Annotated in this window: 110 protein-coding genes and 1 pseudogene (2 of these 111 only partly in view); 56 read left to right on the top strand and 55 right to left on the bottom strand. The window is 33.3% G+C overall.

Translation table 11 applies throughout. The features are described from left to right. The 6 genes from ACQY44_RS12880 to ACQY44_RS12855 all read left to right on the top strand — a co-directional run. Positions 1-209 carry the final stretch of a GH3 auxin-responsive promoter family protein gene (locus ACQY44_RS12880; RefSeq protein ID WP_428230742.1) on the top strand. The gene continues 1,276 nt to the left of window position 1, outside the view, so the window shows 209 of its 1,485 coding nt (coding positions 1,277-1,485); its start codon lies beyond the left edge, outside the window; the stop codon is at positions 207-209. Between the two features lie 15 nt (positions 210-224). Next, the gene (locus tag ACQY44_RS12875) at positions 225-563 is read left to right on the top strand and encodes a hypothetical protein (RefSeq protein WP_428230741.1); all 339 of its coding nucleotides are present in this window, start codon (positions 225-227) and stop codon (positions 561-563) included. A 128-nt stretch (positions 564-691) separates the two neighbouring features. Then, positions 692-2,371 (top strand): DUF6909 family protein, encoded by a 1,680-nt coding sequence (locus tag ACQY44_RS12870; RefSeq protein WP_428230740.1) that lies wholly within the window; start codon positions 692-694, stop codon positions 2,369-2,371. Between the two features lie 9 nt (positions 2,372-2,380). Next, positions 2,381-3,352 carry a hypothetical protein gene (locus tag ACQY44_RS12865; protein ID WP_428230739.1) on the top strand — a complete coding sequence of 324 codons (972 nt, stop codon included), beginning with the start codon at positions 2,381-2,383 and terminating at the stop codon, positions 3,350-3,352. 20 nt (positions 3,353-3,372) lie between these two features. Further along, complete coding sequence (locus ACQY44_RS12860) at positions 3,373-3,903, top strand: hypothetical protein (protein ID WP_428230738.1); 531 nt, start codon at positions 3,373-3,375, stop codon at positions 3,901-3,903. A gap of 40 nt (positions 3,904-3,943) precedes the next feature. Continuing rightward, positions 3,944-5,131, top strand: coding sequence for a hypothetical protein (locus ACQY44_RS12855; RefSeq protein ID WP_428230737.1), 1,188 nt, complete (start codon positions 3,944-3,946; stop codon positions 5,129-5,131). Here ACQY44_RS12855 and ACQY44_RS12850 read toward each other — a convergent pair. Then, a complete protein-coding gene (locus ACQY44_RS12850) occupies positions 5,075-6,292 on the bottom strand; it encodes an O-antigen ligase family protein (RefSeq protein ID WP_428230736.1) in 1,218 nt (405 codons plus the stop codon). The genes ACQY44_RS12855 and ACQY44_RS12850 overlap by 57 nt on opposite strands. A gap of 9 nt (positions 6,293-6,301) precedes the next feature. Continuing rightward, positions 6,302-7,534 (bottom strand): oligosaccharide flippase family protein, encoded by a 1,233-nt coding sequence (locus ACQY44_RS12845; protein ID WP_428230735.1) that lies wholly within the window; start codon positions 7,532-7,534, stop codon positions 6,302-6,304. 90 nt (positions 7,535-7,624) lie between these two features. Between ACQY44_RS12845 and ACQY44_RS12840 the strand changes: the two genes are divergently transcribed. From ACQY44_RS12840 to ACQY44_RS12810, 7 genes are all read left to right on the top strand, one after another. Further along, the gene (locus tag ACQY44_RS12840; RefSeq protein WP_428230734.1) at positions 7,625-8,674 is read left to right on the top strand and encodes a glycosyltransferase; all 1,050 of its coding nucleotides are present in this window, start codon (positions 7,625-7,627) and stop codon (positions 8,672-8,674) included. Positions 8,675-8,677: 3 nt separating this feature from the next. Beyond that, positions 8,678-9,784: a glycosyltransferase gene (locus ACQY44_RS12835; RefSeq protein ID WP_428230733.1), complete on the top strand. Its 1,107-nt coding sequence runs from the start codon at positions 8,678-8,680 to the stop codon at positions 9,782-9,784. Between the two features lie 97 nt (positions 9,785-9,881). Further along, positions 9,882-10,829, top strand: a complete 948-nt coding sequence (locus tag ACQY44_RS12830; RefSeq protein WP_428230732.1) for a hypothetical protein — start codon at positions 9,882-9,884, stop codon at positions 10,827-10,829. A 20-nt stretch (positions 10,830-10,849) separates the two neighbouring features. Then, positions 10,850-11,245 carry a hypothetical protein gene (locus tag ACQY44_RS12825; protein ID WP_428230731.1) on the top strand — a complete coding sequence of 132 codons (396 nt, stop codon included), beginning with the start codon at positions 10,850-10,852 and terminating at the stop codon, positions 11,243-11,245. Between the two features lie 166 nt (positions 11,246-11,411). Then, positions 11,412-11,684 carry a hypothetical protein gene (locus ACQY44_RS12820; RefSeq protein ID WP_428230730.1) on the top strand — a complete coding sequence of 91 codons (273 nt, stop codon included), beginning with the start codon at positions 11,412-11,414 and terminating at the stop codon, positions 11,682-11,684. A 113-nt stretch (positions 11,685-11,797) separates the two neighbouring features. Next, positions 11,798-12,094 (top strand): T9SS type A sorting domain-containing protein, encoded by a 297-nt coding sequence (locus ACQY44_RS12815; RefSeq protein ID WP_428230729.1) that lies wholly within the window; start codon positions 11,798-11,800, stop codon positions 12,092-12,094. A 105-nt stretch (positions 12,095-12,199) separates the two neighbouring features. After that, on the top strand, positions 12,200-13,183 hold the full coding sequence (locus tag ACQY44_RS12810; protein WP_029271371.1) for a UDP-glucuronic acid decarboxylase family protein: 984 nt from the start codon (positions 12,200-12,202) through the stop codon (positions 13,181-13,183). A gap of 57 nt (positions 13,184-13,240) precedes the next feature. On the opposite strand, the gene ACQY44_RS12805 is transcribed toward ACQY44_RS12810, so the two are convergent. The 4 genes from ACQY44_RS12805 to ACQY44_RS12790 all read right to left on the bottom strand — a co-directional run bounded on the left by ACQY44_RS12805 (position 13,241) and on the right by ACQY44_RS12790 (position 17,659). Next, a complete protein-coding gene (locus tag ACQY44_RS12805; RefSeq protein WP_428230728.1) occupies positions 13,241-14,428 on the bottom strand; it encodes a glycosyltransferase family 4 protein in 1,188 nt (395 codons plus the stop codon). Next, positions 14,428-15,516 carry a non-hydrolyzing UDP-N-acetylglucosamine 2-epimerase gene (gene wecB / locus ACQY44_RS12800; protein WP_428230727.1) on the bottom strand — a complete coding sequence of 363 codons (1,089 nt, stop codon included), beginning with the start codon at positions 15,514-15,516 and terminating at the stop codon, positions 14,428-14,430. The genes ACQY44_RS12805 and wecB overlap by 1 nt, the downstream gene beginning before the upstream one ends. A 257-nt stretch (positions 15,517-15,773) precedes the next feature. Continuing rightward, positions 15,774-16,304: an ORF6N domain-containing protein gene (locus tag ACQY44_RS12795; protein WP_428230726.1), complete on the bottom strand. Its 531-nt coding sequence runs from the start codon at positions 16,302-16,304 to the stop codon at positions 15,774-15,776. 44 nt (positions 16,305-16,348) lie between these two features. After that, the gene (locus tag ACQY44_RS12790) at positions 16,349-17,659 is read right to left on the bottom strand and encodes a phenylacetate--CoA ligase family protein (RefSeq protein ID WP_428230725.1); all 1,311 of its coding nucleotides are present in this window, start codon (positions 17,657-17,659) and stop codon (positions 16,349-16,351) included. 132 nt (positions 17,660-17,791) lie between these two features. Here ACQY44_RS12790 and purD point away from each other — a divergent pair, with 132 nt between their 5' ends. Next, positions 17,792-19,066, top strand: coding sequence for a phosphoribosylamine--glycine ligase (purD, locus tag ACQY44_RS12785; protein WP_428230724.1), 1,275 nt, complete (start codon positions 17,792-17,794; stop codon positions 19,064-19,066). Here purD and ACQY44_RS12780 read toward each other — a convergent pair. Continuing rightward, positions 19,058-19,288, bottom strand: a complete 231-nt coding sequence (locus tag ACQY44_RS12780; protein WP_428230723.1) for a DUF6341 family protein — start codon at positions 19,286-19,288, stop codon at positions 19,058-19,060. The two genes, purD and ACQY44_RS12780, sit on opposite strands and share 9 nt — an antisense overlap. A 139-nt stretch (positions 19,289-19,427) precedes the next feature. On the opposite strand from ACQY44_RS12780, the gene ACQY44_RS12775 reads away from it, so the two are divergent. Continuing rightward, positions 19,428-20,357, top strand: coding sequence for a DUF6427 family protein (locus ACQY44_RS12775; RefSeq protein WP_428230722.1), 930 nt, complete (start codon positions 19,428-19,430; stop codon positions 20,355-20,357). Here ACQY44_RS12775 and upp read toward each other — a convergent pair. Beyond that, positions 20,352-21,005, bottom strand: coding sequence for a uracil phosphoribosyltransferase (gene upp, locus ACQY44_RS12770; protein WP_428230721.1), 654 nt, complete (start codon positions 21,003-21,005; stop codon positions 20,352-20,354). The genes ACQY44_RS12775 and upp overlap by 6 nt on opposite strands. A gap of 111 nt (positions 21,006-21,116) precedes the next feature. Between upp and ACQY44_RS12765 the strand changes: the two genes are divergently transcribed. Both ACQY44_RS12765 and ACQY44_RS12760 read left to right on the top strand, forming a co-directional pair. Further along, the gene (locus ACQY44_RS12765; RefSeq protein ID WP_428230720.1) at positions 21,117-21,722 is read left to right on the top strand and encodes a DUF4254 domain-containing protein; all 606 of its coding nucleotides are present in this window, start codon (positions 21,117-21,119) and stop codon (positions 21,720-21,722) included. Positions 21,723-21,957: 235 nt separating this feature from the next. Continuing rightward, positions 21,958-22,965, top strand: coding sequence for a glycosyltransferase family 9 protein (locus tag ACQY44_RS12760; RefSeq protein WP_428230719.1), 1,008 nt, complete (start codon positions 21,958-21,960; stop codon positions 22,963-22,965). A gap of 89 nt (positions 22,966-23,054) precedes the next feature. On the opposite strand, the gene ACQY44_RS12755 is transcribed toward ACQY44_RS12760, so the two are convergent. After that, positions 23,055-23,450, bottom strand: a complete 396-nt coding sequence (locus tag ACQY44_RS12755; protein WP_428230718.1) for a hypothetical protein — start codon at positions 23,448-23,450, stop codon at positions 23,055-23,057. 356 nt (positions 23,451-23,806) lie between these two features. Further along, positions 23,807-24,859: a 2Fe-2S iron-sulfur cluster-binding protein gene (locus tag ACQY44_RS12750; protein ID WP_428230717.1), complete on the bottom strand. Its 1,053-nt coding sequence runs from the start codon at positions 24,857-24,859 to the stop codon at positions 23,807-23,809. A 128-nt stretch (positions 24,860-24,987) separates the two neighbouring features. Here ACQY44_RS12750 and ACQY44_RS12745 point away from each other — a divergent pair, with 128 nt between their 5' ends. From ACQY44_RS12745 to ACQY44_RS12625, 25 genes and pseudogenes are all read left to right on the top strand, one after another. Then, a complete protein-coding gene (locus tag ACQY44_RS12745) occupies positions 24,988-26,448 on the top strand; it encodes a DUF5687 family protein (protein WP_428230716.1) in 1,461 nt (486 codons plus the stop codon). A 101-nt stretch (positions 26,449-26,549) separates the two neighbouring features. Next, the gene (locus ACQY44_RS12740; protein ID WP_428230715.1) at positions 26,550-27,245 is read left to right on the top strand and encodes an ABC transporter ATP-binding protein; all 696 of its coding nucleotides are present in this window, start codon (positions 26,550-26,552) and stop codon (positions 27,243-27,245) included. A gap of 88 nt (positions 27,246-27,333) precedes the next feature. Next, entirely contained in the window at positions 27,334-29,949 is a 2,616-nt protein-coding gene (locus tag ACQY44_RS12735) for a tetratricopeptide repeat protein (RefSeq protein WP_428230714.1), read from the top strand. A 2-nt stretch (positions 29,950-29,951) separates the two neighbouring features. Then, a complete protein-coding gene (locus ACQY44_RS12730) occupies positions 29,952-30,347 on the top strand; it encodes a bactofilin family protein (RefSeq protein ID WP_428230713.1) in 396 nt (131 codons plus the stop codon). Continuing rightward, complete coding sequence (locus ACQY44_RS12725; RefSeq protein WP_428230712.1) at positions 30,328-30,555, top strand: AtpZ/AtpI family protein; 228 nt, start codon at positions 30,328-30,330, stop codon at positions 30,553-30,555. Before ACQY44_RS12730 ends, ACQY44_RS12725 begins: the two co-directional genes overlap by 20 nt. Before the next feature lie 57 nt (positions 30,556-30,612). Continuing rightward, complete coding sequence (locus ACQY44_RS12720) at positions 30,613-31,005, top strand: hypothetical protein (RefSeq protein ID WP_428230711.1); 393 nt, start codon at positions 30,613-30,615, stop codon at positions 31,003-31,005. A 119-nt stretch (positions 31,006-31,124) separates the two neighbouring features. Next, positions 31,125-32,294 carry a F0F1 ATP synthase subunit A gene (gene atpB, locus ACQY44_RS12715; RefSeq protein WP_428230710.1) on the top strand — a complete coding sequence of 390 codons (1,170 nt, stop codon included), beginning with the start codon at positions 31,125-31,127 and terminating at the stop codon, positions 32,292-32,294. A 33-nt stretch (positions 32,295-32,327) separates the two neighbouring features. After that, positions 32,328-32,525: an ATP synthase F0 subunit C gene (gene atpE / locus ACQY44_RS12710; protein ID WP_008465835.1), complete on the top strand. Its 198-nt coding sequence runs from the start codon at positions 32,328-32,330 to the stop codon at positions 32,523-32,525. An 88-nt stretch (positions 32,526-32,613) separates the two neighbouring features. Beyond that, positions 32,614-33,114: a F0F1 ATP synthase subunit B gene (locus ACQY44_RS12705; RefSeq protein WP_428230709.1), complete on the top strand. Its 501-nt coding sequence runs from the start codon at positions 32,614-32,616 to the stop codon at positions 33,112-33,114. A 4-nt stretch (positions 33,115-33,118) separates the two neighbouring features. After that, a complete protein-coding gene (gene atpH, locus ACQY44_RS12700; RefSeq protein ID WP_428230708.1) occupies positions 33,119-33,652 on the top strand; it encodes an ATP synthase F1 subunit delta in 534 nt (177 codons plus the stop codon). A 38-nt stretch (positions 33,653-33,690) separates the two neighbouring features. Further along, positions 33,691-35,268, top strand: coding sequence for a F0F1 ATP synthase subunit alpha (gene atpA, locus ACQY44_RS12695; RefSeq protein WP_428230707.1), 1,578 nt, complete (start codon positions 33,691-33,693; stop codon positions 35,266-35,268). Positions 35,269-35,358: 90 nt separating this feature from the next. Next, on the top strand, positions 35,359-36,219 hold the full coding sequence (gene atpG, locus ACQY44_RS12690) for an ATP synthase F1 subunit gamma (RefSeq protein WP_428230706.1): 861 nt from the start codon (positions 35,359-35,361) through the stop codon (positions 36,217-36,219). A gap of 114 nt (positions 36,220-36,333) precedes the next feature. Then, complete coding sequence (locus ACQY44_RS12685) at positions 36,334-37,503, top strand: LysM peptidoglycan-binding domain-containing protein (RefSeq protein ID WP_428230705.1); 1,170 nt, start codon at positions 36,334-36,336, stop codon at positions 37,501-37,503. Positions 37,504-37,515: 12 nt separating this feature from the next. Continuing rightward, a pseudogene (locus tag ACQY44_RS12680) lies at positions 37,516-38,011 on the top strand (DUF4280 domain-containing protein). Between the two features lie 26 nt (positions 38,012-38,037). Then, on the top strand, positions 38,038-40,650 hold the full coding sequence (locus ACQY44_RS12675) for an OmpA family protein (protein WP_428230704.1): 2,613 nt from the start codon (positions 38,038-38,040) through the stop codon (positions 40,648-40,650). A gap of 7 nt (positions 40,651-40,657) precedes the next feature. Continuing rightward, positions 40,658-41,500 (top strand): hypothetical protein, encoded by an 843-nt coding sequence (locus ACQY44_RS12670; protein WP_428230703.1) that lies wholly within the window; start codon positions 40,658-40,660, stop codon positions 41,498-41,500. A gap of 10 nt (positions 41,501-41,510) precedes the next feature. After that, complete coding sequence (locus ACQY44_RS12665; protein ID WP_428230702.1) at positions 41,511-42,002, top strand: hypothetical protein; 492 nt, start codon at positions 41,511-41,513, stop codon at positions 42,000-42,002. Positions 42,003-42,127: 125 nt separating this feature from the next. Then, positions 42,128-42,304 carry a hypothetical protein gene (locus ACQY44_RS12660; RefSeq protein WP_428230701.1) on the top strand — a complete coding sequence of 59 codons (177 nt, stop codon included), beginning with the start codon at positions 42,128-42,130 and terminating at the stop codon, positions 42,302-42,304. Positions 42,305-43,028: 724 nt separating this feature from the next. Beyond that, positions 43,029-43,475, top strand: coding sequence for a GNAT family N-acetyltransferase (locus ACQY44_RS12655; protein WP_428230700.1), 447 nt, complete (start codon positions 43,029-43,031; stop codon positions 43,473-43,475). A gap of 94 nt (positions 43,476-43,569) precedes the next feature. After that, positions 43,570-45,030 carry a lipopolysaccharide biosynthesis protein gene (locus ACQY44_RS12650; RefSeq protein WP_428230699.1) on the top strand — a complete coding sequence of 487 codons (1,461 nt, stop codon included), beginning with the start codon at positions 43,570-43,572 and terminating at the stop codon, positions 45,028-45,030. Between the two features lie 46 nt (positions 45,031-45,076). After that, positions 45,077-45,511: a dUTP diphosphatase gene (gene dut, locus ACQY44_RS12645; protein WP_428230698.1), complete on the top strand. Its 435-nt coding sequence runs from the start codon at positions 45,077-45,079 to the stop codon at positions 45,509-45,511. Positions 45,512-45,716: 205 nt separating this feature from the next. Continuing rightward, positions 45,717-46,733 carry a sugar phosphate nucleotidyltransferase gene (locus tag ACQY44_RS12640; RefSeq protein WP_428230697.1) on the top strand — a complete coding sequence of 339 codons (1,017 nt, stop codon included), beginning with the start codon at positions 45,717-45,719 and terminating at the stop codon, positions 46,731-46,733. A gap of 46 nt (positions 46,734-46,779) precedes the next feature. After that, on the top strand, positions 46,780-48,132 hold the full coding sequence (locus ACQY44_RS12635; protein WP_428230696.1) for a tetratricopeptide repeat protein: 1,353 nt from the start codon (positions 46,780-46,782) through the stop codon (positions 48,130-48,132). 14 nt (positions 48,133-48,146) lie between these two features. Then, the gene (locus ACQY44_RS12630; RefSeq protein WP_428230695.1) at positions 48,147-48,929 is read left to right on the top strand and encodes a DUF4292 domain-containing protein; all 783 of its coding nucleotides are present in this window, start codon (positions 48,147-48,149) and stop codon (positions 48,927-48,929) included. Between the two features lie 23 nt (positions 48,930-48,952). Continuing rightward, positions 48,953-50,233 carry a murein hydrolase activator EnvC family protein gene (locus ACQY44_RS12625; RefSeq protein ID WP_428230694.1) on the top strand — a complete coding sequence of 427 codons (1,281 nt, stop codon included), beginning with the start codon at positions 48,953-48,955 and terminating at the stop codon, positions 50,231-50,233. Positions 50,234-50,279: 46 nt separating this feature from the next. Here ACQY44_RS12625 and ACQY44_RS12620 read toward each other — a convergent pair whose 3' ends face one another. Further along, on the bottom strand, positions 50,280-50,699 hold the full coding sequence (locus ACQY44_RS12620; RefSeq protein ID WP_428230693.1) for a CBS domain-containing protein: 420 nt from the start codon (positions 50,697-50,699) through the stop codon (positions 50,280-50,282). Positions 50,700-50,939: 240 nt separating this feature from the next. On the opposite strand from ACQY44_RS12620, the gene rbfA reads away from it, so the two are divergent. The 3 genes from rbfA to ACQY44_RS12605 all read left to right on the top strand — a co-directional run bounded on the left by rbfA (position 50,940) and on the right by ACQY44_RS12605 (position 54,131). Next, on the top strand, positions 50,940-51,332 hold the full coding sequence (rbfA, locus tag ACQY44_RS12615; RefSeq protein WP_055097718.1) for a 30S ribosome-binding factor RbfA: 393 nt from the start codon (positions 50,940-50,942) through the stop codon (positions 51,330-51,332). A 1-nt stretch (position 51,333) separates the two neighbouring features. After that, on the top strand, positions 51,334-52,533 hold the full coding sequence (locus ACQY44_RS12610) for an ABC transporter permease (protein WP_428230692.1): 1,200 nt from the start codon (positions 51,334-51,336) through the stop codon (positions 52,531-52,533). 170 nt (positions 52,534-52,703) lie between these two features. Continuing rightward, the gene (locus tag ACQY44_RS12605; protein ID WP_428230691.1) at positions 52,704-54,131 is read left to right on the top strand and encodes an MATE family efflux transporter; all 1,428 of its coding nucleotides are present in this window, start codon (positions 52,704-52,706) and stop codon (positions 54,129-54,131) included. A gap of 93 nt (positions 54,132-54,224) precedes the next feature. Here the strand turns inward: ACQY44_RS12605 and dusB are convergent, their stop codons facing one another. The 37 genes from dusB to ACQY44_RS12420 all read right to left on the bottom strand — a co-directional run bounded on the left by dusB (position 54,225) and on the right by ACQY44_RS12420 (position 90,785). Then, complete coding sequence (gene dusB, locus ACQY44_RS12600) at positions 54,225-55,217, bottom strand: tRNA dihydrouridine synthase DusB (protein ID WP_194615050.1); 993 nt, start codon at positions 55,215-55,217, stop codon at positions 54,225-54,227. Positions 55,218-55,547: 330 nt separating this feature from the next. Then, positions 55,548-56,837, bottom strand: coding sequence for a phenylacetate--CoA ligase family protein (locus ACQY44_RS12595; RefSeq protein ID WP_428230690.1), 1,290 nt, complete (start codon positions 56,835-56,837; stop codon positions 55,548-55,550). Then, positions 56,834-58,501, bottom strand: a complete 1,668-nt coding sequence (locus ACQY44_RS12590; protein ID WP_428230689.1) for a C45 family autoproteolytic acyltransferase/hydolase — start codon at positions 58,499-58,501, stop codon at positions 56,834-56,836. Before ACQY44_RS12590 ends, ACQY44_RS12595 begins: the two co-directional genes overlap by 4 nt. An 11-nt stretch (positions 58,502-58,512) precedes the next feature. Further along, a complete protein-coding gene (locus ACQY44_RS12585) occupies positions 58,513-60,030 on the bottom strand; it encodes a phytoene desaturase family protein (RefSeq protein ID WP_428230688.1) in 1,518 nt (505 codons plus the stop codon). Next, complete coding sequence (locus ACQY44_RS12580; protein ID WP_428230687.1) at positions 60,027-63,713, bottom strand: 1-acyl-sn-glycerol-3-phosphate acyltransferase; 3,687 nt, start codon at positions 63,711-63,713, stop codon at positions 60,027-60,029. The genes ACQY44_RS12585 and ACQY44_RS12580 overlap by 4 nt, the downstream gene beginning before the upstream one ends. Before the next feature lie 181 nt (positions 63,714-63,894). Continuing rightward, positions 63,895-65,082, bottom strand: coding sequence for a DUF2062 domain-containing protein (locus tag ACQY44_RS12575; RefSeq protein WP_428230686.1), 1,188 nt, complete (start codon positions 65,080-65,082; stop codon positions 63,895-63,897). A gap of 19 nt (positions 65,083-65,101) precedes the next feature. Further along, the gene (locus ACQY44_RS12570) at positions 65,102-65,587 is read right to left on the bottom strand and encodes a hypothetical protein (RefSeq protein WP_428230685.1); all 486 of its coding nucleotides are present in this window, start codon (positions 65,585-65,587) and stop codon (positions 65,102-65,104) included. 2 nt (positions 65,588-65,589) lie between these two features. Further along, positions 65,590-65,961: a 3-hydroxyacyl-ACP dehydratase gene (locus ACQY44_RS12565; protein WP_428230684.1), complete on the bottom strand. Its 372-nt coding sequence runs from the start codon at positions 65,959-65,961 to the stop codon at positions 65,590-65,592. 12 nt (positions 65,962-65,973) lie between these two features. Continuing rightward, a complete protein-coding gene (locus tag ACQY44_RS12560) occupies positions 65,974-66,591 on the bottom strand; it encodes an outer membrane beta-barrel protein (protein WP_428230683.1) in 618 nt (205 codons plus the stop codon). Beyond that, on the bottom strand, positions 66,591-67,196 hold the full coding sequence (locus ACQY44_RS12555) for a porin family protein (protein ID WP_428230682.1): 606 nt from the start codon (positions 67,194-67,196) through the stop codon (positions 66,591-66,593). The genes ACQY44_RS12560 and ACQY44_RS12555 overlap by 1 nt, the downstream gene beginning before the upstream one ends. A gap of 37 nt (positions 67,197-67,233) precedes the next feature. Beyond that, positions 67,234-67,869: a hypothetical protein gene (locus tag ACQY44_RS12550; RefSeq protein WP_428230681.1), complete on the bottom strand. Its 636-nt coding sequence runs from the start codon at positions 67,867-67,869 to the stop codon at positions 67,234-67,236. Further along, a complete protein-coding gene (locus ACQY44_RS12545; RefSeq protein ID WP_428230680.1) occupies positions 67,835-68,461 on the bottom strand; it encodes an outer membrane lipoprotein carrier protein LolA in 627 nt (208 codons plus the stop codon). The genes ACQY44_RS12550 and ACQY44_RS12545 overlap by 35 nt, the downstream gene beginning before the upstream one ends. A gap of 98 nt (positions 68,462-68,559) precedes the next feature. Next, positions 68,560-69,345, bottom strand: coding sequence for a polysaccharide deacetylase family protein (locus ACQY44_RS12540; RefSeq protein WP_428230679.1), 786 nt, complete (start codon positions 69,343-69,345; stop codon positions 68,560-68,562). Beyond that, positions 69,342-70,403 (bottom strand): beta-ketoacyl synthase N-terminal-like domain-containing protein, encoded by a 1,062-nt coding sequence (locus ACQY44_RS12535; protein WP_428230678.1) that lies wholly within the window; start codon positions 70,401-70,403, stop codon positions 69,342-69,344. Before ACQY44_RS12535 ends, ACQY44_RS12540 begins: the two co-directional genes overlap by 4 nt. A 1-nt stretch (position 70,404) precedes the next feature. Next, positions 70,405-71,601 carry a beta-ketoacyl-[acyl-carrier-protein] synthase family protein gene (locus ACQY44_RS12530; RefSeq protein WP_428230677.1) on the bottom strand — a complete coding sequence of 399 codons (1,197 nt, stop codon included), beginning with the start codon at positions 71,599-71,601 and terminating at the stop codon, positions 70,405-70,407. A gap of 130 nt (positions 71,602-71,731) precedes the next feature. After that, positions 71,732-71,989 (bottom strand): phosphopantetheine-binding protein, encoded by a 258-nt coding sequence (locus ACQY44_RS12525; protein WP_017496902.1) that lies wholly within the window; start codon positions 71,987-71,989, stop codon positions 71,732-71,734. Between the two features lie 2 nt (positions 71,990-71,991). Beyond that, entirely contained in the window at positions 71,992-72,609 is a 618-nt protein-coding gene (locus tag ACQY44_RS12520; protein WP_428230676.1) for a 3-oxoacyl-ACP synthase, read from the bottom strand. 7 nt (positions 72,610-72,616) lie between these two features. Beyond that, positions 72,617-73,153 (bottom strand): hypothetical protein, encoded by a 537-nt coding sequence (locus ACQY44_RS12515; protein WP_428230675.1) that lies wholly within the window; start codon positions 73,151-73,153, stop codon positions 72,617-72,619. Beyond that, positions 73,150-74,154, bottom strand: coding sequence for a virulence RhuM family protein (locus ACQY44_RS12510; protein ID WP_428230674.1), 1,005 nt, complete (start codon positions 74,152-74,154; stop codon positions 73,150-73,152). Before ACQY44_RS12510 ends, ACQY44_RS12515 begins: the two co-directional genes overlap by 4 nt. A gap of 1 nt (position 74,155) precedes the next feature. Next, positions 74,156-75,295 (bottom strand): beta-ketoacyl synthase N-terminal-like domain-containing protein, encoded by a 1,140-nt coding sequence (locus tag ACQY44_RS12505; protein WP_428230673.1) that lies wholly within the window; start codon positions 75,293-75,295, stop codon positions 74,156-74,158. Positions 75,296-75,404: 109 nt separating this feature from the next. After that, complete coding sequence (locus ACQY44_RS12500) at positions 75,405-75,854, bottom strand: acyl-CoA thioesterase (RefSeq protein ID WP_065451727.1); 450 nt, start codon at positions 75,852-75,854, stop codon at positions 75,405-75,407. Further along, entirely contained in the window at positions 75,829-77,118 is a 1,290-nt protein-coding gene (locus ACQY44_RS12495; RefSeq protein ID WP_428230672.1) for an ABC transporter permease, read from the bottom strand. The genes ACQY44_RS12500 and ACQY44_RS12495 overlap by 26 nt, the downstream gene beginning before the upstream one ends. Next, positions 77,108-77,860: an ABC transporter ATP-binding protein gene (locus tag ACQY44_RS12490; protein ID WP_428230671.1), complete on the bottom strand. Its 753-nt coding sequence runs from the start codon at positions 77,858-77,860 to the stop codon at positions 77,108-77,110. Before ACQY44_RS12490 ends, ACQY44_RS12495 begins: the two co-directional genes overlap by 11 nt. A gap of 6 nt (positions 77,861-77,866) precedes the next feature. After that, complete coding sequence (locus ACQY44_RS12485; protein WP_428230670.1) at positions 77,867-78,865, bottom strand: BtrH N-terminal domain-containing protein; 999 nt, start codon at positions 78,863-78,865, stop codon at positions 77,867-77,869. Beyond that, the gene (locus ACQY44_RS12480; protein ID WP_428230669.1) at positions 78,865-79,269 is read right to left on the bottom strand and encodes a hypothetical protein; all 405 of its coding nucleotides are present in this window, start codon (positions 79,267-79,269) and stop codon (positions 78,865-78,867) included. The genes ACQY44_RS12485 and ACQY44_RS12480 overlap by 1 nt, the downstream gene beginning before the upstream one ends. 15 nt (positions 79,270-79,284) lie before the next feature. Continuing rightward, the gene (locus tag ACQY44_RS12475) at positions 79,285-79,572 is read right to left on the bottom strand and encodes a hypothetical protein (protein ID WP_428230668.1); all 288 of its coding nucleotides are present in this window, start codon (positions 79,570-79,572) and stop codon (positions 79,285-79,287) included. A 21-nt stretch (positions 79,573-79,593) separates the two neighbouring features. Next, positions 79,594-80,052 carry an ABC transporter permease gene (locus tag ACQY44_RS12470; RefSeq protein WP_428231194.1) on the bottom strand — a complete coding sequence of 153 codons (459 nt, stop codon included), beginning with the start codon at positions 80,050-80,052 and terminating at the stop codon, positions 79,594-79,596. An 8-nt stretch (positions 80,053-80,060) separates the two neighbouring features. Then, positions 80,061-80,492, bottom strand: a complete 432-nt coding sequence (locus ACQY44_RS12465; RefSeq protein WP_428230667.1) for a hypothetical protein — start codon at positions 80,490-80,492, stop codon at positions 80,061-80,063. Beyond that, on the bottom strand, positions 80,492-81,625 hold the full coding sequence (locus ACQY44_RS12460; RefSeq protein ID WP_428230666.1) for a beta-ketoacyl-ACP synthase III: 1,134 nt from the start codon (positions 81,623-81,625) through the stop codon (positions 80,492-80,494). Before ACQY44_RS12460 ends, ACQY44_RS12465 begins: the two co-directional genes overlap by 1 nt. A 15-nt stretch (positions 81,626-81,640) precedes the next feature. Further along, complete coding sequence (locus tag ACQY44_RS12455; RefSeq protein ID WP_428230665.1) at positions 81,641-82,543, bottom strand: dialkylrecorsinol condensing enzyme DarA; 903 nt, start codon at positions 82,541-82,543, stop codon at positions 81,641-81,643. A gap of 44 nt (positions 82,544-82,587) precedes the next feature. Further along, complete coding sequence (locus ACQY44_RS12450) at positions 82,588-84,228, bottom strand: phytoene desaturase family protein (RefSeq protein WP_428230664.1); 1,641 nt, start codon at positions 84,226-84,228, stop codon at positions 82,588-82,590. Positions 84,229-84,585: 357 nt separating this feature from the next. Beyond that, positions 84,586-85,464 carry a lipid A biosynthesis acyltransferase gene (locus ACQY44_RS12445; protein ID WP_428230663.1) on the bottom strand — a complete coding sequence of 293 codons (879 nt, stop codon included), beginning with the start codon at positions 85,462-85,464 and terminating at the stop codon, positions 84,586-84,588. Next, the gene (locus ACQY44_RS12440; RefSeq protein WP_271335108.1) at positions 85,464-85,718 is read right to left on the bottom strand and encodes an acyl carrier protein; all 255 of its coding nucleotides are present in this window, start codon (positions 85,716-85,718) and stop codon (positions 85,464-85,466) included. Before ACQY44_RS12440 ends, ACQY44_RS12445 begins: the two co-directional genes overlap by 1 nt. After that, complete coding sequence (locus ACQY44_RS12435) at positions 85,711-86,946, bottom strand: beta-ketoacyl-[acyl-carrier-protein] synthase family protein (RefSeq protein ID WP_428230662.1); 1,236 nt, start codon at positions 86,944-86,946, stop codon at positions 85,711-85,713. Before ACQY44_RS12435 ends, ACQY44_RS12440 begins: the two co-directional genes overlap by 8 nt. A 214-nt stretch (positions 86,947-87,160) precedes the next feature. After that, positions 87,161-87,892 (bottom strand): 3-oxoacyl-ACP reductase FabG, encoded by a 732-nt coding sequence (gene fabG, locus ACQY44_RS12430; RefSeq protein WP_428230661.1) that lies wholly within the window; start codon positions 87,890-87,892, stop codon positions 87,161-87,163. An 85-nt stretch (positions 87,893-87,977) separates the two neighbouring features. After that, the gene (locus ACQY44_RS12425; protein ID WP_428230660.1) at positions 87,978-89,225 is read right to left on the bottom strand and encodes a WG repeat-containing protein; all 1,248 of its coding nucleotides are present in this window, start codon (positions 89,223-89,225) and stop codon (positions 87,978-87,980) included. 39 nt (positions 89,226-89,264) lie between these two features. Then, positions 89,265-90,785, bottom strand: coding sequence for an HAL/PAL/TAL family ammonia-lyase (locus ACQY44_RS12420; RefSeq protein WP_428230659.1), 1,521 nt, complete (start codon positions 90,783-90,785; stop codon positions 89,265-89,267). 101 nt (positions 90,786-90,886) lie between these two features. Here ACQY44_RS12420 and ACQY44_RS12415 point away from each other — a divergent pair, with 101 nt between their 5' ends. Continuing rightward, complete coding sequence (locus ACQY44_RS12415) at positions 90,887-92,146, top strand: NAD(P)/FAD-dependent oxidoreductase (protein WP_428230658.1); 1,260 nt, start codon at positions 90,887-90,889, stop codon at positions 92,144-92,146. A gap of 148 nt (positions 92,147-92,294) precedes the next feature. Here the strand turns inward: ACQY44_RS12415 and ACQY44_RS12410 are convergent, their stop codons facing one another. From ACQY44_RS12410 to ACQY44_RS12385, 6 genes are all read right to left on the bottom strand, one after another. Then, the gene (locus ACQY44_RS12410; protein WP_428230657.1) at positions 92,295-92,693 is read right to left on the bottom strand and encodes a helix-turn-helix domain-containing protein; all 399 of its coding nucleotides are present in this window, start codon (positions 92,691-92,693) and stop codon (positions 92,295-92,297) included. A gap of 65 nt (positions 92,694-92,758) precedes the next feature. Next, positions 92,759-93,364 (bottom strand): hypothetical protein, encoded by a 606-nt coding sequence (locus ACQY44_RS12405; RefSeq protein ID WP_428230656.1) that lies wholly within the window; start codon positions 93,362-93,364, stop codon positions 92,759-92,761. Between the two features lie 130 nt (positions 93,365-93,494). Next, positions 93,495-95,180, bottom strand: coding sequence for a sodium/sugar symporter (locus ACQY44_RS12400; RefSeq protein ID WP_428230655.1), 1,686 nt, complete (start codon positions 95,178-95,180; stop codon positions 93,495-93,497). 280 nt (positions 95,181-95,460) lie between these two features. Further along, a complete protein-coding gene (locus ACQY44_RS12395) occupies positions 95,461-96,516 on the bottom strand; it encodes a UDP-glucose--hexose-1-phosphate uridylyltransferase (protein ID WP_428230654.1) in 1,056 nt (351 codons plus the stop codon). A 16-nt stretch (positions 96,517-96,532) separates the two neighbouring features. Then, entirely contained in the window at positions 96,533-97,693 is a 1,161-nt protein-coding gene (galK, locus tag ACQY44_RS12390) for a galactokinase (RefSeq protein ID WP_428230653.1), read from the bottom strand. 57 nt (positions 97,694-97,750) lie between these two features. Then, positions 97,751-98,806 (bottom strand): aldose epimerase family protein, encoded by a 1,056-nt coding sequence (locus ACQY44_RS12385; protein ID WP_428230652.1) that lies wholly within the window; start codon positions 98,804-98,806, stop codon positions 97,751-97,753. Positions 98,807-98,907: 101 nt separating this feature from the next. On the opposite strand from ACQY44_RS12385, the gene ACQY44_RS12380 reads away from it, so the two are divergent. The 3 genes from ACQY44_RS12380 to fsa all read left to right on the top strand — a co-directional run bounded on the left by ACQY44_RS12380 (position 98,908) and on the right by fsa (position 103,050). Then, entirely contained in the window at positions 98,908-99,906 is a 999-nt protein-coding gene (locus ACQY44_RS12380) for a GntR family transcriptional regulator (protein WP_428230651.1), read from the top strand. 424 nt (positions 99,907-100,330) lie between these two features. After that, positions 100,331-102,385, top strand: coding sequence for a transketolase family protein (locus ACQY44_RS12375; protein WP_428230650.1), 2,055 nt, complete (start codon positions 100,331-100,333; stop codon positions 102,383-102,385). An 8-nt stretch (positions 102,386-102,393) separates the two neighbouring features. Continuing rightward, a complete protein-coding gene (gene fsa / locus ACQY44_RS12370; protein ID WP_428230649.1) occupies positions 102,394-103,050 on the top strand; it encodes a fructose-6-phosphate aldolase in 657 nt (218 codons plus the stop codon). Between the two features lie 392 nt (positions 103,051-103,442). On the opposite strand, the gene ACQY44_RS12365 is transcribed toward fsa, so the two are convergent. After that, positions 103,443-104,132 carry an NUDIX hydrolase gene (locus tag ACQY44_RS12365; RefSeq protein WP_428230648.1) on the bottom strand — a complete coding sequence of 230 codons (690 nt, stop codon included), beginning with the start codon at positions 104,130-104,132 and terminating at the stop codon, positions 103,443-103,445. Between the two features lie 570 nt (positions 104,133-104,702). On the opposite strand from ACQY44_RS12365, the gene ACQY44_RS12360 reads away from it, so the two are divergent. From ACQY44_RS12360 to ACQY44_RS12330, 7 genes are all read left to right on the top strand, one after another. After that, positions 104,703-107,747: a SusC/RagA family TonB-linked outer membrane protein gene (locus ACQY44_RS12360; protein ID WP_428230647.1), complete on the top strand. Its 3,045-nt coding sequence runs from the start codon at positions 104,703-104,705 to the stop codon at positions 107,745-107,747. 29 nt (positions 107,748-107,776) lie between these two features. Further along, the gene (locus ACQY44_RS12355; RefSeq protein WP_428230646.1) at positions 107,777-109,339 is read left to right on the top strand and encodes a RagB/SusD family nutrient uptake outer membrane protein; all 1,563 of its coding nucleotides are present in this window, start codon (positions 107,777-107,779) and stop codon (positions 109,337-109,339) included. A 129-nt stretch (positions 109,340-109,468) separates the two neighbouring features. After that, the gene (locus tag ACQY44_RS12350) at positions 109,469-110,470 is read left to right on the top strand and encodes an arabinan endo-1,5-alpha-L-arabinosidase (RefSeq protein WP_428230645.1); all 1,002 of its coding nucleotides are present in this window, start codon (positions 109,469-109,471) and stop codon (positions 110,468-110,470) included. Positions 110,471-110,613: 143 nt separating this feature from the next. Next, complete coding sequence (locus tag ACQY44_RS12345; protein WP_428230644.1) at positions 110,614-112,161, top strand: alpha-N-arabinofuranosidase; 1,548 nt, start codon at positions 110,614-110,616, stop codon at positions 112,159-112,161. 11 nt (positions 112,162-112,172) lie between these two features. Further along, entirely contained in the window at positions 112,173-113,792 is a 1,620-nt protein-coding gene (locus tag ACQY44_RS12340; protein WP_428230643.1) for an arabinan endo-1,5-alpha-L-arabinosidase, read from the top strand. 314 nt (positions 113,793-114,106) lie between these two features. Continuing rightward, a complete protein-coding gene (locus ACQY44_RS12335; protein ID WP_428230642.1) occupies positions 114,107-115,081 on the top strand; it encodes a glycoside hydrolase family 43 protein in 975 nt (324 codons plus the stop codon). Positions 115,082-115,219: 138 nt separating this feature from the next. After that, on the top strand, positions 115,220-115,343 hold the 5' end (the start) of the coding sequence (locus ACQY44_RS12330; RefSeq protein WP_428230641.1) for an arabinan endo-1,5-alpha-L-arabinosidase. The gene runs 857 nt beyond the window's last position; 124 of the gene's 981 nt are visible here — the first part of the coding sequence; the start codon lies at positions 115,220-115,222; the stop codon falls past the right edge of the window.

Raw genomic sequence — 115,343 nt, 5'->3', positions numbered from 1 at the left:
CTTTTGCTGAAAAAATTGACGACGCAATGCGAAAACAGAACATTTATTATGACGATTTGATCACAGGAAATGTTTTAAGAAAAGTGGTGGTAACTAAAGTTTCTAAAAACGGATTTCAGGATTATATGAAATCTCAGGGAAAATTAGGAGGTCAGAATAAAATTCCGAGATTGTCCAATAATAGAGATATTGCAGATAATTTGAAGTAAGAAAAAGGTTTACTGATGAAGTATAAATATCATTTAAGGCCAGGATATAAATCTCAAAACTTATTAATTGAGATATTTAGCGGTGCTGAAAATGAAGATTTTTTCGCCAATTTTTTTGATTCAATAAAAGGAATAAATCCAAAAGTTGACAAAATTACTGACCTTTGGATGAATGATGAATATTTATTTGAAGTTACTTCAGACATTGGTTCTTTTTCCATTTCAAAAGATATCTGGGACTTTGCTTTTATAATGTCCGAAAACAATCAGGAAGGGCTGAATAAGATTAATTTGATTTTACTGGAAGATAAGAATTTTCAAAAAATAGAAGTTAATTTTGAGGATTATAAATAAAATGCAATGTGAAGTTAATTTTAAGAAGATAAAAGCTTTAATAGAGTTTTGATTTTTAATTCCTAATTTCGCTTATTAAAATAGATATTACATCTTCTCAAACAGAAGATTTTAAAATAAAAAACAGCATGAAAGAAACCAAACATATATCAAGATCGAGAGCACAGGAATCATCTGCAGCAATCGAAAAAATGTACATTACAATGCGTCACTTATTCAACCGCGGTTTTTATAAACCAATGGGAGTTTCAGGTGATAGTTTACGCGAATCATTACTGGCATTACGTCCCGAAATTTATGGAAACATAGGGGAAGAAAAAGTAGAACTTAACGGACTTTTGTACGTTATAGAACGTTTACCAATAGGCATTGAACAATGTAGATTCATTAATTTAACTTCGGATGAAGGCTATTCTAAATCTCATTTCCAACCAATTGTTCCTCCAAAAAGAAGACGTAATTGTTACCGAATCGATGAGGAACAAATGAATGTTGAAATTACTCGCGGGCGATCCGATATTTATGATATTTTGACACACCTTACTTTTATTTTCATCGAATCCCATAAAATTAAAAACAGAGTCTTATTAGACGATGGCGGAGAAGTTTCGCGCGACTGGATGAAATTAGAACAAGCAGTATTTCAGACAAAAAAGTTGCCGCAAATAGAAAAGGAAAAAGCAATATCGCATGTTGCCAATATTTTAGGACGAACTTTTGAGGAAGTTTTGGACATTTATGACGCTTTTGGTTCAGAAAATGCTCCGGATCGTTTCCTGCATGTGATCTATTGGTTAGGAAAATTAGCCATAGAAGAGGTTATTGGTAACAATAAACGTACGATAACTTTTAGTCCAGTTCTAAGAGAGCGTTTAGGACATCATATTCATGGTGAAATCTGGGCAACCAATATCAAGGAAGTGCTAAAGGCAAACAGTCTTTTAAAGCGTCCCATACATGTAATAAGCGCTAATATGCATAGTGTAATGAATTCTATTTTTGCAACACCGTTGTTGAAAACGAAATTCAAGGACAAGTCTGATTTTTATATTTATGAAGAATTAAGCAAATCCGGTGCAAAAGAAATTAGAGGACAGGTTGAAGAACTGGCTTTAAAACACGGTATGATTTCGCTGCCGGATAGTTCAGGAACGAATATCGACGTTCAGATTTTTGATACCGCAAAGATCGACTGGGCAAAAACTGCATTTCCGAAAGCAGTTCTTGACGAAGCAGCTCCAGTTATTATTGTAATGGATTACGCCTTTGGTGAACAAGCTTATGAGACAATTGACGAACTTTTGAAACCCTATAAAAAAGAAACTTTACTAAATGTAAAATCAGTTTCGATAATGGGTAAAGCAGGAATTCTGGAAGGAGGAAAAGGAGACATCATGATTCCTACAGCGCATATAAATGAAGGAACAGCCGATAATTATTTCTTTGAAAATGAATTAACAGGCGCTATGTTCGAAGGCAATGACATTGCAGTTTTCGAGGGCGCAATGGTAACCGTTTTAGGAACATCATTACAAAACAGGGATTTATTAAAATTCTTCCACGAATCAACCTGGGGTGTAATTGGTCTGGAGATGGAAGGATCTTATTACCAGAAAGCCATTCAATCAGCATCGAAAATCAGAAAAAGTGTACCGCACGATATCAAAGTTCGTTATGCTTATTATGCCTCGGATAATCCTCTTGAAACCGGAAGTACATTGGCATCAGGCGGACTAGGGACAACAGGTGTAAAACCAACTTATTTGATTACTATTAAAATTTTAGAACAAATTTTCAACGTAAAATAAAAACAATAAATGAGTACAAAAGTACCCCAAAACAATGAAGATCAAGAGATTGATTTAGTCCTGATTTCTAAAAAAATAAGTAAATTTTTCCAAAGAATTAATACTTCTATTTTTAGAGGAATTCAGTTTTTTATTCGAAACTGGATCATTGTTTTGATCTTGATTTTGGTAGGATTTGTTTTGGGAATGTTTTTAGATGCGACTCAAAAAAGTTATGACAATCAAATTATTGTTCAGCCTAATTTTGGAAGTGTAGATTATTTGTATTCGAAAGTAGATTTAATTCAATCTAAAATTAAAGAAAATGATACAGCTTTTTTTAAATCAATTGGTATTTCACAAAATCCAGTACTAAGCAAGATTTCGATTGAACCTATAGTAGATGTTTTTAAGTTTGTTAATAATAACGAGCAAAATCTGGAGGTATTAAAATTAATAACCAATAATGGGGATTTAAAATCTGTTATTAAAGAAACAACTACAAGTAAAAATTATCCTTTTTATATTATTAGTTTTTCAACAAAAGGCTTGTCAAAAGATGGAATTTTTGCAAATGCTTTATTGAATTATATCAATTCAAGTAAGTATTATGCAGATGTTCAAAAAGTTTCGGTATTAAACATCAAAGAAAAGATCAAAAAGAACGAAGAGATTATTTCACAAATAGATGCTATTTTAAACAAAATTTCAGTTTCAGGTAATTCAAGCCATGATAAATTGGTTTATTATAATGAAAACACACAATTAAATGATTTAGTGAAAACTAAAGAGGGCTTAATAAGAGAAAATGCAAATTATAAAATAGACCTTATAACTTCTGATAAAATTGTAAAAGAAAGTTCTGTTACCACAAATATGGAGAACACAGATACTGTTAAAGGAAAAATGAAAATTATCTTGCCGATATTGTTAGTTTTAATTTATCTTTTTTCTCTTTGCTTTATTAGTTTTTATAAAAAACAGTCAATACTCGCCAAATAAAAATACCAAATTATAAAAAGATGAATTCAAAATCAGTTTACATTTATTTAATCTTATTTTTTACTTTAATTTCCTGTAATCAGAAAAGTGCAAAAGATAGCATTTCAAAAGATAATTTCTCAATAATTGTTGAGGGAGTTTTTGCAAAAAATGACAATCTTCAGGTTTTTTATCTTACTAATGATAAAGATTGGAATGATGAAAACTCTATAGTTGTTCCGGTTTATGCTTCTTTGCAAATGCAGAAGTTAAAAATCGATTTACCTGAAAAAATTATCCCAAAAAATATTAGAGTTGACGTAGGTGAAAATGAATATCAATCAAATATCACATTAAAAAACATTTCAGTTTTATATAAAAATGATACTATAGACGGGGATAACGATAACTTTAAATTGCTTTTTTATCCCAATGAATTTATTTCCTGGGATCCCGTATATTTTGGTTATAAACTTAGTAAAATTAATAATTCTTACGACCCTTATTTTATGGGTAACGATTTATTAATTGATAAATTAGATATAATAAAAGATCATACTAAAGAGGAGTAGGATAATTTTAGAGCTTATTTAATAGCGCAAAACCTTAAAAATGCATTTTAATTTTAAAATTATTCTGAACAATGAAAAAATTAGAGAGTATCTTTTTTTTATAGGCATTATATTTTTAGTTTTTCTGCCAAAAGGAGGATTTAAGGTTGCCGGCATACCAATAACCTGGGGTTATTTGTATTTGGGAATTCTTTTTTTGCTTTCGGTATTGGTGATACTAAATAAGAGAAAATTTTTAGTTTCGCCAAAACACTTTTTATGTTACGTAGCTACTTTACCTTTTGTATTATATTTTACTATTAATTTATTATTAAGAGGTTATGACGGATCATTTGGAAATTTGGTTGCTTTTTATGTAAGTTTTGGATTTTTGCCTTTACTATTTTATATTTTTTTAAGCCCTTTTTTAAAGAAAATAGATTTACTATTTATAGAAACTTTGTTGAGTAATGCCGTTTTTTGGGTTTCACTCTACGGAATAATTTTATTTGTTTTTAAACAAGTAACAGGTCATTATATTGAAATCCCTTATCTAACGGTTAATGCAGCAGATTTAGGCACATTAGAGGGCAAATATAATATGAGGGGGGCATTATACAAGCTGATTTCAACTTATAATAACGGAAACATTTTTGGTGTTTGTATGTTGCTCTTATTCCCTGTATTTCATAAACGAAATTTATCTAAAATTAAATTAGGGATAGTAATTGTTGCTTTATTATTAACACTTTCACGAACAGTCTGGTTGGGTTTACTCTTTTATTTTATTCTTATTTATAAAGACAGAATTTTTAAGTTAGTAAAAATTTATGCTTTTTTTGGACTTATTTTATTTGTTCTTGCCACTTTTTTAATGAATAGATATTTTCAATATGGCTCACTATCAGGATTTATTTTAGATTCAAATTTAGGAGGAAGAATCAATCAAATAAGACAATTTACAGGATTAAGTTTTTTTGGAACTCAGACCTTTGATTTTATTGAAGAAATTGTTTATTTATCTATTTTTAAGCAACTGGGACTTGTAGGATTATTGTTGTTTTGTGTTTCATTTTTCTTCCAAATTTACATCGCTATAAACACAAAAAACAATAGTTATTACTATATTTTAGGAAGTATGACATATTTGTTTATTTGCTTAAGTGATGGTTGTATGCTTTATATACCCACTTTAGCTTTTTTCTATTTTGTAAATACTATGATCTTTATCCCTAAAAATGGCACCTAAAAGCAAAACATCACACATAAAATAAATATAAATTCCATATTGGCGAAATAAGATATTCTCTGTAATAAATGAAATAGTAAATAAAATGGTGATTGAAAAGTATAAATATTGTTTCTGTCTTAAGGTTTCTTTTATTTTTATAAATAAAGACCAGATAAAAGTAAAAAATAATAGTAAACCACCTTTTAGTAAAAGGTCTAAGTATTGATTATGAGAGTTTATTCTAAATTTCTTTAATTCAAAACTGTTAAAAGGCTGATAGCATTCATCTAATTTTTCCTGAATTAAATTATAATCCATTCCCAAAAAATGTGACTCCTTGATTAATTTTATACTACACGTCCAACTTGCGTAACGGGTAGAATTTGTAAAAGAGTCATAAATTAAAAAATGAATTGCATCCATGTATCTCTGAGATAAAATAACAACAAGTAAAATTATCAATATTACGACTAGTTTTACTTTAGCCTGAATTACTATTTTTTGTCTTTTTAAAATTGCAAAATGAATCAAAACCACAATAAAGAGACCTAAAATAATATTTCTGGAATTATAGATAATTAAACCTGAAAGCAGGCTTATAAACATTAAAGCAAAGCAAATTTTTAGTTTGTTAGAATGTTTTTTATAATCTGCTACGTAATCAACTAAGAATAAAATTGCAATTGCAATCCATAAACAAATATAAGTACCATGAATTTTGCAGTTAAACTCTAAATTGTAACGGGCTAAATACCAATCAAAATGGTGATGTGGAATATCATTGATATAAAAAATGATAAAATAGAAACATAATAAACTTATTGATATACAATAAGTTAGTTGAATTTTCTTTCTGTTCTTAATAAATAAATCTATCCGATAAAGATAAAGGCTAAATAAAGGTGCTAAAAAAAGCAAAAAACTTTCGCCGATAAGTTTGAAAGTCGAAGTACTAAAATAAAACAAATAGTAAAAAGTAAGAATTAAAAAAGAGGCAATAAAAGGTGTATTCTTTAGAGTAATTTTAAAATCAGAAAATTTGGCCAGACACAATAAAAGGATACCAGCTAAAATCATTAATAACGATTGAATCGCTTCTAAATAATAAATAAAAGGCGATATAACCAGCAAATATAATATTGGAATTAAAAGTGTTTCTATAGTAATTTTTATTTTCATTTATCCAATTTAAGCTTTAAAAAAGTTGAGTTTTTTTTCAGAAATTATTGCAAAATTAAGATATAATGTAATAAAAATTTCAGTTAATATGAGCGCTATTATAGTTCCATATACCTTCAAAAAATAGCAAAGTATAATACCTAAAAAGACATTAAGAAATAAGCCAAACAGATGTGCATAAAAATAAATGTTTTTTTTATGATGTAAAATCAATGACATATACGCTGATTGACTTAATGCAGAAATGAGTGGAATTGGAGCCAATAATATTAAATAATGACTAGATTCAATCGTTGCCTCATTACTTAAAATATGGATAATTAAATTTGGAAAAATAAATAAGATAGTCGTTCCTAAGCCATAAATTAGTAAATAATAAAAGAATGCAGATTTAAAAAAATTATTGAGTTGTACTGTTTTTGAAACACCTATTGAACATGCTTTGTAATAAACCCCTTGAAATAAAACACTAATAGATTGTTTGCAAAGCATAATTATTTTTTCGGCTACATTATATATTCCCGCTATTTTGGTGTCTAAAAACACACCTAAAATTATAGTATTTGAATTTAGTAATGCAGAAATTGTTAGGTTGGTTAAAAACAACTTAAATCCATTTTTAAGTTCTTCTGAAATTTCAGATTTAGAAGAAATAGTATATTTAAAATTACACTTTTTTATCAAAAAATAAGTAGAGAAGATAAATATTAGAATTTCGGATATTCCTAAATAATAGAAAAGATATTGAAAATCAGATTTTTGAGTTAATATTAATATAATCAATATAATGCAAGTTATCTTTACGATGGCATTAATAATAAAATATGGAGTTACATTGTTTAAGCCGATAAAAAAGCAGAGATTATTTTGAGATCTTGAAAATAGAAAAACTAATAAAGAAAAAGAAAATATTACTTCATTTTTAAGATTATCAAAATATAAAATATAAAATAATAAAAATAAAACAGAGGGTAGAAAGAGAACAATTTTTGTATTAATTACCTTAGAGATATATTGGTTAACCAGAGAAGAATCATTTTTTATCTTTTGAATTTCTATTGGCGCAAAAGCATACCAGGAATAATCATATATAACAGAAATTATATTTACGAGTGATAAGGAAATGGCAATTAATCCATAAGTATTAATTCCAAATGTTTTGATATAAAAAGGTATCAATAACAATGGGAACAATAAGTTGATAAAATTTATTCCAAAACTTAGAGAGATATTTTTAAGCACTATTTTATTAAATGAATTACGTTTATAAAACTTAATCTTAAAGCAAAGTTGATTTTTTATTTTGAGCTTTTACAAATTAAAATCATATTTTTGGAAAAATCAGAAAAGAGTAGCTTTTTAATGAATAAAATTAGTGAAGGATATAGTATTGCAATTCCTGCATATGGAAGACCAAATGAATATGATGAATTACTTGCATCTATTTTTGAGATGGATTTTCTACCAAACGAAATTATTATTTGTGAAGATTTTTCAAAACAAAGAAAAGGAATTAGTCAAGTTACAGAAAGTTATCGCATAAGTTTTGAAGAAAAACAAGTAAAAATAAGTTATATCGAAAATGAAACGAATTTAGGATATGATGCAAACATTAGAAAATTAATTGATCTTGCATCATATAAATGGGTTATTTTGATTGGGAATGATGATTTATTTTTAAAGAATGGATTAAAAGAAATTGATATTTTCTGTAAAAAAAATCCTGATATTGCAATGATCTCGCGCCCCTTTATTCGATTTGAAAAAGATATTCATCTACCAATTGGAATTTCAAGAATTTTACCAACTGAAAGGCTTATAAAAATAGGCGATTCTCCTAAATTAATTTTTAGAATGTGCGGTTTTGTAGGTGGACTTGTTATTAATAAAGAATGGGCAAAACCTCTGTCAACGGATAAATATGATGGTACATTATATTATCAGATTTATTTAGGAGTGAATGCTTTTTGTAATAATGCAATTGGATATTTAGAAAACCCTACAGTTGGCGGACGTACGGGTAATCCTCCATTGTTTGGAGATTCTGAGAAAGATAGTGATGTACATGTTTCAGGAGTTTACTCTGCCAAAGGAAGAGCAAAAATGTGGAAGGGAGTTTTAGATATCGCTAAAGATGCAGAAAGCTTTTATAACGTTAAAATTTTTGAAGAAGTGAGAAAAGAATTAATGATAAGGCAATCGTTTCATATTTTCGAAATGAATGTGGGTGCCTCTAAAAATACATTGAAAGAATTAAAAGGAGAATTACAGCAGCTTCATTTGTTTGATCATTGGATGCCAAAGTCTTTTTACTACTTGAATTTTATTTTTAGAAAAAAAGCTTATTACTTTTATTATCTTATCAGAAAATTTTCCCAATAAACAATGAAAAAAGCCCTAATAAGCGATTGGTATTATGTAAATGGTGGTGCTGAAAAAGTAATCCATTCCATAAATTCAATCTGGAATGACTTTGATCATTATGCTCTGATTGATTTTTTGAACGATGAAGATCGAGCTTATATTTTAAATGGGAAAAAAGCCAGAACCAGTTTTATTCAAAAACTACCAACTGCAAAACAAAACCATAGAAATTTTTTACAGCTATTTCCATTTGCAACTGAACAATTCGATTTAAGCGATTATGAACTAATCATTAGTTCTTCATCTGCAGTAGCAAAAGGTGTTAAAACCCGAAAAGATCAATTGCACATTTGTTATTGCCATTCGCCTATGCGATATGCCTGGGATCTGCAGGATCAATACCTCAATGATTCAGGTTTAGATTCAGGTTTACGGGGATTTTATGCAAAATATGTTTTGAATAAAATCAGGAAATGGGATGTTGCCAATTCAGACAATGTCGATTTTTTTATCGCTAACTCCAATCATATTGCACAGAGAATCAAGAAAATTTACAATCGCGAATCAACGGTAATCTATCCTCCGGTTGATGTTGATTTCTTTACTTTAGAAGAGCAAAAAGAAGATTTTTACTTTACAGCTTCGAGATTAGTTTCTTATAAGAAAACACAAGTAATTGTTGAAGCCTTTAATGAATTACCCCACTTAAAATTGATTATTGCAGGCGACGGACCTGAGTTTGAAAAACTTCAAAAAATAGCTAAAAGGAATATTGAATTTGTTGGTTTTATAGATGCTTCAAGATTAAAAAGCTACATGCAAAAAGCCAAAGCATTTGTCTTTGCTGCCGAGGAAGATTTCGGGATTATTCCTGTTGAAGCACAAGCCTGCGGAACACCGATCATTGCTTTTGGAAAAGGGGGAACATTAGAAACTGTTGTTGAAAACATTACAGGAGTTTTCTTTCGCGAACAATCAGCTCAAAAGATTAAAGATGCTGTGAATAGTTTCGAAAAGATAAAATTTGATTCAAAAATGATTAGGGAACATGCTATGAAGTTTTCTACGAAACGATTTGAAAATGAAATGAAAGTTTTTGTTGACAAGAAAATAATTAGACTGATTTAATAAATGCAAAATTTATATTTTTTGTAAAAAAAATACCTATAATTTATTTTTTATAATATTTTTTTTCTTATAATTGTGATTATTTAATTAGAAAATTATGAAAAAATTATTTATTACGCTAGCTTCTTTTGTGAGTACGCTATCTTATTGTCAAAATGTTTTTCAAGCTACAGGCAATGTAGGTATTGGAACTATTTCACCATCTGAAAAATTAGAGGTACTTGGAAATTTAAAAATAAATTCCAATAACAAACTATATTGGGATTGGGATGGATCATATATTTCTAGACAACAAGTAGGAACAGGACAAGTTTTAAAATTTGTAAATTCAAATAGTGTCGATACCTCTAATCCATTGGGAGGTTTTGATTTTGCAAATAATCAAGGGCTATCGGCGGTTAGAATGACTGATTTAAGAGTAGGAATAAATATGTCGAATGATATGACTAAACCATTATCAATATTGCATTTACGCTCTGGTAATGATAATAATGATAACGGTATATTATTGCACAATTCAGCACCTTGGGCAAATAGATTTAGTATTACTAATACATCTTATGAATCTTATCCAATTTTTAGTATTAATGATGTTACAACGACATCAGGCGATAATCTTAATATAAAACAAATTTCTTCAAAAAATGATGTTATGAAAGTAGCACGTTTTGCTATAATTGCTAATGGCAATGTAGGCATAGGCTCAATTAATCCAGATCAAAAACTTACAGTAAAAGGTAAAATTCATTCTGAAGAAGTTATAGTTGATTTGCAGGTACCAGCGGATTATGTTTTTGAAAAATATTATACGGGTAAATCTTCCTTAAAATCAGATTATGTTATGCCCTCTTTAGCTGAAATAGAAAAATTTACTAAAGAAAATAATCATTTACCAAGTGTTCCTTCTGCTCAGGAAATTAAAGACAAAGGATTGCAACTAGGAGAAATGAGTAATGCTATGTTACAAAAAATAGAAGAGTTAACACTATATATTATTGAGCAAAATAAAAGAATTGAAGCCTTAGAAGCCAAAGTGTATCAATAGTAATCGAAGATAAATTGATTATGAGAAATTTTACATTGATATTTCTATTTCTAATTTTAATTTGTTTTTATAGTTGCGCAGAATTTAAATATTCAGCACGAAGACAAAACCAAAAATATAGTATTCAAAACTGTAAAGAAATTTATGGAAAATGGGAAAGTCTTAGTGAAGATCTTGGTGTTAAAAATTGGCAAAAAGAGCATAAACTTACAATATGGATTTTTAATGGAGATGGGACACTTGTAGTAGACAATAAAATAATGGCTTTTAAAATAGAAGATGATTGTTCAAAATTAATTATTGGAACCGATTCTAATTTTTATGAGATAAAGCAGACTAAAGACACATTATATTTATTAAAAAGATCGAACTATAGTATAGGGTCATATAGTATTAGCCTAAAAAAAATAAATTGATTATGAAAAAGTATATAAGTATAGGCAAGATTGGTATTGGCTCAATTAATTCAGATCAAAAACTTACACTAAAAGGTAAAATTCATAGATTTATGTTAAAATCTACTTATTTGTTTTTTCTATTTATAGCTTTTAATGTTTCTGCACAATCAGAAAAAACAGATTTATGGAAACAAATTTATGGAAAATATATTATACCCAGCTCCCATATAGAATGACTCCAAAAAATAAGCGTAAAATATGGGTTTTTAGTGAAAAGGGAACTCTAACAGTAGATGATGAGCCAACTTTATATAAATTATCGGAAGATTGTTCCAAACTCATTATTGGTAATGATCTTGTTTTTTTCTCTATAGAAATATTGGATGATTGTTTATTCCTCAATAAAATAATTTCTACACATGAATCTCATATCATTCGGCTAAAAAAAATGAATTAAATGAAAAAAATATACAATTATTCTTTCCCTTTTTATGACCGTTTTTTGTTACTCACAAAAATGCTTATCAGATGAATATTTAACTAATAAGAAAATGAGTAATCCACTATTAGATGCCAAAATTAAATGATTACTTAAGCGAAAAAGAAGATGAAAATTTTGACAAAACTAAAGAGAAAGTAATACTTTATCCAAATCCTAATTCTGGTATTTTTATAGTGCATATGGGTAGAGAAAATAACAAACCAATCAGTTGCAACATTTATAATAGTACAGGACAGTTAATTTACCAAGCAATTACAGAAAAATCAACTATTGAAATCAATTTATCCAATTTAGCAGCAGATAATTATATAGTAAAGCTTAAAGGAGATAATTATAATGAAGCAATTAAATTTATAAAACAATAAAACTAAAATTTTTTCAAAACTGCCTAAAATATTTAGGCAGTTTTTTTTTAGAATAGTTTTTATAATTTTCAAATCAGTTACATTTGCGATGTATAAATAACTACTATGAAAAGAATACTTATTACCGGAGCAGCAGGATTTTTAGGATCGCATTTGTGCGACCGATTCATTAAAGAAGGCTATTATGTTATTGGAATGGATAATCTGATTACGGGAGATCTTAAAAATATAGAACATTTATTCAAGTTAGAACATTTTGAGTTTTACCACCATGACATTACCAAATTTGTACATGTTCCGGGTGATTTAGATTATATTTTACATTTTGCTTCGCCGGCAAGTCCCATAGATTATTTAAAAATTCCAATTCAGACCTTGAAAGTAGGATCTTTAGGAACACATAATTTGTTAGGATTAGCGCGAGTAAAAAAAGCCAGAATTCTGATCGCTTCAACTTCTGAAGTTTATGGTGATCCTTTGGTTCACCCTCAAACCGAAGAATATTACGGAAATGTAAACACAATTGGCCCACGTGGTGTTTACGACGAGGCAAAACGTTTTCAGGAATCCATTACAATGGCCTATCATACATTTCACGGAGTAGAAACCAGAATCGTGCGTATTTTTAATACTTACGGACCAAGAATGCGCTTAAACGACGGACGTGTAATTCCGGCTTTTATTGGTCAGGCATTACGCGGAGAAGATCTAACCATTTTTGGAGACGGAATGCAAACCCGTTCTTTCTGCTATGTAGATGATCAGGTCGAAGGTATTTTCAGATTATTACATTCAGATTACGTATATCCCGTAAATATTGGAAATCCGGACGAAATCACCATTAAAGATTTTGCAGAAGAGATCATTAAATTAACAGGAACTAATCAAAAGGTGGTCTATCATCCATTACCTATAAATGATCCATTACAGCGACAGCCAGATACTACAAAAGCAAAAGAGTTATTAGGTTGGGAAGCAAAAGTAAGTCGCTCTGAAGGAATGAAAATTACTTATGATTATTTCAGGTCACTTTCTAAAGAAGAATTATCAAAAGAAGAACACAAAGATTTTTCTAGTTATATAAAATAAAAAAACGGGCAAATATTTAAAATAGATATTTGCCCGTTTTTATTTTATTGAAGTTGCCTAAAAAGCATTAATTTCAATCAGTTCTTTCATTTGCTGATCCAGATTAAAATGACTTTTTGCATGAAGAAAAATATCTTTTTTCAGTTTTTGAATTTCACCTTTACCTGATTCAGAAATTTGTAGTAAAGTCGAATTTAATTGCTTAAAATCTTCAACAGGAACAACCCAGCCCAAATTATTTTCTTCCACAATATTTTCTCCTTCTCCTCCTCCAAAATAAAAAATAGGAAATCCTAAAGCACTATATTCGAATATTTTTGAAGGAACAGAACCGTAAATCCTTGTTTTAAGCGGAACAAGAGCAATGTCTAAATCTTTTAATTTTTCATGCAAAACATTGCGTTCTAACATGCCATGGAAAATTATTTTTTTAGTCGGATTTTGTTTGAGATAATTCACAATTTGAGTTTTCTCAGCGCCATCACCAAAAATATGTAATTCGATGTTTAGATTCTCTAAATTCAATTGCTGAATAAGTTCGAAAACTCCTTGTGCAACGCCAAGCAAACCAGCATAAAACAACTTAATTGGTTCGCGTGAATTGTCTTTTTCTCCGAGGAAATCTTCCACAAAATGATCCGGATAATTGCGGTATAAAAAGCATTTTTTCTCAGGAAAAATAGAATGTATGTGTTCAATTATTTCATTCGATTGTCCAAAAATATGCGTTGCTTTTTTATAAATAAAGCGTTCAATAAAAAGCAGGATTTTATGTGAAATACTGTTTTTCTTTAATACTTGAAGTTCAATAGCAGCAGTTGGCCAAAGATCAGAAACATTTAGGATTATTGTTTTTCGTTTGAGCCAAAGCACAAAAACAGAAACAAAAGAAAGCAACAATGGAGGTGATTGTACAATAACTTTTTTAGGCGTTTTGGTAAATAGCAAATAGAAAAATAAAGTCGTGGAGAATGATAATGTCGAAACAATTCGTTTAAAGATATTCGAGCTATTACTCGGATAAATCCAAAGACGTTTTAGCGTGATATTCTGAATTTTCTCCGTAACCGAAAACCGGCCTTTATATTCCGGGAACAATTCCCCTTTTGGATAATTAGGCAACGGAGAAATCACTGAAACTTCATACCCGTTTTCATTTAATTTTAAAGCCAGTTGTTCAATTCTATTGGCTGCAGCACCTTTTTCCGGTGGATAATAATTGGATATAATTAAAATGTCCTTCATTAATTTTTATTCAATAAAATTGAAATAATTCTTTCAGATGCCTTTCCGTCCCATAATTCCGGAATGCCACTTTTTTGGGGACCATTTTTCAAGAACAAACCAAAAACTTTTTGTAAGTTTTCTAACGATGTTCCCACGATAGTATTAGATCCTATGGTTTCTGTTTCAGGTCTTTCGGTATTATTTCGCATCGTAAAACACGGAATTCCCATAACGGTCGTTTCTTCCGAAATTCCTCCGCTATCTGTAATAACAGCAAAACTATTTTTGATTAAATACATGAAATTTAAATAACCTTGTGGTGCAACAAAAATGATGTTTTTGAATTTGATTTCGCTTTCGCTCAAAATGGCCTGCGTTCTTGGATGAATCGGGAACAGTATTTTTTTGTCAGTAACCAAATCATCAATTCCATGAAGAAGTTCAAGAAGCGATGAAACTTCATCAACATTTCCTGGGCGATGCAAAGTTAGAATGATATAATTTTTTTCGTTTAATCGATGTTCTTGCCAAAAATCCGGTGCAGCAATTCTATCGATATTTTGATATAAAGTATCGATCATCACATTGCCCACAAAATGTACATTTTCAGGATCTGAACCTAATTTTAGTAAATTGTCTGAGGCAGAAGTTGAGGTAGTAAAAAAGTAATCGGTAATACTATCTGTCAACATTCTGTTGATTTCTTCCGGCATTGTTAAATCTCCTGAACGTATTCCGGCTTCGACATGCGCTACTTTTGTGTTGCATTTTTTGGCCACAATCGAACACGCCATAGTTGAGTTGACATCGCCAACAACCAAAACCAAATCGCAAGGATTTTGAAGTAATTCCTTCTCAAAAGCAATCATAATTGCCGCAGTCTGTTCTGCCTGAGAACCACTTTTGACTTCAAGATTTACATTGGGTTTTGGAATATTTAATTCCTGAAAAAAAGTATCACTTAAGTTTTTATCATAATGTTGCCCAGTATGAACCAATCGAAATGAAACATTAAAACCTTCATTTTGCTTGCTTTTTATGGCATTTATAATAGGCGCTATTTTTATAAAATTAGGTCTTGCACCAGCGATTAGGGTTATTTTCATAATTTGGATTGGATTCTTTCTAAAAACTTTCTTTTGGCAAAAGTAAAGTTTAAATTGGAATCTGGATAAATTGAGATACTTTCTTGAATGTTTAAATGATTTTTGCGTATACCAAAACTTATCTTGTGAGAATTGGAGGTCGCAATTTGCGACCTTAAAGAATTGTGTTCATTTTCAATATGTTGAACGTAAACTTGATATCGCATTTTGTGACTTCAAGTTTCAAGGTCACAAATTGTGACCTTGAAAATCAAATATTATTTTTTATAGCCAATTTTCACTCTTTCATTTTCATCTTCTTTCTTTTCAGTCAATTCATCTAAATAAGAAAAAACCAACTCAATATTTTTATCATGATTCTCTAACTTCTTTTGAATCTGAAGAATATCGACCTTAATTTCTGTCGTATCCAAAAGCATTTGTCTCACTTTCGTGAAAATACGCATTATTTGAATATTAGTTTGAATAGCTTTATCACTTTTTAGAACGCTTGAAAGCATTAAGACACCGTGTTCTGTGAATGCAAAAGGTAGATATTTTTGATATTTACCTCTTCCTTTCTCTAAGGTCACAATTTGTGACCTTAGAGAATCGTATTCTGTTTTAGTAAGTTCAAACATAAAATCTTCTGGAAATCTTGAAATATTTCTTTTTACAGATTGTTTTAGAACTTTAGTTTCAATTCCATAAAGCAAAGCCAAATCACGATCAAGCATAACTTTTTGCCCTCGGATAAAATATATTTTATTAGAAATTGTTTCTTCAGAAAGTAAAGATTGATCCTCCATGAGTTTTAATTTAAAAAAAAACAAATGTAAGATTTTATTTATATTTATAAATACGATTTAAATTGTTTTAGTTTTCCGCTTTTGTTTCTTTTTAGAACTGTTTTTTTGATAAAAGTGAAGTTTAAGTTAGATTCTAAATACAAGGAGATTGCCTTTTCTATTTTTTGAATTTGAGTTTTATTCAATTCAAAATCACTAACATATTCAATTTCAAAAGATTCTAATTTGGTTTGTTTGATGATAAATTCTTTTACATTTCCATCATCTTCGATAATACTTTTGGTCACATAATAAAAGGTCAAACCTGGAGATTTTTTTCCGCTTGGGAGAATTGCAATATCATTTGTTCTGCCAATTAATTTTTTAAGAATTGGTTTTTGTGGTGTACTTTTTTCCTCAAGAATTCCAATATCGCCAATCTCATATCTTATAAACGGATGCGCTTTATTGAATAAAGAAGTAATCACGATTCGTCCTTCTTCCCCGTAAGGGAGCACTTTATTATTTTCATCTAAAATTTCAACAAAAAGGGTTTCTGCGTTAATTTGCCATTCTCCATTTGGATTTTCAAAAGCAATTAAATCAAGTTCTGAAGCACCATATTCATTGATAATCGGAATTCCGAATTGTTTTTCTAAAAGCACTTTATCCGATTCAAAAAGCATTTCCGAAGTAACGAAACACGCTTTTAAGGTGGGACAAATTTCATTTAAAATGATGTTTTTCTGTTCTAAATATTTGGCAAATAAAACGATAGAACTGGTATAACCATTGATATAATCGAATTTTTTGGTTTTGAATTTTTGTAAAAATTTCTCCAGAATTAGATCAGATAAATCGAAAACAGGGAATCGGAAACGATGCGTCAAAAAATCCTTAATTCTTTCTTTTTGATAACCAATAAAATCCATCGGAATACCATAAAAACGTGCCTGATACGAATGATTAAAATCGATTTTGTACCAACCAAAACGCATAAAAATGGAAGTCCATGTTAAGGCATGACAATATTTATCTTTAGCAAAAACAAAAGGAGTTCCGCTAGATCCGGATGTTTTATTAACGTAAACATCTTTTCTGGAGTATCCTTTTGAAAGCCGTTCTTCAAGAGGTTTTTGTAGATTTTGTTTGTTTAAAATGGGTAAATCTTCCCATTTTTCAACTGTTTTATTCCCAACTAAATTTTTGTAGAAAGCATTATTTTTTAAATGAAAACCGACAATTTCTTCTTTTTTATTTTGAAGAAAAAGAACATATTCTTCTTCGGATAAATTTACGATTTTATCCAATTCAGCCTTAGCTTTCTTTATAGGAAAACCATTTAATCGAAGTGAAATATCAAAAATAGAAATCATTTGGGGCTGAATTTTCACCAAAAATAATATTATCAAATTACTAACACAGATGAATCAACAACTTTTTAAGATTTAATTATTTTTTACGTACAAAAGCAATTATTTTTGCACCACAACTAAATACAACTACACATGACAATTTTACTATTGGGATCAGGCGGAAGAGAACATGCTTTTGCATGGAAAATGATTCAGAGTCCGCTTTGCGAAAAACTTTTTGTTGCACCAGGAAATGCGGGAACAGCTGCAATTGCTACAAACGTTGCAATGTCTCCAACAGATTTTGATGCCATAAAAGCATTTGTAATTCAGGAAAATGTAAAAATGGTGGTCGTAGGACCAGAAGATCCTTTGGTAAAAGGAATTTACGATTATTTTAAAAACGACGAAAGTTTACAGCATATTCCGGTTATCGGACCATCAAAATTAGGAGCTCAGCTTGAAGGAAGTAAAGAGTTTGCCAAAGAATTTCTGATGAAACATAATATCCCGACTGCTGCTTACGACAGTTTTACTGCCGAAACAGTCGAAAAAGGGTGTGATTTCTTAGAAACATTACAACCTCCGTACGTTTTAAAAGCAGATGGTTTAGCAGCTGGAAAAGGAGTTTTGATTATTCAGGATCTTGAAGAAGCTAAAACCGAATTAAGAAACATGCTGGTTCACGAAAAATTTGGAGCAGCAAGTTCAAAAGTAGTGATCGAAGAATTTCTGGACGGAATCGAATTAAGCTGTTTTGTTTTAACTGACGGAAAAAGCTATAAAATTCTTCCAACAGCAAAAGATTACAAAAGAATTGGTGAAGGAGATACAGGCTTAAATACAGGCGGAATGGGAGCAGTTTCTCCGGTTCCTTATGTTGATGCTGTTTTAATGGAAAAAATCGAAACTCGTATTGTAAAACCAACAATAGAAGGTTTCCAAAAAGATGGTATCGAATATAAAGGATTTGTGTTCATTGGTTTGATCAATGTAAAAAACGAACCAATTGTTATTGAATACAACGTGAGAATGGGTGATCCTGAAACGGAAGTTGTGGTACCGAGATTAAAATCTGACTTGGTAGAATTGTTCCTTTCAGTAGCAAATCAAAAATTAGACGAATTTACATTAGAAGTTGATCCAAGAAGTGCTACTACAATTATGGTGGTTTCTGGCGGATATCCTGAAGATTTTGAGAAAGGAAAAGTAATTACCGGATTAGAAAATATTACAGATTCTATAGTTTTTCACGCAGGAACAAAATTAGATGGTGATAATGTCGTTAGTAACGGAGGACGTGTATTGACTGTAACATCTTACGGAGATGATTTTCAACAAGCCATAAAAAAATCTTACCAAAATATAGATAAACTAAATTTTGATAAGATGTATTTTAGAAAAGATATTGGCTTCGACTTACTTTAAAAAAGAGTGAGCAGTAGTATCTTGGTTTTCTGTTCCGGCTGCATCAAAAATGCGTAATTGTTTAATCCAATAAACCATTGCGGATGCACAGATGATCATAAAAATCCAGTTAATAGTATTAGCACCAAACCAGGTAATAAGTTCTAGGTGACGTAAAAAGTCAAGTGGAGCAAATAAAATGTTAACGAATAAGTATTGTATTCCTTCGAAAAAAGCTGTCATAATTTATAAAATTATATGTTATTTATTGTTGTGTAACGCATTGAAAACAAATTCAGATTATAGAATCTTTTTTCAACTTGTTGGTTTTCCTTTTTAAACAAGTATTATATTTACAATCACAAAAGTATAAAATATCCTTATGATAACAAGTGTTTTTAAAAAATCTACGCCATTAAATTATTCATTGGTCGTAATTTTAATACTGGTTTTCTTTTTTATTTTTCAAATTAAAGATCCATCATGGGTGAGTTCTTATTTTTTGGCGTTTCAAAAAGTAAGTTTGCTCTGCTTTATTTTGGCCTCTTTTTTCCTGATTAATTTCATCGTAAAAAAGAATGGGCTCAGTAAAGACAACGGTTACACGATATTTTTTTATTTATTGTTCATATTGTTTTTCCCCACAATTTTTAATAATGCAAATGTCATATATGCCAACTTTTTTGTCTTGTTGGCCTTGCGAAGATTGATTTCGTTACAATCCTTAAAAGCATCAAAAGAAAAAATATTTGATGCTTCTTTTTGGATTTTAATAGCTTCTTTATTTCAATTTTGGTGCGTTCTGTTCTTAATATTGGTTTTCATATCGATTGTTTTCCATGTTTCGAGAGATTATAGAAACTGGATCTTACCTTTTATAGCACTTTTGGCAGTATCAATAATTTTCCTATTGATAGCACTAATCTTCCATATTGATATAATAGAATTTTTTCAAAAGCGTGCTGTAATCGATTTTGATATTACTTATTTTAAAAACAATTACGAAAATGGCGCACTTTCAATATACGTTGCAGTAGCCTTGTTTTTTGTAACATCAATGTTAACGACATTATCCAATAGGCCTCAAATCGTACATTCTTCATACAAAAAAATTGTAGCTTGTTTTTTCATTGCAGCTCTTGTTTACATTGTTTCGCCGGATAAAAGCAATGATTTATTATTGTTTAGCATCGCTCCTTTGACTATTATGGCTTCAGGTCACATAGAATATATGCAGCATAAACTCAATAACGAAATTGTATTTTATGTCTTGATTTTGTGTAGTTTATTTACGTTTTTCTCTCAACTATAATTTACTTCCATAAGCAAGATCACCCGCATCTCCAAGACCTGGAATGATGTAGTTTTTAGCATTTAGTTTTTCGTCTAAAGACGCCACCCATAAATGGCAGTTTTCAGGAAGGTTTTTTTCAAGAAAAGCAATTCCTTCAGGTGCTGCAATAACCACTACAATATGAATTTCTTTTGGAGTTGCATTTTGAATCAACTTTTCATGAACAGCCACAATAGACTGACCGGTAGCCAACATTGGATCAAGTAATAAAACAGTTTTATCGTTGATGTTTGAAACAGCTTGATATTCAACCCGAATTTCGAATTCATCATCATTATTAGGATGGTATCTGCAAGCCGAAACAAAGCTGTTTTCAGCATGGTCAAAATAATTCAGAAAACCATTGTGAAGTGGCAATCCGGCTCTTAAAATCGAACATAAAACCAAATCGCTTTCGATTTCGGTTGTTTTTTTAATGCCCAGCGGAGTCTGAATTTCAACCTCTTTATACGATAAATCCTTACTTAGTTCATACGCCATAATTTCGCCAATTCGCTCTATATTTCTTCGAAAACGCATACTGTCGTTCTGAACGTTTATGTTTCTGATTTGACCTAAAAAATGATTTAATACGCTATTATTTTCAGAAATATAATGGATTTTCATAATAAAAATTTAGAATTATCAATGGGTTACAGTACGATAACGAAAATTTCATCGTTTTATTCGCACGATAAAAGTATAAAAAGTATCTTTGTAACTCTAACAAATAAACACATGTTTTCAAAATTAGCATATTCTGTTTTCGAACAAAGCATCAAAGATTATCATCAGTTTGATAATGTAGATCAACCTATAAACAATCCTTATCCAAAAGATAAATTCGAACATTTATTATATCTAAAAAACTGGATTGACACTGTTCAATGGCATTTTGAAGATATTATCCGTGATCCGCAAATCGATCCTGTAGCAGCTCTTACATTAAAAAGAAGAATCGATGCCTCTAATCAGGAACGTACTGATATGGTAGAATATATCGATAGCTACTTTTTGCAAAAATACATCGATGTAAAAGTAAAAGACGGTGCAAAAATCAATTCTGAAAGTCCGGCTTGGGCTTTTGACAGATTGTCTATCCTGGCTCTAAAAATTTATCATATGAACGAAGAAGCTACTCGTGCAGAAGCTTCGCAAGAACACAGAGATAAATGTCAGGAAAAACTAAACATTCTTTTAGAGCAAAGAAGCGATTTATCAACAGCGATTGATGATTTATTGACTGATATCGAAAACGGAGATAAATTTATGAAAGTGTACAAACAAATGAAAATGTACAACGACGATGAATTAAATCCTGTTTTATACCAAAATAAGAAATAATTTCTGGAGCTATTTCCAGCTTTCCATTTCATCCCGATAGCTATCGGGACACAAAAAAATAGAGTTTCTATTGTTCAAAAAAGAGCTTCTGTTGGTCGCTTTATTTAAACAGGAAACTTTATTTTTTTGCTCCGGGATTTCCATTTCAATCTGGGCTAAAAAACAGACAAGAAAAGAGCAGAATTTAAATTTTAAAAGTCAAAAATTGTCCAATAAAATTAAACATATAGCCGTCATGAGACTTTCCGCAATGGGAGATGTCGCCATGACGGTTCCTGTTTTACGTGCTTTTGTAAAACAATATCCGGAGGTAAAAATCACCGTAATTTCACGTCCGTTTTTCAAGCCATTTTTTGACGGAATTCCTAATCTTAACTTTTTTGCTTTTGATGAAAAAGAACGTCACAAAGGTTTTACGGGACTTTTGAAATTATTTCAAGACGTGCAACAACTTAAAATTGATGCTTTTGCAGATCTTCATAATGTTCTGAGATCTAAAATTGTGAGTTTACTTTTCGCTTTAAGCGGAAAAAAAAGAGCCACAGTTGATAAAGGTCGTGAAGGTAAAAAAGAATTAACACGCGCCGAAAATAAAATTTTCAAACAATTGCCAACTATGTTCGAAAGGCACGCAAAAGTGTTCCAGGAACTTGGTTTTTCTTTAGATTTATCAAATCCCACTTTTCCTGAAAAGGCAACTTTAAGTTCAGAAATATTAGGAATTATCGGGGATAAAAACCAAAAACTGATCGGAATTGCACCTTTTGCACAATACGATTCTAAGGTTTATCCGCAGGATTTAATGCAGGAAGTGATTGCAAAATTAGCAGCTAATAAAGAGTATAAAATAGTACTCTTTGGAGGAGGAAAGAAAGAAATCGAAATTTTGGATTCACTTTCAGAACCATTTGAAAATGTAATAAACATGGCCGGAAAAATTAAATTCCAGCAAGAATTACAACTAATTAGTAATCTTGATGTTATGCTTTCTATGGATTCCGGAAATGCACATATTGCGGCAATGTTGGGCGTAAAAGTTGTGACTCTATGGGGCGCAACACATCCGTACGCAGGATTTTTGCCATTCAATCAAACGATGGAAAATGCTTTAACTTCAGATCTGAATCAATATCCACAATTGCCAACATCAGTTTATGGAAACAAAATTGTCGAAGGTTACCAAGATGTAATGAGAACCATACTTCCAGATGAAATTGTAAATAAAATTCAGAGTCTTTTGTAAATTTAAGAGGCTGAATTCTAATAAAAAAATTCCAAATTCCAATTGTCAAGTTGGAATTTGGAATTTTTTAATTGGAATTTTTCAGACTATTATAAATCAAGAAGAAGATATCCCATTGCTTTCTTTTTGTTTCTGTCAACTACAACCTTCACAAAATGATTTTCTTTTTCAGTAGCGAGTAAAATATGTTCAAAATCTTCGGTTGAATTTCTATACACTTTATGAACCAATTCCGATTCTTTAATTTTTTTCGATAAAATTTTAGCGGCTTTTAATTCACTTACATAAGGCCAAATATTAAAAAAACTATCACTAGATGATATTTCTTTCATTCCCTCACTCATTGATGAGCGATACTTTTCTTCTGAAAGTAATTTAGGGGCTTTTTTGTTTCTTCTTTTTTTAATTATAAAGTAAATACAAAACAAAGAGGTTATTACAAAAAGTACGATAAAAGATAGACGGAGGTAATGATGCATTGCCATGATATTTAAATTTTAGGTTGACAATCAGAAATAGCTTTACAAATCAATCTTATAGATAAAGAAGAATGAGTAGCTTTAATAAAGTACTAATATACTAAATTTTTGGCATATTTTTTAAAAAATACTTAAAAACAAGTGTGTTTTTTTATGTATTGTTTATTGGTGTTTTTAATAAGAACCGTACTTTTTAATATACAAAAAGTAATAATTTGCTAAACTTTGGGATTGAAATCTAATCTTTTATAACCAAATCTTCCCATCACGACATCTGCCATAAATGTAATCAGATAAAAAAAATTCCAAATCCCAATTTTAAGTTTGGAATTTGGAATTTGAATATTTTGGAATTTTAACTTCTAAACATCATCATAATCTACATAAATAGATTCAGATGTTGGATGTGCCTGACAGGTTAAAATCAAACCTGAAGCAATTTCTTTATCGGTCAAAATGGAGTTTTTAGTCATTTCGGCAGTTCCGGAAGTTACACGGGCAAGACAACTACTGCAAATTCCGCCCTGGCAAGAATAGGGAGCGTCGATTCCCTGTTTTAAAGCGGCATCTAATATGGTTTGTTTTTGAGACATTTCGAATGAAACTTCGTCATCATCTACTAAAACGGTGATTTTTGTGTGTCCTTCAAGTGATGTTTTTATTTCGTGTTCCTGAGAAGAAGAAGTAAAAAGCTCAAACTTAATCGCAGATTCTTTTACATTTTTCTCTTTTAAAACATTAGAAACAATATTGATCATTTCTTCAGGTCCGCACAAGAAAAACTTATCAAATTGCAATTCTTTATGTTTGTTGTTTAAAACAAAATTCACTGCTGATTTTTCGATTCTGCCAAATAAAGCATTTTCGGCTTTAGCCTGACTAAAAACATAATGCACGAAAAAACGACCTACATATTGCAATTGCAAATCGTGTAATTCCTGATAGAATATAGTCTCTTCAGGAGTTCTATTTCCATAAACCAATACAAATGAACTTTTCGGTTCACTTTTCATAACAGATTTTATGATAGAAAGAACCGGAGTAATTCCGCTTCCGGCAACAAAAGCTGCGTAGTTTTTTTGTCTTTCAGCGTCTGGTTCAAAAGTAAATTTTCCTTCCGGGTGACCTACTTCAAGAACATCACCGGCTTTAAGTCTGGTATTGGCAAATTGAGAAAACAAACCGTTTTTTACTGCTTTTACTGCAATTCTTAATTCACCGCTTTCGGGTGCAGAACAAATAGAGTAAGCACGACGAATCTCTTGATTATCAAGTGTTAATTTTAAATTTATGTATTGCCCTGCTATAAATTTATAGTCAGGTTTAAGTTCTTCGGGAACATTAAAAAGTACAGAAACGGCATCGGATGTTTCGCGTTTTACCTCTTTAATTATGAGTTTTAAGAATGAAGGCATGATTGTATATTTTATGCAAAAGTAGCAAACGGAGATTAAATGTGAGGTACTAAATTATTATTTTTAACTTTTTTTGTAACGTTTGCTTACATTTGATCTCTTACTACAAAACTGAAAACCAAATAGCCATGATTAAAAAGTTTATTTATCTCGAATGGAAAGCCTTTACCAGATCTGCATCCTTTGGTGCAAATGTGGCAATGAAAATTTTAATTGGTTTTTTGATGGTTTATTTTTCGGTACTCTTTATCGGAATGGGCGTCGGGGCATTTTATGTATTAAGAAAAATGAATTTGGAACCATTATCGACTATCAATCAATTTCTAATTTATTATTTTCTGTTTGACCTTGTAATTCGCTTGTTGATGCAGGCAATTCCTGTATTGAATATAAAACCTTTATTGGTTTTGCCTTTCAGAAAACCAACAATTGTTCATTTCTCGTTGGGCAAAACCGCTTTGTCTTTTTTTAATTGGGTTCACGCTCTTTTCTTTATCCCATTTTCTATTGTGCTAGTTCTGGAAGGTTACGATCTTTTTGGGATTATCTTTTGGCTTTTAGCAGCTTTTTCTTTAGTATATATCAACAATTTTCTGAATATTATTTTGAGCAATATTGATAAATTGTTTGTTGTTTTTATCGGATTAATTCTTGTTTTAGCTGCGGCGCAATTTTATAAGGTATTTGATATAACTACTTTTACAACGCCTGTTTTTCAGGGATTTTATGCCACAAAAGGATTGTTTGTAATTCCTGTTTTGGTATTAACGGGATTGTATTTATTTACCTTTAAGTACTTTAAAAACAATTTGTTTCTGGATGCCGGACTTTCTACAAAAGAAGATATTGCTACAACCGAAAATCTTTCCTGGCTCAATCAATTTGGAACTTTAGGAACCTTTCTAAAAAATGATATCAAACTGATTAAGAGAAACAAAAGATCGAAAACAACGATATTTATGAGTATCTTCTTTTTGTTCTACGGATTCATCTTTTTCGGAAACAAAAGTCAGCCAGAGGTCATGCATATTTTTGCCGGAATCTTTGTTTCGGGAGGATTTTTATTCGTCTTTGGTCAGTTTGTACCAAGCTGGGATAGTTCCTATTACCAGTTAATGATGACACAAAATATTCCATACCGCGGTTATATCACCTCAAAATGGTGGTTGATTGTTATTGGTACAATTATTTCAACCATAATTGCTTCGTTTTATCTTTTTTTTGGATGGGAAATTTATCTGACAATTATAGTAGGTGCGATTTATAATATCGGAGTAAACTCGCACTTAGTGCTTCTGGGCGGCGCATTTACAAAAACGCCAATTGATCTAAGTTCTGCCGGAGGAGCTTTTGGAGACAAAAAAGCTTTTAATGTGAGTGCTATGTTATTGACGTTGCCCAAAATATTATTGCCGTTAGGCCTTTACGCAATTGGTCTTTATTTAGGAAATAAAACCATAGGTTTATCATTAGTTGCAGGAGCAGGAGTCCTGGGGTTTATCTTAAAAGACAAGGTATTTTCATTAATCGAAAAAAGATATAAAGTCGAGAAATACAGTACGATAAGTGCTTACAAACAAAAGAACTAATTAGAAAATGTGTCAATTTGATGATAAGATAATTAATAAATTATAGGACTTAAAATCAATCAAATTAACGATTAAACAAATCAACAATTAAACCAGTAAAAATGATACAAGTAAATCAACTTTCAAAAAAATATAACGGAACAACAGTATTAAATATTAATAATCTTGAAATTCCAAAAGGGCAAAGCTTTGGATTAGTGGGCAATAACGGAGCGGGAAAAACGACTTTTTTCAGTTTGTTATTAGATTTGATTCAGCCTTCTACCGGAAGTATCAGAAATAATAATATTCAGGTAAACACAAGTGAAAACTGGAAATCTTTTACAGGATCTTTTCTGGATGAAAGTTTTTTGATTGGTTATTTAACTCCTGAGGAATATTTTTATTTTATCGGAGATTTGCGCCATCAGAACAAAGCTGATATTGATGGATTACTGGCGCAACATGAAGAATTTTTTAATGGAGAAATCCTGAACAATAAAAAATATCTGAGAGATTTATCTAAAGGAAATCAGAAGAAAGTGGGTATTATTGCCACATTGATCGGAAATCCTGAAGTCGTTATTCTTGATGAGCCTTTCGCAAATTTAGACCCAACAACCGTTAGCCGATTAAAAAAAATAATAAAAGATCTGGCTGATAATCCAAATGTTACCGTACTGGTTTCCAGTCATGATTTACAGCATACAGTAGAAGTATGTGATCGAATTGTAGCACTTAATAAGGGTGAAATTGTCAAAGATATTCAGACTTCAAAAGAAACCTTACAAGAACTGGAATCGTTTTTTGCGGTATAAGTTTCTATATTTCAAAAAGAAGCGTATTTTTACAAGTCAATATACTAAAAATCCTTTTTAGAAGTTAATTGATTTAAACTCTTTTCTATTGAAAAAGAATACTCTTAAATATAGTTTTTTTCTGGTCTTTTTATTTCTTTTGATAGCGTGTTCTACCAAAAAAAATACATTTTTAGCTAGAAACTCCCATGCCTTGAGTACAAAATATAATATTTTGTACAATGGAGGCATTGGCCTTGATAAAGGTTTGAAGTCTATTCAGGCCAACAATCAGGATAATTTTTGGAAGATGCTTCCAATTGAAAAAATGCAAATCGACGAAAATTTTTCTGAAGGAGAGAAAGCAAAAAATCCTGATTTTGAAAAGGCTGAAACCAAAGCCACAAAAGCCATTCAGAAACATTCTATGAATATTGGCGGAAGAGAGCGAAACTCACAAATTGATGAAGCGTATTTAATGCTCGGAAAAGCCAGATATTATGATCAGCGCTTTATTCCTGCTCTTGAAGCGTTCAATTATATTTTATACAAATACCCCAATAGCAGTAACATTTATACAGCAAAAATCTGGCGAGAAAAGACCAATATGCGCTTAGGAAATGATGCTATAGCTTTAAAAAACATCAAGCTATTATTAAAAAATACAGATTTAAATAAGCAAACTTTTTCGGATGCAAATGCCTTATTAGCAGAGACTTTTTTGAATTTAGAACAAAAAGACAGTGCTGTTGCCAAACTTAGAATTGCTGAAAAATTCACCAAAGTAAATGAAGACAGAGCAAGATACCGTTTTATTTTAGGACAGATCTATCAGGAAGCCGGAAAAAAAGACAGTGCCAATTATTTTTATGATGGCGTAATTGATATGAACCGAAAAGCAGATCGAAAATATATGATGCATGCTTATGCTAAAAAAGCACAGATGTTTGATTATGAACATGGCAATCAGGATTTGTTTGTTGAAACCTATAATAAGTTAGTCGCAGATCGTGAAAACAGACCCTATTATGACATATTGTTTTATGAAATGGGAGTCTTTTTCGACAAATACAAAGAACAGGAAGATGCTTTAATTTTCTATAATAAATCATTAGCCAGAAAATCTAAAGATCCTTATTTAGTCGCTTCGACTTATAGAAACATTGGAAACATGTATTTTAAAAATACTGATTATACAATGGCAGCTAAATATTATGACAGTACGTTAGTTAAATTAGATCCTAAGACAAGGGAATACGCCTTTATTCAAAAAAACAGAAAAAACCTAGATAACGTAATTAAATACGAAGGAATTGCAAAACGTAATGATAGTATAATTAAGGTATACGGTTTACCCGCTGTCGACCGAAAATTATATTTCGAAAATTATATTACAGAGCTTAAAAAGAAAGATGAAGCAAAACGTATTTTAGAGGAAAAAGAAAAAGAAAGATTAGCCAATATCGATCGTAATACCAATGCCAGTAATGCTCCAACAGCTGTAAATCCTAATTCAGTAGGAAAAAGTGATCCTGGCGTGGGAGCATTTAATCCTCCAACAGGAAATGAAACGGCAAGTTCCAGTACTTTTTATTTTTATAATCCAACTACAGTTGCTTACGGAAAATTGCAATTCAAGAAATTGTGGGGGAACAGAACTATGGGCGGAAATTGGAGATTGGCAGCTATAAAATCGGCTAATAATGCAGCAATGAATGATACAATAAATAACGGTCAGGGTGCAAATGCTATAAAAGACTCTGTTGTTGTCGAAAAATATACAACTGATTTTTACGAAAAACAACTTCCAAAAACACAGTCTGCTATAGATAGTATTGGCATAGAGCGTAATTTTGCATATTACCAATTAGGACTCATTTATAAAGAGAAATTTAAGGAGTATAATTTGGCCAGTGAAAAATTGGAACAATTATTACGAAACAATCCGGAGGAAAAATTGATTTTGCCGTCGATGTATAATTTGTATAAAATATACCAGATTACAAATCCGGCGAAAGCAGAGTCTGTCAAGTTCGATATTACAACAAAATATCCGGATTCACGATATGCTCAAATTTTAAACAACACAAATACAGATGATCTGGCATCTCCTGAGAAAGAATATCAAAAATGGTATAAATTATATCAGCAAGAACAATTTGATATTGTCCTGGATAACATTGATAATTTAATCAATCAATATTCAGGGGATGAAATTGTTTCTAAATATGAATTATTGAAAGCGAATACTTTAGGGAAAGTAAATGGTTTGGCAGCTTATAAAAAAGGCTTAGAATCAGTAGCAGATAATTATCCAAATAGTGATGAAGGTAAAAATGCGCGAGAAATTTTAGAGAAACAAATTCCAGCTTTAGAAAAACTTGATTTTACGGCAGTTGACAGCAAAAACTGGAAAATTATTTATAAAATTCCAAAAGAGGATACCAAAACAGCCAAACAGATTGAAGAAGCAATAAAGAAATTTTTAGATGTTGAGAATTTCGAAAGGCTGACAACTTCTTTAGACAAATACAATAAAACAGAAAGTTTTGTAGTTATTCATGGCTTAAAATCAGAAGCTTATGCCAAAGATGTTTCAGGAGTATTAAAAGAAGATAAGAAATATAAAATCTCTAATCCTGCCATTATCATATCAAGTGATAATTATAAAGTAATTCAAATTAAAAAAAATATTGAAGCTTATTTAGCTCCTAAAAACCCATAATAATGTTTGATAAAGTTAAAAAAAACGGTACAGAACTTTTAGGAAAAACAAATAGAATTGTAGAAGGAACCTCTATAATAGGCGATATAGTTTCTAAAGCTGATTTTAGATTAGATGGCGAATTAATAGGAAACTTTACTTCACAAGGAAAATTAGTTATAGGGGTATCAGGCGTTGTAAAAGGCGAAATTGTTTGCAATAATGCTGATATTGAAGGAGAATTTCAGGGAAAGATAAAAGTTCTGGAAATACTTAATATAAAATCATCTGCACGAATTCATGGAGAAGTTGCTGTTGGAAAGCTTTCTATAGAACCGGGAGCTGATTTTACCGCTACTTGTACCATGCTAACAAATAACAAAGAAGTAATCCTAAAAGATGGAAAAGGAGCCGAATAAAAACAGAAGAAATAAATGGTTGCCACTTATTAACATTCCTGTTCAAATGGGGATTATTATTTTTCTATTTTCCTATTTTGGTGCATGGTTAGATGAAAATCATCCTAGCCCAAAAGTGTATTACAATACTATTTTTGTAATGATAGGTGTCGGACTTGCTTTATATAATGTGATTCGTCAGGTGAATGAAATCAATAAAACAAAGTAATTTATCTTTTAAAGTAGCTTTAAATAAATGTTGCATCTTTGCAGAAAATTATTTCAAATGCTTTTAAAAAATTACAAACCTTTTCTACATTTATTTTTTTTTGCTTTAGCAGCCTGTGTTTTGCATAAAGCCGCTTATTTAGTTTTGGGGGTAAATACCCAAAACTTTTATTATGATATAGTATTTTTATATTTGATTTTTTTTGGATTATCCGCATTATTGTACCTTATATTATTAATAGTAAAAAAGAAGAACTTTGAGATAATCGGGATGGCTTTCTTGTTGGGAACTTTTACTCAAATGTTGATAGGATATTTAATTTTAAGACCAATTTTAGAAAACAGAACGGAAGAGGTGATGGTTGAAAAAATCAGTTTTTTTATAACATTTATTTTGTTTTTGTTATTTCAGACGCTTTTAACTGTCCGATTATTAAATGAAAAGCGTTAAAATAACGATTCTGTAAAACAAGGTTCAAAAATAATTTTTCATATCCTTTTGAATATTAATAAAAAATGTACCTTTGCACCAAATTTTAGAAACGTAAAAAAATAAGATTTTTAACAGATATGGTGATTTCAAACAAACCGCTCAAATTTATTCTTGCAGCTTTAGTAGCTTGTTCTCCAGTAATGAGTTTTGCAAATTCAGAGAATGACTCAACGCATGTACAGACTGAGGCCGCTCATGAAGAGAAAGTAATTTCACATAACGCTCCTGTAGAAGGTGAGCACGAAGCTCTTGATCCAAAAGCAAAAGTGGATGCTTTTATTGATCATCACTTACAAGATTCTCATGATTTTGTTTTCTTTTCAGACGAAAAGGAAAATAAACATTATGGTTTTCCATTACCTGTAATTCTTATTGACGGAGGATTGAAAATTTTCTCTTCTTCAAAATTTCACTATGGTGAAGAAGTTGCAGAGGTTGACGGAACTTTTTACAAATTAGTTCACGGTAAAATTTACAAAACAGATGCTACCGGAGCGATTAAGCTTAATGAGCACGGACATCCGGAAAACGAAAAGCCATTAGATTTTTCTATTACAAAAAATGTAGTGTCAATGCTTTTTGTTTCTGTTCTATTATTTATAATGTTTACCGGATTAGCAAAATCATATAAAAAAGGACCAATTCCAACTGGATTTGGAAGAGTGTTAGAACCGCTTATTATTTTCATTAGAGATGAAATCGCTGTTCCAAATATTGGTGAGAAAAAATACAGAAAATATATGGGTTACTTGTTAACGGTATTTTTCTTTGTGTGGTTGTTAAACTTATTAGGTATGACTCCACTGGGAATTAACGTTACAGGAAATATTGCCATTACAGTTTGTTTGGCTGCATTTACTTTCATTATTACACAATTTAGTGCAAACAAAGAGTATTGGGGACACATTTTCTGGATGCCGGGAGTTCCTGTTCCAATGAAAATTATTTTAGCTCCAATTGAAATCTTAGGAACATTAACAAAACCATTTGCATTATTAATTCGTTTGTATGCAAATATTACTGCAGGTCACGTAGTAATTATGAGTTTGATCGCAATGATCTTTGTAGGTAAAAATTTAGCTGCAGATTTGCCAATCTCTTTAGGATTAACATTATTTATTTCGGTTATCGAAGTTTTAGTTGCATTTTTACAGGCCTTCATTTTCACAATGTTATCATCATTGTTTATTGGTATGGCAGTTCAGGAACATGATCATCACCACGCTGATGAGAATGTAATTATCTAATTTAGAAGTTTAATTTTATATATATAAATAGTTATGGGAACAATTCCAACTTTAGTAGGTGCTGGATTAGTAGTAATCGGAGCAGGTTTAGGTTTAGGTAAAATCGGTGGATCTGCTATGGACGCTATTGCTCGTCAGCCAGAAGCTGCTGGTAAAATTCAAACTGCGATGATTATTATCGCGGCTTTATTAGAAGGTTTAGCATTTGCTGCTTTGATCTTAGGAAAATAATAAAGAAAGAAATAACAACATCTTTAACGGTTGGTTAAAGGTGTTGTTACTTTTAAAAAAGAAATTAAATATTTAATATAGTTATAAAATGGATAAGTTAATTAACGATTTTTCATTCGGTTTATTCTTTTGGCAAGCTTTAATCTTGTTGGTATTAATTTTACTTTTAGTAAAATTTGCATGGAAACCAATTATGGAATCTATTACTGCAAGAGAAGAAGGTATTAAAAATGCATTACTTTCTGCTGAAAACGCAAAAAGAGAAATGGAAAATTTGCAAGCTGATAATCAAAGAATTTTGAATGAAGCTCGTGCAGAACGTGACGCGATGCTAAAAGAAGCTCGTGAAATGAAAGATAAAATGATTGCTGAATCTAAAAACGAAGCACAAGAAGCCGGTCAAAAAATGATCGCTCAGGCGAAAGCTGCTATCGAAAGTGAAAAAAATGCTGCTATGGCTGAATTGAAATTACAAGTTTCTACTTTATCATTAAGCATTGCTGAAAAATTGTTGAAAGAAGAATTATCGAACAAAGAATCTCAAACTAAATTAGTAGAGAAAATGTTGGGTGACGTAAAGTTAAACTAAGATTATGGCAAGTACAAGAGCAGCAATTCGTTATGCAAAAGCAATTCTAGACTTAGCAAACTCTAAAGGTGTTGCCGAAGCTGTAAATAACGACATGAAATCAATTGCTTCAACAATTGATACTAATGCAGAATTGAGTACATTTATTCAAAACCCAACTACAAAAGTTGAAGTTAAAGAAAGTGCTCTTTTAGAAGTTTTTGAAAATGTAAATAGCGTAACCAAAGGGTTATTTCATTTATTATTTGAAAACAAGAGATTTGAAATTCTGGAAGCAATTGCTTTAGAATACAAAAGATTATTTGATGAGAGCAATGGTGTTGAAGTAGCAAAAGTTACAACAGCAATTCCAATGGATGCAACTTTAGAAGCTAAAGTTTTAGCAAAAGTGGCGACATTATCAGATAAGAAAATAACAATAGAAAATGTAGTAGATCCATCAATCATTGGAGGATTTATTTTAAGAATAGGTGATCAACAATACAATGCATCTGTGGCAAACAGATTGCAGGTATTAAAAAGAGAGTTAAGTAATTAGTTTTATTACACATAAAAGTGTCTAAATTATAAATTAAGATGGCGGAAATCAAACCTGCTGAAATTTCAGCAATATTAAGAAAGCAAGTAGAAGGTTTTGAATCTGGTGCTACGCTAGAAGAAGTAGGAACAGTACTTCAAGTTGGAGACGGTATTGCTCGTATTTACGGGCTATCGAATGTACAATATGGTGAGTTAGTTGAATTTGATAACGGACTTGAAGCTATTGTATTGAACCTTGAAGAAGACAATGTTGGTGTGGTACTTTTAGGACCATCAACAGGAATCAAAGAAGGTTCAACAGCAAAAAGAACACAACGTATTGCATCTCTTAAAGTAGGTGAGCAAATGGTAGGACGTGTAGTGAACACTCTTGGTTTTCCAATTGATGGAAAAGGACCAATTGGTGGAGACTTGTACGAAATGCCTTTAGAAAGAAAAGCACCTGGTGTTATCTTCCGTCAGCCGGTAACTGAGCCATTACAAACAGGTATTAAAGCAGTAGATGCTATGATCCCGGTGGGTCGTGGACAACGTGAGCTTGTTATTGGTGACCGTCAAACAGGTAAATCAACTGTTTGTATCGATACAATCTTAAATCAAAAAGAATTTTACGATGCAGGAAAACCTGTATTCTGTATATATGTTGCAATTGGGCAAAAAGCTTCAACTGTAGCAGGAATTGCTAAAATGTTAGAAGAAAAAGGCGCAATGGCTTATACCGTTATTGTTGCAGCTAATGCTTCTGATCCGGCTCCAATGCAAGTTTATGCTCCTTTCGCAGGTGCTGCAATTGGAGAATATTTTAGAGATTCAGGTCGTCCTGCACTTATTGTGTATGATGATTTATCTAAACAAGCTGTTGCTTACCGTGAGGTTTCTCTTTTATTAAGAAGACCACCGGGACGTGAAGCATATCCTGGAGACGTTTTCTACTTACACTCTCGTTTATTAGAGCGTGCTTGTAAAGTAATTGCGGATGACGGAATTGCTAAAAACATGAACGATTTACCGGATTCTATCAAGCCTATCGTAAAAGGTGGTGGTTCATTAACTGCTTTGCCAATTATCGAAACTCAGGCTGGTGACGTTTCGGCATATATCCCAACAAACGTAATTTCGATTACAGATGGTCAGATTTTCCTTGATGGAGATTTGTTCAACTCTGGAGTTCGTCCTGCAATTAACGTAGGTATCTCTGTATCTCGTGTTGGAGGTAATGCTCAGATTAAATCAATGAAAAAAGTTTCCGGAACTTTAAAATTAGACCAGGCTCAATTCCGTGAATTAGAAGCTTTCGCTAAATTTGGTTCTGACTTAGATTCAGTTACTTTAAACGTAATTGAAAAAGGTAGAAGAAACGTTGAGATCTTGAAACAAGGTTTAAATGATCCTTATACAGTAGAAAACCAAGTTGCTATTATTTACGCTGGTTCTAAAAACTTATTAAGAAACGTACCTGTAAATAAAGTAAAAGAGTTTGAAGCAGATTTCTTAGCTTACTTAAACAGTAAACATAAAGATACGCTTAACGCTTTGAAAGCTGGTAAATTAGATGACAACATTACTGATGTAATCGAAAAAGCAGCAAAAGAAATTTCAGCAAAATATAACTAATAAGATAATTCGTTAATTAGATAATTAGAAAATGTTTTAACATCATTCTAATTATCTAATTTTCAAATTGTCACATTTTCTAATTAATAGATGGCAAATTTAAAGGAAATCCGTAATAGAATTACTTCCGTTTCATCGACGATGCAGATTACATCGGCAATGAAAATGGTTTCTGCAGCAAAGCTTAAGAAAGCACAAGATGCAATCACTGCAATGCGCCCTTATGCCGAGAAATTAACGGAGTTGTTACAAAACCTTTCCGCAACACTTGATGGTGAAGTAGGAGGAGATTATACAACACAACGTGAAGTAAAAAAAGTATTGCTTGTTGCTATAACTTCAAACAGAGGTTTATGTGGAGCATTCAACACAAATATTATTAAGGAGGTTAAAAACCGTACTGCATTTTACGCTGGAAAACAAGTTGATGTTTTTCCTATTGGTAAAAAAGGAAATGATGTACTAAGTAAATCTTTTAAAGTTCACGGTCATCATAATGCAATTTTCGATCATTTAACTTTTGAAAATGTTGCCGGAATTGCTGATAACTTAACTCAGAAATTTTTATCTGGAGATTACGACAGAATCGAATTGATCTACAATCAGTTTAAAAATGCTGCCACACAAATCGTTCAGACAGAACAATTTTTACCGTTAGCTCCAATTAAATCTGATGTGCCGGTTTCGACAGGAGATTATATTTTCGAGCCTTCAAAAGAAGAGATTGTATTAACTTTGATTCCTAAATCATTAAAAACACAATTATACAAAGGTATTCGCGATTCATTTGCTTCAGAACACGGAGCGCGTATGACAGCTATGCACAAAGCAACTGACAACGCAACTGAATTAAGAAACCAATTGAAATTGACTTATAATAAAGCACGTCAGGCAGCTATTACTAATGAGATCCTTGAGATCGTTGGTGGAGCAGAAGCTTTAAACGGATAATTTATTCAAGACATACAACAAAGAACCCGACAAGCAATTGTCGGTTTTTTTGTACGTATTGCTCAGTAAATTGAAAGAAAAAACGTATATTTGATTTTTAGACATTTATAATATATGCTTTTCATTCCAGAGCCTTCGTATGAAGACTATTTAACGTATAAGATTAAAAAAGGAGATACATTACTCAGTGTAGCTCAAGATTTAAGCATCGAGCCTTCCTTTCTCAGAAGTTATCATAATCGATTTTGCATATCCGTAAAAGATTTAATAGGGGCAGACTTTCCTTACCATTTGGAATATGTGATTTTAGCTCCGGAAAAGATCGAACTTACAGATGACGAAAAAGAAAAAGACAGGAAAAAGGTAGTTCATAACAATTGTTCTATCATTCTTTCGCTCGACAGCGCACAAATTAACAATTCATACAGTGTTGTTTATACCATACAAAATGGAGGTAAAATAGATACCGTAAAACAGCAGTTCAATATAAAATGGAAAGCAAAAAGCGATAATAACTTTTATTTTTTTGAAGTTAATCGTATTGAATCTACTTACGTTAACGATTCTATAACGAATACTATGGTCGAAGAAATTGCCCAAAAAGCTTCTTCTGCATTATATCCTTTATTGGTGGTTGTTGATGAAAGGGGAAAGTGGGTTTACATTAATAACTTCAGTCAGATTGAAGAACGCTGGCAAGAAACAAAAAAAGAAATCAGAAAATACTATAAAAGAGATCAGGTCGAAAAATATTTTTCTATATATGATAGAAACTTAGAAAATAGTGATGCGCTATATTTTTCAATGTCAAAAGACTGGTTTTTGAATGCTTTTTTTAACGGAATCCATATTCAATTTCCTTCTTCTTTATCTATTCAAACAGAGATTGACTTTCCTCTAATGGCAAAAAGTGAAAACCTAAATTATAAAGTAAATCAAAAAGTAGATGATTATCTCGATATCGATAATTTCATAGTAATTGACATTGATGGAAAATTAGATGATGATCGCCATAAAACCGATTTTGAGAGAGAATTAAATTTACCTGTAAAAGAATATTCAGAAGAAAAAGTTGCTGGCAATTACAGGGCAAAATACTTCCTGAATCCTTTAAATCATATGCCCGAAGCCATTTTTGTAAGTTGTAGTTTAGAATTAGATACTCCTCAAAAATATTCCGTTACGATATCTAATCTAAATGATAAAAAGGAAATGAGAACAACTCCCGAAATACAATTATTTGTTGAAGAAGTCAAACCCAAAAAAAAATGGTGGCAATTTTAAAGAACTAATATTATGAGCGAAAAACATTACGTAGTACAGGGAGCTACGTGCAAATGCAAGTTTAGTGAAGACTCCTCTAAAACAGATAAAATTAAAGTTAAAACACAAACCAAACATTTTGGTAATGATAAGGAAGGATCTGATAAACTTCTTGCCACAACCAAAGAAATTGGTCAGACTTTAGAAAAAAATACTTTTGGTAATTGCAAAAAAACAACCTACCGGCAGCTCGTTTGCACCTTGTCAGGCCGTAATAACAAAGTGGAGCGGTCATTATGAAAAAGTAACATTAAGTAACCAAGGTAAAATATTATTGGAAGACAGCAAAGCAACCTGCCCACTTGGAGCGCCCGATTGTATTGAAATTACAAATCACGGGCAAACAGCAGAACCAGGCGAGCAAAATTTTAAAAATGTTGACACAATGGTGCATAACCTTATAAACCCAATGGTTGATGTTAGGGATATGTATGCAAAAGAAGCTGCACATAAGGGATTAAATTTCTAATGGCAATAATTTGAATAAAATTTAAAATGGCAAAAGGTGTAAAAAGAATAAAATGGACAGGAAAAGGAAAAGTAATATCGAACTTATCTACCCCTAATAAAAAAGTCGTAATTGCAGGAGATCAGGAAGTTTTTTTTGAAGTTGATTTATGGTATGAAGGAACGACAGAAGCAGATAAAAAAAAGGACATTACCTGGATACTTCAAGATCGAAAAAAGAATACGATTATTGTACAAAGAATACATTCTGCAAACGTACCACAAAGAATAAGTATTCCTAATGCCTTATGCGGACCATTTGAATATTATATAGAAGCTAGTCTTTCAGGCAATAGAGATGTAATAAACCAAACAGGTTTGGTGGTACGCGGGCATTGTCCTGCAAAAATAGTAAGCAGTAAATGGTGTACAACTAATGATGGTAAAGATGTTACCAAAGAGCACCTATTTAAATATGGGGAAACCATCTACTTAAATTTAATGACAGAAGGACTTAACGGAAATTTAAATTTAACTGTTGATATTTTTAGAAAATCCGGTGATGGCAAAACTCCATTGCATCGATACACCAGTGTCGATGTAATTGATGGCGAAATAAATCTAGCTTTAAAAAACACTTTTTCGTGGTACCCAAAACTAATGGGGATAAAAGAAACGGAAGAATTTTATGTAAAAGTTTTTGATCCTGCTATTAAACTCTATATCCCTAATGGTAAAGACGAGACTAAACATGCCTGTTATCTAAAAATTAATAAAAAAATAGCTTCTCAGGAAGTAAAGCCTCCAACAAATTTATCTCCTTTAAAAACGGGAGATCCTGACAAAAACAAAGAAAGACACGAACTTTGCAGATTTGAAATTATTGAGATTACTGAAAGCAAAAAAACACCGATAAGGCTTTTTGATAATGGTGAAAAATTAAAAAATGTATCGAATCCTAAAACACCAATTTTAAAAACGATTCTTTTTGATTTTGAAAAATATGATATAACTACAGAGGCAAAAACAACACTCAATAATGTTCTGCAATATTTGTTAGGATCGCAACATTCTTACATAAGAATTGATGGTCACGCCTGCGTAATAGGAAAAGAGCAATACAACCAAAAATTATCGCAACAACGAAGCGATGCTGTAAAAAAAATATTTACAGATGGAGGTTTAGATGGCAGTAGAATTGTTTCTATTGGTCGTGGAGAAGTAAACCCAACCGATGATAAAAAAGGACGTGATAATATTAAATATAAAAGCGACAAAGAATATATCGAAAATCGTCGCGTAGATATTACTTTTGATTCTTATGGGCATGATGCCCAAACTGTTGTTTATGAAACAATTGCGCCAAGTACTAACAAAAACATTACAATTGATATAACAGAATACCAAAACAAAGGCTGTTTTAGAGAAAAAGGAAAACACAAAAAAAACATTACAATAAATTCTACGGAGTATACTAAAGCAATAGATCAAGTTACAAATAAATTAGATTTTCCGATAAAATCAAACTTAAGCCAGTTTAATCTTTTTCCATTAAAGTATATTTGGCCGAAAGTTTTCGCAAATCAATATGCTATTGGTGTGCATTCCTGCCGCTATTTTTCTAATGACTCGAATCCTACTATTCAGGTAATGGTTTATCCCGACATCAAGTGGGAATTAGCATTTGAATTAAAAATAGATGTAAAAGATTATTCTCACACTAATATGCCAGTAGAATATAGGATTTTTGAAAAACATCAAAAAATAGCAACTAAAGAAGGATATAAAAGATGGTTGATGAATAAAAATGGGGAGATCCCTATTGTGGTTGGTATAGGACTTAAGGCAGAATGGGATGATGCGCAGCGAAAAATAAGTTTAACTAAAGAATGGGAAAAGAAAACAGAGATATTAGCAAAACAATTAGCAAAAGCTATTGATTTGATTAAAGGTGGAATTAATGTGTGTCGTGGAATATTAGAAACTACTTCAATACCTGTTAGTTTTGGTGTACAATATCCGAAATTTGAAATAGTAGGTTCGTGGTATTTGCAAAAAGAGGAGAACTTTTTAAATCTTGCAATGGTTGGGAAATTAAATTTTGGAGCAAAACCTTTTATAGGAGCAAATTTAACTATTGATCTAATTGCAGCAGCAATAACAGTTGCTTCATATGCAACAACAGGTAGCCCTGCAATTTCAAAAATTGTTGAAAAAATAAGAAGTACAGGTAAGAAGGTTGGAGCAGAGATTTCTGCAGATGCAAAATTCTATGGAGAGATTGAAATAATGTTCAATGATGTTCTTATAAATAGTATACAAGGAACTCAAAATGGATATTTATTAATTGGTGGTAAAATGGGTATGAAATTAATTGTAGAAGTAAAAGCAGGCAATAATCCTTGGTATAGAAAAAAATCACCTATAATAACTTTTGAAGCTTTGGCACGGGCAACTGGAGATGCATATTTTGGAGGAGAAATGAAAATCGACTCAGATAATAATGGTATTTATATAGAACCAACTTTAAAATTTTCAGGACTTGAAATAACATTTGAAGCAGAAGTTACAATTGGATGGTTTAAGGAGGGAGTCGAAAAGAAATATTCTGAGGTTGTACCTAAAAAAGAAATTAAACTAAGTAAACATTATTTAAATTAAATACAAAATGGGAAATTATAAAATAAACAATCCTTATTACGAACTTTATCCAAATCTAAATTGTGCTGGAAAAGTTTTAGTAAATGACGTACCTGTTTTTAGTTTTTTAGGTCAGGATTCTAAAGATGGAATTTTAGACGGTTCTGTACCTATCAATCACATTGTTTTACAAAGTGGAAAATATAAAGTTGTAGGGAAGTTGCTTCCAAGATTCGGGCAAAAAACTTTAACAGAAAATGACGGAATGAATATTTCGTTCAATCTATCCGATATTGACAATTGGAAAGAAACAAAACATAGCTTTTTTCCAGAATTAAATAGCCCTGGACCTTCTTTTGATAAAAATAATAAAATTACAAGTCCAGTAAAAGGACTACCTTTTTTTGAAATTGCTGCAGAAATTGAAGTAGAACTTCCTTTTGTTTTAGATGGTTGGCAAAATTCGGTTGATTTATCTAAAATAGAAAAATCAATTATTAAACAAAAAGTATTAGAGTTTTTTATTCAAATTCATGCTCTTTTAAAAGAGCATAATGCAAGTAAATTTTTAGAATTATCTAAAGAAAAAGAAGATTTACAAACTAAAGCTTTTTATTTTAATTCCATTAGAAAACAAGAAGTTAGAGATAGTATTATAAACTTATTTAATAAAAAATTAGATGTACTTCCTTTAAATGAAGCTGAATTAAAATTAGAATTTTATGGGTACGGTAAATTAGTTTCATTAGTACGATTGGATGGAAGTTCCGCGCTTCAATTTAAAAAAAATATAGCCGAGGGTGAAAGAAATATTGAACTTGAAGTTAAGCTTCATGCCAGAACTTTAGAAAAAGGATTAAGTATTATATAAGTAATTATTTATGAATAGAAGAAGATTTATTATAAATACAGGGTTAGGAGCATTAGGCTTATACATATCTCCTGCCCTTGTAAGTTGTACAAATAATAATGTGATTAACCTAAATACAATTTTAGATCAATCTTATTCCATTTTATCTTCAACTAATTTTTTGAGTAAAGTGGGAAACGAAACTTTTGGTTATTATCAATTTGATGAAGATAATTTCACAATTGAAAATTATAAAGGAAAACAATCATTTATATTTTATAAAAACTCAAAAATAATTGGGTTCACCTTACAAATAGAAGGAAATGATTTTTTTTCTCAAAATGAAAAGTATCTTTCAAAATCAATTGGAAAATATAAAACTAATTTTAGAAATGAATTTGGAGAAGAATTACAGTGGAATAGTTTAGGAAAAGTAATTAAGCTTTCTGTTAATAATTTTAAAGATCTACCTCAATTAACTTTTTACAGTGAATTTTTAGAAGGATTAAATCTAGTTCTTTAATATGAATGGTTAAAACACACTTAGAAAAAACAAATATAGCACAGAACTTACATTTCCACTTATGATGAGTCACTAATGCAAGGATTAAAGGTTTACTTGACGATGTAAAAAATGGTTTCAAAGTAATGCCTTTTCCACAAGATACTATCTTAAGATTTTACGGTTATGGAAAGTTAGCAACATTTAAAAAACTAAATGGAGAACCTGCATTTTATTTATATAATGAAGAAACAAAAGAAGAACTCATGATCGATCAAATGTTCTATATTCCTAAAGGAAATTCGGAACTTGAGATAATTTAGTTGTTTATTGTATAAAAATAACGCGATTGAATTTATTTTATAAATTCTAATAAAGACATACAAAAAAGAGCCGATAAGTAATTATCGGCTCTTTTTATTTATATAGTAGTTTTAGTTTTTCTAATTTTTAAACTTATAAAATGGTGATTCTCAATTCAATCAAAAACTGAGAATCAGTTACCATTTTATAAAATTATTGACAGATTTATCACCTCTGTAGTGCTTTGTCTTTTATGGGAACAAACTAGCTTTATCAGTCCCAATGCTCTGTTTTTTTGAGGGTTACATATCAGCAGAATCAATCCCTTGTGCTTTGTCTTTTATGGGAACAAACTAGCTTTATTAGTCCCAATGCTCTGTTTTTTTGAGGGTTACATATCAGCAGAATCAATCCCTTGTGCTTTGTCTTTTATGGGAACAAACTAGCTTTATTAGTCCCAATGCTCTGTTTTTTTGTGAGGGTTACATTTCAGCAGAATCAATCCCTTTGCTTTGTCTTTTGTGGGAACAAACTAGCTTTATTAGTCCCAATGCTTTGCTTTTTTTTGAAGGGTTGTATTTTAGCTTTGCTCATTCCCTTTGATACAAAGTTAGCACAGAAGTACTCGTGGAAACTTATACAATTTTTAATCTTTATTATAGATTTCACACATCTTATTATGATGAGAATTATTTGATGGGCAATGCAAAAAAATGAGTATTTTTGAAACCTATTTTTAATACAATGAATCTACAACTAAAAGAGCTTACTACAATAGAAACAATGGTGGCTCAAATTGAAACCATGCGGTTTCTTTATCCTAATTTATCAGTTGAAAAATATCAGGCTTACCTTTCTGAAATGGTTCCTCACAATTACATTCAGATTGGAGTTTTTGACAATGATATGTGCGTGGGAATTACCGGTTGCTGGGCAGCGACAAAATTATGGACAGGAAAATATCTTGAGATTGATAATTTTGTAGTAAACCCCAATTTTCGTTCAAACGGAATTGGAAAATTGCTCACAGATTATATCGAGAAAAAGGCTTTAGATCTGGATTGCAGTTCTATAGTTTTAGATGCTTTTACCGGAAATTTTGCGGCACATCGCTTTTACTACAATCAAGGCTATGCACCAAAAGGTTTTCATTTTGTTAAAATTCTGGACGAAAAAAAACTAACTCAATAAAATTACAAGCCAATTTTTTTATTGAACCTACAAAATCAATAATAAACCAAAGAATTGGTTATTTTTGTTTTACAAACTTTATTATAAAATTATTTTGGGATTATATAAAAATCTGTTCAAACAAACTGCTATTTACGGACTAGCAACGGTATTGCCAAGAATGCTAAGTTTTTTATTAGTAAGATTGTATACTGGTATTTTACCAACTGCAGAATATGGCGAGGTTTCGATTGTTTTGTCGTGGATGGTTTTCTTTAATGTGGTTCTTTCATACGGAATGGAAACGGCATTCTTTAGATTTTACAGCGCCGAGGACGATAAGAAAAATGTAATCGCCACTTCGACAATATCGATCTTTTGGTCGTCAATTATTTTCTTATTTGCCGCTTTAATTTTTAGAAACACGCTGGCAAGTCTTGCTGAAGTTGATGTGCAGTATATTACGTACACGGTTTGGATCTTAGTTTTAGATGCTTTGGTTTTAATACCTTTCTCTAAACTTAGGGCCAATCAGCGACCGAAGGTTTACGCAGCAATTAAAATTGGAAATGTGGTAATCAATTTACTACTGAATATATTTTTCTTAATGTACCTGCCACAACTTGCAGCTTCACATCCTAATTCAGTTTGGGATAATTTATATGTCGAGAATTTCCAGATTGCCTATATTTTCATAGCCAATCTACTGGCGAGTTTAGCCACTTTTATTGTGCTTTCGCCAAATTATCTTTCGTTGGGAAGAAAATTCGATCCGGTATTATGGAAGAAAATGATGAAATATGGTTTACCAATTTTAGTTGCGGGATTAGCATTTGCGGTTAATGAACATTTTGATAAAATCCTATTAGGATATTTATTACCAGAGAATCTCGCAAAATCAGAAGTAGGTGCTTATTCAGCATGTTATAAGTTAGGTTTATTTATGGTTTTGTTTGCAACAGCTTTTAGATTAGGAATAGAACCTTTCTTTTTTAGTCACGCTAAAAATGCCAATGCACCACAAACATATGCTGTGATCACAAAATATTTCGTTATACTGGGTTCGTTGATTTTGTTAGGGGTTATTGTTTTTGCAGATGTCTTAAAGTATCTTTTGCTTGACAATAAAGCCTATTGGGAAGCGATGAAAGTAGTTCCTTTGATTATATTGGCAAACTTCTTTTTAGGAATTTACAACAACTTATCAGTTTGGTATAAACTGACAGATAAAACAAAAATAGGAGCTTATATCTCAATTGTTGGCGCTATCGTAACTTTGGTCTTAAATTATTTCTTAATTCCAAAGTACAGCTATTACGGATCAGCTATTGCAACTATTTCAGCTTACGGAAGTATGATGTTAATATCTTATGTTTTAGGAAACAAATATTATCCAATACCTTATGACATGAACAAAATTGGGGCTTATTTAGGAATTTCAATTGTATTTTCGGCTATTTCTTTTTACGGATTTAGAGAGAATTATTTTGTTGGAGTTCCCTTATTTTTAGCTTTCATCTATTTTGTGTATCACAACGAAAAAGAAACGATCAAAGGAATTATGAATAGAAAGTAGAATTGAGTTTAATATTCAATTTGATTTTTTAATCTTTTAAATAAAAATGAAAATACAAATTATCAACAAATCACAGCACGCTTTACCAAACTACGAAACAATTGCTTCGGCAGGAATGGATCTGCGTGCCAATTTAACTGAATCTATTACGTTAAAACCATTAGAGAGAACCATCGTAAAAACGGGTCTTTTTATAGAATTGCCAATTGGTTACGAAGCACAAGTAAGACCAAGAAGTGGTTTAGCAGCAAAAAAAGGAGTTACGGTTTTAAATTCTCCAGGAACTGTTGATGCTGATTATAGAGGAGAAATAGGTGTAATTTTAGTAAATTTATCAAATGAAGAATTTGTAATCGAAAACGGAGAGCGAATTGCACAATTGATAATTGCTAAACATGAAAGAGCGGAGTGGATGGAAGTTGCAGAACTTTCTGAAACCTCCAGAGGCGAAGGCGGCTTTGGAAGTACCGGGGTAAAGTAGTTTTCAGTCGCAGTCCCAGTAATAAGTTTCTATACTTTGGGACCTTAAATGAAATGAATAAATCTGGTGAACTTTGCGATTCAATAGTTCTCAGTCGCAGTTTTCAGTTTCTGTACTTTGCGATCTTAAAAAATAAAATGAATAAACCTAGCGATCTTTGCGAATAACCTTTTGCGAACCTTGCGGTTAAATAAAAAAAACACAAATGAAAATAATCGTTCCAATGGCAGGTCGGGGATCAAGACTTAGACCACATACTTTAACCATTCCAAAACCATTAATTCCGGTTGCAGGAAAATCTATTGTTCATCGTTTAGTGGAAGACATTGCCGAAATATTAAAAGAGCCTATTGAAGAAGTTGCTTTTATTTTAGGAGATCCTGCTTTTTTTGGAGATGATCTTGTAGCAAGTTTAGAAGAATTAGCCGGAAGTTTAGGAGCGAAAGCTTCAATCTATCGTCAGGATTTACCTTTAGGAACAGGTCATGCTATTATGTGTGCAAAAGATTCTTTATCTGGTCCTGCGGTAATTGCTTATGCAGATACATTGATCAGAGCCGATTTTGAATTAGATCCTGCTGCTGATGCTGTAATTTGGGTAAAGCAAGTAGAACAACCGGAAGCATTTGGAGTTGTAAAATTAAATGCCAATAACGAAATTATAGAATTGGTTGAAAAACCAAAAGAATTCGTAAGTGATTTAGCAGTTATCGGAATCTATTATTTTAAGGAAGTTGGTGATTTGAAAAAAGAACTTCAAGGCGTTTTGGACAATAATATCCAAAATGGTGGAGAATATCAAATCAACGACGGGATCAAAGCGATGATGGCTAACGGTAAAGTTTTTAAAACAGGTAGCGTTGACGAATGGATGGATTGTGGAAACAAAGATGTTACTGTTGAAACCAATTCGAGAATGTTAGGGTTCTTGCATAATGACGGAGAACATTTAGTAGATTATGATGTGCAATTAGAAAACTCAACGATTATTCCTCCTTGTTATATTGGTGAAAATGTAGTATTGAAAAATGCAACAGTTGGTCCAAATGTATCTATTGGGAAAGGATGTCACGTAATTGACAGTTCTATTAAAAATAGTTTGGTACAAACTTATTCTCAAATAAAAAACGCTAACTTAGACAATGCCATGATAGGAAATCACGTTGTTTATGATGGTAAGTTTACCAGTATTAGCATTGGTGACTATTCGGTTTTAGAATAAATATACGTTTTGAGATTCGTTTTTGTTTAAAGATTAAAATTTAAAGATGATACAAAAGGGAGTTATAGTAATTCTATTTTTTGTTTTGCTCGGCAATCCAATTTCGGTTATGGCTCAGACAGAACCGGAAGATATTGCTATGGCAACAGATGATTATCAAGATGCTTTTTATGAATCATTAAAACAAAAAGGAATCGAAAATTATGATAAAGCTATCGTATCATTACAAAAATGTATTAAGTTAAAACCTAATGACGCTGTTGCTTATTTTGAATTAGGAAAAAATTACCTGTCTTTAAAAGATTATGGAAACGCACAGGATTCGTTTGAAAAAGCGACACAATTAGATCCAAAGAATAAATGGTATTGGTTGGGAATTTATGATGTAAGTTTTGAAACCAAAAACTATCCCTTGGCAATTGAAACAATTCAGAAAATAATTGCTTTTGATGAAGAATATAAAGACGATTTGATTTCGTTGTATATGATCACCAACCAATTTGACAAAGCACTTATTACGATTAATGAGATGAACGATAAATTCGGGAAATCAGAAGATCGTGACCGCTACAAAATGCAGATTTTATCTCAGGGGAAATATCAAAATGCAGAAATCACAAATCTTATTGATCAGATAAAAAAGAATCCGAAAGAAGAATCAAATTATGTAAATCTGATCTTTTTATATTCTAAAGCAGAAGAAACAGATAAGGCCGTAGATGTTGCAAGACAATTAGCTAAAGAAGTTCCAAATTCTGAATGGGCACAAGTCAGTATGTTCAAAGTATATTTAGACGCCAATCAAGCTGATAAAGCGATTAAGTCTATGAATGTAATTTTGTCAAGTTCAAAAATTGATTCAAAAATAAAGCATCGTACCCTGAATGAGTTTTTGATTTATGTGAATAAAAATCCACAATATGCTCCAGATTTAGAAAAAGCGATATCTTATTTCGATAACGATAAAGAAATAGACGTTGCAAAAGAAATTGGGAAATTTTATCATAGTAAAGGGCAGTTCGATAATGCTATTAAATATTACGAAAAAGATTTAAAAACAAATTCAGATACAGATCGGGAAACCAATTTGTTATTGCTTGAAGCTTATACGCAGGCAAAACAATTTGAACCAATGACCAAAAGAGCGATGAATATGATTGAAGTTTATCCAAGTCAGCCCCAATTTTATTATTATGCCGGTTTAGGAAACAATCAGTTAAAACAATTTAAAAACGCAAAAACCGTTTTAGAAATGGGACTTGATTATGTTGTGGATGATAAAACGCTCGAGGGAAATTTTAATATTCAATTAGGAGAAGCGTATAATGGTTTGGGAGATGCGAAGAAAAAAGAGGAATACTTTTTGAAGGCAAATGAATTATTAAAGAAAAAAAAATAAAAGACTAAATTCAGATGAAAAAATATATAGCGCTAGTATTGTTGATGGCTTTTATAGTTTCTTGTAAATCAAAAGCGGTTGCGGTACAAAATAATAATGGTACCACTGAAGTTGTTACAAAAGAAGATAAGAAAGCAATTGAAAAACATTATGACAATAAGTTAGATTTCTCTACTTTATACATAAAAGCCAGCGCCAGATATGTTGATGATAAACAAAGTCAAAATGTTACTGCGGATATTAGAATCGAAAAAGACAAACAAATTTTAGTAAGTGTTCGCTTTTTAGGAATTACAATGGCTAAAGCTTTGATAACCCCAACTACTGTAAGTTATTATGAAAAAATAAACAGCACTTATTACGAAGGTGATTTTAGCAGTTTAAGCAAATGGCTCGGCACTGAACTGGATTACAGCAAAGTTCAGAATTTATTAGTTGGAGAAGCACTGGATGATTTAAGAAAAGGAAAATATACACAGACAATTGTAGAAAACCTTTTTAAGCTGGAAGATGAAAAAGATCATAAACTGAAAAAAGCGTTCTATTTGGATGCAGATAAATATTTGTTGCAAAAGGAAGAGATTTCTCAACCTTCAGAAAACAGAATGTTGCAAATTGCATATGGTGAAAATAAAGTTTTTAATCAGGGGATAATTCCAACAAGTATTGAAATTAATGCAATTCAGCCCAAAGGGAAAACGATTATTAACTTGAATTATAACAATATTTCGTTTAATGAAGAACTTTCTTTCCCTTATAGTGTGCCAAGTGGTTATAAAAAAGTTATAATTAAGTAAATTTGCAAAAAGAAAAAATAAACATGCCAAAATTTCTCCTAAGTCTAATTTTTATTTGTGCCACTACATTTATGTGGGCACAAGATTCGCAACAAGAAAAACTGGAACAGCGTAAAGCTCAGATTCAACAGGAAATTAGAGATAATGAAAAAATGTTGCAGTCTGTAAAGAAAAAAGAAAAATCAGCAGTGAATGTTTTTTTGATTCAGGCAAATAAAATTAAACTGAAAGAGAAACTGATCAATACTACGGCAAAACAGGAAAAACTTTTAAGTAATGACATGTATATTAACCAGGTTAAGGTTAATAAGCTTAAAAAGGAACTTGAAATATTAAAAAAAGATTATGCAAAAATGATTCTGAAATCATATAAAAGCAGATCTGAACAAAGTAGGGCCATGTTTATTTTATCTTCAGAGAGCTTTTTACAAGCCTATAAAAGAGCACAATATTTAAAACAATATACTAATTTTAGAAAAAACCAAGGTTTAGAAATTCAATCAAAAACGAATCAATTAGTTGATTATAATGCGAGGTTGGATGGACAAAGGCAGGTTAAGAAAAAGATTATTGCCGAGAATGAAAAGGAAAAGCAAAGTTTAGAAGTCGAAAAGCAAGAACAGCAAAAGTTGGTGAACTCGATTAAAAAAGATAAGAATAAAATTATTGCCGATACAAAATCTAAACAGCAGGAATCGAGAAGAATCGATGCTAAAATTAAGGATCTTATCCGTGAACAAATTAGATTAGCCAATCAAAGAGCCGAAGAAGAGAGACGTAAAAGAATTGCAGAAGGTAAAGCTAGTGAAGCAGAGAAAGCAGAGGCATCAGCACCTAAAAGTTATTCATCAGACAGAATTACATTAACCCCGGAAGGTAAAATTTTAGCTGCCGATTTTAAAGCAAACAGAGGTAAATTACCTTGGCCGGTAGAGAAAGGATTTATATCTCTTGGTTACGGAGATCAGCCGCATCCACTGTATCCAACACTAACGGTTCATAATTCCGGCGTAGAGATTACTACTGAACAAGGAGCAAATGCACGAGCCGTATTTGAAGGAGTAGTATCAAAAGTTATAGCCTTGTCTCCTGTAAACAGAGCTGTTTTTATTCAGCACGGAGATTACTTTACAGTATATCAAAACCTAAGTTCGGTATCTGTTGAGCAAGGTGACAAAGTAAAAGTCAAACAAGTTATTGGAAAAGTAAGAACCAGTGGAGACACAGGGAAAACAATCATTAAGTTTTTAATTCTTCAAAATACATCAAACAACAATCCGGAAGGATGGTTACAAAATAGATAATAAAAAGGGAGCTAATTAGCTCCCTTTTTGGTAATTCATTTTTTGTTTAATCATATTGTTCCAAAAAATATTTTAAAACATCAGTTGTGGTAATGATCCCTTTAAGTTCTCCATTATCAACTACCGGTAGCGCATGAAATTCTTCTTTCACAAATATTTCTGCCGAATCTCTAATGATCGTATCAGATGATATTGTCTTCGGTTTTGATGTCATGACCTGAGCTATGTTCAGCATGTCAAGAATAGCTTCGTCAGCACCTTCCTGACCTTCGAATAAAGCTCCAAAAGTCAATCGGTTGATATCTGTTCTGCTAATAATACCAATTACATCCTTACCACAAACTACCGGAATGTGACGAATGGCATGTTTCTTTAATTTTTCAACTACATCCCTTAGGTTGTCATTTTCATTTACAGTAACGACACCTTTAGTCATTATATGACTGATTGGTTCTCTTTTTTTCATAATTGATTAGGTTTTAAAGTTGTATCAAATATGTAAAATAAATCGTATAAATAATATGATTTTTGTCATCTCGTAGAGATAGTTTGGTGCAATTGTAAAAACCTCTTTTTTTGGATTTTCATTTAAAAAGAAGATTAAAATTGTAACTTTATAAGAGATAAAACAGATAAGAATATAAAAATCATTCTATTGTTCATTTGAAATTGTATTGATTGAAATTTAAAATAGTATTTTTGCACTATGGAAACAAATAGACAGAAAAAAATAGGCGGTGTCATCCAAAAAGATTTGGTTGATATTTTGCAAGGTGAAGTGAGAAAAAACGGAATTAGTAATTTGGTAATTTCGGTATCCAAAGTTAGCGTTACTTCAGATTTATCTGTGGCAACAGTGTATTTAAGTATTTTTCCTCAGGACAAAGCCAAAGAAACTTTAGAAGGTATAAAATCAAATTCGACTTTAATTAAGCATGATTTATCACAACGCGTACGTTTGCAATTACGTCGTGTACCCAATCTGGTATTCTTTATCGATGACTCTCTTGATTATATCGAAAAAATTGATAACGCATTATCAAACAGAGAAAACCCAATCGAAAATCGTGATCTTTTAGAAAAAAGAAGAAAATCATAAATTGAATTTCCCGCTTTACATAGCCAAACGTTATATTTTTAGCAGAAGTAAAAACAATGCTATCAATATTATTAATCGCATTGCCAGCATGGGAATTATTGTTGGCACAATGGCTTTGTTTGTGGTTTTATCCGTTTTTAGCGGATTAAAAGTCTTTAGTCTTTCGTTTACAAACGAAATAGATCCGGATCTAAAAATTACCAGTACTTACGGAAAATCATTTTTGATTACACCGGATCAGGAAAATCAAATTAAAAAGATTGACGGTATTGTTTCGTATACCAAAATCATCGAAGAACGCGTTTTGTTTCTTTTTAAAGACAAACAACAAGTAACCTATTTAAAAGGTGTTGATAGAAATTATCCCGTTGTTAATAATATCAAGAAAAAACTGTTTAACGGAGAATGGCTAAAACCCGAAACTTATCAGGTGGTTATAGGTTACGGAATCGCCCAGGATTTCTCGATGGGAATATTGGATTTCGAAAATCCATTGCAAATATTTGCACCTAAACCAGGAAAAGGAGCAATCGAAAATCCCGAAGAAGCGTTTAATAAAACAGATGTTTTACCGGTTGGAATTTACTCCATCAGCGAAGATTTGGATTCGAAATATGTGTTTGCTGATTTGGGTTTAGCTCAGGAATTGCTGATGTACAAACCCAACCAGATTTCAGGAATCGAATTTCATTTGAAAAAAAACGTAGATGAAAATGAGATTGGAGCTAAATTACAAACAATTTTCAATCATAAAATCACATTAAAAAACAGAGAACAACTGAATGAGTCTTTGTATAAAATGCTAAACACAGAAAATATTGTGGTCTACCTGATTTTTACTTTGGTGATTATTGTGGCGCTTTTTAATTTAGTTGGAGCTTTGATTATGATGATCTTAGAAAAGAAAGGAAACCTAAAAACCCTTTTCAATCTGGGAACTGAAATCAATAGTTTGCGAAAAATATTCCTGCTTCAGGGAACTTTATTAAGTGTTTTTGGAGGCATAGTTGGTCTCGTTCTGGGGATCATTTTGGTATTGCTACAGCAACAATATGAACTGATTATGATCACGCCAACTCTGGCATATCCAGTCGTTTTTAATCTTGAAAATGTACTGATAGTTATGGCAACTATTGTATCACTTGGTTTTGTGGCTTCTTTAATAGCTAGCAGTCGTGTAAGCAAAAAGTTATTGGATTAGTACTTCTTAGTAAAAATATTACTTATATTTATCCTCTTAAAAAACTACCGCATATGATTGTTTCTGCCTAATCCTATTTTATTTTTCGAATAATTAGGATACTTACGTTTATTTTTCTTCAGTTCAGATCTTTGAATCCGGACTAATTTTATCATTTATCCTAATACATCATGACAGAAACAACTATACAGAAAAGTTTATTTTCTAAAATTTATACCACTTTAAAACAAGCAATCAAAGGAGATGAATCTTTTGATTATACAGCAGGTAGCATCAAAAAAGCAGTTATTCTATTGGCCATTCCGATGGTTTTAGAAATGATGATGGAATCTGTTTTTGCTTTAGTCGATTTATATTTCGTCGGACATTTAGAACATAGTAGTTTTGCCATTCAAACCGTTGGTTTGACAGAATCTGTACTTACCATTATATATTCAGTTGCTATTGGTATGAGTATGGCCGCAACAGCAGTTGTAGCAAGACGTATAGGCGAAAAAGATCCTGTTGCTGCTGCAAAGGCAGGAATGCAGGCTATTATTATTGCATTTGCGATTAATAGCATAATAAGTATCCTGGGCGTTATGTATGCCAAAGAAATTCTAATTCTCATGGGAGCTTCTGAGGCAGCAGCAGAACATGGCTACCTCTTTACACAAATTATGATTGGATCAAGTTTATGCATCATGCTTTTATTCCTGATCAACGGAATATTTCGTGGCGCCGGAAATGCAGCCATTGCCATGAAAAGTCTTTGGTTAGCTAATATTTGTAATATTATTTTATGCCCAATATTGATCAATGGTTTCGGCCCGGTTCCTGCGTTTGGATTAACAGGAGCTGCAATTGCTACTACTTTGGGAAGAAGCATTGGAGTATTGTACCAACTCTATCATTTGTTTTTTGGAAATGGAGTTTTAAGAATTAAAATTTCTTATTTTATTCCGGATCTTGAGCAGATAAAAGCATTAGTAAAAATTGCTGCTCCGGGAGTTTTGCAATTCGTTATTGCTTCTTGCAGCTGGATTTTTCTGGCGCAATTGGTAGCAACAACGGGTGGCGATCACGGCTCGGCAGGATATCAGACTGCACTTAGAATTATGATGTTTTTCATTCTTCCGGCTTGGGGATTAAGTAATGCGGCTGCAACTTTGGTAGGACAAAATCTGGGAGCCAAACAAATCGATCGTGCGGAAAAATCAGTCTATACAACAGCCAAATACAATGTTATTTTTATGACAACCATTATGATTATCACATTATGTTTTGGTCAGTATATTATTTCGTTTTTTACTAATGATGAATTGGTAAAAACAATAGCCGTCGAAGCTTTACAGATCATGAGCATCGGATTTATCTTCTACGGAATTGGAATGGTTTTAATTAATACTTTCAACGGAGCAGGAGATACCTGGACACCAACCGGAATTAATTTCTTTGGTTTTTGGCTGTTCCAAATTCCGTTAGCGTACGTTTTAGCCAAACATTTTAATATGGGACCAAGAGGAGTTTTTATTGCAATTCCGGTTGCCGAAACGGCTATAACACTGGCAAGTATTTTCTTTTACAAAAGAGGGAAATGGAAACGTATTCAGGTATAAATCTATAAATACAAAAAGACCTTCAAATTTTGAAGGTCTTTTTGTATCAGGATCTTTGTCAAAGTTTTAAACTTTGACAAAGATTATTATATTCTAAACAAATTCATATCCAGCATAAACCTGTTCGATCTCTTTCATAATAGCAAACAAAGCTTCCGGTTCATCAGTAGTTACCAATTTTTGTTTGTATTCCTTAAACGAATGAATTCCTTTGAAATAATTGGTATAATGACGGCGCATTTCAACGATTCCTAAACGTTCGCCTTTCCATTCCATTGACCACATTAAGTGATTTCTCGCAGCTTCTACACGATCAATAACCGTAGGAGCAGCTAAGTGTTCACCCGTTTTAAAATAATGCTTGATTTCGTTAAAAATCCACGGATAACCAATGGCAGCACGGCCAATCATGATTCCGTCAATGCCGTATTCGTTTTTATATTTTAATGCTTTTTCCGGATTGTCGATATCGCCGTTTCCAAAAATAGGCATTGTAATTCTGGGGTTGTTTTTTACACGTGCAATGTGCGACCAGTCAGAGTGGCCTTTATACATTTGGGCGCGGGTTCTGGCGTGAATCGTTAAAGCCTGAACACCAATATCCTGAAGTCTTTCAGCAACTTCATCAATGTTGATCGAGTTATCATCCCAGCCTAAACGAGTTTTTACTGTTACAGGCAAATCAGTACTTCTGATAACCGCTTTTGTCAAACGCACCATCAAATCTACATCTTTTAAAACTCCGGCTCCGGCACCTTTACAAACCACTTTTTTTACCGGACATCCAAAATTAATATCCACTAAATCAGGTTTTACTGTAGAAACAATTTTAGACGAAAGTGCCATTGCTTCCTCATCTCCACCAAAAATCTGAATTCCAACCGGACGTTCGTAATCAAAAATATCCAACTTCATTCTACTTTTGATCGCATCACGAATTAATCCTTCAGATGAAATAAATTCAGAATACATCATGTCAGCGCCATGCGTTTTGCATAATCTGCGAAACGGCGGATCACTAACATCTTCCATCGGTGCGAGTAATAAAGGAAATTCGGGTAATTCTATGTTGCCAATCTTGACCATCTTCAATATTTTGTGCAAAATTACAACATTTAGTTTAATTTGTACCAAATTGAGGTTCAAAGGTTCAGAGTAACAAAGTTACAAAGGTTTTTAAATCCTATAAGTTAGATAGTTCATTTAATAAAAGGGGGTGGTTTTTGTAAATTTTTGCAGTGTTTTGTCATTTCGACCGAAGGGAGAAATCACACTAGTTAATCGACAAAGATTGAAGATATACTTTGAGGAATTTCTTGTGTGATTTCTCCCTTCGGTCGGAATGACAGGTAGAAGACTTTTACCATGTACAGAGAAACCTTTGTCCCTCTGAACCTTTGCATCTTTGTACCTATATTAAGACCTATAATCAAAAAACCGAATTGGTTTTCGGCTCATTGGATTAAAAACTAAAGGATTCAAAGTTTCTTTCGATGCAAATTCAATCTTTGGTGTAACCCTTAATTTCGCTCTGAAGTGATCTTTGATTTCCTGCAAAAATTCAGCAGATTGATTTTTAGCGGCAATTTTTATCAGGATTTCATCAGTGCCTAAATCATTGGTAGAAATTTCAATGATATGATTTTCGATATTGTCAAAACCACTCAAAACATCATTCATCGCTGGCGGATAAAGAGTTGTTCCTTTGTATTTTATCATTTGTTTTTTACGTCCCACAACCGGACCAACACGCAATGTGTTTCTTCCGCAAGCACAAGGACTATTGTGCAGTTGTACAATATCTCCGGTTTTAAAACGTAACAAAGGCATAGCTTCAATTCCTAAAGTGGTAAAAGTCAATTCGCCAATTTCACCGTCTTTTACAGGAATATTATTTTCATCCAGCACTTCAACAATAATCAATTCCGGATGATGATGACCTCCAACGCCGTGTTCGCATTCTGTAAAAGCAGTGCTCATTTCTGTAGAAGCATAAGTCGAAAATAACTTAATATTCCACTTTTCAGTGATTTTATTGGATAAAATATTCATCGAAAAATCCTGATTTCTTAACGATTCTCCAATGCAAATGGCGCCTTTTATACTCGAATTATTGTAATCAATTCCGTGTGCTTCTGCGTATTCAATTAACTTTAATAAAAACGAAGGAACGGTAATTAAATACGAAGGTTTGTATTTTAAAATAGAATCCCATTGCAATTCCGGAATTCCGGCACCAACGCGAATAACACCTACTTTTAGTTTTCGTAATCCCAGGAAATAAGCCAGACCAGCCATAAACTTTCTGTCAATTGTGGTCATTAATTGCACCACATCGCCTTCTGCAATTCCGGCACAGGCAAACGAAATAGCTTCATTATACGCCAAGCGGTCTAAGTCAGAATCGGTCAGGCCAAAAGTGACAGGATCTCCTAAGGTTCCGGAAGTCGAAGCATAATCGATAATTTTATTTTGAGGAACACATAAAAAATCATCGTTGTATTCCTGTAAATTTTCTTTCGTCGTTATAGGCAAATATTGTAAATCTTCGAGTGTTTTAACCTTTGAAATATCAATGTTTTGACCCGCAAAAAGGCGTTTGTAAAAAGGGGAATTTTGACTGATATATTCTAAAAGTTCAACTAATTTCTGCTCTTGAAAATTTTTAATTTCTTCTAAAGAATCTTTTTCTATTAATGGAATCATTGTAATTTTCTTTTGATTTTTTTTAAATACTTTTCAATTGCTGTTTTATCAGGAACTGTTGTGATTTCTTTGGTTAAAGCTTTTTCAAAATGAGCCTGAGAAAGCTTGTATTCTTTTTTTTGATAAAAGTACAACCCTGCTTTGTAATACACAACCCAATAATCAGGGTTTAAGGATTGATATTGTTGAATAAATTCAGGGCTAATCGTTTCTTTATTTTTGAGATATAAATCTATTTTATCATCTTCAGTTCTAAATTTCTGATAGTTTTTGTATTGAACAGTTTCCAGAAAAGGATCTTTTGGAATGTCTAGATTTTTTTGTTGAAATGAAACAATCGAGCTTCTTTTTCTTTCTTTAAAAATAGAATCCAGATTATAGCAAACAAATTCTCCTAATTGATACGGATTTGCCGAAACCCAAACCATTTTTTCTTTTGGTTTAAAGATAACGCCATGATGCGCCATCAATTGATTCAGTGCTTTTTCGTTGCCATAACCCAAAGAAATATTTTTTAAACCGTCTTTATTTCTTAGAATTTCTGAGGCAATTTTTGGGTTGATTTTAGGATTTTCTGCAAAAAGTTCCTGCATTCTTTCCAGGCGATATTCAGAATGGCTGTTGATAATTTGCGATTGATTTCGTTTTTCGTTTTTTAAATCTTCTCCCTGAAAATGATTTGAGCAGAATAATTGATTACTATTTGGAACTTCATAAACGTCCATTTTTTTAGGTGAAACTTCAATCAAAATCGCTTTGTTATCTTGCGCACTTCCCACCATAATAGATTCTGAAACAAAGACTTCTCTCTTTTTGGCGATAGCAATTGCTTCCTCAATATTTTTTGCGTGTTGTAAAATTTCACGTGTCAAAATCGAGATTGGCGTTTTGGCAATCAACGGAATTTCAGATTTTGAAGCATTAATAGTAACCGTTAAACCTTGCTCATTCATTCCGGAAACGGCACCAACCATTCCGGGCCACGTTACCATCATAAATTGGTGACCTTCTTTCGGGTTTATAAACGCGACGATTTTATTTTCCGCGAAAGCGTCACTCACATAAAAGTCAAAATTTCGACCCAGGATTAAATTTCCATCTTCAGATTTTTCTCCCCAGGCGGCAAAAGACGAACAGCCTACTAAAGCCAAATCCTGCAAAGCATGCCCAATATCGTGTGCGGCATGTAAATACAAACTGCGTTGATATTGTGGGGCGATGTTGTCAAAATCATGTGAGGTATATTGAGAAACGCCAAAAATCTCCGTTTGATATTCTTCCGGAACATTCGTATATAATTTTCGATTGTACCATTTTAAAAATTGCCGAAGGAGTTTCTGCTGAAATTTTGACGGAACAATGTCCTTTATTTTAGAGAAAAAGATATGTTCCTGATTTTTTAAAAGAGAGTCAGACAAAGCGCCTGTATTAAGGCCAATTTCAAGAGGATCACCTTCAACATACAATTCCCAAAGACCCTGTTTGTTTTTTAAAAGGGAATTTTTTCCTGAAGTAAAAACACTATCAGATTGTTTTATTACAAGGGGTTTGGTAGCATTATACTGGGAAACTTCAGGAAGATGATGCATGGATTTTGATGTTCCGCAGGAGGCCAACATCAATAAAAAACCAACGAAAAAAAATAAATTAATCCGGCCTTTCATATCCACACTTTTTATTCAGATGCTTGATTTATTTTGGTGACTAAATATTCTTTTCCCAGAATTTCTGAGCAGGTGACAACCGCGCCAATCGTTACGCCTAAAACTCCGTGCATGTTGATACTTTGGCCTGTAAGATATAAATTATCCAGCTTAGTTTTTGACGGAATCAGGGTTTTCATCGGATTATTCGAATCTTTAACATAACCATACATATTACCATTGTCTCCGCCAATATAATCGCGATACGAAAGCGGAGTAGAAGTGTGAACAGATTGAATGCAATTTGTAATACCAGGAAATTTCAATTCAATTTCGATTAAAAACTTAGCTGCTTTTCGGGATTTAAATTCGTCATAGCTTTCTCCGCGATCATTTTCATCAACCGTTGTATTAAAAGTATTCCTCCAGGGCGCGACATCTTCGTATTTCATGTAGGTGATAAAAGTCATTCCTTCTGCCCATTCTTCTTGCTTTTTCGAGGCATTCATAGAAGCCATAAAAGCTTTTGGCCAGGAGTTTTCGTCATAATCATGAGCCGTCCAGACTTCACTGCTTTTTTTAAAATGGTAATGATTGTGATTGATGTATTTGAAAGTTTGGGGTTTAAAAACAATGTACAAACTAAAGGCCGAAATAACGCCTTCGAGACTTTGAACCCTGCTGTAAAATGATTTTCTAAAGTTTTCTTCGCCAGCCAGTTTTAGTGTGGTTTTGGGTTCTATGTTAGAGATAAAATAAGAACCGGAAACCTTAGTTCCGTCTTTCATATCAACCGAAGTTACTTTTTTATCTTCGACATTAAATCGCGTAACTTCTTTGTATTTATAAAACTCGCCGCCGTGTTTTTTAAGCTGTTTCAGAAGCTGCTTTGTGATCTGACTTCCGCCATTGATACAACGCCAGGAACTTTGAATATAAGAGTTTACAGAAAGGGCGTGAACGTAAAACGGTGATTTATCAGCAATACCTGCGTACAAAAAATTAGAACCGGCAAGAACTGCTTTTAGTTTTTCGTCCTGAGTACACTCTTCGATGGTTTCTTTGGCGTTTAGAGACAGGATTTCGTTATCGTATTTTCCTTCCCATTCTAAATTATAGAGCGGAAAACATTCGCAAATCGCTTTTATTTTTTTACAATATTCCTCGATGTTTGCTTTTTCATTTGGGAAAAAAGTGACCAATTGATTGGCAAAATTATCATAACCTTGTGCATGCGGATATTCATTTTCATCATCTTCAAAAGAAATAATATCAAAACCATTTTCATCTAATTTTTTCAAATTGAGATGATTCATGATGCCCAAATACTTAAAATATTTGTATAAGTTTTGGCCTTCTTCTAAACCTCCTATATAATGAATTCCGGTATCAAAAATGGTTTTATCGCGCACAAAAGTTTGTAGATTTCCGCCGTATTGATTGTTTTTTTCGAGCACACAAACGCTATAACCTTCTTTCGCCAGAATTATTGCCGAAACCAATCCGCCAAGACCGCTGCCTGTAATTACTACATCGTATTGCTCCTTCATGCTAATTTTTTCTTTAATACCGTTATACCATTTTCTTCTGAAACAATTTTAAAGCCGGAAGTAACCAATTTTGTTTTATAATGCAGGCAATATATCAAAATTACAGAAGAAAATTTTGAAGCGATTTTTTCAGGATTATCGTTATAACTTTCGTCAGAAATCAAAAGAACATCATATTGATTTTCAAGTACAGATTCTAATTGATTCGGATAAGAGATTTTTCTTTTTTTAAGGAAATAATTCGTTTTAGCAACTGCTAGTTTTTCTTCGTCAGAAATAAAAGAAATTACTTTGCGTTGTGGTTCCTGCAAAGTCAATAAAACGTCTAATTGTCCGTAATTATTAGCTAAGTGCAATATTTTGGCTTTCGCCGAAAGATGCTTGTTAAGCTCATAATACGTTTCGAGATTGTTTTTTAAATCATTTTTGACAGAATTTATAATTTCAATTTCTTTGTAATCATAACTATGAATCAGCATTTTTTTGAAATAATCCGGACCTTCTAATTGTTGACGAACTTTATGAAATTCTTCTTTAAAATAGGCACTTAAGAGTTTTGTTCTTTCGGCATAATTTTTCCCGAAAGAAAGATTATCGGGAGTAATTCTTTCTAAAATAGATAATGTAACATGGCTATGATGAATAACAAAATCGCCTTTTGGGATTGCTTCTGATGCGCCATGAATTAAAACCGGAACAATATCCAGATTAAATTCTTCAGCCAGATAAAAAGCACCTTTATGAAAACGATTTATCTGATTACTTTGCGAACGTGTTCCTTCCGGAAAAATCATTAGTGAATATCCTTCATTTACTTTTTGTCGTAAATGTTCAACGCCGCCTTCGATACCTTCTGAAACCGGATAAAATCCTGCTTTTCTAACCGTTCCGCCAAAAATAGGAGAGTTGTAAACCCAGTCGTTTACAAGAAATATAATTTTAGGACTCAGCATTCCCATTGCCAGAATATCGATAAACGAAGAATGATTGGCAATAATAATCGCTGGTTTTTCAAAGTTTTCATTAAACTTATTGATGACTTTTTTGTGCAAAAACGGATTTGAATACAAAACCGAATTCATGAATCTTGAAATGCAATAACGAAATGCTTTCATTTTTGTTTTTTCGTTTATTGGGAGAATTGGCATAATGGTGATGCTAAAAAGTGACATCAAAATACCGCCAAGTCCGTAGTAGGTAAACGAAATAATACCGTGTATAAAACTTCGTAATTCGAAAGGAGCATTTCCTTTTTTCGCACGATTGGATATGAATAATTTAAAAAGAATCGGGTAGAAAATAAACGTAATAATCAACGCGGCAAAAACCCCAATCAAGGAAACAGATGATATAGAGCGCAACGCCGGATGATGGGCAAAAATCATGGCGCCAATTCCTAAAATGGTTGTGATAACTGCCAGAATTATTGACGTTCTGTAAATCGCGATTTCGTTTTTTCCGTTGGTATATTCTTTTTGAAGTGCACTGGTCATGAAAATACTAAAATCGACACCGTGACCAAAAATCAAAGTACAAACAATCATGCTAAATATGTTCATTTGAATGCCAAAGATGCCCATAATCCCTGCCGTTACAATTCCGGTTAAGGCAATCGGGATACAACTTACGATGACCAATTCGACTCTGCAGAAAAAGAAAAACAAAATCAGAATTACAGCCACAAACGAATAATTTACAAGCGAATTAAAATCGGTTTTTAAAGTGCTGAAAAAAGTTTCATTCATTTGCTGACGGTCAATCGCAATCAGGTTATTTTTGGAGGAAACCGATTTTACAAAAGCATCTCTTTGTTCAGGCGAAACTTTTACCAAAGTAGAAATCGTGAAAAAACCATTCTTCTCGGTTACAAATTCCTTTAGTTGCAAAGCCTGAACTTTTAGATATTCTTGTGCCGAAATAGGTTTAAAATTATAATTTAAATGATCGTAAAAAGTCGAATAAGTTGAGGATTTAAAACCTAGTTTTGAACCTTCGGCAATCAATTCAGATTGTAGAACTTGTTTTTTATTGGTATCCCAAAACGAATTCCATTTGTCGATTTTTTGTTGTTGTTCTTTTTGCGAAAGCATAATCCCACCAACTGAACTGAAATTCAATATTTTCTTCGTTTGTTTTTCTTTTGATAAATCGGTAAAAAGGCGGCTGTTGTTTTGTAAAACTTCCTCCATACTTTTTCCGTACGAAGCCAGATAAATAGTTTTTGATGTTAAACTCGTGCTTTCTTCCAGATCTTTTTCGGCGGCTTTAATTTCTTTTGGAACAAAATTTAATTGCGACAAATCATTATTGAAGCCCACATTATTATAAGTGAAACAGCAAACGATTGTAATTAAAACACAAAAACCAATCAGGTATTTATTGTTATGAAACGAGAAATGCGCCAGTTTATCAATGGCATTTTTCTTGTGTTCAAAATTATTTTCTTTCGGTTTATACAAATGCGGAACAATCAAAAGCGAGAAGATTCCGGTTGCCATAACGATTACAGCAGCGAAAATCCCTAAGTCATTTAAGGCATCAGATTTTACAAAAAGTAAACATAAAAAAGCAACAGCCGTTGTAGAACTGCTCATAATTACGGGCATTGTAATGTCTTTGTACAAAGTTTTTACATCGCTGTTATGTTTGTAATGCGTGAGAATATGTATCGAATAATCGATTGTGATTCCTAACAAGATTGATCCGATTCCCAAAGAAATGGCTGAGATTTGTTCTTTGGCAAAATACAAAAACGCCACGGCGAACAAAGCACCAAAAATCGTTGGAAGAAAAATGATTAACGGAATTAATACTTTTCGATAAAACAAAATCAGGATCAGCATTAGCGTGATCATCGCGATTGTTGTCGTTAAAATAATATCGCTTTTGATTTGATCTGCATTGGCAACCGCAATCAAAGCCGAACCAAAATAGCTAATCGAGGTTTTGCCTTTGAATTTCTGATTTAGATTTTCCTGAATTGATTTTAGTTTATTTACAAAAATCGTGTTCTTTTCGGTTTCGCTCGAAGGTAAGTTTGAAGTTATAAAAAGCAATAATTTTGTTTTGTCCTTGGTCATTACAAAACCATTGTTGAGCGTAAAATCGTCGCCAATATTTAATTGTTGTAGTTTTTTTAAAGCGATAAATGAAATCCCAAGCGGATCTTGCAGAATAAAATCTTTGGTTACAAATCCGGATGGCGATATAATCGATTTATAATTTCCCTGAACGGTTGCGGCAATACTATCTTTTTGAAGTTTATTCTGAATTGCAGCATAATCTTTACTCTCCAGAAAAAGAGGTAAATTATTGTAAACAAAATCTATGGTTTCCTGAATGTTTTCTTCGTCGATTTTCCCCTGAATCCCGGTTATGTAAGGTTTGCAGGATTTCGCAACGCTATCAGAAAAAGCGGTTGCCATTTCTTTTAAATCTTCTTCAGAACCGTTTTTATCAAGTTTGAAAATAACGGTAGTTTTATCAGCAAAATTAAGTTGTTTCAGGACTTTTGCGGTAACATCAGATTTATCGTTTGTTGGGATAAGTTTGGTAATGTCTTCTTCAAACTTAATTTGAGAAGCAAAAAAACCAAACGCAAAGAGCATCAAAATGGCCAAAGCAACCGATAAAGTTTTTCGTCGGTTTACAAACAAGTGAATGGCGTAGAAGTATTGATGCATAATTATTTATTGTTGTTTTTCTGCGTAAATTTTTTTGCCACAAATTAAAAGGATTAAATTGATTTTAAGTTCTGTGTCAGTTCGCCACGAATTTCATGAATTTTCGCGAATTAATTTGTGCTAATTTGTGAAATTTGTGGTGAAAAAAATCAGCGTAAATCCTTTTAATCTGTGGTAACTTTTACGTAATATTCGTTTTATTCTTAGAACTAAAAGCTGTTAAAAGCAAATAACTTATAAGACCGAAACTCAGTGCCAAAACGGATGCTAAAATAAGACTTCCGACGATATATTGGGTAGCATTTTTTTGAATATCGTCGAGTGTGACGGAACTATCTAAAATTAGTGGTGCATCATTTGTTACAAAATAGCTTCCCATTTTTAGAGAACCGTAAATAACAAAAGGGATGAAAGGCGGAAAACTCACATTCGAAGCCAGATAAGCAATGACTTTATTGAGCCTGAACAAAGCGGCAAAAGTAAAAAGCAAAACGGTTTGAAATCCCCAAAATGGAGAAATCCCGATAAAAATACCCAAAGCAATTGCGGCTGATTTTTTGAAATTAGAGTCGGAACTTTCTAAAATATCTTCAAGAAAGAATTTTTTAAAACCTTTTTTTTTTGCTCTTCTAAAAAAATCTCTCGGTTTAATGTACAACAATGCGTTGAGAACCAAAACGGTATTTAAAATACTAATTCTGGTAAAATCTTTAAAAGGGCGAAAATGCGAAACACGTTCTGAAGGATCGTACAAAATTTGGATTGGAATGTTTTTAACCACAATTCCTTTCCATGCCGATCGCACAATGACTTCAATTTCGAACTCAAATTTATTGGTATAAAATTTTTTCGGTATCAACTTTAACGGATATAATCTAAATCCGGATTGTGTGTCTTCGAGTACAATTCCAGTTTCGAACTTAAACCAGAAATTCGAAAATTTATTGCCAAAACTACTTTTCTTTGGCACATTTTCCTGCATCATATTACGGCTTCCAATCAAAAGAGAATTGGGTTCGTTTTGAATGGCAGAAAGAAAATTAGGAATATCAGCAGCAAAATGTTGTCCGTCAGAATCAATCGTGATGGCGTATTCAAAATGCATTTCGATTGCTTTTCTAAAACCATTTCGGAGCGCCCTTCCTTTTCCTAAATTTTTAGGATGGTGAATTTGGGCAAGCTCCGAATATTGTTTTAAAATTTCGTTTGTTGTATCTGTTGAACCGTCATTGACGATGATCACATTAGAAGTAAAATCTAAAATAGAATCCAGCACTTTTTTCAACGTTTTGTGATTATTGTATGTTGGCACAATAACACAAAAATTGGTCGAATTAAGTAATTCTTGTTGAGATAAGGTTGGTTGCATTGGGATTTTTTTCTTTGCCTTACTTCACAAATTGCTTCTCTTTTTCAGAGAAACTTTTCGATTGTAAAACGAAGTCTTTTAGATATTCTTTCAAAGCGGCATTTTGCTCATCATAATGTTCCATAATGAATTTTTTGTCTTCCTTAATGTTCTTCTTATAACCGGTAATTCCGGGAACATCTTCCTGAATACTCAATCGAATCATTCTGATTTCGATATTGTTAAGATCACTTTTTAAAGTTGCTTCAAGAAGTTTTGCACCTTCCTTAAAACGGGAAATTTTGCTTCCTATTAAATTCTCAAACTTAGAATCCAACAAAATTGAAGCTGCCTTATAGGCCACTAAAATTTTTTCATCGCTATTCGAAACTACCGAAAGTTTTTCTGTAAATTCTTTAGCTTTAGCTTCTGACTTAGCAACATCAGAATACATTTTTCGGATCGATGCCAAATCTGGGGTTCCGGCAAAATTTATCCATAGAAGTAGTGATAATAGTAATTTCATAGTTATAATTTTTTATACGCATTGCTTAATTTCAAAGCAACGGTGTCGTTAAAATATGTGGTGTTTTTCACCTTTACCAAATCATCTTCTGTGGTTGTAATGTCAAGTTCTAAGCGCAATTCCGGATTTGTTTCCGGATTGATTAATGCCATGAATTTTACATTGGTCAGTGTTTGTATCATCAACGAACTTTTTGTGATTGATTCTGTAAGTTCTTTGATTATCTGAATCATGCAAACGCCCGGCATAATTGGGTTTCCTGGAAAATGACCTTTAAAAACCTCATGATTGGCATTAACTAATATACGAATATTATATTTAGCATCTCCTGTTTTTTCTTCTGAAAGTACGTTATAAAAGTCTTTTAAAACCATATTTGTATTTTTTTATTTCGTTTCAAAAGAGTAAGAAATCCCTATTTGAAAATTGATATTAGTATTATAATCACCAAAAAAGTAATGACTATTAGTATTATTATGATAGTAATCACTGTCTAAAACATCGAAAAACCCTTTTTTAAAGCGGAATTCAAATGCGAGGCCGGAAGGCATATGATATCCAATACCGGTTACAAACGCCAGATCATTATTTTCTTTTCTAAGAGCCAGATTATCATGTACAAGAACATCTAAGGCAGGTCCGAATTGTATTTGAAAACCCGGTCCAAATGTAAATTTGTTAATAATAGAAAATGATAGATAGTCGAGTTTTAAATCCTGATGAGCGACATTTTCTGTTCCTGTAATTGGGTCAGTATAATTTCGGGCAACATTATTAGATCCTTGTCTGTTGTAATTTATTTCAGGCTGGAGGGCGTAACGTTTCGTTAGGTTTATTTCTCCAAAACCACCAATATAAAAATCAGGCCTGTAGTCGGCATGCATTTCCGAAATAGTCGAAAGAGATAAACCGCCTCTCAAACCTGGTTTAAAGCTTACCTGGGCTTGTACTTTTGCGAATGCAAAAAAAATGAATACAGCAATCGCTAATTTACTTTTATACATTATTTTACTTTAAAAGTGTAACTAATACCAATCTGGAAAACCTGATTCAGGATCAGATCATTATAGCGATAACCATTATCGTCATACTCAACTCCGTCGTAGCCATAAATGTCAACTAAACCTTGTTTGAATCTTGCTTCAAACGTTAATCCGTTTGGCAGTGTGTATCCAACACCTCCAACAATGGCAAGATCAAAACCTTCAGGATTGCTGTTGATATAATTATCAGAAATTTTTAAATCTACAGATGGACCTCCTAAAATGTGAAAACCTTTACCTCCAATGTTAAATTTTGCAACAGCACCAAGTGTTAAGTAGTTTAATTCATAATTTACATAACGATAATTATAGCCGTTTCCAAAATATTCTCTTCCTTCATCGCCTTGTCTTGAATACGTTATCTCAGGCTGTAACGAAAAATATTTATTAAATTTAATGTTCACCAATCCGCCAATATAAAAATCTGTTTTAGATCGATTATCATCAATATTACTTAATGTTGATAAATTTAAACCGCCTCTAAGCCCGGGGCTAACTTTTACTTGTGCTTGAGGAGATTGAATTCCGATAAATAAAACAAAAGCAATTACGGTTAATTTTTTCATTTTGGTTTGATTTAAAGTTTATGATTAGTTTAATTTTTTATTCTGATTTAAAATAGTTTAGCTCAATTTTCAATTTAATATTCTGATGAATAATCTGGATCTTTTCGGCAAAAATATTGTTTTCTGAAGTAAATGTCAGCGTAAATTTTTCTTTTGTTGGAGAAGCATGAACGACTTTTTTTAATTTATGATCCTTTTTTGAGATAAAAAGGTAGTTATCACGTTTTCCGTCTTTCGATTTATAAATATCATCCGAATCATTTTCAAATTGTTCCTGAATCAGATATTCTTTTTTTAGCAGTAAACGAAAATCTTCCTTTAGAGTATTGATCAGGATTTTTCGATCTAATTCTGATACAATCGAATTGACTTTGAAACTAGTATCAGAAATTTCAAAATCCATTAATTTGTTACCAAATTCGGTTGTAAAAACAATACGGTGTGTTGTATCGTTTATTTTCTTGGCGATGAAAATTCCGCTGATTTCATTTCCGTAAACGGTTATATTCGTTTTATAAACATAATCTGTTTTTGAATCTGAAAAATAGGGAACTTGATAAGACGTTTTGTCTAATTTTTTTGGAGCATAATTTTTTGTGACCGAGCCACAAGAAACTAAAATAATCGCCAGAAAGCAATTAATTAGTAAAAACTGAATCGTCGATTTTTGCATTGATCACTTTATTTTTAAGTACAATTCGGGTATAATCTTCAGATGATTCCAGCAATTTTACCTGAACTACGGTTGCTTCCTCTTTATCAAAAGTCAGTTCGATTTGTTTGATGTATTTCTTGAGCGTAGCATCTTTCGGAATAAATTTCGCCAGATTTTGACCTTTCAATTTAAAATAAGATATCGTAAATTCTTTATCGTCAAACATATTTCCGCTTACGCTGCCCACGATTAATTTATTGATTCGGCCAAAGATTTTACTGTTGCCAATATCAACAGCACTTTTTTTGCCTTCGTCGTTAATAAGGATTTTTCCATTCTTGAAAACAATGCTATAATTGTATGGTTTTTTATATTGCCATTGCAAAAGTGCAGGTTCTTTAAAAATCATTTTACCCGAAGTTTCAATGTCTTTCGATAAAAAATCCAAATGTTTATACTGAACAAAATCAGTACTTAAGGTTTTGATTTTTTTCGAAACTACATTTACATCTTGTTTGAAAGCTGCAATTTCAGCATCTGTCATTTTTTGTTCCTGAGCGAACAAATTGCCTGAAATAAATAGAATTAGTAGAGCTATTTTAGTTTTCATATTTTTTTATATTTTTTGCCACAGATTAAATGATTTACGCAGATTACTATTTAGTTAAAATCCGTTTTTATCCGTGTTTTCGCTTTAGCGAATCTGTTTCATCCGCGTTCGACTCCATAAGCTTTAAGATTCAAAAGTTCTTCAGTCGAAATCACTTTATAATTGTTTTGCTGTAAAAATTGCAAAAACTGTTCCAATACTAAAACCGAGTGTGATGCCGTGTCGTGCAAAAGTACGATTCCGCCGGGAGAAACCCGTTTTATAATGCGATTGAAAATCAATTCCTGATTTTTTGTTCCGCCATCGAGTGATCGAATATTCCAGCCAATTACTTTATGTCCGGTTTTTTCTAAAGCTCTTCTGATCGAAGGCGTCGTAACTCCGTAAGGCGGACGAAAGAAGTTTATTTTTTTTGAAGTATATTTTTGAAGAAGTTCATCGGTCTTCTGAATTTCTTGCTGAATTTTTTCAGCATTATAAAAATCAAAAAATTTAGAATGACTGTACGAATGATTACCAACCAAATGACCTTCGTCTATAATTCTTTGAACAATTTCAGGATGCGTTTCAATATTTTTTCCAATGCAAAAGAAAGTGGCTTTGACATCGTATTTTTTTAGTAGTTCTAAAACTTCTAACGTAAAAATGCCTGGTCCGTCATCAAATGTAAGAGCAATTTTTTTTTCTGTTTCTAACGGATTATTGCAGAAAACTTTTACATGATAATGAGACGAAATTCGGGCAGAACCAACAGCATTAATTCCTAACCAAATTAAAATTACAACAACAAACCACCATATGTTTGTTGCTACATAAAAATTCAGAAGAAATAATAAGAGCAATAAAAAAACAAAAAAGAGTGATATGTTTTTGTGCGTTATCATTTTGTGATTAACGTAAAACTATGGTTTTTTCCGTTTAATTGATTGTACAATAAAATGGTTTTGTAAACTGGTTTTTCAACCGAATTTACTTTTATGATTTCAGGAATTTCCTGAGTTTTAATGATTTTAGAAGCCATCCATAAAGCAAAAGCAGAAGCAGTATCGTATTCTCCGCTTAAATGTTTGTAATACAAAACAGGCGTTGCTGCGAAAGCATTTTCAGCAAGATTTCTATAATAGTTTTCGAAATCGACGTTTCCGTCAAATCCTAAAACTAAGGCATCAAGATCAGAAATTTCTAAATTGTTCGATTTCAAAAAAGATTTAATTTCAGCTTCAATTTCGTTTTCTTCTAATGTATTTACGATGGCAATATCCAGAACTTCTGCGTACGTATGATCTTTTCGTTCATTTTCTAAAACAAAAAAACTGGCGCCTTCACCATAAACCGCACCGCTTGTTGTAGAAGTCAAAACATCATAAGGTGCTTTGTTGTCTTCTTTTATACGACCGGAAAGTTTAAAAAGGGCAGTAGTATAATCTCCATTTTCATCAACTCCGCCTATTAAAACCGACTGAACTTCGTCTTCTTCGATTTGCATTTTAGCATCTAATAAAGCCGACTCAAAAGAAACAGCGCCATTTACATACGTAAAATTATAACCTTTACATTGTTGCAACAAAGCGATTTGCGCACCAACGGTATTGTGTGTGGATTGAATAAAAGATGTTGGCGTTAAAAATTCTTCGTTATTATCGAGGATACTTTTCAGGAATTTTTCAGAATCTTCGATACATCCTAAACCGGTTCCAGTAATGATCGCATCTACTTTTTCGACATTGGCATCTTTCATGGCCAGGGCCGAAGCTACGATTCCGTTTTTCACGCCTTTTGCCATTCTGCGGCTTGCGGCAGGAGAAATGTATTCTTTGTAAACCGGCGGAACAATCGCCAGTACATTTTGATCATGATTGACAATAGCTTCTTCTAAAAAAACAGTATCAAATGTTTTTTGAGTCGAAATGCAGCCTACTCCATTTATATATGTTTTCTTCATTTTAGCTTTTTGAAAATATAAGGGTTGAACAATTTCCTCCAAAACCAAAAGAGTTGGATAAAACGTGTTCGATGTTTTTATTTTTTAACGAAGTCTGCGGTTGCAAATCAAATTCTTCCATTGGATTTTCGAAATTCAAATTCGGATAAACCACATTATTCTGAATCGCCAAAATACTGTAAACCGCTTCAATTGCTGCAGCTGCTGCCAAAGTATGTCCGGTAAAAGGCTTTGTCGAACTAAAATCCGGGACTTTCTCATCCTGATAAATTCTCAATAGTGCTCTTCCTTCAGATAAATCGTTGTTTGGAGTTGCCGTTCCGTGTACGTTGATGTAGTCGATTTGAGAAGGTTTTAAACCCGAAACTTCAAAAGCTTTTTTCATCGCCAAATAAGCGCCATCACCATTTTCTGAAGAGGCAGTTTGATGAAAAGCATCGTTTGCATTTCCGTAACCCGAAACTCTTGCCAGCACTTTTTTATTTTGTTTCTCGACAATTTCATCTGATTCTAAAACTAAATATGCCGCTGCTTCACCAAGGTTTAATCCTTTGCGTTCATTGTCAAACGGTTTGTTGAAATCGTCAGATAAAATCATCAAAGTCTTAAATCCGTTGATGGTGAATTTCGCCAAACCATCGGCTCCGCCCACAATAACGCGATCTAATTTTCCGGATTTTATCAATCTCGCACCCAACATAATCGAGTTGGCTGCAGAAGAACAAGCCGTACTAATAGTCGTAACCAGTCCTTTTAATCCCAATGCTGACGCGATTTTCTCTGCAACATCGCCACCATCGTGACAGGCAATATATTTTACCAATTCAGGATGTTTGAAATAATCGTAATAATGTCTTTCGGTCATGTCCATTCCGCCTACACTTGTAGCCGAAATAAGTCCGGTTCTGAATTCATTTATCGATGTAATTCCCGCATTTTCAACAGCCTGTTTGGCTGCGAGAGTACCGATCATCGCTGTTCTCGAAAAGTTATTATCTTCGGTAAGGTTCAATTCGTTAACCAGTTCTTCGTTGGTTTTTTTAATTTCTCCCACTTTAATAACATCTGCATGAACTGTCGAAATATTTGTGATACGCGAAATGCCAATTTTATTTTCGATCAACGAAATATAATTTTCCTCGACTGAATTTCCAATCGAAGAGATAATTCCCATTCCCGTTATTGCAACACCTTTCATTTTTAGACTTCTTAGATTTTTAGACTTGCTTAGACTTCTTAGATTTTTGACTGGCTTAGATTTTTTGATTTCTGGATTTAGACAGTTTTTAGTCTAAGAAGTCTAAAAATCTAAGCCAGTCTAAGAAGTCTTACTTCGTTCTATTAGCGCTAATATAAGCCGCCATAGTTTCGATCGACTGGAAAATAGTTTTTCCTTCTTTTGGGTCTACTAATTTAATTCCGTAATCTTTATCTAAAATCACAATTAATTCAAGTGCATCAATCGAGTCTAAACCTAAACCATCTCCAAACAAAGGATCGTTATCAGCAATATCTTCAATTGCGATATCTTCAAGGTTAAGAGTAGTAATGATTTTATTTTTTAATTCTTCTTTTAATGCTTCCATGATTATTTATTATATAATGTATTGATATTTTCGTTTTTATATTTTTCGTTTTCTTCTTTGCTAATGGTGCAAAGAAAAGCTTTATAACTGTCATTAAAAAATTCTACCCAGCCACAAAGAACTATATCAGCTTTATTTGTGTTTAACAGAATGCCTGAATAGTTAAACAGAAACTCAGTATTGAAAGCATCAAATATAAAGAAAGAATTCTCACTTTTAAGCTGATGACGGATACTTATTTCACCTAAACAAATATTTGGCAGCGTATAAACAAAAACTGCCGGGCTCGGAAAATAGTTTTCTTTGTCTGAAATAGATGCCTGATACTTAACATCAGTATCTAAACTCGACGATTTATTGGCCAAAACCAAAGCAATATTATTTTCTTTTTCTTCTGAAGTTATCGGACTCAAAAGCAATTCAGATCCTAAAAAAGCTAATTTGCTTAAAGCATCCATTTTGAAAAACTTCGGATATTGAATGTCAAAATTACGATACGCTTGTTTAGAAAAATCAGCAAAATCAGTTGGTTCAATTTTGAATACAGAAGTTCCGTTCAAAACGATTTCGTTGTTTTGAATTGTGATGTAGGATTGTATGTAGGTTTTGTTGTGAGTCATTTTATTTTTAAGAACATAACTTTTTAATGTCCGCTTTTAAAAGTAACTGTGAAAAAAGAACAGGAAAATTTGTTTTATAGCCTTTTTTAATCATTGTTACATAAATGTTATTTTTGTCTAGAATAAATATCCTGCTTGACTGATATAAAGAACTAATTCCGTAAGAGTCTAATTTATTATAAATTATTATTTCTTTTGAATTTGCTGCTCTCTCAAACCCTAATTTCTTACAATATTCAGTAATAATTGCTCTGTTTTTTTCAGCGTCATATTTGCTTATAACTTTCGTAAGATGTTTTTCAGTAGTCTTTCGATAAATTGCATAAGCAAAAAAGACACTCATAAAAAATAGCAGATAATATTCGGTTCCCGTTTTTGAATGATCTCGATATGGATCGTAATAAACTAAAAAAGGACAAATAAATCCAAAGCTAAAAAACGCAAAAAGAAGTATGGTGTCAAATATATCAAACCAGCTTTCAGAATAGACCAGTTTGCTTCTGGCTATACTTTTCTCGATATCTAAGTTTTTTAAATTTCTCATTTTATCTTCCCGATTTGCTTTATCTCTTTGTCAAAATCTGAAATAATTTTTTGAGTTTTATTGAACTCATCATATTCTTTAATTGCTTTTTTATCTGCTTGAATTTTGGATATTTTACCTTTTCCTTCTAGAATTTTGTACTCGTTGAAAGAAAGAAATTTATTTACACTTGTAGCTAATTGTTCCATAGTAAAAGTGTTTTCACGCTCGATCAATCCTTCGATGTAGTCGAAATAACCTGTTACAGTTCTTTCTAATTGAGTTATTTCTTTTTCTTCTAAATAATTTTTAGCGACAATTACATCTGATTTTATAATTCTTCCTTCTGGAGCATTTTTCCAAGTTGTAAGGCCCATATTATCCCTAGATTTATCTGCATTTTTATGGATAATTTCTGCGGCAGTGTTTCCTGTTATAGCAAAGTGAAATTTATTTTGAACCATGGCATAAAAATTCTTTGTTACTTCTGAATTTTTATCATAATCAATACTACATTCTGCAAAAATGTCGCTGACTTGTTGATAAATTCTACGTTCACTGGCACGGATTGAACGTACTCTGCGTAATAATTCTTTGAAGTAATCTTTACCAAAAACTGTTTGTCCTTGTTTTAGACGTTCATCATCTAAAACAAAGCCTTTAACTATATATTCTTTTAAGGCTTGTGTTGCCCAAATTCTAAATTGAGTGGCTTTTGTTGAATTTACTCTATAACCAACAGAAATAATAGCATCGAGATTATAGAATTTTTGGTTTCTGGAGACTTTGCGATTACCTTCAAGTTGAACTTGTAAGGATTCCTTACAAGTTGAATTTTCCTGCAATTCTTCTGATTCAAAGATATTTTTTAAATGTAACGTTATATTCTGCGGTGTTGTGTCAAACAACTCGCCCATAGCTTTTTGAGTGAGCCATACAGTTTCATCTTGTACAATTACATCTACCTTAATTTTGCCATTAGGATTGTTGTAAATAATAAATTTAGTTTCGTTATTTTCCATTTCATTTTACCTTTTCAAAAACCACAGCCGTATTACAACCTCCAAAACCAGAAGCCGTTTTCAAAAAATACTCAATATTTCTCTCTTCATTTTTTTCAATAACATTTATCGTTTCGCTTACGCCGCTTTCATCAAAACCTTTCGATTCAAAAAGCATATTTTGATTTACCGATTCTATCCCAATTACCGTTTCCAACAATCCCGAAGCGCCTAAGGTATGACCATAAAATCCTTTTAAACTATTGATAGAAACATTTTGTAAACCCAAACGATTTAATGCAATGGCTTCCATTTCGTCGTTGAACGGAGTTGCGGTTCCGTGTGCTGAAATATAATCGATTTTGTCCACTTCTATTTGGGCTTCTTCCAAAGCATTCTGAATACTTCTGAACAAACCTTCGCCTGTTCTTGACGGCCCAGAAATATGATTGGCATCGTTTATCGAACTGTCTCCAATCACTTTTATTTTTGCGCTTTTGGCTTCCGCCGAAATTAAAACAGCAGCCGTTGCTTCGCCTAAACTTACTCCGGTTCTGTTTTTAGAATACGGTTTACAAGGCAAATCGCTCATGGCCTGAAAAGAATTAAAACCCGATAAAACAAACTCTGAAACTTCATCTCCGGCAACAACAAATACATTGTCATACAACTCAGACTGAATCATTCTTTTAGCAACTGAAACCGCTAAAATTCCTGAAACACAAGCATTCGAAACTACGATAGGTTGTGTTTTGAAATGGAAGAAGTCAGCAACATTTTTTGCTAAAACATCTAAATGTGCACTATTAAAACTTTCTTCTGAATCATTTTTCAATGCCGTAATATTTCCTTTTGTGGTCGAAAGTATAAAAGCAGTTTTCGAGTTTAATTCGATTTGGGAATTTTTGATAATCGGCTCTAAAGCCAAAATCATCATTTTCTCTAAACGAGAATATTTCGTGTCAGCACTGATTTTTGCAAAAGCACTGTCTATTTTTTCATTACTAATAATCGAAGCATAAAATGATGCTGGCATCAAAGCAATATCATTGTGCAATTGAATACCGGAATCACCGCGAACAATTGCTTCGATGTTTGATGGAACATCAAATCCTAAGGGCGTGATACAATTGGTTTCGGTGATATATACTTCTCTTAACATAATTTGCAATTTAGTAAAAAGCTTAAATGGCTCGCAGATTTGGCAGATTAAGCAGATTTACACGGATTTTATTAATTTTTAATTCGTGAAAATTAGTGTAACTCGTGTTTTACTTTAATAATCCCACCTTTCGTTTCCATTCTTCATAGAAAGGAGGATTGGTCAGCATTAAATTTCCATCGCCGTCTAAAAATACCTGAACAGTTTCGCCGGTGCAGGCCACTTCGCCTTTAGCATCTATAATTCTAAAACGGTAAATCATTTTGGCAGCGGGAGTATCAACAACCGTTGTTTCTATGGTTACGACATCGCCGTAACGCAAAGACAATTTATGTTCGCATTTCGATTTAACGATTGGAGTGGTGTAACCCGTATTGCCAATATCCAAATAGGTAAGTCCGTGTTGACGGCCAAACGCTTCTCGTCCATCTTCAAAATAGGTGATATAATTGCCATGCCACACGATTCCAAGCGGATCAGTTTCGTTAAAACGAATTCTGATTTCGTGAGAAACGGTTAGTTCAGTGGCTTCGTTATACTGTTCTTTTCTTTTTGTCATAAAATAAGGCAATGGATGTTGTGATAATAAAGAACAAAAATAACAAACTTATTTTTGGGATGATTTCAAGGAAAGAAACGTTGCGTAATAATACATCATAGAAAGCTTCTAATCCCCAATTCATGGGTGACGATTTTGCGATATACTGCATGATGGTTGGCATGGCAAAAACAGGCACCCAAACACCACCAACGGCAGCCAGAATCAATACGCTTGTGGCACCAAACGGAGCCGATTGTTCTTGTGTATTGGCTACGGTTCCTAATAAAATACCAAAACCAATGGCTGCAAAACCAGAAAATAAAGCGACAACACTCATTAAAAATAAATGCCCTTCGATATTTAAAGAAGGCAAACCAATATGCGGAAATAAAAACACCGCCACAGCCACCATCATATAAAACTGAATCATACAAATGGCTGAATAGGTTATGGTTTTACCTATAATCACCACTAAATTAGAAACCGGATTGGTCAATAATCGAACGAATGTTCCTTGTGATTTTTCTTTGACAATATTAATAGACAACGGAATTACGATAAAAAATATCGCAAAAAGTGTCCAGGCCGGAACGTTGTGTTGTACCGAATTGGGATGTACTTCTTTGTTGTTAATCCTCGGAATTATTTCTTTAAAAGTAATGAAGCTCTTTTGATCGAATTCGACAGTTCCTTCTCCTAATTGATTTTGAAAAGTGGTGTAAATGGATTTGGTTTCGATTTGAGAAATCATCTTATCGATCGAACTCATTACTGCATTTTTGAAGCTCATCTGAACCGCAGGATCAAAATACAGTTTCACTTCTTTTTCCTTAATTACTTTAGGCTTTTCTGTTTGTACTGTACTATCCGTTTCTGTTAAGCCCATTTTACTCACAATGTTCTGAACATTCTGATCAATTTTGGTTTGTAAATCAACACTTAGATTTTTCGGGATTATAATAGCCAACTGAAATTTTCCTTTGTAAACGGCTTCTTTGGCTACTTCTTCGGTGATTTTTTTATTGTCGATTTGTGTGACAACACTAAACAAATTACTTTTTTCAAGATTATCAAAAACCGTTTTAGACACAGAACCGTTGTCATTATCGACCAATAAAATCGGAATTTTATTATCGCTTATGGTTTTAAAAGTACTGTCCTGAATTAAAGTTACCGTGATCACAAGTACCAGTGGCATGATAAAGAGAATTATTAATCCGCCTAAATCTCGTTTAAGCAGCAGAAATTCTTTTACGACTGACATCCAAATTTTATATACCATCTCTAAAATCTTTACCGGTTAATGAAATAAAAACTTCTTCGAGATTTTGTGCTTCATCAGTAGAAGCAATCAGGCTTGATGGTGTTCCCTGGGCATAAATTCTGCCTCTGTCCAGAATGGCAATATGGGTACAGAAATCTTCGGCTTCAGCCAAATGATGGGAGGTATATATAATTGTAGTTCCGTTTTGATTGAGAACTTTCAAATAATCTATAATGGCATTTTTAGACTGGACATCAACACCAACGGTTGGTTCATCTAAAAACAAAACTTTAGGATTGTGCAGAATTCCGGCAATCAGATTCACTCTTCGTTTCATTCCGCCCGAAAAAGTTTCGATGCGTTTGTCAGCGAATTTTAGTAAACCCAAAAGGTCTAAAGTTTCAACTACTTTATCTTTTAAGTATGCACCTTTCAAGCCGTACATACTTCCAAAATAATGTAGATTTTCTCTCGCTGTAAGAGTTGGATATAAAGCATATTCCTGGGGAACAACGCCTATGATTTTTTTAATTTTAGATGAATGATGTGTGTAGTTCAGATCATCAATCGTAAAATGTCCTGAAGTGGGTTTTATTAATCCGCAGAGCATAGAGATCAAAGTGGTTTTTCCGGCACCATTTGGGCCTAATAATCCAAAAATTTGACCTTCGTTTATATCCAGCGAAACGTTGTTCAAAGAATACTGGTCTGCATCTTTGTACTTTTTCGATAGGGATTCTATTTTTATAATGGGTTTCAAAATATATTAGCTAATGGCTTTTTTTAGTTTTTTGAAAAAGATTTCTTCTCTGTTGGCAATGCTCAAAAGTTCATCGGCAATGGCATTGTAGGCATCTTCTTTGGCACTTCGGTTTTTGTAAATTCTCGAAGCTTCAACAGCAAAATCACGCCATGAATCTCCTATTTGTGTCATTTCTTTAGAAAGCGTTTTCAATTCTTCATTATTCAAAATAACCGAAGCTTCTTGTAAAAAAGCAGCATAAATAAATCTAAAACCGCCACCGCCGGTTCCTATTTCTTCCTGCATACGAACCATTTGTGCCAGGTAATGATTGGCTTTCTTAGTTCCGTGTTTTATAGGCCATTTACGGATTTGTTTCGAAACAAATTTTATTCCTCGTACGCCAACAATGGGTACTGGAGCTAACATATCGCGACATGTATTTTTAATTCCTTTTATAATGGCACTTTTTAAATCAACATCTTTTGGAATCTGAATGGGATAATACATTTGTCCTCTTGGGGCAAAAGCACCTTTGGCAAAACGTACTTTGTCTAATTCGTCATGTGTTAAAGTGGTAACGGTTTCCATAACAGGATCGCTCACTAAATAATCGGTTTCGGTTTTTCCGTAAACGACTAAATTGTGCGCGTTAAAGTGAAAGCGATATTCATCCGGAAAATAACTCAAATGATACACTCCAACTTGTAATCCGGTTGGAATATTATTTTTTAAATTTTCGTCTAAAGCTTTATTTGCATTTACGACAGAAGAAAATTTTTGTCTTTTTATTTTTAAATTTAAACGATTGGCCAGTTTATTAAAAATTTGCCCCGGCAAAGTTCTGTAACTAATTGCTGGCGCATAATTCACTTTTAAAAAAGGTAAATAAACAAAGAAAAGTCCGGAACCAATACCAAAAACCATAGGTTCGCTGATGTTGAGTCCGCTGTTTTTTAACAAATTCGAAGCTACTCCATTCTCACAATGAGCGGCTTGATGATGTGTAAAATTAGTTTGCATTAGTTTGTTTTAATATTTTTTAATTCAGCTACCGAAATCTCAAAAGCATCGGCATATTTTTTTAGGATCGATTCGCTTAATTTGGCAAAAACGGTGGGTTTAAAATGTCTTTTTACACGCCATTTCCACATTCCAACATAACTGGATAAAATAGTAAGATCCATTTTGTTGACTTCCATATAATAACAAATCGGACTTACTTCGCCAATTTCGACTTGCATTTTTGCTTCGGCAATTCGTTCGTTTATTTCGTCTATTGAATTGGATAGTGCAATCGTTTTGGGTTCCCAGCCGGTACTTAGAGTTGTTGTATAATTGCCATCCGCATCGGTAGCATACAAAAGTTCTTTAACGTTGTTTTTTGTTAAGTTACTTTTATCTTGTGGTACTTTTTCTTTTTCCATTTCATTATTAATTTATTAGATACATAAGGCTAATGCAATACATAAACTAATTATTAAAAACCCCAGATTTGTGAAACCTAAATTTTGTTTTTTCTTCACAAATAAATAAATCATTTCTATCAGCATCCCTAAACAAAAGGCTTGGATTGCCATAAATTCTATAATAAAGAATCCTAAACCAGTATCAAAATGTTTGTGTTCAAATTCATCACAATGTTTATGAGGATCAAGAGTAATGTACCAAAGTAAAAAAACCGATCCCACCAGAAGAACTAAAATCCCAATGCGGATTAATAAATGCAAGATGATCTTTTTCGCATTCATTTACACCGAAACGGTCTTTTGAATGAACAAATTAATTTCGCATTCTAAAAGTAATTTATGTCCCCATAAACTTTCGCAGCGCATGGTACACAAAGTATAATCCTCGCCTTCGAATTTTGAAATCAAAGTTGCTTTGGTAATAATTGTATCACCCACTTTTGGGAGTAAATGTATTTTAAGGTTTTTTATCGCACTGATAAAACCCAATACATTTACGTTTTCGTTTTCTGTACCGTCTTCGTCAAAAAAATATTTTTTGCCTACAATAGCCGAACAGGTTTGCGCTGTGTTTTCGATTAAGCCTGCTTCGATAAAAACGTTATTATCAATAAAAATGTTATCTTTTTTGATCAGGAAGGTCGTTTCTACAAAATTAGCATCTATATCCAAAATCAAATCCACCATAAGCATTGGCGCTCGGTGCGGTAAATAATTTTGTATATCAACTCCGGTTTTCATTGCTGTTATCATTTCGCTAAAACAGTTTTCATTTGTCCTTTGGCAATTTCTTCGTTGTTCAAAGTCGTTACAATATCCACCAGTGTAATTCCGGCAAATTCTTGTAAAATAGTTACCGTCGATTGAATTGTATCATTCATTTTTGGTAACTTTTTAATCGCAATTTCTTTGATTGAACCTATATATCCTGTTGGAGCTATTTCGTTTTTTAAGAAAAATTGATAACCCGTGTGCAAAGCCACAGATTGGGCCATATGTTCGATTAAACCTGCTTCCAGAAAAGTACCATTATCAAAAAATAAGTTATCGTTTTTAATTTTAAAACCTGAAACCAATGAAGTTTCGGTAAACGAATACATTTTATCTACCATAACAAAAGGAAACTTTTGTGGCAATAAATTTTCGACAGCTTCTTTTTCTAAAAGTAAAAGCGTTTCCATTAGCAAACGGTTAAATAAGCATACGCAAATGAGAATCTTCCACTTTCAGGAACAGATAAAAGGATACGATCTCCTTTTTTTAAATTTCCTGAATTCATCAATTCTTCAACAGCCAGATAAATAGAGGCAGAACCTACATTTCCTACTCTTGAAAGATTCATGAACCATTTTTCATCCGCCATTCCGATTCCTTTTTCAGTTAATCCTTTTTTTAATCCTTCGACAAAAAAGTTAGAAGAAACGTGAGGAATAAAATAATCAACCTGATCTGGCGTAATATTATTTTTAGACATGGCATCGCTCATACTTTCAGCTCCTTTAGAAAGTATAAATTCATCCAATAATTTTACGTCTTGTTTAATCGCAAAAACCGATTCGTTTAACCATTGTTCAGGAGGATAATCGCTCCAGGCTTTGATTTCGCCATTTTCTAATTTATCACCTCCGGCATACATGCAGGTTTCTAATTCGTACGCATATGAAAAAGCTTCCATCCATTCAATTTTTAGCGAAATTGGGCCGCTTGGTTTATTTTCTAATAAAAAGGCTCCAGCTCCGTCAGACAACATCCAACGTAAAAAATCTTTTTTGAAGGCAATAATTGGCTGCTCTTCAAGACTTTTTAGATTTGCTGCTTCATGATTGTACATTTGAGCATTCAACCAGGTAGAAACTCTTTCTGATCCTGTGCAAATAGCATTTTTAGAATTTCCGGATCTTATAGAAAGGAAACCAAATTTTAATGAATTCATTCCGGCACAACAAACACCAGTTGATGAATTTAATTCTACCGATTTATTTTTTAATAATCCATGAACCATCGCAGCATGCGAAGGAAGGAAAATATCAGGTGTTGAGGTTCCGCAGGAAAGTACTTCTAAATCTTGTGCTGTAAAGTTTTCATCAAACAATTGCACAACAGCATTTCGGGTTAACTCAGCATTGTTGTGTGTGCTTTTTCCAGTTTTATCTAGGGCGTAATAACGGCTTGTAATTTTATTATTGCGCAAAATAATGCGTCTCGCTTTAGAAGCGGCATCATTGATGAGTCCTAAATAATCTTCCATTTCTTCATTAGAAACAGGTTCATTTGGCAAATACTTTGCGGCTTTGGTAATGTATACTTCAAACATAATCTAATTCGTATTCTAAACTCCTTGATAATATTGAGTTTCTTTTTTTATGGTTTTTAACTTAAAAGGGTAGGTAATAAGGTGCAATATATATACTATTGGTGAGATTAACCATATTGCGAGGAATAAATAAACATTAAATACTTTAAGAAGCTGTTTTCTGTTCTTTTGATGTTTATAAATCAAATTTGACCATTTATTGAAAATTTTATTTGCGGTTTTATCCACCGTAACTAAATACGGACTGATTTTTACGGCACCTATTGAAAGCAATTTGGGCTGTAAATCTTCCCATTTATTCTGATATAGTGCAGAAACAATGACGTCTCCAAATTTATCCGATTCCTGAATGTCTTTGTCAGAAACTCCTGGTAGGGGTAAAAATCCCCAATGTTTTTTCTTCACGCCGGAGAACATCCATTCTACAATTGTAATTACACTGATTAAATTTCCAACGCGATCTACCAAAGCTACGTTTCCTACTAATGGGGCATTGGCTTCTTTTAGTAAAGTTTTGATTTTTTCCTGCGCCATAATCCACATATTACGGGAACCGCTTATGGTAACAACAGGTGTATTGTTCAGTATTTTTTTAGCATCATCACTTTTTAAAAATGAATTAATTGGGATCGAAGGCGACAAATACCAAACCTGATAATGAAATAAAACCAAATCGAATTTTGTATTTAAAATTTCTTCAGGAACAGGTTTTAGTGCTGTTGGAATTTGAAGAAAAGATTCCGGAAAAGCATCAAAAAAAGAATCTTTGTCCCAGGGAAAAGGAAAAGGTTTTTCTAATTGTATTTCGTGAAACGTTATATTTATCTCTTCTGAATTCAGGAAAGGCTTTGCAATATTTCGTGCAATCTCTTCTAATTGTCCTGATTGGGAATAATAAATAACAAGAACATTTTTCATTTTGGTTGGTTGCTTAGGTGGTTGCGCAAAAATAAGTATTTTTTTTAAACGAATTTCCTTATTTTGTCTGTTCGTTTGGTATGTACCCAATCCGGCCATGTAGCTGAATCTTCGGCATCGTAAATGCGGATTTTTTGGTTTTCATCTTCAATTAATAAATCATCAGATGTGCAGCCTAAAATTGAAGCTGCTGCTGCAAGACCAGAATATGTCGCACCTGCAACACCATGAGAGAGGGTACAAGCACCACAAAGAAAAAGGTTTTCGATTTCGGTTTTGTTTTTATAAGAAAAAGGACCAACCTGATTTAATGTTTTTTCGGTTCCGTAAACATTTCCTTTTGTCGAATTAATGTAGAATTCATTGGTTTTAGGAGTTCCTAATTCTGCCTGAATAATATGTTGTTTCGCATTCGGAATTATTTTTTCGACATTATTCATCAGTTTGTCGACGATTTTTTCTTTGAAAATTTTGTATTCTTCAGTATGATAATCGTCTAAACCATTAAAATCTTTCAGATGATCATAATTCACATACGTTACAATTTCGAAATTATGATAACGCCCGTTAAAACTTGCCGGATCTTTGAGTGTTGTACAACTGATAAAAACAGAAGGGAATGAATCTCCCGAATCAATATTACTGCTCATTAAATCCTCAAAATTAGCATCATCGTTTTCATCTTTCATCATCCAGAAATTTCCGGAATCGATATTGTATAAGGTAACATCAATATCCAGTGTCAGGAATAAAATTAAAGAAGTAACTGAATATTTTGTCTTGTCTAGTTTTTTTAGAAGTGATTTACTGAGATGTTCTTTATCGATCAAATTCAAATAGGTAATCGAAGGATCAGCATTTGAAACGATATTTTTGGCTCGTATTTCATCGCCATTTTCAAGCTGAATGCCAATTGCTTTTTTATTTTCGATAATGATTTTACGAACGTTTTGTTTTACGCGTATTTCTCCGTTATGTCTTTTTACAACGTTTGTCATGGCTTTTACGATTCCGCCGCCGCCGCCCATGGGGTAAAATCCGCCATCAAAATAATGACTCATTACAGAACAATGAACCGGAAAGCAAGCACGACTTGGCGGAAGTCCGTGATCACCACACTGAATATTAAGAACGGCTTTTAGTTTAGGATCTTTAACATGCCAGCCAATTACTTTTTTTAAAGGAAATAAGGCAAACTTGCCAAAATGTTTGGTACGAAACGGAACGGTGATGTTTTGCCAGAATCCTTTTAATTTCGGAATTAACTGCAATTCATAACTTACTTTTTCTACCAGTGAAAGATACTCGTGTATGTTTTTTTCTTCGTGAGGAAAATGGGTTGAAAGGGTTTTCTTGAGATTCTCAGCTCCTGCGGGTAAATCGAAGGTATCATCTCCAATTAAACAATGCTCATAGGCATTTTTGTTCATACGGAAAAACACCATGTCATTGGCAATTCCTAAACCTCTGTACAATTCGTTGGTAGATTGTCCTTCTTCAAGCTGACCTACATAATGTACGCCTGGACTAAAACGCTGTCCTTGCAAAGTAAAACTATGACTCCAGCCACCGGGAACATAATGTTGTTCAAGTACGATAACTTTTTGTCCGGCTCTTGCCAGACAGATTGCAGTTGATAATCCTCCTACTCCGGAACCAATAATAATCGTGTCAAATTCCTGCATACTTTACTTTAAGAATTGTAAAGTATAAAAGAACGATTTTTAATTAAATAATTTTAATTCTTTGGGATGTAATTTAAAGTACTAATGGTTTTTAACCGCAAAGTCCGCAAAGGTTTTTATTGACAAAGCACATTAATTTTTACCGCAAAGCGCGCAAAGATTTTTTTACTGGGCTGAAATAATCTCGCAAAGGCGCAAGGGCGCAAGGGCGCAAAGTTTGTATTATTAATGACACTTCTGCATCTTACCGAAATTAATTCTAAAATAAGAACATAAAGCTTTGCGAACTTTGTGTTTATCAGCGTAATATTAGTCAAAAATCTTTTCGCACTTTGCGGTTAAATTCCCTTTAATTTTTTATTTCAATTGATTCCAGAAATCAAAGTAGTTAAACCATTGCAAAGGATATTTTGCCAGCATCGATTCTACGCTTTCGATATATGCTTTTAATAAGCCTTTTTCGTCACGGTGTTTGACTATAGCTTCTCTTGCATATAAATGATAATGCAGGTTTGGTTCTTTCATTACATACACAAAAACTACGGGAACTTTTAGTCGGGAAGCGATTAAAAACGGACCTGCAGGAAAGTTCGCCTCTTCGCCAAGGATTTTTTCAGAAAGTGATTTGGTACCTTCAAAATAACGATCGCCGGTAAAACAAACCAGTTCATTATTGGCAAGTGCTGCATTAATCTCAAAAATATGAGATAAATCTTCTTTGATAATGATAAACTTAACGGTAGGTTTTTGGGTTACGCTTTCCAGATAATTCTTAATAGCAGAATGTTCCAGATCTGTTGTAACCAGATTAATTTGAAAATCAAGGTCGATATCACCTAAAAAATGTTCGGCGATTTCAAAATTCCCAATATGTGCACTGATTAAAACGCCTCCTTTTTTCTCTGCCAAAAGGTTTTTCAGGATCTCAATCCCGTCAAATTCATAGGTGAATTTGTTTCGCATTCCTGCCGAAATGGAAATTTTATCAATAATGGTTTGCCCAAAAGTGTAGTAACTTTTGAAAACCATTGTTTTAGATTTGAACCAGGAATACTTCAGCCTTTCTCCAAAATAATAAGAAATGGCTTTGTTGCTTTTCTTTAAAAATAAAAAATAATAAGCGGCAACAAAATAAAGTAAAATATAGGCAGATTTTACACCCGCTTTTTGTATTAAAAAAACGAATATTTTATACCCTAGAACAGTTCCTTTTGATTTGCCATCCCATTTGCTCATTAAGCAGTTTTGGCTTTTAATTTGTTTTCGATAAGATCATAAAAGCTTTGAAAAGAATCAATTCCTACGAAATCAACTTCAACCAGCTTTACCCCAAAGTTAGCTTCTATGGAAACTACTAAATCAACATAGTCCAAACTATCTAACCCAAGTGTGTCTTTTAAATTAGCATCTGGTTCAATATCATCATTATCTACTTCAAATTCATCAACTAAAAAACCATTAATTCTTGCTATAATCTCTTCTTTATTCATCGTTTAATTTAAACTTTTTAACCACCAACGCAGAGTTGGTTCCTCCGAATCCGAAGGAATTGGACAAAAATATGTCAAATTTTTTGTTTAAAGTAGTTTTGACCAAATTTAATTTGGCTGCATCTTCGTCAGGATTGTCTAAATTGATGTTTGGAGCGATGAAATCGTTCTGCATCATTAAGATAGAATAGATTACTTCGCTGGCTCCGGCCATCCAACATTCATGGCCTGTCATTGATTTTGTGGAACTTACATACGGATTTTTCTCACCAAAAACTTCAAAGATTGCTTTTGCTTCATTGCCGTCTCCAACCGGTGTTGAAGTGGCGTGAGCATTTATATAATCAATATCTGTTGCTTTTAATTGTGCATCATCGAGCGCTCGTTGCATGGCTATAGACGGGCCTTCGACATTAGGAGTTGAGATATGCCCGCCGTTTGAAGAGAATCCGTAACCCACAACTTCGGCAATAATATTGGCACCTCTGGCAATGGCAGATTCGTAACTTTCAAGAATTAAAGTGGCACCGCCGCCACTCGGGATTAATCCGTCGCGATCGGCATCAAAGGGGCGGGAAGCTTTTTGAGGTTCATTTTCTCTATTCGAAAATACGCCTAAACCATCAAAACTGCTCATGGCATATTTGTTGATTTCCTGAGCTCCTCCGGTAATAATGATATCCTGGAAACCGCTTTTGATTAAAAAATAAGCTAACCCGATAGAATGTGAACCACTTGCACAAGCGGCACTTATGGTAAGATTGATGCCACGGAGTTTAAAAATCGTAGATAAATTCATCGTAACTGTAGAATTCATCGATTTAAAAATGGCTCCCGAACCTATTAAAGCAGTGTCTTTTTTCTCTCTGACAATATCTGTTGCATCAATAATAGCTTTTGAGACACTATCATTTCCGTACATAATACCTACTTCACGATCATCAAAAAAAGCATCATCAATATTCGCATTTTTCAAAGCCTCGATTGTGGCCATATAAGCATACTCGGTTTCTTCACCAATGCTCATACGTTGTCTTCGGGTCAATAAATTTTTTAAATCTGCTTTCGGAACCATTCCCGTAAGGGCAGATTGAAAACCAAATTCTTTTCTTTCAGCATCAAACTGAATACCGGATTTTCCGTTGTATAACGATTCCTTTACTTCTTCTAAAGAAGTTCCGATACAAGAATAAATTCCCATTCCAGTAATTACAACTCTCTTATTCATCGTCTTTCAAAGTAATTTTTAGTCCGTTGCGCGTACATTTAAACACATAGAAACATAGCTTTTGTAAATTCAAAAAAGTCGTTTCACTTATTTGAAATACACATAGGGATCTATGTGAGAGAAATGTATTTCTTTTTTAAACTCTTTGGACACATAAAATTCTATGTTTCTATGTGTTTATTTGAATTTTAAAATCACACGTTAAGGTTAATTTTTAAGAATATATTCCTCCGTTTATGTTGATAATTTCTCCTGTAATGTAGCTTGATTTTTTTGAAATCAAAAAGCTTACCAAATCTGCTACTTCTTCGGCTTCGCCAAAACGATTTACCGGAATTAGTTTTAATAATTCTTTTTCGTCTAGTTGGCTTGTCATGTCGGTTCTGATAAAACCAGGCGCTACAGCATTTACAGTAATATTTCGTTTGGCAACTTCCTGGGCTAATGCTTTTGTAGCGGCAACAATTGCACCTTTTGCAGCAGAATAATTGGTTTGTCCGGCCGTTCCTTTTACACCTGAAACCGAAACTATATTTACGATTCGGCCATATTTATTGCGCAACATTTTTTGAATTAAAAATTGCGTTACATTAAAAAAACCGTTTACGCTTGTATTCATAACTCCGTTCCAGTCTTCGGGAGTCATCCACATAAAAAGACCGTCTTTTGTAATTCCGGCGTTGTTTACAATCGCTTCTACAATGGCTTCAGGATTTGCATCCTGCCATTGTGTTAATGTTTTTTGCACTTCTTCATAATTAGAAACATCAAAACCTAAGATTTCTCCTGTTGCTCCTAATTTTTGTATTTCCTGAAGTGTTTCTTCGGCAGCAGTTTTGTTTGAATGATAATTGATCAGAATATGATAACTAGATTCAACGGCTAATTTTTTACAAATAGCACTTCCAATTCCTCTTGAACCGCCAGTTACTAATACACATTTCATATGTAGAATTTATTTTTTATTGGTCAAATAGGGGATCACCTTTTTACTAATGATACCATATTCGTATTTTATTGGTTAGTTGATTTTATTTTTTCTTTTTGGCTACTGGTTTTGTAGCCGCCTTAGTAGCAGGTTTTGTTTCTGTCTTTGCTGCGGGTTTTACTTCTGCTTTTGGTTTTTCAGCAGGAACTTCGCTTACTTTGTTTTTCTCTTTTGATTGCGAAAAAAGTTCAGCGTTTTCAAACCATTGGTTGCCTAAAACCGTTCCGTCTGGTCTAAGAAATCCCCATTTACCTTCGTTTTTCACTCTTGCAAGACCATCAATAAATCCTTTGTCTTGTTGTACAAAAAGAGCAATGACAAATCCGTTTGCAGTGATGTTGTATTGAGTTGGGATAACTAATTTTCCGGATTCATTAATGAATCCCCAGTTTTTTTCTTTTACAGGAGCCAGTCCGTTTGTACTGAAAACCTCTGCATCGCTATACGTTGGAGGAATAGTGAATTCAGCTTTAGGATTGATGTAACCCCATTTAGATCCAACACAAACCGGAGCTAAATTTTTAGAGAATGCTTTTGCCTTATCATATATAGGTAAAATGGTCCAGTTTCCTTTTAAGTCGATGAATCCAATTTTTCCGTTCTTTCTGGCATACGTTAAATCCTGAGTGTCAAAATCCCAGATTTTGTCAGCACCATCTACCGCAATAAAATTTCCGGCACTTACAAGTCCAAAAGTTTTGTCTTTTCTTGCCCAGGTGGTGTTTTTAAAATAGTTTCCTATTTCATCATAAACAGGTTCTACTAATTCTTTACCGGCAGTATTAATAATTCCCCATTTTTTATTATTCTCCACTCTTGCAAAACCGTTTTCAAACGATTTGATCTGATCGTATTTAGGTTCTAAGACAACGGCCATTTTTGAGTTGATTAATCCCACTTTTTTACCTTGTCTGATAAAAGCAACGCCATCATTAAAATCAAATAATTTTTCAGTAGGTGGTGGGGTTTGCACTTCTCCTTTTGTATTGATATAAACCCAGTCCTTATCTTTTTGTACCACTGCAATTCCGCTGTTAAAGTCTTTAGTGTCTTTAAAATTGGCCGGAATTATCCATGTTCCTTTAGCATCGATGAATCCCCATTTTCCATTATCTTCTACAGCAGCTAAACCCTCTGAAAAGCTTTTTGCTGATTTGTACTGAGGTTCAATTTTAAAGTTTCCATCTTTGGAGATATATCCAATTTTACCGTTCTTTTTAACCAAAGCCAATTCCTGACTATTAACAAATTGAATAAATAATACGAATAAAAAAATAAGTGGTTTTTTCATGGTTTTTTAGTTTCAATATTAATAATGTAAAATAAAGTTTTAACTGTTGATCAGGTAATCTTTTACTTTTTGAACAAAAGGATACATGACCTGATCTTCTTTAAATACGGGAATTATGTTTCTGATATCATCGTACCATTTTTTAGTAACGGATGATATTTTGTCTTTTTGTACTAAATAATCAATTGCCTGAACGATTGTAATCAATTCGATCGCTAAAACTTCAAATGAGTTTTCGATCACTTTCGAAGTAATTACCGCTGCATTGGTTCCCATACTTACGATATCCTGATTGTCGTTGTTGTTCGGGATACTATGCACGTACATTGGGTTAGATAACATTTGGCTTTCAGCAGTTGTTGAGGTTGCCGTAAATTGGACACCCTGCATTCCGAAATTGAATCCTAATGTTCCTAAATTAACAAATGGAGGAAGAATTTCGTTGATTTTTGAATTCAATAAATAATTCAGCTGACGTTCTGCCAACATCGTTAATTTGGTAATCACAATTTTCAGTTTATCCATCTCAAGTGAGATATAATCACCGTGGAAGTTTCCTCCGTGATAAACGTGTTTGTTTTTTACATCTATAATAGGATTGTCGTTTGCTGAGTTGAATTCGTCTTCAAGAATAGAAGCAACATTATTGATGGTTTCTAAAACCGGACCTAAAATTTGAGGTACGCATCTTAAAGAATAATATTCCTGAACTTTTTCCTTGAAGATTTCTTCGGTGTTTTCGCCAGAATACAAATGGTCTTCTCTTTTACGGATCAAAGTACTGTCAGAAAGATTTTGTCTCATTCTTGCAGCCACTTCCTGTTGTCCTTTGTGACGTTTGGTTTGGTTTAATTCTTCAGAGAAATGATCGTCGTATGCCTGAACCAATTCATTAATCGCACAAGAAGCTTTTAATGACCAGTCTAATAATTTATTAGCGTGGTGCACATTTACAACTCCAATTCCGGTCATTACAGAAGTTCCGTTGATCAACGCCAGACCTTCTCTGATTTCTACCTGAATTGGTTTTAAACCTTCAATTTCAAAAACTTCAGAAGTTGGTCTTCTGTCTCCTTTATAAAAAACTTCGCCTTCGCCTATTAAAACTAAAGCTAAGTGTGATAATTGTACTAAGTCTCCGCTGGCACCAACACCACCGTGTTCAAAGATAAGAGGGGTAATATCTCTGTTGATTAATTCTGCCATTAAGTGAATTACCGATGGGTGAACACCAGAATTACCTAAAGAAAGTGTATTTAATCGGGCCAAGATTGCTGCTTTTGCACAAACAGGGCTCAAAGGTTTCCCTGTTCCTGAAGAGTGGCTTCTGATCAAATTGTATTGTAACTGAATTTGGTCCGACTCTTTAATTCGGTATTGAGCCATTGGCCCAAAGCCAGTATTTACGCCATATATTACTTTGTTTCCTGAAAATTCCTTCAGGAAATTAAAACTTTCGTTTACCCGGTTTAAAACAGCATCGCTTATAGAAACTTTGTTATTTCCAAAAATGATGGATTCGAATTCTGCTAAACTTAAATATTCATTAATTGTATTCATTAAACTGGTTTTGGTTGTGCTAATTTAATTTTATTTATCAAAATAAATGTAGTTATTTTGATGATGGCAAATGTAGGCTAATAATTGATAATATTTTTAATATGATAAAGGAGTTTGTTGATGTTTTAGTGATTGGTGCAGGACCTTCGGGATGTGTGTCAGCATCTTATCTTCATAAAAACAACGTTAAGATAAAAGTGGTTGAAAAAACAAAGTTTCCTCGACTAGTGGTTGGCGAAAGTCTTATACCGCGGGTAATGGATCATTTTGCTGAGGCGGAACTTTTTGAAAGCCTTGAAGCAATGAATTTTGAAAAAAAACTGGGCGCCCGTTTTATCAGAGGAGAAGAAATATGCGTTTTTGATTTCAGTAAGAAATTTGGTGAAGGCTGGGATTGGACCTGGCAAGTGCCAAGAGCTGATTTTGACAATACTATGGCGCAGGAAGTGATTAGAAAAGGGATTGATCTTGAATTTGAATCAGAGGTTTTGGAGGTTTCTTTTGAAGGGAAAAAATCGAAGACAATTGTAAAAGATAAAGACGGAAACCTTAAAGAAATCCACGCTAATTTCATTATTGATTCCAGCGGATACGGACGCGTTTTACCAAGACTTTTAGATCTTGATACGCCATCAAAACTAGATCCGCATTCTTCGATATTTACACATGTAAAAGACATTAACAGAACCGAAGGCGAGGAGGGAACTCAGATTTCTTTTGACATTCTGGAAACTGAAGTCTGGTTATGGGTGATTCCGTTCTCAAACGGAAATACGAGTTTAGGAGTTGTGGGGCCAACGGACTTTATCAATTCATTATCTGAAAATAAAGATAATGCCGAAGCTTTACGAAACGCTATTCAGCTATCAGATTATTATATTAAAAGATTTAAAGGAACGGAGTTTTTGTTTGAACCGGTAAAACTCGAAAATTATTCCAGAGCCGTAAAAAGAATGTACGGAGATGGTTTTGCCCTTACGGGAAATAGTTCTGAATTTCTTGATCCTGTTTTTTCATCCGGAGTTGCTTTTGCAACAGAATCCGGAATGCTGGCAGCAAAATTATACCTGAAAGAATCGCAGGGAATCGAAGTTGACTGGGAAGTTGAATTTACCGAATACATGAAACGAGGTATTGCTGTTTTTACCACTTACGTGAAAGAATGGTACACCGGAAACTTGCAAACCTTATTTTTTCACCAACCGGAAAATCCGGAGGTAAAAGAAAAAATATGTTCAGTTCTGGCAGGTTATGTCTGGAATGAAGAAAATCCTTTTGTAAAAAAACACGATCATGTGATCAAGAATATGGCGTATTTGTTGAATATGCAGAAGGAAGAAAAAGAAAATCAGAGTTATTAATAAGCTATAGATCTAAATCCAATGTAAGCTGAATAAAAAACATAGTCACGAGCGAGACGGACGCTCGTTAGCGACAATAGCAAAACAAAAAAATGCGCAATATCGTTTTAGATTTTGCGCATTTTTATAAATTATCTTGTAAAGAATATTATTTTTCTTTTAGCATTTTTTCTAAAAATTCATTCTTCTCTTTTTCAACCTGAACTAAACGCTCGTAAAGTTCTACAACTTTATCAAGAGGATTGAAAGTACAATGATTATTAGTGTTATTTAAATAACCATTATTAGCACTATTATCGTAAAAATTATTAAAGAAATTAAAAACAGATTCTTCTGTAAAATTTTCAATAGCTTCAATCGTAACGCCAAGTGCTTTTGCAATTTGTACAAGTTTTTCGAAATCGACAGTTTCGCTGGTTTCAATACTGGAAACAGTTTGCTGACTTAGTCCAATTGCTTCTGCAAGTGCTTCCTGTTTCATACCACGAAGCTCTCTGATTCGGCTAATATTTCTGCCAATATGTTTGGGTTTAGTTGCTGTGCTCATAATTCAAAGATATTTAAAATTCTTTAAAATACGTATCGGTAAAAAACAAATATTTAGGTAAAATACTATTTATATGCTTTTTTAATAATCATTTTCGAAAGAGATTTTGCTGTTTTAGCATATCCTTCTCCAATTCTGGTTTCATTACTAAAGTTACTTCCCCATTGATCTCCGGGAGATTCTTCGCTTGTAATTTCTAATAAAACATTTGATTTGTTTGCGGTTTCAACAAATTTTAAATTTGTAGTAACTTTTGCTGGTTGTTTCATAATTCCTGCATCCCAACCCGGATAAAGCCAAACTGTTTTTACAATTAAAGTGTAAGGAGTTTTTAATCCTTCCTGAAAATTTAAATCCTTTCCTGCTTTAGATAATACAATGTTTCCTATTTCAAGAAACTTGGGAGTCCAGATTTGTTCTTTTGCAACCACCCATCTTTTTTCCCATAGATTTCCGTTTCCTTTTGCTTTTTTATCTAAGTCGGCTTTGTGTTCTTCTACATATTGGGCTTCAGGTTTGTTTTCTTTCATCATAGTAAAATTACTATAATCAAATTCGGTGTTGATTTCTTTTTGATCTTTAAGGAAATCGAAATTTCCCTTTACGACATTCATGTCCTGGGCAAATAAGGTTCCCGAAATAAGGAACGCTGCAAGTACTAGTTTTTTCATTTTTTTTGATGTTGGTTAATTTAGTTAAATAATTAGATATCAAATGTAATTAAAATCAGCACATAACAAAAAGAGGATACCAAATGGCATCCCCTTTTTTCTTCAAAAAATAATATAGTAAAAAATTATACTACCAGAATTTAACATACAAAGCCACAATCACCAATAATGTAATTACGATTAAAACGGTAGTTTGTGGTTTTACTTTAAACATTTCAGCGTCTATTTCAAACGCTTTTGGATTTACTTTTGGTCCTGCAAAACTGATTCCAATCATCGCTAACATGGTAAAGAAGAAGGATAATCCCATACAAATATGAAACGGAATTTCGAATGCACCTTTACCGTTAGGATACGCGGTATATAATAAAGTTTCGTTTCCGAATAACATTGGAGCGTATTCGTTGAACAGTACAGAAAGAACAAATCCTAAAATTACACCCACAATTGCAGCAGTTCCGGTTGTTCTTTTCCAGAACATACCAAGGAAGAACATGGCAAAAACTCCAGGACTAATAAATCCGGTGTATTTTTGGATGTAGGTAAATCCACCAACTCCGCCAATTCCCAAAATGTCATTCCAAGTAAATAATACTGCTAAAAGCATTGCAGCAAAAACGGCAATTCTACCAATGTTTACCTGTTGTTTTTCGCCAGCTTCTTTCTGGATGTATTTTTTATGAATATCTAATGTATAAATTGTCGAGATACTGTTTACTTTTCCGGCTAATGAAGCTACAATCGCAGCCGTTAAAGCTGCTACCGAAAGTCCTTTTAATCCTGTTGGCAGGAAAGTCAATACAGCAGAGTAAGCGCCGTCTTTTCCTCCAACCAATTGAGGTAAATGTCCGTTTTGATATAAAACATAAGCAGCAATACCAGGTAACATTACGATTAACGGCATTAATAATTTTAGCATACCGGCAAATAAAATACCTGTACGAGCCGTTTGTAAGTCAGCACCTAAAGCTCTTTGTGTAATGTATTGGTTACAGCCCCAGTAGTTTAAGTTGATGATCCAGATACCGGCAAGGTAAGACATCAAACCCGGGAAAGTCAGATATTTATCAATGTCAAGCTGAGAGGATGTTGCAGTTGGTTTTGGAATGATCATTTTAAAATGCTCTGGCGCTTCTCTCATTAAAACTTTGAAACCGGCAATGGCATTTTCGCCTACTCCAAAATATTGACCAACCGTTGTCAGTGCGATATAAGAAGTTACCAAACCTCCTATGATCAAAACAGCAACCTGAATAACGTCTGTATATGCTACTACTTTCATACCTCCTAAAGAGATAAACAAAGCGAATACGGCCAAACCAATCATGATAACGTGCAGGTATTCTCCACCCGCTAAACCATTAATAGCAACAGCTCCTAAATATAGAATAGAAGTTAAGTTTACAAATACATATAAAAACAACCAGAAAACCGCCATGATTAACGCAGTAGATTCATTATATCGTGTTTTTAAGAATTGAGGCATGGTATAGATCTTATTTTTAAGATATACCGGAATGAACCAAACGGCTACAATAATCAAAGCAACAGCAGCAAGCCATTCGTAAGCCGCAACAGCGATTCCTAAAAAGAAACCTTCACCACTCATTCCGATGAATTGTTCAGCTGAAATATTCGAGGCAATCAAAGATGCTCCAATAGCCCACCACGTTAAATTTCCTTCAGCCAAAAAGTAAGCCTTAGCATCTTGTTCGTCTTGTTTACGTTTTCGGTAAACCGTATAACCGTAGGCAGAAACTACGATGAAATAAATAATAAAAACCGCATAATCTGCGAAAGCGAGGTTCTGGTTCATTGTTAATAGTATTTTAAAAATTAGTATAGGTGATTGTTTGTTTAATTAGCTTTTTAAATCAGTAGCTTAGGATAATTTTCAAACTAAGATTTTGTTATTGGTATTCGTTTAAAAATAGGATATGTGTTTTTATTCTGTTATTTTTTTATGAAAATAAGAACGAAAGCCAAAAGTAAAATAAAAATTATAAATAAGCCGCTTACAAATGTGTTTTTTACATTTATAAATAAATTATTATGTTAAATTTTAAATTGGCTTTCTATAAATGACTTTTAGCCGGTTATTTAATAGTCGATTTATAATGCACGTCTGATTGTTGCCTCAAAATTTCTGCACTTTTTTCAGGGGTAATATCTCGCTGCGATTCGCCTAACATTTCATACCCAACCATGAATTTCTTAACAGTTGCTGAACGTAATAATGGTGGGTAAAAATGCATGTGAAAATGCCATTCCGGATGGTCTAAACCATCTGTTGGTGCCTGGTGAATTCCTGATGAATAGGGGAATGAAGTACTGAATAGATTGTCGTACTTTATCGTTAATTGTTTTAAAATTGTAGCAAAAGCATTGGTTTCTTCAGCTGTAAAAAGGGTAATCTTATTCACGGCTCTTTTGCTGATAATCATAGTTTCGTAAGGCCAGATTGCCCAAAACGGAACCAGTGCTACAAAATGATCATTTTCGATCACGACACGATCTCCGCTTCTTAATTCTGCCTGAAGGTAATCCTGAAGGAGCGTTCTTTGATTTTTATCAAAATAGGTTTTTAGGCTGTTTTGTGTTTTTTCGACCTGGGTTGGCAATGACGATTGTGCCCAAATTTGTCCGTGCGGATGCGGGTTACTACACCCCATAACACTTCCTTTGTTTTCAAAAATCTGAACGTGATTGATATATTTAATGTTGCCTAAATCCGTATATTCCTTTTGCCAGGTCCTGATGATGTTTTCGATTCCGTCAATTTCCATTTCCGGTAATGTAAGATCGTGCCTTGGAGAGAAGCAAACCACTCTCGAAATTCCTTGTTCCGGTTTGGCTTTAAAGAAAGTATGTTTAATGTCTTCTTCAAAAATGATTTCGTCCTGCTTCATTGCAGCAAAATCATTTTCGAACACAAAACTGCTTTCATAATTCGGGTTATTTACTCCGTTTGCGCGAACATTTCCCGGACACAAATAACAGGTTGGGTCGTACTTTGGTAATGTTTCAGTTGTAACGGTTTCTTTTTGTCCTTGCCACGGGCGTTTTGCACGATGAGGTGATACTAAAACCCATTCATTGATTAAGGGATTGAAACGTCTGTGAGGATCTTCGTTAATGTCAAAATTTTTCATTGTAATTCTTGTGGTATTAAAGTAGTGTTGTTCCGTTTGAGATTTTTACATCATAGAATTTTAATTCAATCCCAAATGTATTTAAATAAAGATTTGAAAACTTACTTTTTACCTCATTTTCATGACCTTTTTTAACTAAATTAATGGTGCAGCCACCAAAACCTCCACCCATTAGTCTCGAACCAATAATCGCATCGTCAGATTTTGCGGTATCTACAAGCATATCCAGTTCTTCACAACTTACCTCATATTCTTGTGATAGGCCATAATGCGTTTCAAAAAGCAATTGTCCTAAAAGTTTTATATTTCCGTTGTCTAAAGCCTCACAGGCCTTTATGACGCGATTAATTTCTTTTACAACAAAATGAACTCTTCTAAAAACAGTTGCATTCATTTTATCCTGAATACTCAAAAGTTGCTCTTCGGTACAATCCCTGAAACTTTTTACCTCAGGAAAATTTTCTTTAATAATAGCCAATCCCAGCTCGCACTCTATTCTTCTGGTATTGTATTCAGATGTAAAAAGCGAATGTTTTACGTTACTATCAAACAAAATCAGCGAATAATCTTTAAAATCAGCATTGTGATATTCAAAATCAAGCGTATTGCAATCTAATTTTATCACTTTATTTTCGAGACCATGAACACTCGAGAACTGATCCATAATACCACAATTGATACCTACCCAATGTTCTGCTTTTTGTCCTAATAAAGAGATATCGACCTTGTCAATTTTTAGATTAAAAAGTTCTTTGATCCCGAAAATCATTCCGCATTCTAAAGCCGCAGAAGAAGATAACCCCGAACCAACCGGGATATTACTGCTGAAAACACAGTTAAAACCTTCAAACGAAAATCCGTTATCCTGCAATTGTTTGATAACGCCACGAATATAATTGGTCCAGACTACCTCGCTCAGTTTAATTTCCTCAGTCAGATCAGTTTCAAACTCTTCGTTCAAATCAATTGCGATTATTTTAGATTTTGTAGTGTTGCTTTTTTCGAAAGCAAAACAAATAACTTTGTCGATTGCCGCCGGTAAAACGTAGCCGTCATTATAATCAATATGTTCCCCAATGATGTTGATTCTTCCTGGGGAAAGCACCACTTTTTGAGGAGCTGATCCAAAAGATTTTTCAAAAAAAGCCGTAGTGTTCTGTACTAAAATGTCATTCATTATTTTGTAATTGAAATGGTAATATCTTGTAATTTTTGAACTTTCGATAAATGATTATTAGCTTATATTTTCAAATTTATAAACTGTTTTTTGATGGTATTCCTCCCCTTTTTTCAAAACTGAATTAGGAAAATGATCCTGATTTGGTGCATCCGGAAAATTTTGAGTTTCAAAACAAATTCCGCTTGCTGCATGATATTCTGTATTCTCTTTTCCCTTTAAAACATCAGAACATTGACCGCCTACAAAAACATGTACACTTGGCTGATTGGTACAGACGCTCATTTGCAAATTGTGCTTTGAACTGTACAATTGGGCCACAACATCATTTGTTGGCTCTATTATAAATGAATGATCAATTACCGGAGGGCATGCTTTTTTTATTCTAAAGTCAAAATCATGATCAGAAAGAGCAGTGAAATTTCCGGTTGGAATATTGTCTGAGTCTATTTCTAGTATTTTATCAGAAACAATAAATAGTTTTTGATCTAAAACAGAAGCATCATGACCATCGAGATTAAAATAACTGTGATGAGTTAAGTTTATAATTGTATCTTCAGTAGTTGTTGCTTTGTACTCCAGTTTTAGTTCGTTGTCTTCCGTTAGCGTATACGTGAGATCAACGTGCAATTCTCCGGGAAAGTTTTCGTCTAAATCCTCGCTCAAAAGGCTTAATGTTAGCGACGGATTATCTCCGGAAGAGATGTTAGTCACATTCCATACTTTTTTCCCAAAACCATTAATTCCGCCATGTAGTGTATTTCCGTTATTGTTGATGTTGAGTTGGTATGTTATCCCGTTTAGCTTAAAAGTACCTTTGTTTATTCTTCCGGCATAACGGCCAACAGTTGTACCAAAATAAGGGGCACCTGATGAATTATAGGAAGCTAAATAAGACTCAAGAGTATCAAAACCTAAAACAACATCAACAAGATTACCATCTGAAACCGGAACTTGTAAAGAAGTTACAGTGGCACCATAATTAATGATCTGAACTTTTATTCCATTTCTATTTGATAACTCAAAAGAAAGAATTTCTTCGTTCTCCGGTGTTAAACCAAATAATTTAGATGTGGATGGATCTTGAAAATGTGATATCTGTTTTATTTCCATATTATTTTTACCAAAAGTGAAATTCAAAAATAGAGACATTCTTTTTATTTGCATACCAGTACCTACCAGTTTTTTGTATATTGCACAAAAAACCTTTTTTTATGAATATTATTTCCATTCAAAACAATATTGGTCTGCCTAAGTATAGGCAGATAATTCTTTCAATAGAAAAAGCCATTGAAGAAGAAAAATTGGTAAAAGGCGATCGTCTTCCATCGGTCAATAAAGTTTGTCTGGCTTTTTCATTGTCCCGTGATACCGTTTTATTAGGATACGATGAACTCAAAAAAAGAGGAATAATTTATGCGATTCCCGGAAAGGGATATTATGTAAAAAGTGTTGAAGTCACTATAAAACAGAAGGTTTTCTTATTGTTTGATGAATTAAATAGTTTTAAAGAAGATATCTATAATTCGTTTTTGCAGCATATTGGAAAAAACGTGCAGGTTGACATTTTCTTCCATCATTTTAATGCAGAGGTTTTTCAGAAACTCGTCAATGACAGTAACGGAAATTATACAAAATACATTATCATGCCTACTAACTTAAACGATGTAGCTAAATGTATAAAAACCCTACCAGTAAGCGAAGTTATCATACTGGATCAAACCAATCCGGATTTAAAATTGTACTCCGCTATTTATCAAAATCACGAGAAAGATATTTTTGAAGGCTTGTTGAAAGGAAAAGCAAGATTACATAAATATGAAAAATTAATTCTGATTTTTCCCGGATTTCGAGAACCACTAGGAATGAAAATTGGTTTTGAAGCTTTTTGTACGGAGTATGATTTTGGGTATGAAATCATCACCGAATTTAACGATCGTGAAATTACTTTGGGAGATTTATACATTATTCCGAATGATCGTGATTTAGTTCGTGTAATTGAAAAAGCAAGGGATCAAAACCTGAAATTGGGAATTGATCTTGGAATCATATCGTATAATGAAACACCATTAAAAAAAATTGTAGCGAATGGTATTACCACTATTTCGACCCATTTTGAAACGATGGGAAAAATTCTGGCCGGAATGGTTTTAAAAGGCAGTAAGGAACAAATAGAAAATAAATCAGCTTTGATTATTAGAAATTCATTGTAAGGAACAGAATTATTTATTTGGAAATCTAGCAGGTTGTATAGTCCCTACGGGACATTTTTCCAGGTGTGATAATTTAGTACCGACATTTAATCTCTACCAGATATACTCCTTCACGAATTACATGTCGATAGAAAAATGTCGGTAGAAATACAATATTGACAACGGCTACAGTTGTCCTGTAGGGACTACACTTTTCTTTTCATCTAAATTTATATCGCACAATCGAAACGTCAAAATCTCCACTTTATCGTTAAAAAAATAACAAAACATTTTTTTTGTTTTTGTGGAATTATTTTACATACATTTGTAAATGTATATTTTACACTTATTATTTAATTTGTTTTCACTTTGTTTTTTTTAGAATCATTTCTAATTGAAATTCAATATAACAGATCAAAACTTTGCTATTAAACCAACCAAAAAAATGAACAACAAAATAGACCAATTATCGGCAGATAATATAAGAGCTTTAGCCATTTCGATGGTCGAAAAAGCAAATTCCGGTCACCCCGGAGGAGCGATGGGAGGCGCAGATTTCATGCACATTTTATATTCTGAATATCTAAAATACGATCCAACAGATATGAATTGGATTTTCAGGGATCGTTTTTTTATGGATGCGGGACATCTTTCGGCTCTTATGTATGCACAATATCATTTACTCGGGAATTACGAAAAATCAGATCTTGAAAATTTCAGACAATGGGGTTCTGTAACTCCGGGACATCCCGAAATTGATGTAAAAAGAGGGATCGAAAATACTTCAGGACCACTAGGTCAGGGACACGCGATGGGAGTTGGAGCGGCAATTGCTGCTAAATTTTTATCAGCAAGATTTGAAAATTTATTCGATCATAAAATATATGGTTTTATTACAGACGGTGGTGTTCAGGAAGAAATCTCTCAAGGTGCCGGACGTATTGCAGGGCATTTAGGCTTGAATAATTTTATTATGTTTTATGATTCCAATGATGTGCAGCTTTCATCGATGACAGATGAGGTGACAACAGAAAATACGGCAATGAAGTATGAAGCATGGGGCTGGAAAGTGATTACAATTGACGGTCATAATCATGCGCATATTCGTTCAGCGTTAAATGCCGCCCATGCAGAACTGGAAAGGCCAACTTTGATTATTGGTCGCACTATAATGGGAAAAGGTTGCGTAACTGCTGATGGGACGATGTATGAAGGACAATGCGAATTGCACGGGAAACCAATTGGTGCTACAAAAGCCAATTTCGAAAAAACATTGCTGAATCTTGGAGCAAATCCCGAAGATTCGTTTGCAGTTTATAACGATGTTGCCGCACATTATAAAACTATTTTGACAAACAAAACGGAAGAAGCAGCCAGTAGAAAAGTACAAATAGCAGCTTGGGAAAAACAAAATCCAAAGTTAGCCGAAAAGATTAAACAGTTTTTTAATGGAGATTTACCGGCTTTAGATTTTGCCGGGATTACTCAAAAACAAAATGCAGCCACCCGTGATGCATCGGCTGCAGTTTTAGGATATTTGGCAGAAAATGTAGAGAACATGATTGTTTCTTCGGCAGATTTATCAAATAGTGATAAGACAGATGGTTTTCTGAAAAAATCATCGGTTTTGCAAAAGAATAATTTTAGCGGAGGATTTTTGCAAGCCGGTGTTGCCGAATTAACGATGGCAGCAATCGCTAACGGAATTGCTCTTCACGGAGGTGTAATTCCGGTTGTAGCAACTTTTTTTGTGTTTTCAGATTATATGAAGCCGGCAATTCGTTTGGCAGCCATTCAGGAATTACCGGTAAAATACGTCTGGACACATGATTCTTTCCGCGTAGGAGAAGATGGTCCCACGCACCAGCCTATAGAGCAGGAAGCACAAATTAGATTACTGGAAAAAATTAAAAATCATTCCGGAGATCAGAGTTTACTGGCTTTACGTCCGGCAGATGCTGTCGAAACTTCTATAGCCTGGCAAATGGCACTTGAAAATAAAAAAACGCCAACAGGTCTAATTCTTTCCAGACAAGATATAGCAGCACTTCCAACCAATGGAAACTCCAGATTCGATGAAGCTTCTGAGGCTAAAAAAGGAGGTTATTTGGTGCGGTCAAATGCAAATCCGGATATCACACTGATCGCAAATGGGTCAGAAGTTGCAACACTTATAGAAGCTGCATTTGAGTTGGAACAGATTATTAAAATAAAAATAAATGTAGCTTCGGTTATTTCAGAAGGACTTTTCAGATCTCAATCTGCAGAATATCAGGAAAGCATTATTCCAAAAGGAGCGCTTGTTTTTGGACTTACAGCAGGACTTCCTGTTAACTTGGAAAATCTGGTGGGCAGCAAGGGAAAAGTATTTGGATTGGATCATTTTGGCTATTCGGCTCCGGCTTCTGTTCTGGATCAGAAATTTGGATTTACCTGTAGAAATGTTTCACAGGAAATCATGAAGTACTTAGAAGAAAACAATTATAACCTATCAAAATAATAGAAGACATGAAATTTTTTATAGATACAGCAAACTTAAAAGATATTAAAGAAGCCAATGATTTAGGTGTTTTAGATGGTGTAACCACTAATCCGTCGTTGATGGCTAAAGAGGGAATTACAGGAGCCGTGAATATTTTAGAGCATTATGTGAAAATTTGCAAATTGGTTGATGGTGATGTAAGTGCCGAAGTAATTTCAACCGATTTTGAAGGCATGATTGCCGAAGGAGAAAAGCTGGCAGCACTACATCCACAGATTGTGGTAAAAATCCCGATGATCAAAGATGGTGTAAAAGCCATCAGGTATTTTTCAAACAAAGGAATCAGAACCAATTGTACTTTGGTATTTTCTGCCGGACAGGCTTTGTTGGCAGCAAAAGCAGGAGCCACTTATGTATCCCCATTTATCGGGCGTCTGGATGATGTTTCGACTGACGGAATGGTTTTGATCGAAGACATCAGATTGATTTATGACAATTATGGTTTTGAAACTCAGATTTTGGCGGCTTCAGTTCGTAATGTGATGCACATTATCAATTGTGCAAAATTAGGATCAGATGTTATCACCGGACCTTTGAGTGCTATTGAAGGTTTATTAAAACATCCGTTAACGGATATTGGTTTAGCAACATTTTTAGCAGATTACCAAAAAGGAAATAGCTAGATTTTTTAGCCCACGGATTTTACGGATTAAACGGATGGGCGCGGATTTTTTATAATGAATGGCGCATAGATTTTTGCCACAGATTACACATATTAAAGCAGATTTTTTTTTAATAATTTTAATCCTTTACCCCGATAGCTATCGGGAGTGGCAAACTTAAACAGAATAATTTTTAGTTTTTTAATAGTAGTTTTATTGAATGAAAAACCCTGAGAGTTTGTGGCTTTCAGGGTTTTGTTTTTATTGGTGAGCAATTTTCTCACGCAGATTGTGCGGATTTTTTTTAATTCCTGCATCTGCTAAATCTGCTGGAAATGATTATAAAGTTTTCCGGTAAAAAAGAATCTGTATGAATTGGTTTAACTTATAAAAATCAGTGGGCCAAACTTTATCTACAAATTCAATACAAAATCGTTGAGTAATTTTTCTTCATATTTTTCTTTATTGAAAGTATACAAATAAGATCCCTTACGAGAAGACTGCATATCTTTTTCCTCTAATTTATTTAGAATTTCTAAAGAATTAATCTTGCTGATAAAATTTCGTTTGTCTAATTCTTTGCTTAAAATGGCTTCATACAATTCTAACAATTGTCTCATCGTGAATTTTTCAGGCAACAACTCAAAACCAATTGGTTTTATCGAAGTTCGGTAACGAAGTCTTCGGATGGCTTGTTGTACCATTTCATTGTGGTCAAAAATCAGGTTAGGGGCATCAGCAATACTAAACCATTGTGCGTGATAATTTTTAATCAATTCAGCATTATGATTTTCAATATTGATCAGTGCATAGTAGGAAACCGAAATGGTTCTTTCAACAGGATCACGATCGATTTCGCTGTAAGCATATAGTTGCTCCATATAGATCTCATTCAGACCTGTATAGGTGTTTAAGATCCTGATAGCTGCGTGATCTAATACTTCGTCCCGCTTTAAAAAACCACCAATCAAAGACCATTTTCCCTTTTCAGGCTCAAAGTCTCTCTTGATTAAAAGAATTTTCAACCCCTCATGGTCGAACCCAAAAATGATACAATCTACTGCTAATAAGACTTTATCTGCAGAGCTATAACTGTTTAGCATATTCAATATTTTATTGGTAAATATATAAACTTCCTAACTCGTTTCATAATTTATTAATGTAGATATTACACTTACACTTATAAGTACTCAAAAGCAGAGCTAAAAAAAGAACTTTTTCACACAAAAATAACATCCTTTTTTCTCTTTTTATGATTTTTTTAAATCAAAACAGGACAGTTACAGGATAGTTTTTTGAAAAAATGTATAAATGACTGTTGAACTTTAGTAGTTGAAATAAGTTTTTATTTACAAAAAACAACAATTTTATAAGCTCAGGCATCTCTAAAACAGCTCATTTATATATTTTTTTTAAACTACTTTTTTTTGATTAAAAATTGGCTTTTTGACTAAAAGTGTAATTTTTACACAAATAAGATGCGTAAAAGGTCTTTTTTTTTGAAAAAAACATTAATTTTTAAATGTTGTATTTACACTTAATTTACGATATGCATTTTTTTTGGAGCTTTTTTTTATCATATTAATTTGTTTTTAAGCTTTTTTTTTATTTAAATTTACAAATGTATAATTAACACTTATAATTATACAGCTAACCAACTTAAACTAACCAATATGATAACAAACCAAAAATTATTTTTTTATTGCAATTTTTTATTGCCAAAAAAAGAATGGCTTTTAGCAGTAATAATGCTATTATTTTCCGCGAATCAAATGTCGGCTCAGGACAAAGTGATTAGCGGAGTTGTTACTTCGGCGCAGGATAACTTGCCTTTGCCAGGTGTAAATATTTTGATAAAAGGAACCAAAACTGTTTCGACAACTGGTTTTGATGGAGAATATTCGATTAAAGCATCTCCAAACGATGTTTTGGTTTTTTCATTTATAGGATTTCAAAATCAGGAAATACTGGTAGGAAATCAATTAAAAGTGAGTATTGCTTTAAGTGAAGACACCAATAAATTAAATGAAGTAGTAGTTGTGGGATACGGGACACAAAAGAAATCTGATCTTACAGGTTCGATAAGTGTGGTTGATATGGAATCAGCCAAAAAAACGATAACCTATGATCCTGCAAAAATGCTTCAGGGCCAGGTTGCCGGAGTAACAGTACAATCGTCAGGCGAGCCCGGAGGTTTTGTAAATGTAAAAATTAGAGGTATAAATTCATTTACAAACAACAATCCTCTTTTTGTTATTGACGGAATGATCGTTGACAGTCCGAACGATTTTGCACCGGGAGACATAGAATCGATGCAGGTACTTAAAGATGCTTCTTCAGCTGCTATTTACGGTGTTCAGGGCGCAAACGGAGTAGTTATCATTACGACCAAAAAAGGTAAAAATGGTAAACTGGACATCAAATACAAATCGTTAGTAGGGCTTCAGAATGTGGCTAAAAAATGGGATTTAACAGATAGACTTGGGTACCAAAAAATTACAACTGCTGCAGAATTAAATGCGGGATTAACTGTTGCTCCGGGAAATGATCCTACCAGTCCTTCTTATATAAAAAATGTAAATACAGATTGGCAAAAAGAGGCTTTTCAAACCGGGATTATCCAAAATCAATCGCTTACACTTAATGGAGGAGCTGAGAATTTAGGCTATAATATGAATGTCGATTATTTTAAAAATACAAGCTACTTAAACTCTCCGCAAGATTATGAAAGAGTATCGACCAATTTGAATTTATATGGCAAAAAAGGAAAATTTAAATACGGTTCTAAGATAGGTTATACGCAATCTGACAAAGAAAATTTTAATGAATATAATGCCGGACAATCAGCTATTGTTGATTTACTGGGCGCTGTTCCTACAATGCCGGTTTACGATCCAAACAGACTTGGCGGATATGGCGGGACAGACAATTTAACACAAAGAGCCATTTCGATGAACGTAATTGGGTTTAATAATTTAATAACCAATAACGGAAAAAGAAATCGTTTCATAGGTGATATCTGGGGAGAACTTGAAATCGTAAAAGGATTAAAATATAAACTCGATGCAAGTTATGACAGACTAGACTGGCAAAACAGAAAATTTAATCCGCCAAGTGATTTAGGCTGGTACTACATCACAACAAATGATGAAGCAGCATTGGATGTATCAACTGGAAATCAGTCCAGGACATTCCTGAACAATTTACTGACATATGAAATTTCACTTGGCAAACATAAAATTGATGTTTTAGGCGGATGGATTCAGGAAAGAAAAGACTATTACAATCACTGGTCAAGAGGTGTTGGGTACACGCCGGGAGAAATCAGCCAGATTCAATATGCTGATGCCACCAGTGCAGGAGAATATAAAAGCACAGTTACGAACATTTCTTATTTAAGCCGATTAAATTATTCGTATGATGATCGTTATTTCATCACCGGAAACTTCAGACAGGATAAAACATCCCTTTTTAGTGAAGAAAATAATACAGGTAATTTCTACTCTTTTTCAGGAGCCTGGAAAGTGAGCAACGAAAAGTTTTTACACTTACCGGAATGGTGGAATACAATTAAAGTAAGAGGAGGTTATGGTATTTTAGGAAATAATACTATAGGAGTATATGCTTATTCGCCAACCATTAATGCTTTTGCAGGATATGATTTCAATAATGCATTAGCGCCTGGTACGACTGTGGTAAGTGCCATTGATCCGAATGTACACTGGGAAGAAACTTCGACTTCGAATGTTGCCCTTGAGTTAGGATTCTTTAATAATGACTTACAAATTACGGCAGAATATTATCAAAAAAAATCTACCGATTTATTAATTGGAGTTCCGTTACCTTTTTCAACAGGAGCGTTTCCGGCAAACGTAGTAACAAACGCAGGAGCAGTTAAAAATAGCGGTTTAGAATTTTCAGCAAGTTATAACAATAACCACCATAAATTTAAATATAGCATTTCTGCTAATATGGGAACTTTAAAAAATGAAGTTTTACAAATTGGCCGTGATGGAAATCCAATTTACGGAGCCGCTTCAAAAACAGAAGTAGGAAGATCTATTGGTGAACTTTTTGCGTATGAAACAGCTGGTATTTTTCAAAATGCTGCAGATTTAGCTGCTTCACCAACGCAAACCAACGCAGGTATTGGAGATATCAAATTCAGAGATGTTAATGGCGATGGTAAGATTACAGATGCAGACAGGACTTTTCAGGGAGTTGCGATTCCAAAATACAGCTACGGATTTAATTTTAGTGCCAATTATAAAAACTTTGATTTCTCGATGTTTTGGCAGGGAAGCGGAGGAAACAAGGTATTCAACGGATTGTATCGCAATTTAATGACGGAACAATACGGAAATAGCAGCGTTGATGCTCTGAATTACTGGACCCCAACCAATACAAATACAGATGTACCACGTCCGATTATTGGAGATCCCAATGCAAACGCAAGAGATTCTAACCGATTTATTGAAAGCGGTGATTATATCAAATTACAGACAATGGAAATTGGATATATAATCCCGGTTCCTAAAGATACTTTTATTCAAAAAGCGAAAATATTTATTAATGGACAAAACTTATTGATCATTAGTAAATACAAAGGTTACGATCCGGATTTTAATTACAATGATGGATTATTTTCCAGAGGATACGATGCGGGATCTTTCCCTAATCCAAGAACAATTTCTATGGGTGTTGAAGTAAATTTTTAAACTAGCCTAACCAATTAAAACGTATTAAAATGAAATATAAAATATTTAACTATATAACCGTTTTCTTTTCTGTAGCTATGATAACAACAAGCTGCGTTGATAATGAAGACTTGCTTCAGGTTGATCCTAATGTTGAAACTGCAGGTTCATTCTGGAAAACAGATCAGGATGCCATTGAAGGTGTAAATGCTGCTTACGGAAGTTTATTAACAGACGGAACCTACATGCGTAGTACGCCTTTATTGCTAGATGCAAGAGCAGATGATGCCCGTACAAACAGTCCTTGGGGATCTATGTATAATGCAGGAAGGTTCAATTCAAATGTTGCAGACGCCTCTATATATGGCTGGGCTTATGAAACGTATTATCAGGGAATTTACCGCGCCAATCAGGTTTTGACTAATGTACCTGATATTGAATTTAAAGATGCAGCACTTAAGAACAGAATTTTAGGACAGGCTTATTTCTTAAGAGGATTGTTTTTATTTCATGCCGTAAACATGTTCAAAAATGTACCATTACCAACAGACGTTGCAGTGTATCATCCACAGAAAACACAAGAAGAAGGATGGGCTCAGGTTATTGCAGATTTTAAAGCCGCTGCAGAATTATTGCCTACCTCTTACGATAATATCTCAGGTATAGATAAAGGCGAAAAAGGACGTGCTACAAAAGGTGCTGCCCTGGGATATTTAGGAAAAGCTTATTTGTTTACAAAGGATTTTTCTAATGCTAAAACTACTTTTAGACAAGTTATAGATTTAGGAGTATATTCTTTAGTTGCAAACTACCGCGATAATTTTACTACCGCTAACGAAAACAATTCAGAATCACTTTTTGAAGTACAATTTAGCCGTGATGCCGGTGGTGTAGATTTAGGTTGGGGAGGTGCTCCGGCTTCCGGTTGGGGGAAAACTTCGGCAAGAGCCATTACATATGCACCAAGAGCTTTCGGATGGACAGATGTGCAGCCTTCCTGGGTGTTATTTAATGAATTTCATGATGAGAAAACAAAAACAGGAGATCTTGATCCTCGTTTAGATGCCACTATATTTTACAACAAACCAGGCGGAATGAAATTATACGGTAAAGATTTTGCCACTTTCTATGCTTCGAGCCCAGCTGATTTGAATGATATATTCTGTAGAAAATACCAAAATTCAGATGGAGAGTTTGCTGACGAATACGATTGGCGTTCCGGAATCAATGAGCGTTTATTACGTTATGCTGATATTCTTTTAATGTATGCCGAAACTTTAAACGAAACAGGCGATACTCCGGGAGCGTACGGATACATTCAAATGGTAAGAAACCGAGTTGGGCTACCGGATTTAGCCACTACAAAACCAGGAATGTCACAAGCCCAGATGAGAGAACAAATAGGACACGAAAGATTCCTGGAATTCCCACTTGAAGGACACCGTTTTGATGATATTCATCGTTGGGGATGGTTGCAGGATGCTACAAAATTAGCCTGGTTAAGATCCAGAGATGCTGAATTTAATTCGTACACAACAGGAAGAGAGTTTTATCCAATACCACAATTAGAAATGGATAATAATCCCGGAACAAAACAGAATGATAGTTATTAAGTTTTCAGTCTCAGTTTTCAGTTCTCCACTTAGACTGAAAACTGAGACCGGCACTTTTAAACGATATATGCCTTAAAAAGAATTGGAATACAAGAGCAGTAAATTTAACAGTAACTAAAAATGATCACAATGAAAACAATTACAAGTTTGGTTTTATTAGCAGTATTATTAGGAAGTTGTCAAAATGAAGATGTCGTTTCTCCAGGTGCAGAAACAAATGCCGAAATTCAAAATTCTCAAACAAAAAATCTAACAGCTAAAACCGTTACAGGAACCGTTCCTTCTCACGATCCAAGTACAATTGTAAAAAGCGGAGTCAATTATTATGTCTTTACAACGGGAGATAATATCCCGATGACCTATTCAACAAACTTAACAAGCTGGACCTGGGGAGCATCCGTTTTTACTTCTACTCCAAGCTGGATTGCAGGATATGTTCCCGGGTTTGTAAAAACATTCTGGGCACCGGATGTAGCCTGGTTCAATAACCGATGGAATATGTATTATTCATGCTCTACTTTTGGTTCTGCTACTTCGGCAATTGGCTTGGTAACTACTCCCGCCATAAGTGCTTCTGCAGGAACAACCTGGACAGACAGAGGCGTGGTTGTTTCATCCTCTTCTTCATCAGATGTAAATGCAATCGATCCCTCTATTTTAGTAGATGGAAGCAATGTTTATATGGCGTATGGTTCCTGGCATGCCGGAATTGGTGTTATCCAAATTAATCCTTCAACAGGAAAAACAACAGGAAGCAAAACAATCGTAGCAGGCGGAAGCAGTGCAAGTTGGGAAGCACCTTGTTTAATCAAAGAAGGAAGTTATTACTATATGTTTGTTAACCGAGGCAATTGCTGCAATGGGGTAAACAGTACCTATTATATTGTTGTAGGTCGTTCAACAAGTCCGTTTGGACCTTTTGTTGACAAAAATGGAGTCAATTTAAAAAGCGGTGGCGGAACAACCGTTTTAGCCACACAAGGGAATTATATTGGCCCGGGACATTTATCCAGAATCGTAGGAACTCAAAAAGGATCAGTTCATTATTATGATGGAGCCGATAGCGGAAATCCAAAACTGGAAATTGTATATTTCACATGGGCATCAGGATGGCCAACACTTTCTTATTAAAAATACCATTCAGAGGAAAGTCTTCATAAAGCTTTCCTCTTTATAACTTAAATAAACATTATGGAATCGCCATGATTCAAAATCAAAATAATAAAGAAGAATGGCGATACCATATTCCAATAAAAAACAAATATTATCCTCGTATGAAAAAAGCACTTTTAATCACATTTCTTATTACCCTTTGTAGCCAGATTAATTTCGCTCAAGGCGGAATTACTGTAGTAACCATAAAAAATACTGCAGATGCGCCAACGATCAATAAAAACATCTACGGACATTTTGCAGAACATTTAGGACGCTGTATTTATGGAGGTTTTTTTGTGGGAGATACATCCAAAATTCCAAACACAAAAGGAGTTAGAAATGATATTATTAAAGCTTTAAAAGAATTAAAAATTCCGAATTTAAGATGGCCAGGCGGATGTTTTGCTGATACTTACCATTGGAAAGACGGAATTGGACCCCAACCGGAAAGACCAACTATTGTAAACAAATGGTGGGGAGGCGTAACAGAAGACAACAGTTTCGGGACACATGATTTCCTGAATATGTGTGAACTGCTTGGAGCAGAACCTTATCTATCTGGAAACGTAGGCAGCGGAACTGTTCAGGAATTGGCTGATTGGGTGCAATACACCAACTTCAGCGGAAAAAGCCCAATGAGTGATTTGCGTAAAAAGAACGGAAGAACTGAACCCTGGAAAGTAAAATTCTGGGGAATTGGAAATGAAGCCTGGGGTTGCGGAGGAAATATGACAGCAGAATATTATGCTAATGAATACCGCAAATATGCCACCTTCATGTCAGATTGGGAAAATACCGGTGGAATTACCCGTATTGCATCCGGATCAAACAGTGCCGATTATAACTGGACAGAAGTTTTAATGAAAAACATTCCGCTAAATATGTTAGGCGGATTAGGCGTTCATCATTATGCCGTAATCGATTGGGGTAAAAAAGGTGACGGTGTAAACTTTACCGAAGATGGCTATTTCCATACTATGCAATCCGCTTTAAAAATGGAAGAATTAGTGACGAAACATTCCGCTATTATGGATAAATACGATCCGGAGAAAAAAGTAGCCATGATCGTTGACGAATGGGGAGCCTGGTACGAAGTAGAACAAGGAACAAATCCTGGATTTTTATACCAGCAAAATACCATGAGAGATGCCGTTTTAGCCGGAGCAACTCTAAATATTTTCAACAATCATGCGGACAGAGTTCGTATGGCAAACCTTGCACAATGTGTAAATGTTTTGCAGGCCGTAATTCTTACTGACAAAGCAAAAATGATTACAACGCCAACTTACAGCGTAATGAAAATGTACAGTGTTCACCAGGATGCTAAATTATTACCGGTAAGTTTTCAATCGCCATTATATACTTTCAACGGAGAATCACTTCCGGCAGTATCGGCTTCGGCATCAAAAGATAAAAGCGGATTGGTTCATATTTCATTGGTAAATGTTGACGCAAAAAATAAAAATACAATAGAAATTGATGTAAAAGATCTGGGCATTAAAAATTTCACAGGAACCATTATAACATCGGCAAAATTGCAAGATTACAATTCGTTCGATACGCCAAATAAAATTGTACCAACCGTTTTTAAAGGTTTCGAAAACAAAAAAGGAAAATTAGAAATCACAATTCCTCCCTTCTCAGTAGTGGTTTTAGAAGGAAAATAATAAGCTAAAAAATGAAAAAATCAAATTCCATTATAAAAATTGCCTCGTATGTTGGACTTCTTTTAGTTGTGCTTACTTCGGTGAGTTGTTCAAGTGATGACCCTGCAAAGAATCCGGATCCGGTTGTTGATCCGCCAGTTGTGGTCGTTCCTAATGCTTTTCCTGGACCAACTTACGCAGATAATTACACTTCAATATCAGCTTGGGGAAGCAGAGCACAATGGAATTTAGCCAACGTGCACGATCCATCAGTAGAAAAATGCGGCGACTATTATTATATGTACCAAACCGATGCTTCTTATGGAAATGCAACTGACGGACACGGACATTTTTTTTACAGAAGATCAAAAGATTTAGTCAATTGGGAATTCATGGGATCATCCATGACCGAAGCTCCGGCCTGGGTAAAAGATTCTTTGAATAATAAAAGAGCCAGAATGTCTCCGGCATTGCCACCAATTACAAATCCAAATTATGGATATTGGGCGCCTTGCGTTCGTAAAGTTGGAAACATTTACAGAATGTATTATAGTATTGTGGTGACAAACCCAATTGTGGGAATAGACACGAATACTTCCTGGACAGAACGCGCATTCATTGGCTTAGCCGAAACAGATGATTTGGCATCCAATAATTGGACAGACAAAGGAATGGTCGTTTGCTCTGAACCGGACGGCGTAAAAAGTTATGTTCGAAACGGAGGAAGCGATTGGGATGCGTATTTCAAATTCAACGCCATCGACCCGAGTTTTATTCAAACCCCGGAAGGCGATCAGTACTTAATTTATGGTTCCTGGCATTCCGGAATTGCAGCTTTAAAACTGAATCCAACAACTGGAAAACCGGATAAGCTAAAAACTATTGGAGATTACGGAGTGCGAATTGCAGGACGCGGAAACGTAAATACAAACCGTTGGCAAGCGCTTGAAGGACCTGAAATTATCTATAATCCGGACACACAATATTATTATTTGTTCCTGGCTTATGACGAATTATCTGTTGCGTATAATACACGTGTAGCACGTTCCAAAAGCATCTTAGGACCTTACCAAACCATTACCGGAACCAGCATTACAAATGGAGCCGATTGTTTCCCGATGTTGACACATCCATATTCCTTTAAAAATCACACAGGCTGGGTTGGAATTTCGCATTGTGGCATTTTCCAAAACCCCGAAACCAAACAATGGTATTATGCATCGCAAGCACGTTTACCGGAAGGAGTTGCCGGAATTGCAGTTTCAAATGCCGTAATGATGGGACATGTTAGAGGTATTCAATGGACAGAAGACGGATGGCCGGTTGTCGAAGCAGAACGTTATGCAGGAGTGCCAGCAACAACAATTACGGATGCTAGTTTTGTAGGGACTTGGGAACAAATAACGATGAACTATCAATACAAAGTCATTCAAAAATCAGTAACCCTTTATTTAACCGCAGATAAAAAAGTCAGCGGAGATGCAAACGGAACCTGGTCGTACGACAGCGCCAAAAAAATCCTGACGATAAACGGAGTAAAATGCAATGTATCTGATGCCTGGGATTGGGAATTAGCTACCAGAAAAGTGACTTTGAGCTATTCAGGTCTAACATCGACCGGATTACCGGTTTGGGGCAAAAAGATAAATTAAGGAAATTCCAATTTTTTTAAATCCCAATCCCGAAGCCTCGAAACCAAACATAAAATAATAGCCACAGATTTCAAGAAAGTAGTTTAGGCATTAAAAGCTCCAGCGGAGCGTAATATTTATAGCAAATATAACAGGTTGTTTCGATTAGCTCCAGCGGAGCGTTATATAAGTTTTTCTTAAGCGAATATGCCACCCCGATGGGGTTTTTATTAAAAACAAAAAACACTATAAATATGACGTCCCGTTGGGACTTATTTATCAGGACTTAAAAAATAAAAATCTGCGTGAAAAAATAATATGTAAAATAAATCATGATGAAAAATACAATTACAAGCCTCTCACTTTTAGTTTTGCTTGCCTGTTGCCCAATAGTTCAGGCACAGTCGAATAAAAAACAAATCGATCCCGCAAAATTCAATAACCCAATCATAAAAGATCAATATACAGGCGATCCTGCGGCATTGGTTTATAAAGATAAAGTCTATTTGTACGCTGGTCATGACGAAGCACCAAACGATTTTAACTTCTATAAAATGAATGAATGGGTCGTGTATTCTTCATCTGATATGAAAAAATGGGAATCACATCCGGTGCCCTTAAAAGTAACCGATTTTGCATGGGCAAAAGGCGATGCATGGGCTTCTCAGGTAATTGAAAGAAACGGAAAATTTTATTGGTATGTAACCGTTGAACATGGTTCTGTTCCTGGAAAATCAATTGGAATTGCCGTTTCAGACAGTCCAACCGGACCATTTAAAGATGCTTTAGGAAAAGCCCTGATTACAAATGATATGACCAAATTTACCAATATAAGTTGGGACGATATCGATCCAACGGTTTATATCGATACGGATGGACAAGCCTATTTGTTTTGGGGAAACACCTCTTGCCATTATGCCAAATTAAAAGAAAACATGATCGAATTAGATGGCCCAATTCAACACATCGATTTACCGCATTATACAGAAGCACCTTGGATTCACAAACATAAAAACTGGTATTATTTATCATACGCTTATGAGTTCCCGGAGAAAATTGCCTATGCCATGAGCAAATCAATTACAGGTCCTTGGGAATTCAAAGGAATCTTGAATGAATTAGCTGGAAACAGCAATACCAACCACCAATCGATAATAGATTTTAAAGGACAATCGTATTTCATTTATCACAACGGAGCATCAATTCCAAACGGAGGAAGTTTCAGAAGATCGGTTTGTGTAGACAAATTATATTACAACAAAGACGGAACAATGAAACGAGTGGTGATGACCTCTGAAGGAATTCAGTAAATTTTAGTGTTCAGTATTTAGTTTTTTAGTATTCAGTCTCAGTTGCATTTTAGTAATAGTTATTACTTATATGGTTTAAAAAAGTTTACAGTCGCAGTCACATTTTACAATTTACATTTCACAAAAAAAATCACTTATATGGTTTACAAAAACATAAAACAGACATTTTCTATTCTAATCTTATTGATTGGTTCTGTTTCATTTGCGCAGGAAATTGTAGTGCACGACCCGGTTGTCATCAAACAAAAAGACACCTATTATT

This window comes from Flavobacterium sp. (genome assembly GCF_965277525.1).
Taxonomy (GTDB): Bacteria; Bacteroidota; Bacteroidia; order Flavobacteriales; family Flavobacteriaceae; genus Flavobacterium.
This window is presented reverse-complemented; position numbering and strand designations above follow the sequence as displayed.

What these genes read in the sequence shown, in the direction of transcription:
- fabG (WP_428230661.1), bottom strand. Translation starts at nt 87,892, where the DNA reads ATGAAATGTGTATTAGTAACTGGCGGTTCAAGAGGAATTGGAAGTGCT.
- ACQY44_RS12835 (WP_428230733.1), top strand. Translation starts at nt 8,678, where the DNA reads ATGAAAAAAGCCCTAATAAGCGATTGGTATTATGTAAATGGTGGTGCT.
- ACQY44_RS12500 (WP_065451727.1), bottom strand. Translation starts at nt 75,854, where the DNA reads ATGACAAAAAGAAAAGAACAGTATAACGAAGCCACTGAACTAACCGTT.
- ACQY44_RS12825 (WP_428230731.1), top strand. Translation starts at nt 10,850, where the DNA reads ATGAGAAATTTTACATTGATATTTCTATTTCTAATTTTAATTTGTTTT.
- ACQY44_RS12815 (WP_428230729.1), top strand. Translation starts at nt 11,798, where the DNA reads ATGCCAAAATTAAATGATTACTTAAGCGAAAAAGAAGATGAAAATTTT.
- purD (WP_428230724.1), top strand. Translation starts at nt 17,792, where the DNA reads ATGACAATTTTACTATTGGGATCAGGCGGAAGAGAACATGCTTTTGCA.
- atpG (WP_428230706.1), top strand. Translation starts at nt 35,359, where the DNA reads ATGGCAAATTTAAAGGAAATCCGTAATAGAATTACTTCCGTTTCATCG.
- ACQY44_RS12810 (WP_029271371.1), top strand. Translation starts at nt 12,200, where the DNA reads ATGAAAAGAATACTTATTACCGGAGCAGCAGGATTTTTAGGATCGCAT.
- atpH (WP_428230708.1), top strand. Translation starts at nt 33,119, where the DNA reads ATGGCAAGTACAAGAGCAGCAATTCGTTATGCAAAAGCAATTCTAGAC.
- ACQY44_RS12580 (WP_428230687.1), bottom strand. Translation starts at nt 63,713, where the DNA reads ATGCATCAATACTTCTACGCCATTCACTTGTTTGTAAACCGACGAAAA.
- ACQY44_RS12440 (WP_271335108.1), bottom strand. Translation starts at nt 85,718, where the DNA reads ATGAATAAAGAAGAGATTATAGCAAGAATTAATGGTTTTTTAGTTGAT.
- ACQY44_RS12765 (WP_428230720.1), top strand. Translation starts at nt 21,117, where the DNA reads ATGTTTTCAAAATTAGCATATTCTGTTTTCGAACAAAGCATCAAAGAT.
- ACQY44_RS12570 (WP_428230685.1), bottom strand. Translation starts at nt 65,587, where the DNA reads ATGAAATTACTATTATCACTACTTCTATGGATAAATTTTGCCGGAACC.
- ACQY44_RS12595 (WP_428230690.1), bottom strand. Translation starts at nt 56,837, where the DNA reads ATGATTCCATTAATAGAAAAAGATTCTTTAGAAGAAATTAAAAATTTT.
- ACQY44_RS12730 (WP_428230713.1), top strand. Translation starts at nt 29,952, where the DNA reads ATGTTTGATAAAGTTAAAAAAAACGGTACAGAACTTTTAGGAAAAACA.
- ACQY44_RS12335 (WP_428230642.1), top strand. Translation starts at nt 114,107, where the DNA reads ATGAAAAATACAATTACAAGCCTCTCACTTTTAGTTTTGCTTGCCTGT.
- ACQY44_RS12460 (WP_428230666.1), bottom strand. Translation starts at nt 81,625, where the DNA reads ATGTTTGAAGTATACATTACCAAAGCCGCAAAGTATTTGCCAAATGAA.
- ACQY44_RS12470 (WP_428231194.1), bottom strand. Translation starts at nt 80,052, where the DNA reads ATGAAAACCGGAGTTGATATACAAAATTATTTACCGCACCGAGCGCCA.
- ACQY44_RS12720 (WP_428230711.1), top strand. Translation starts at nt 30,613, where the DNA reads ATGCTTTTAAAAAATTACAAACCTTTTCTACATTTATTTTTTTTTGCT.
- ACQY44_RS12550 (WP_428230681.1), bottom strand. Translation starts at nt 67,869, where the DNA reads ATGCAAAAATCGACGATTCAGTTTTTACTAATTAATTGCTTTCTGGCG.
- ACQY44_RS12860 (WP_428230738.1), top strand. Translation starts at nt 3,373, where the DNA reads ATGAATTCAAAATCAGTTTACATTTATTTAATCTTATTTTTTACTTTA.
- dusB (WP_194615050.1), bottom strand. Translation starts at nt 55,217, where the DNA reads ATGGTCAAGATTGGCAACATAGAATTACCCGAATTTCCTTTATTACTC.
- ACQY44_RS12805 (WP_428230728.1), bottom strand. Translation starts at nt 14,428, where the DNA reads ATGAAGGACATTTTAATTATATCCAATTATTATCCACCGGAAAAAGGT.
- ACQY44_RS12790 (WP_428230725.1), bottom strand. Translation starts at nt 17,659, where the DNA reads ATGATTTCTATTTTTGATATTTCACTTCGATTAAATGGTTTTCCTATA.
- ACQY44_RS12545 (WP_428230680.1), bottom strand. Translation starts at nt 68,461, where the DNA reads ATGAAAACTAAAATAGCTCTACTAATTCTATTTATTTCAGGCAATTTG.
- ACQY44_RS12655 (WP_428230700.1), top strand. Translation starts at nt 43,029, where the DNA reads ATGAATCTACAACTAAAAGAGCTTACTACAATAGAAACAATGGTGGCT.
- ACQY44_RS12775 (WP_428230722.1), top strand. Translation starts at nt 19,428, where the DNA reads ATGATAACAAGTGTTTTTAAAAAATCTACGCCATTAAATTATTCATTG.
- ACQY44_RS12535 (WP_428230678.1), bottom strand. Translation starts at nt 70,403, where the DNA reads ATGAAGAAAACATATATAAATGGAGTAGGCTGCATTTCGACTCAAAAA.
- ACQY44_RS12760 (WP_428230719.1), top strand. Translation starts at nt 21,958, where the DNA reads ATGAGACTTTCCGCAATGGGAGATGTCGCCATGACGGTTCCTGTTTTA.
- ACQY44_RS12640 (WP_428230697.1), top strand. Translation starts at nt 45,717, where the DNA reads ATGAAAATAATCGTTCCAATGGCAGGTCGGGGATCAAGACTTAGACCA.
- ACQY44_RS12405 (WP_428230656.1), bottom strand. Translation starts at nt 93,364, where the DNA reads ATGAAAAAACTAGTACTTGCAGCGTTCCTTATTTCGGGAACCTTATTT.
- ACQY44_RS12755 (WP_428230718.1), bottom strand. Translation starts at nt 23,450, where the DNA reads ATGGCAATGCATCATTACCTCCGTCTATCTTTTATCGTACTTTTTGTA.
- ACQY44_RS12530 (WP_428230677.1), bottom strand. Translation starts at nt 71,601, where the DNA reads ATGAAAGGTGTTGCAATAACGGGAATGGGAATTATCTCTTCGATTGGA.
- ACQY44_RS12410 (WP_428230657.1), bottom strand. Translation starts at nt 92,693, where the DNA reads ATGAGCACAGCAACTAAACCCAAACATATTGGCAGAAATATTAGCCGA.
- fsa (WP_428230649.1), top strand. Translation starts at nt 102,394, where the DNA reads ATGAAATTTTTTATAGATACAGCAAACTTAAAAGATATTAAAGAAGCC.
- ACQY44_RS12725 (WP_428230712.1), top strand. Translation starts at nt 30,328, where the DNA reads ATGGAAAAGGAGCCGAATAAAAACAGAAGAAATAAATGGTTGCCACTT.
- ACQY44_RS12620 (WP_428230693.1), bottom strand. Translation starts at nt 50,699, where the DNA reads ATGAAAAAAAGAGAACCAATCAGTCATATAATGACTAAAGGTGTCGTT.
- ACQY44_RS12605 (WP_428230691.1), top strand. Translation starts at nt 52,704, where the DNA reads ATGACAGAAACAACTATACAGAAAAGTTTATTTTCTAAAATTTATACC.
- ACQY44_RS12635 (WP_428230696.1), top strand. Translation starts at nt 46,780, where the DNA reads ATGATACAAAAGGGAGTTATAGTAATTCTATTTTTTGTTTTGCTCGGC.
- ACQY44_RS12555 (WP_428230682.1), bottom strand. Translation starts at nt 67,196, where the DNA reads ATGAAAAAATTAACCGTAATTGCTTTTGTTTTATTTATCGGAATTCAA.
- ACQY44_RS12665 (WP_428230702.1), top strand. Translation starts at nt 41,511, where the DNA reads ATGAATAGAAGAAGATTTATTATAAATACAGGGTTAGGAGCATTAGGC.
- wecB (WP_428230727.1), bottom strand. Translation starts at nt 15,516, where the DNA reads ATGAAAATAACCCTAATCGCTGGTGCAAGACCTAATTTTATAAAAATA.
- upp (WP_428230721.1), bottom strand. Translation starts at nt 21,005, where the DNA reads ATGAAAATCCATTATATTTCTGAAAATAATAGCGTATTAAATCATTTT.
- ACQY44_RS12675 (WP_428230704.1), top strand. Translation starts at nt 38,038, where the DNA reads ATGGCAAAAGGTGTAAAAAGAATAAAATGGACAGGAAAAGGAAAAGTA.
- ACQY44_RS12830 (WP_428230732.1), top strand. Translation starts at nt 9,882, where the DNA reads ATGAAAAAATTATTTATTACGCTAGCTTCTTTTGTGAGTACGCTATCT.
- ACQY44_RS12385 (WP_428230652.1), bottom strand. Translation starts at nt 98,806, where the DNA reads ATGGAAATAAAACAGATATCACATTTTCAAGATCCATCCACATCTAAA.
- ACQY44_RS12565 (WP_428230684.1), bottom strand. Translation starts at nt 65,961, where the DNA reads ATGGTTTTAAAAGACTTTTATAACGTACTTTCAGAAGAAAAAACAGGA.
- ACQY44_RS12505 (WP_428230673.1), bottom strand. Translation starts at nt 75,295, where the DNA reads ATGTTAAGAGAAGTATATATCACCGAAACCAATTGTATCACGCCCTTA.
- ACQY44_RS12415 (WP_428230658.1), top strand. Translation starts at nt 90,887, where the DNA reads ATGATAAAGGAGTTTGTTGATGTTTTAGTGATTGGTGCAGGACCTTCG.
- ACQY44_RS12520 (WP_428230676.1), bottom strand. Translation starts at nt 72,609, where the DNA reads ATGACTCACAACAAAACCTACATACAATCCTACATCACAATTCAAAAC.
- ACQY44_RS12510 (WP_428230674.1), bottom strand. Translation starts at nt 74,154, where the DNA reads ATGGAAAATAACGAAACTAAATTTATTATTTACAACAATCCTAATGGC.
- ACQY44_RS12625 (WP_428230694.1), top strand. Translation starts at nt 48,953, where the DNA reads ATGCCAAAATTTCTCCTAAGTCTAATTTTTATTTGTGCCACTACATTT.
- dut (WP_428230698.1), top strand. Translation starts at nt 45,077, where the DNA reads ATGAAAATACAAATTATCAACAAATCACAGCACGCTTTACCAAACTAC.
- ACQY44_RS12525 (WP_017496902.1), bottom strand. Translation starts at nt 71,989, where the DNA reads ATGGAAGCATTAAAAGAAGAATTAAAAAATAAAATCATTACTACTCTT.
- ACQY44_RS12705 (WP_428230709.1), top strand. Translation starts at nt 32,614, where the DNA reads ATGGATAAGTTAATTAACGATTTTTCATTCGGTTTATTCTTTTGGCAA.
- ACQY44_RS12340 (WP_428230643.1), top strand. Translation starts at nt 112,173, where the DNA reads ATGAAAAAATCAAATTCCATTATAAAAATTGCCTCGTATGTTGGACTT.
- ACQY44_RS12455 (WP_428230665.1), bottom strand. Translation starts at nt 82,543, where the DNA reads ATGAAAAATGTTCTTGTTATTTATTATTCCCAATCAGGACAATTAGAA.
- ACQY44_RS12865 (WP_428230739.1), top strand. Translation starts at nt 2,381, where the DNA reads ATGAGTACAAAAGTACCCCAAAACAATGAAGATCAAGAGATTGATTTA.
- ACQY44_RS12485 (WP_428230670.1), bottom strand. Translation starts at nt 78,865, where the DNA reads ATGCAAACTAATTTTACACATCATCAAGCCGCTCATTGTGAGAATGGA.
- ACQY44_RS12425 (WP_428230660.1), bottom strand. Translation starts at nt 89,225, where the DNA reads ATGAAAAAACCACTTATTTTTTTATTCGTATTATTTATTCAATTTGTT.
- ACQY44_RS12850 (WP_428230736.1), bottom strand. Translation starts at nt 6,292, where the DNA reads ATGAAAATAAAAATTACTATAGAAACACTTTTAATTCCAATATTATAT.
- ACQY44_RS12780 (WP_428230723.1), bottom strand. Translation starts at nt 19,288, where the DNA reads ATGACAGCTTTTTTCGAAGGAATACAATACTTATTCGTTAACATTTTA.
- ACQY44_RS12395 (WP_428230654.1), bottom strand. Translation starts at nt 96,516, where the DNA reads ATGAAAAATTTTGACATTAACGAAGATCCTCACAGACGTTTCAATCCC.
- ACQY44_RS12480 (WP_428230669.1), bottom strand. Translation starts at nt 79,269, where the DNA reads ATGGAAAAAGAAAAAGTACCACAAGATAAAAGTAACTTAACAAAAAAC.
- ACQY44_RS12355 (WP_428230646.1), top strand. Translation starts at nt 107,777, where the DNA reads ATGAAATATAAAATATTTAACTATATAACCGTTTTCTTTTCTGTAGCT.
- ACQY44_RS12345 (WP_428230644.1), top strand. Translation starts at nt 110,614, where the DNA reads ATGAAAAAAGCACTTTTAATCACATTTCTTATTACCCTTTGTAGCCAG.
- ACQY44_RS12560 (WP_428230683.1), bottom strand. Translation starts at nt 66,591, where the DNA reads ATGTATAAAAGTAAATTAGCGATTGCTGTATTCATTTTTTTTGCATTC.
- ACQY44_RS12435 (WP_428230662.1), bottom strand. Translation starts at nt 86,946, where the DNA reads ATGAATAAGAGAGTTGTAATTACTGGAATGGGAATTTATTCTTGTATC.
- ACQY44_RS12375 (WP_428230650.1), top strand. Translation starts at nt 100,331, where the DNA reads ATGAACAACAAAATAGACCAATTATCGGCAGATAATATAAGAGCTTTA.
- ACQY44_RS12465 (WP_428230667.1), bottom strand. Translation starts at nt 80,492, where the DNA reads ATGGAAACGCTTTTACTTTTAGAAAAAGAAGCTGTCGAAAATTTATTG.
- ACQY44_RS12590 (WP_428230689.1), bottom strand. Translation starts at nt 58,501, where the DNA reads ATGAAAGGCCGGATTAATTTATTTTTTTTCGTTGGTTTTTTATTGATG.
- ACQY44_RS12495 (WP_428230672.1), bottom strand. Translation starts at nt 77,118, where the DNA reads ATGGTATATAAAATTTGGATGTCAGTCGTAAAAGAATTTCTGCTGCTT.
- ACQY44_RS12350 (WP_428230645.1), top strand. Translation starts at nt 109,469, where the DNA reads ATGAAAACAATTACAAGTTTGGTTTTATTAGCAGTATTATTAGGAAGT.
- ACQY44_RS12380 (WP_428230651.1), top strand. Translation starts at nt 98,908, where the DNA reads ATGAATATTATTTCCATTCAAAACAATATTGGTCTGCCTAAGTATAGG.
- atpE (WP_008465835.1), top strand. Translation starts at nt 32,328, where the DNA reads ATGGGAACAATTCCAACTTTAGTAGGTGCTGGATTAGTAGTAATCGGA.
- ACQY44_RS12750 (WP_428230717.1), bottom strand. Translation starts at nt 24,859, where the DNA reads ATGCCTTCATTCTTAAAACTCATAATTAAAGAGGTAAAACGCGAAACA.
- ACQY44_RS12745 (WP_428230716.1), top strand. Translation starts at nt 24,988, where the DNA reads ATGATTAAAAAGTTTATTTATCTCGAATGGAAAGCCTTTACCAGATCT.
- ACQY44_RS12660 (WP_428230701.1), top strand. Translation starts at nt 42,128, where the DNA reads ATGCCTTTTCCACAAGATACTATCTTAAGATTTTACGGTTATGGAAAG.
- ACQY44_RS12820 (WP_428230730.1), top strand. Translation starts at nt 11,412, where the DNA reads ATGGAAACAAATTTATGGAAAATATATTATACCCAGCTCCCATATAGA.
- ACQY44_RS12420 (WP_428230659.1), bottom strand. Translation starts at nt 90,785, where the DNA reads ATGAATACAATTAATGAATATTTAAGTTTAGCAGAATTCGAATCCATC.
- ACQY44_RS12450 (WP_428230664.1), bottom strand. Translation starts at nt 84,228, where the DNA reads ATGCAGGAATTTGACACGATTATTATTGGTTCCGGAGTAGGAGGATTA.
- atpB (WP_428230710.1), top strand. Translation starts at nt 31,125, where the DNA reads ATGGTGATTTCAAACAAACCGCTCAAATTTATTCTTGCAGCTTTAGTA.
- ACQY44_RS12400 (WP_428230655.1), bottom strand. Translation starts at nt 95,180, where the DNA reads ATGAACCAGAACCTCGCTTTCGCAGATTATGCGGTTTTTATTATTTAT.
- ACQY44_RS12875 (WP_428230741.1), top strand. Translation starts at nt 225, where the DNA reads ATGAAGTATAAATATCATTTAAGGCCAGGATATAAATCTCAAAACTTA.
- ACQY44_RS12630 (WP_428230695.1), top strand. Translation starts at nt 48,147, where the DNA reads ATGAAAAAATATATAGCGCTAGTATTGTTGATGGCTTTTATAGTTTCT.
- ACQY44_RS12365 (WP_428230648.1), bottom strand. Translation starts at nt 104,132, where the DNA reads ATGCTAAACAGTTATAGCTCTGCAGATAAAGTCTTATTAGCAGTAGAT.
- ACQY44_RS12670 (WP_428230703.1), top strand. Translation starts at nt 40,658, where the DNA reads ATGGGAAATTATAAAATAAACAATCCTTATTACGAACTTTATCCAAAT.
- ACQY44_RS12855 (WP_428230737.1), top strand. Translation starts at nt 3,944, where the DNA reads ATGCATTTTAATTTTAAAATTATTCTGAACAATGAAAAAATTAGAGAG.
- ACQY44_RS12540 (WP_428230679.1), bottom strand. Translation starts at nt 69,345, where the DNA reads ATGATAACGCACAAAAACATATCACTCTTTTTTGTTTTTTTATTGCTC.
- ACQY44_RS12685 (WP_428230705.1), top strand. Translation starts at nt 36,334, where the DNA reads ATGCTTTTCATTCCAGAGCCTTCGTATGAAGACTATTTAACGTATAAG.
- ACQY44_RS12515 (WP_428230675.1), bottom strand. Translation starts at nt 73,153, where the DNA reads ATGAGAAATTTAAAAAACTTAGATATCGAGAAAAGTATAGCCAGAAGC.
- ACQY44_RS12740 (WP_428230715.1), top strand. Translation starts at nt 26,550, where the DNA reads ATGATACAAGTAAATCAACTTTCAAAAAAATATAACGGAACAACAGTA.
- ACQY44_RS12575 (WP_428230686.1), bottom strand. Translation starts at nt 65,082, where the DNA reads ATGCAACCAACCTTATCTCAACAAGAATTACTTAATTCGACCAATTTT.
- ACQY44_RS12870 (WP_428230740.1), top strand. Translation starts at nt 692, where the DNA reads ATGAAAGAAACCAAACATATATCAAGATCGAGAGCACAGGAATCATCT.
- rbfA (WP_055097718.1), top strand. Translation starts at nt 50,940, where the DNA reads ATGGAAACAAATAGACAGAAAAAAATAGGCGGTGTCATCCAAAAAGAT.
- atpA (WP_428230707.1), top strand. Translation starts at nt 33,691, where the DNA reads ATGGCGGAAATCAAACCTGCTGAAATTTCAGCAATATTAAGAAAGCAA.
- ACQY44_RS12585 (WP_428230688.1), bottom strand. Translation starts at nt 60,030, where the DNA reads ATGAAGGAGCAATACGATGTAGTAATTACAGGCAGCGGTCTTGGCGGA.
- ACQY44_RS12360 (WP_428230647.1), top strand. Translation starts at nt 104,703, where the DNA reads ATGATAACAAACCAAAAATTATTTTTTTATTGCAATTTTTTATTGCCA.
- galK (WP_428230653.1), bottom strand. Translation starts at nt 97,693, where the DNA reads ATGAATGACATTTTAGTACAGAACACTACGGCTTTTTTTGAAAAATCT.
- ACQY44_RS12445 (WP_428230663.1), bottom strand. Translation starts at nt 85,464, where the DNA reads ATGAGCAAATGGGATGGCAAATCAAAAGGAACTGTTCTAGGGTATAAA.
- ACQY44_RS12795 (WP_428230726.1), bottom strand. Translation starts at nt 16,304, where the DNA reads ATGGAGGATCAATCTTTACTTTCTGAAGAAACAATTTCTAATAAAATA.